General features: G+C 69.9%; 102 protein-coding genes (2 of these 102 running past the window's edge). 40 read left to right on the forward strand and 62 right to left on the reverse strand.

The annotated features are described in order from the left end of the window. The 9 genes from PV679_RS06600 to eccD all read right to left on the reverse strand — a co-directional run. Positions 1–723 carry the 5' portion of a hypothetical protein gene (locus tag PV679_RS06600; RefSeq protein WP_319679094.1) on the reverse strand. It extends 11,313 nt beyond the left edge of the window, so the window shows 723 of its 12,036 coding nt (coding positions 1–723); it begins with the start codon at positions 721–723; the stop codon falls past the left edge of the window. 36 nt (positions 724–759) lie between these two features. Beyond that, positions 760–1,125: a hypothetical protein gene (locus PV679_RS06605; protein ID WP_319679095.1), complete on the reverse strand. Its 366-nt coding sequence runs from the start codon at positions 1,123–1,125 to the stop codon at positions 760–762. After that, entirely contained in the window at positions 1,122–1,616 is a 495-nt protein-coding gene (locus PV679_RS06610) for a YbaB/EbfC family nucleoid-associated protein (RefSeq protein ID WP_319679096.1), read from the reverse strand. Before PV679_RS06610 ends, PV679_RS06605 begins: the two co-directional genes overlap by 4 nt. Continuing rightward, positions 1,613–4,873 (reverse strand): AAWKG family protein, encoded by a 3,261-nt coding sequence (locus PV679_RS06615; protein ID WP_319679097.1) that lies wholly within the window; start codon positions 4,871–4,873, stop codon positions 1,613–1,615. Before PV679_RS06615 ends, PV679_RS06610 begins: the two co-directional genes overlap by 4 nt. A gap of 2 nt (positions 4,874–4,875) precedes the next feature. Continuing rightward, positions 4,876–5,346, reverse strand: a complete 471-nt coding sequence (locus PV679_RS06620; protein ID WP_319679098.1) for a type VII secretion system-associated protein — start codon at positions 5,344–5,346, stop codon at positions 4,876–4,878. An 89-nt stretch (positions 5,347–5,435) separates the two neighbouring features. Next, on the reverse strand, positions 5,436–5,756 hold the full coding sequence (locus PV679_RS06625) for a WXG100 family type VII secretion target (RefSeq protein ID WP_319679099.1): 321 nt from the start codon (positions 5,754–5,756) through the stop codon (positions 5,436–5,438). A 61-nt stretch (positions 5,757–5,817) separates the two neighbouring features. Further along, on the reverse strand, positions 5,818–6,153 hold the full coding sequence (locus tag PV679_RS06630; protein WP_319679100.1) for a hypothetical protein: 336 nt from the start codon (positions 6,151–6,153) through the stop codon (positions 5,818–5,820). A gap of 171 nt (positions 6,154–6,324) precedes the next feature. Beyond that, positions 6,325–7,773 (reverse strand): type VII secretion protein EccB, encoded by a 1,449-nt coding sequence (eccB, locus tag PV679_RS06635; RefSeq protein ID WP_319679101.1) that lies wholly within the window; start codon positions 7,771–7,773, stop codon positions 6,325–6,327. A gap of 26 nt (positions 7,774–7,799) precedes the next feature. Then, positions 7,800–9,200 (reverse strand): type VII secretion integral membrane protein EccD, encoded by a 1,401-nt coding sequence (eccD, locus tag PV679_RS06640; protein WP_319679102.1) that lies wholly within the window; start codon positions 9,198–9,200, stop codon positions 7,800–7,802. Between the two features lie 286 nt (positions 9,201–9,486). On the opposite strand from eccD, the gene eccCa reads away from it, so the two are divergent. Then, positions 9,487–13,434: a type VII secretion protein EccCa gene (eccCa, locus tag PV679_RS06645; protein ID WP_319679237.1), complete on the forward strand. Its 3,948-nt coding sequence runs from the start codon at positions 9,487–9,489 to the stop codon at positions 13,432–13,434. A gap of 55 nt (positions 13,435–13,489) precedes the next feature. Here eccCa and PV679_RS06650 read toward each other — a convergent pair whose 3' ends face one another. Beyond that, positions 13,490–13,768: a hypothetical protein gene (locus PV679_RS06650; RefSeq protein ID WP_319679103.1), complete on the reverse strand. Its 279-nt coding sequence runs from the start codon at positions 13,766–13,768 to the stop codon at positions 13,490–13,492. Between the two features lie 14 nt (positions 13,769–13,782). Further along, the gene (locus PV679_RS06655; RefSeq protein ID WP_319679104.1) at positions 13,783–14,034 is read right to left on the reverse strand and encodes a hypothetical protein; all 252 of its coding nucleotides are present in this window, start codon (positions 14,032–14,034) and stop codon (positions 13,783–13,785) included. A 170-nt stretch (positions 14,035–14,204) separates the two neighbouring features. On the opposite strand from PV679_RS06655, the gene PV679_RS06660 reads away from it, so the two are divergent. From PV679_RS06660 to PV679_RS06670, 3 genes are all read left to right on the forward strand, one after another. Then, complete coding sequence (locus PV679_RS06660) at positions 14,205–15,089, forward strand: helix-turn-helix transcriptional regulator (RefSeq protein WP_319679238.1); 885 nt, start codon at positions 14,205–14,207, stop codon at positions 15,087–15,089. Then, positions 14,995–15,207 (forward strand): DUF397 domain-containing protein, encoded by a 213-nt coding sequence (locus tag PV679_RS06665; protein WP_319679105.1) that lies wholly within the window; start codon positions 14,995–14,997, stop codon positions 15,205–15,207. Before PV679_RS06660 ends, PV679_RS06665 begins: the two co-directional genes overlap by 95 nt. 122 nt (positions 15,208–15,329) lie before the next feature. Then, positions 15,330–15,776, forward strand: coding sequence for a hypothetical protein (locus PV679_RS06670; RefSeq protein ID WP_319679106.1), 447 nt, complete (start codon positions 15,330–15,332; stop codon positions 15,774–15,776). 108 nt (positions 15,777–15,884) lie between these two features. Here the strand turns inward: PV679_RS06670 and PV679_RS06675 are convergent, their stop codons facing one another. The 3 genes from PV679_RS06675 to PV679_RS06685 all read right to left on the reverse strand — a co-directional run bounded on the left by PV679_RS06675 (position 15,885) and on the right by PV679_RS06685 (position 19,209). Continuing rightward, positions 15,885–16,841, reverse strand: a complete 957-nt coding sequence (locus tag PV679_RS06675) for an FAD-dependent oxidoreductase (protein WP_319679107.1) — start codon at positions 16,839–16,841, stop codon at positions 15,885–15,887. Between the two features lie 229 nt (positions 16,842–17,070). Next, positions 17,071–17,943, reverse strand: coding sequence for a hypothetical protein (locus tag PV679_RS06680; RefSeq protein WP_319679108.1), 873 nt, complete (start codon positions 17,941–17,943; stop codon positions 17,071–17,073). Between the two features lie 60 nt (positions 17,944–18,003). Further along, on the reverse strand, positions 18,004–19,209 hold the full coding sequence (locus PV679_RS06685; protein WP_319679109.1) for a S8 family serine peptidase: 1,206 nt from the start codon (positions 19,207–19,209) through the stop codon (positions 18,004–18,006). A gap of 178 nt (positions 19,210–19,387) precedes the next feature. Between PV679_RS06685 and PV679_RS06690 the strand changes: the two genes are divergently transcribed. The 3 genes from PV679_RS06690 to PV679_RS06700 all read left to right on the forward strand — a co-directional run bounded on the left by PV679_RS06690 (position 19,388) and on the right by PV679_RS06700 (position 24,222). Beyond that, on the forward strand, positions 19,388–22,684 hold the full coding sequence (locus tag PV679_RS06690; protein ID WP_319679110.1) for a right-handed parallel beta-helix repeat-containing protein: 3,297 nt from the start codon (positions 19,388–19,390) through the stop codon (positions 22,682–22,684). Between the two features lie 233 nt (positions 22,685–22,917). Continuing rightward, on the forward strand, positions 22,918–23,742 hold the full coding sequence (locus PV679_RS06695) for an LLM class F420-dependent oxidoreductase (protein ID WP_319679111.1): 825 nt from the start codon (positions 22,918–22,920) through the stop codon (positions 23,740–23,742). A 48-nt stretch (positions 23,743–23,790) separates the two neighbouring features. Continuing rightward, the gene (locus PV679_RS06700) at positions 23,791–24,222 is read left to right on the forward strand and encodes a TIGR03668 family PPOX class F420-dependent oxidoreductase (RefSeq protein WP_319679112.1); all 432 of its coding nucleotides are present in this window, start codon (positions 23,791–23,793) and stop codon (positions 24,220–24,222) included. Positions 24,223–24,254: 32 nt separating this feature from the next. Here PV679_RS06700 and PV679_RS06705 read toward each other — a convergent pair whose 3' ends face one another. Next, positions 24,255–24,719 carry a MarR family winged helix-turn-helix transcriptional regulator gene (locus PV679_RS06705; RefSeq protein ID WP_319679113.1) on the reverse strand — a complete coding sequence of 155 codons (465 nt, stop codon included), beginning with the start codon at positions 24,717–24,719 and terminating at the stop codon, positions 24,255–24,257. Between the two features lie 170 nt (positions 24,720–24,889). Between PV679_RS06705 and PV679_RS06710 the strand changes: the two genes are divergently transcribed. Continuing rightward, positions 24,890–25,858: an alpha/beta hydrolase gene (locus PV679_RS06710; RefSeq protein WP_319679114.1), complete on the forward strand. Its 969-nt coding sequence runs from the start codon at positions 24,890–24,892 to the stop codon at positions 25,856–25,858. A 90-nt stretch (positions 25,859–25,948) separates the two neighbouring features. On the opposite strand, the gene PV679_RS06715 is transcribed toward PV679_RS06710, so the two are convergent. Further along, positions 25,949–27,112 (reverse strand): permease, encoded by a 1,164-nt coding sequence (locus tag PV679_RS06715; RefSeq protein ID WP_319679116.1) that lies wholly within the window; start codon positions 27,110–27,112, stop codon positions 25,949–25,951. Positions 27,113–27,215: 103 nt separating this feature from the next. On the opposite strand from PV679_RS06715, the gene PV679_RS06720 reads away from it, so the two are divergent. After that, the gene (locus tag PV679_RS06720) at positions 27,216–28,283 is read left to right on the forward strand and encodes a PucR family transcriptional regulator (RefSeq protein ID WP_319679117.1); all 1,068 of its coding nucleotides are present in this window, start codon (positions 27,216–27,218) and stop codon (positions 28,281–28,283) included. 66 nt (positions 28,284–28,349) lie between these two features. Here PV679_RS06720 and cynS read toward each other — a convergent pair whose 3' ends face one another. The 3 genes from cynS to PV679_RS06735 all read right to left on the reverse strand — a co-directional run bounded on the left by cynS (position 28,350) and on the right by PV679_RS06735 (position 31,090). Next, a complete protein-coding gene (gene cynS, locus PV679_RS06725; RefSeq protein WP_319679118.1) occupies positions 28,350–28,793 on the reverse strand; it encodes a cyanase in 444 nt (147 codons plus the stop codon). A gap of 124 nt (positions 28,794–28,917) precedes the next feature. Further along, positions 28,918–29,706, reverse strand: coding sequence for an SAM-dependent methyltransferase (locus PV679_RS06730; RefSeq protein ID WP_319679119.1), 789 nt, complete (start codon positions 29,704–29,706; stop codon positions 28,918–28,920). A gap of 463 nt (positions 29,707–30,169) precedes the next feature. Continuing rightward, positions 30,170–31,090 (reverse strand): zinc-binding dehydrogenase, encoded by a 921-nt coding sequence (locus tag PV679_RS06735; RefSeq protein ID WP_319679120.1) that lies wholly within the window; start codon positions 31,088–31,090, stop codon positions 30,170–30,172. 281 nt (positions 31,091–31,371) lie between these two features. On the opposite strand from PV679_RS06735, the gene PV679_RS06740 reads away from it, so the two are divergent. The 3 genes from PV679_RS06740 to PV679_RS06750 all read left to right on the forward strand — a co-directional run bounded on the left by PV679_RS06740 (position 31,372) and on the right by PV679_RS06750 (position 34,304). After that, positions 31,372–32,247 carry a glycosyltransferase family 2 protein gene (locus PV679_RS06740; RefSeq protein ID WP_319679121.1) on the forward strand — a complete coding sequence of 292 codons (876 nt, stop codon included), beginning with the start codon at positions 31,372–31,374 and terminating at the stop codon, positions 32,245–32,247. Between the two features lie 172 nt (positions 32,248–32,419). After that, positions 32,420–33,163 (forward strand): alpha/beta fold hydrolase, encoded by a 744-nt coding sequence (locus tag PV679_RS06745; protein WP_319679122.1) that lies wholly within the window; start codon positions 32,420–32,422, stop codon positions 33,161–33,163. 163 nt (positions 33,164–33,326) lie between these two features. Beyond that, the gene (locus tag PV679_RS06750; RefSeq protein WP_319679123.1) at positions 33,327–34,304 is read left to right on the forward strand and encodes an iron-siderophore ABC transporter substrate-binding protein; all 978 of its coding nucleotides are present in this window, start codon (positions 33,327–33,329) and stop codon (positions 34,302–34,304) included. Positions 34,305–34,348: 44 nt separating this feature from the next. On the opposite strand, the gene PV679_RS06755 is transcribed toward PV679_RS06750, so the two are convergent. The 3 genes from PV679_RS06755 to PV679_RS06765 all read right to left on the reverse strand — a co-directional run bounded on the left by PV679_RS06755 (position 34,349) and on the right by PV679_RS06765 (position 38,869). Then, entirely contained in the window at positions 34,349–35,764 is a 1,416-nt protein-coding gene (locus PV679_RS06755) for a lysine N(6)-hydroxylase/L-ornithine N(5)-oxygenase family protein (protein ID WP_319679124.1), read from the reverse strand. Between the two features lie 127 nt (positions 35,765–35,891). Further along, complete coding sequence (locus PV679_RS06760) at positions 35,892–37,454, reverse strand: pyridoxal phosphate-dependent decarboxylase family protein (protein WP_319679125.1); 1,563 nt, start codon at positions 37,452–37,454, stop codon at positions 35,892–35,894. Beyond that, positions 37,451–38,869 carry a diaminobutyrate--2-oxoglutarate transaminase family protein gene (locus PV679_RS06765; RefSeq protein ID WP_319679126.1) on the reverse strand — a complete coding sequence of 473 codons (1,419 nt, stop codon included), beginning with the start codon at positions 38,867–38,869 and terminating at the stop codon, positions 37,451–37,453. Before PV679_RS06765 ends, PV679_RS06760 begins: the two co-directional genes overlap by 4 nt. A 92-nt stretch (positions 38,870–38,961) precedes the next feature. On the opposite strand from PV679_RS06765, the gene PV679_RS06770 reads away from it, so the two are divergent. Then, positions 38,962–39,222, forward strand: coding sequence for a hypothetical protein (locus PV679_RS06770; RefSeq protein ID WP_319679127.1), 261 nt, complete (start codon positions 38,962–38,964; stop codon positions 39,220–39,222). A 16-nt stretch (positions 39,223–39,238) separates the two neighbouring features. Here the strand turns inward: PV679_RS06770 and PV679_RS06775 are convergent, their stop codons facing one another. Beyond that, entirely contained in the window at positions 39,239–39,451 is a 213-nt protein-coding gene (locus PV679_RS06775) for a hypothetical protein (protein ID WP_319679128.1), read from the reverse strand. A gap of 96 nt (positions 39,452–39,547) precedes the next feature. On the opposite strand from PV679_RS06775, the gene PV679_RS06780 reads away from it, so the two are divergent. Genes PV679_RS06780 through PV679_RS06790 form a run of 3 tightly spaced genes read left to right on the forward strand, consistent with a single transcriptional unit; the run spans position 39,548 to position 40,776 of the window. Then, positions 39,548–40,081, forward strand: a complete 534-nt coding sequence (locus tag PV679_RS06780; protein WP_319679129.1) for a DUF5994 family protein — start codon at positions 39,548–39,550, stop codon at positions 40,079–40,081. Beyond that, positions 40,078–40,422 (forward strand): hypothetical protein, encoded by a 345-nt coding sequence (locus tag PV679_RS06785; RefSeq protein WP_319679130.1) that lies wholly within the window; start codon positions 40,078–40,080, stop codon positions 40,420–40,422. Before PV679_RS06780 ends, PV679_RS06785 begins: the two co-directional genes overlap by 4 nt. A 6-nt stretch (positions 40,423–40,428) precedes the next feature. After that, positions 40,429–40,776 carry a hypothetical protein gene (locus tag PV679_RS06790; RefSeq protein ID WP_319679131.1) on the forward strand — a complete coding sequence of 116 codons (348 nt, stop codon included), beginning with the start codon at positions 40,429–40,431 and terminating at the stop codon, positions 40,774–40,776. Between the two features lie 52 nt (positions 40,777–40,828). On the opposite strand, the gene PV679_RS06795 is transcribed toward PV679_RS06790, so the two are convergent. After that, on the reverse strand, positions 40,829–40,957 hold the full coding sequence (locus PV679_RS06795) for a DUF6126 family protein (protein WP_319679132.1): 129 nt from the start codon (positions 40,955–40,957) through the stop codon (positions 40,829–40,831). A gap of 375 nt (positions 40,958–41,332) precedes the next feature. On the opposite strand from PV679_RS06795, the gene PV679_RS06800 reads away from it, so the two are divergent. From PV679_RS06800 to PV679_RS06810, 3 genes are read left to right on the forward strand one after another with little or no spacing between them, the layout of a single operon-like run. Next, on the forward strand, positions 41,333–42,460 hold the full coding sequence (locus tag PV679_RS06800; protein WP_319679239.1) for an LLM class flavin-dependent oxidoreductase: 1,128 nt from the start codon (positions 41,333–41,335) through the stop codon (positions 42,458–42,460). A 2-nt stretch (positions 42,461–42,462) separates the two neighbouring features. Then, the gene (locus tag PV679_RS06805) at positions 42,463–43,101 is read left to right on the forward strand and encodes an FMN reductase (RefSeq protein WP_319679133.1); all 639 of its coding nucleotides are present in this window, start codon (positions 42,463–42,465) and stop codon (positions 43,099–43,101) included. 43 nt (positions 43,102–43,144) lie between these two features. Further along, entirely contained in the window at positions 43,145–43,585 is a 441-nt protein-coding gene (locus PV679_RS06810; RefSeq protein ID WP_319679134.1) for a universal stress protein, read from the forward strand. A gap of 189 nt (positions 43,586–43,774) precedes the next feature. On the opposite strand, the gene PV679_RS06815 is transcribed toward PV679_RS06810, so the two are convergent. After that, a complete protein-coding gene (locus PV679_RS06815) occupies positions 43,775–44,887 on the reverse strand; it encodes a MerR family transcriptional regulator (protein WP_319679135.1) in 1,113 nt (370 codons plus the stop codon). Between the two features lie 155 nt (positions 44,888–45,042). Then, positions 45,043–45,423 (reverse strand): hypothetical protein, encoded by a 381-nt coding sequence (locus PV679_RS06820; protein WP_319679136.1) that lies wholly within the window; start codon positions 45,421–45,423, stop codon positions 45,043–45,045. 144 nt (positions 45,424–45,567) lie between these two features. On the opposite strand from PV679_RS06820, the gene PV679_RS06825 reads away from it, so the two are divergent. The 4 genes from PV679_RS06825 (at position 45,568) to PV679_RS06840 (ending at position 49,466) form a co-directional block, all read left to right on the forward strand. Then, positions 45,568–46,452 carry a hypothetical protein gene (locus PV679_RS06825; protein WP_319679137.1) on the forward strand — a complete coding sequence of 295 codons (885 nt, stop codon included), beginning with the start codon at positions 45,568–45,570 and terminating at the stop codon, positions 46,450–46,452. Between the two features lie 105 nt (positions 46,453–46,557). After that, complete coding sequence (locus PV679_RS06830) at positions 46,558–47,016, forward strand: hypothetical protein (RefSeq protein WP_319679138.1); 459 nt, start codon at positions 46,558–46,560, stop codon at positions 47,014–47,016. A gap of 121 nt (positions 47,017–47,137) precedes the next feature. Next, positions 47,138–47,395 carry a DUF2630 family protein gene (locus PV679_RS06835; RefSeq protein WP_319679139.1) on the forward strand — a complete coding sequence of 86 codons (258 nt, stop codon included), beginning with the start codon at positions 47,138–47,140 and terminating at the stop codon, positions 47,393–47,395. Between the two features lie 79 nt (positions 47,396–47,474). Beyond that, positions 47,475–49,466: an FUSC family protein gene (locus PV679_RS06840; protein WP_319679140.1), complete on the forward strand. Its 1,992-nt coding sequence runs from the start codon at positions 47,475–47,477 to the stop codon at positions 49,464–49,466. Here PV679_RS06840 and PV679_RS06845 read toward each other — a convergent pair. The 5 genes from PV679_RS06845 to PV679_RS06865 form a co-directional block, all read right to left on the reverse strand. Further along, the gene (locus tag PV679_RS06845; RefSeq protein WP_319679141.1) at positions 49,447–49,890 is read right to left on the reverse strand and encodes an ATP-binding protein; all 444 of its coding nucleotides are present in this window, start codon (positions 49,888–49,890) and stop codon (positions 49,447–49,449) included. The genes PV679_RS06840 and PV679_RS06845 overlap by 20 nt on opposite strands. A gap of 385 nt (positions 49,891–50,275) precedes the next feature. Then, entirely contained in the window at positions 50,276–51,958 is a 1,683-nt protein-coding gene (locus PV679_RS06850; protein ID WP_319679142.1) for an LCP family protein, read from the reverse strand. A 74-nt stretch (positions 51,959–52,032) separates the two neighbouring features. Then, positions 52,033–53,760, reverse strand: coding sequence for an LCP family protein (locus tag PV679_RS06855; RefSeq protein WP_319679143.1), 1,728 nt, complete (start codon positions 53,758–53,760; stop codon positions 52,033–52,035). A gap of 305 nt (positions 53,761–54,065) precedes the next feature. Continuing rightward, entirely contained in the window at positions 54,066–54,455 is a 390-nt protein-coding gene (locus PV679_RS06860; protein WP_319679144.1) for an RNA-binding S4 domain-containing protein, read from the reverse strand. A 151-nt stretch (positions 54,456–54,606) separates the two neighbouring features. Then, positions 54,607–56,670, reverse strand: coding sequence for a PhoX family protein (locus PV679_RS06865; protein WP_319679145.1), 2,064 nt, complete (start codon positions 56,668–56,670; stop codon positions 54,607–54,609). A 347-nt stretch (positions 56,671–57,017) separates the two neighbouring features. On the opposite strand from PV679_RS06865, the gene PV679_RS06870 reads away from it, so the two are divergent. Further along, a complete protein-coding gene (locus PV679_RS06870) occupies positions 57,018–58,622 on the forward strand; it encodes a VWA domain-containing protein (RefSeq protein WP_319679146.1) in 1,605 nt (534 codons plus the stop codon). A gap of 51 nt (positions 58,623–58,673) precedes the next feature. Here the strand turns inward: PV679_RS06870 and PV679_RS06875 are convergent, their stop codons facing one another. Together PV679_RS06875 and PV679_RS06880 are read right to left on the reverse strand one after the other, a co-directional pair. Beyond that, positions 58,674–59,864, reverse strand: coding sequence for a sensor histidine kinase (locus tag PV679_RS06875; RefSeq protein WP_319679147.1), 1,191 nt, complete (start codon positions 59,862–59,864; stop codon positions 58,674–58,676). Next, positions 59,861–60,514: a response regulator transcription factor gene (locus tag PV679_RS06880; protein ID WP_319679148.1), complete on the reverse strand. Its 654-nt coding sequence runs from the start codon at positions 60,512–60,514 to the stop codon at positions 59,861–59,863. The genes PV679_RS06875 and PV679_RS06880 overlap by 4 nt, the downstream gene beginning before the upstream one ends. A 221-nt stretch (positions 60,515–60,735) precedes the next feature. On the opposite strand from PV679_RS06880, the gene metG reads away from it, so the two are divergent. Beyond that, on the forward strand, positions 60,736–62,340 hold the full coding sequence (gene metG, locus PV679_RS06885; protein ID WP_319679149.1) for a methionine--tRNA ligase: 1,605 nt from the start codon (positions 60,736–60,738) through the stop codon (positions 62,338–62,340). Positions 62,341–62,440: 100 nt separating this feature from the next. On the opposite strand, the gene PV679_RS06890 is transcribed toward metG, so the two are convergent. The 4 genes from PV679_RS06890 to aspS all read right to left on the reverse strand — a co-directional run bounded on the left by PV679_RS06890 (position 62,441) and on the right by aspS (position 66,702). After that, the gene (locus PV679_RS06890; RefSeq protein ID WP_319679150.1) at positions 62,441–63,259 is read right to left on the reverse strand and encodes a L,D-transpeptidase family protein; all 819 of its coding nucleotides are present in this window, start codon (positions 63,257–63,259) and stop codon (positions 62,441–62,443) included. A gap of 176 nt (positions 63,260–63,435) precedes the next feature. Continuing rightward, positions 63,436–64,284 carry a hypothetical protein gene (locus PV679_RS06895; protein WP_319679151.1) on the reverse strand — a complete coding sequence of 283 codons (849 nt, stop codon included), beginning with the start codon at positions 64,282–64,284 and terminating at the stop codon, positions 63,436–63,438. Next, positions 64,277–64,792: a SigE family RNA polymerase sigma factor gene (locus PV679_RS06900; protein ID WP_319679152.1), complete on the reverse strand. Its 516-nt coding sequence runs from the start codon at positions 64,790–64,792 to the stop codon at positions 64,277–64,279. The genes PV679_RS06895 and PV679_RS06900 overlap by 8 nt, the downstream gene beginning before the upstream one ends. Before the next feature lie 137 nt (positions 64,793–64,929). Beyond that, complete coding sequence (aspS, locus tag PV679_RS06905) at positions 64,930–66,702, reverse strand: aspartate--tRNA ligase (protein ID WP_319679153.1); 1,773 nt, start codon at positions 66,700–66,702, stop codon at positions 64,930–64,932. Between the two features lie 130 nt (positions 66,703–66,832). On the opposite strand from aspS, the gene PV679_RS06910 reads away from it, so the two are divergent. After that, on the forward strand, positions 66,833–69,088 hold the full coding sequence (locus PV679_RS06910; RefSeq protein WP_319679154.1) for a SpoIIE family protein phosphatase: 2,256 nt from the start codon (positions 66,833–66,835) through the stop codon (positions 69,086–69,088). Here PV679_RS06910 and PV679_RS06915 read toward each other — a convergent pair. From PV679_RS06915 to PV679_RS06925, 3 genes are all read right to left on the reverse strand, one after another. After that, positions 68,974–70,116, reverse strand: a complete 1,143-nt coding sequence (locus PV679_RS06915) for an AI-2E family transporter (protein WP_319679155.1) — start codon at positions 70,114–70,116, stop codon at positions 68,974–68,976. The genes PV679_RS06910 and PV679_RS06915 overlap by 115 nt on opposite strands. A 171-nt stretch (positions 70,117–70,287) precedes the next feature. Continuing rightward, a complete protein-coding gene (locus PV679_RS06920; protein WP_319679156.1) occupies positions 70,288–71,241 on the reverse strand; it encodes a pirin family protein in 954 nt (317 codons plus the stop codon). A gap of 145 nt (positions 71,242–71,386) precedes the next feature. Beyond that, a complete protein-coding gene (locus PV679_RS06925; protein WP_319679157.1) occupies positions 71,387–71,866 on the reverse strand; it encodes an SseB family protein in 480 nt (159 codons plus the stop codon). A 153-nt stretch (positions 71,867–72,019) separates the two neighbouring features. Here PV679_RS06925 and PV679_RS06930 point away from each other — a divergent pair, with 153 nt between their 5' ends. The 3 genes from PV679_RS06930 (at position 72,020) to PV679_RS06940 (ending at position 75,718) form a co-directional block, all read left to right on the forward strand. After that, positions 72,020–73,855, forward strand: a complete 1,836-nt coding sequence (locus PV679_RS06930; protein WP_319679240.1) for an acyl-CoA dehydrogenase — start codon at positions 72,020–72,022, stop codon at positions 73,853–73,855. Positions 73,856–74,090: 235 nt separating this feature from the next. Continuing rightward, positions 74,091–75,380, forward strand: a complete 1,290-nt coding sequence (locus PV679_RS06935) for a M18 family aminopeptidase (protein ID WP_319679158.1) — start codon at positions 74,091–74,093, stop codon at positions 75,378–75,380. A gap of 113 nt (positions 75,381–75,493) precedes the next feature. Continuing rightward, a complete protein-coding gene (locus PV679_RS06940; protein WP_319679159.1) occupies positions 75,494–75,718 on the forward strand; it encodes a DUF6458 family protein in 225 nt (74 codons plus the stop codon). Positions 75,719–75,798: 80 nt separating this feature from the next. Here PV679_RS06940 and PV679_RS06945 read toward each other — a convergent pair whose 3' ends face one another. From PV679_RS06945 to PV679_RS06960, 4 genes are all read right to left on the reverse strand, one after another. Continuing rightward, complete coding sequence (locus PV679_RS06945) at positions 75,799–77,622, reverse strand: NHL domain-containing thioredoxin family protein (protein WP_319679160.1); 1,824 nt, start codon at positions 77,620–77,622, stop codon at positions 75,799–75,801. A gap of 290 nt (positions 77,623–77,912) precedes the next feature. Next, positions 77,913–78,509, reverse strand: coding sequence for a DinB family protein (locus PV679_RS06950; RefSeq protein ID WP_319679241.1), 597 nt, complete (start codon positions 78,507–78,509; stop codon positions 77,913–77,915). Between the two features lie 281 nt (positions 78,510–78,790). Continuing rightward, a complete protein-coding gene (locus PV679_RS06955; RefSeq protein WP_319679161.1) occupies positions 78,791–80,545 on the reverse strand; it encodes an LCP family protein in 1,755 nt (584 codons plus the stop codon). A gap of 613 nt (positions 80,546–81,158) precedes the next feature. Further along, positions 81,159–81,959, reverse strand: coding sequence for a carbon-nitrogen family hydrolase (locus tag PV679_RS06960; RefSeq protein WP_319679162.1), 801 nt, complete (start codon positions 81,957–81,959; stop codon positions 81,159–81,161). 166 nt (positions 81,960–82,125) lie between these two features. Here PV679_RS06960 and PV679_RS06965 point away from each other — a divergent pair, with 166 nt between their 5' ends. After that, a complete protein-coding gene (locus PV679_RS06965) occupies positions 82,126–82,950 on the forward strand; it encodes a maleylpyruvate isomerase family mycothiol-dependent enzyme (protein WP_319679163.1) in 825 nt (274 codons plus the stop codon). 101 nt (positions 82,951–83,051) lie between these two features. Here the strand turns inward: PV679_RS06965 and PV679_RS06970 are convergent, their stop codons facing one another. The 8 genes from PV679_RS06970 to PV679_RS07005 all read right to left on the reverse strand — a co-directional run bounded on the left by PV679_RS06970 (position 83,052) and on the right by PV679_RS07005 (position 88,921). Continuing rightward, positions 83,052–83,600: a hypothetical protein gene (locus PV679_RS06970; protein WP_319679164.1), complete on the reverse strand. Its 549-nt coding sequence runs from the start codon at positions 83,598–83,600 to the stop codon at positions 83,052–83,054. Positions 83,601–83,693: 93 nt separating this feature from the next. Beyond that, the gene (locus tag PV679_RS06975) at positions 83,694–84,995 is read right to left on the reverse strand and encodes an MFS transporter (protein ID WP_319679165.1); all 1,302 of its coding nucleotides are present in this window, start codon (positions 84,993–84,995) and stop codon (positions 83,694–83,696) included. Then, on the reverse strand, positions 84,992–85,654 hold the full coding sequence (locus tag PV679_RS06980; protein ID WP_319679166.1) for a GntR family transcriptional regulator: 663 nt from the start codon (positions 85,652–85,654) through the stop codon (positions 84,992–84,994). The genes PV679_RS06975 and PV679_RS06980 overlap by 4 nt, the downstream gene beginning before the upstream one ends. A 206-nt stretch (positions 85,655–85,860) precedes the next feature. Beyond that, a complete protein-coding gene (locus tag PV679_RS06985; RefSeq protein WP_319679167.1) occupies positions 85,861–86,775 on the reverse strand; it encodes a hypothetical protein in 915 nt (304 codons plus the stop codon). 205 nt (positions 86,776–86,980) lie between these two features. Further along, the gene (locus PV679_RS06990) at positions 86,981–87,496 is read right to left on the reverse strand and encodes a hypothetical protein (protein WP_319679168.1); all 516 of its coding nucleotides are present in this window, start codon (positions 87,494–87,496) and stop codon (positions 86,981–86,983) included. Between the two features lie 71 nt (positions 87,497–87,567). Beyond that, positions 87,568–87,741, reverse strand: coding sequence for a DUF397 domain-containing protein (locus PV679_RS06995; RefSeq protein ID WP_416069665.1), 174 nt, complete (start codon positions 87,739–87,741; stop codon positions 87,568–87,570). Positions 87,742–87,860: 119 nt separating this feature from the next. Then, positions 87,861–88,040: a DUF397 domain-containing protein gene (locus tag PV679_RS07000; RefSeq protein ID WP_319679170.1), complete on the reverse strand. Its 180-nt coding sequence runs from the start codon at positions 88,038–88,040 to the stop codon at positions 87,861–87,863. Continuing rightward, positions 88,037–88,921, reverse strand: coding sequence for a DUF5753 domain-containing protein (locus PV679_RS07005; protein ID WP_319679171.1), 885 nt, complete (start codon positions 88,919–88,921; stop codon positions 88,037–88,039). The genes PV679_RS07000 and PV679_RS07005 overlap by 4 nt, the downstream gene beginning before the upstream one ends. A gap of 252 nt (positions 88,922–89,173) precedes the next feature. Between PV679_RS07005 and PV679_RS07010 the strand changes: the two genes are divergently transcribed. After that, positions 89,174–89,614, forward strand: coding sequence for an ATP-binding protein (locus PV679_RS07010; RefSeq protein ID WP_319679172.1), 441 nt, complete (start codon positions 89,174–89,176; stop codon positions 89,612–89,614). Between the two features lie 165 nt (positions 89,615–89,779). On the opposite strand, the gene PV679_RS07015 is transcribed toward PV679_RS07010, so the two are convergent. The 4 genes from PV679_RS07015 to pdhA form a co-directional block, all read right to left on the reverse strand. Continuing rightward, positions 89,780–91,696 (reverse strand): N-acetylmuramoyl-L-alanine amidase, encoded by a 1,917-nt coding sequence (locus PV679_RS07015; protein WP_319679173.1) that lies wholly within the window; start codon positions 91,694–91,696, stop codon positions 89,780–89,782. A 424-nt stretch (positions 91,697–92,120) separates the two neighbouring features. Further along, positions 92,121–93,548 (reverse strand): dihydrolipoamide acetyltransferase family protein, encoded by a 1,428-nt coding sequence (locus tag PV679_RS07020; RefSeq protein WP_319679174.1) that lies wholly within the window; start codon positions 93,546–93,548, stop codon positions 92,121–92,123. A gap of 14 nt (positions 93,549–93,562) precedes the next feature. Continuing rightward, positions 93,563–94,543 carry an alpha-ketoacid dehydrogenase subunit beta gene (locus PV679_RS07025; RefSeq protein WP_319679175.1) on the reverse strand — a complete coding sequence of 327 codons (981 nt, stop codon included), beginning with the start codon at positions 94,541–94,543 and terminating at the stop codon, positions 93,563–93,565. A 2-nt stretch (positions 94,544–94,545) separates the two neighbouring features. Beyond that, complete coding sequence (gene pdhA, locus PV679_RS07030; protein ID WP_319679176.1) at positions 94,546–95,727, reverse strand: pyruvate dehydrogenase (acetyl-transferring) E1 component subunit alpha; 1,182 nt, start codon at positions 95,725–95,727, stop codon at positions 94,546–94,548. A 324-nt stretch (positions 95,728–96,051) separates the two neighbouring features. Between pdhA and PV679_RS07035 the strand changes: the two genes are divergently transcribed. The 3 genes from PV679_RS07035 (at position 96,052) to PV679_RS07045 (ending at position 98,498) form a co-directional block, all read left to right on the forward strand. Beyond that, positions 96,052–96,711, forward strand: coding sequence for a response regulator transcription factor (locus PV679_RS07035; protein WP_319679242.1), 660 nt, complete (start codon positions 96,052–96,054; stop codon positions 96,709–96,711). 176 nt (positions 96,712–96,887) lie between these two features. Beyond that, a complete protein-coding gene (locus PV679_RS07040; RefSeq protein WP_319679177.1) occupies positions 96,888–97,304 on the forward strand; it encodes a pyridoxamine 5'-phosphate oxidase family protein in 417 nt (138 codons plus the stop codon). 225 nt (positions 97,305–97,529) lie between these two features. Next, a complete protein-coding gene (locus PV679_RS07045; protein ID WP_319679243.1) occupies positions 97,530–98,498 on the forward strand; it encodes a phosphotransferase in 969 nt (322 codons plus the stop codon). 81 nt (positions 98,499–98,579) lie between these two features. Here the strand turns inward: PV679_RS07045 and PV679_RS07050 are convergent, their stop codons facing one another. Then, positions 98,580–100,208: a protein kinase domain-containing protein gene (locus PV679_RS07050; protein ID WP_319679178.1), complete on the reverse strand. Its 1,629-nt coding sequence runs from the start codon at positions 100,206–100,208 to the stop codon at positions 98,580–98,582. A 408-nt stretch (positions 100,209–100,616) separates the two neighbouring features. Between PV679_RS07050 and PV679_RS07055 the strand changes: the two genes are divergently transcribed. From PV679_RS07055 to PV679_RS07080, 6 genes are all read left to right on the forward strand, one after another. Continuing rightward, positions 100,617–102,227 (forward strand): protein kinase domain-containing protein, encoded by a 1,611-nt coding sequence (locus tag PV679_RS07055; RefSeq protein WP_319679180.1) that lies wholly within the window; start codon positions 100,617–100,619, stop codon positions 102,225–102,227. Between the two features lie 250 nt (positions 102,228–102,477). Continuing rightward, the gene (locus tag PV679_RS07060) at positions 102,478–103,242 is read left to right on the forward strand and encodes a hypothetical protein (RefSeq protein WP_319679181.1); all 765 of its coding nucleotides are present in this window, start codon (positions 102,478–102,480) and stop codon (positions 103,240–103,242) included. A gap of 84 nt (positions 103,243–103,326) precedes the next feature. Beyond that, positions 103,327–103,962: a PadR family transcriptional regulator gene (locus PV679_RS07065; protein WP_319679182.1), complete on the forward strand. Its 636-nt coding sequence runs from the start codon at positions 103,327–103,329 to the stop codon at positions 103,960–103,962. A 302-nt stretch (positions 103,963–104,264) separates the two neighbouring features. Continuing rightward, the gene (locus tag PV679_RS07070) at positions 104,265–105,029 is read left to right on the forward strand and encodes an ABC transporter ATP-binding protein (RefSeq protein WP_319679183.1); all 765 of its coding nucleotides are present in this window, start codon (positions 104,265–104,267) and stop codon (positions 105,027–105,029) included. After that, on the forward strand, positions 105,026–107,866 hold the full coding sequence (locus PV679_RS07075) for an ABC transporter permease (protein ID WP_319679184.1): 2,841 nt from the start codon (positions 105,026–105,028) through the stop codon (positions 107,864–107,866). The genes PV679_RS07070 and PV679_RS07075 overlap by 4 nt, the downstream gene beginning before the upstream one ends. A gap of 123 nt (positions 107,867–107,989) precedes the next feature. Further along, complete coding sequence (locus PV679_RS07080; protein ID WP_319679185.1) at positions 107,990–108,532, forward strand: bacterial proteasome activator family protein; 543 nt, start codon at positions 107,990–107,992, stop codon at positions 108,530–108,532. Positions 108,533–108,665: 133 nt separating this feature from the next. Here PV679_RS07080 and PV679_RS07085 read toward each other — a convergent pair whose 3' ends face one another. The 5 genes from PV679_RS07085 to PV679_RS07105 all read right to left on the reverse strand — a co-directional run. Then, complete coding sequence (locus PV679_RS07085; RefSeq protein ID WP_319679186.1) at positions 108,666–109,655, reverse strand: NAD(P)H-quinone oxidoreductase; 990 nt, start codon at positions 109,653–109,655, stop codon at positions 108,666–108,668. 81 nt (positions 109,656–109,736) lie between these two features. Next, positions 109,737–110,825 carry a potassium channel family protein gene (locus tag PV679_RS07090; protein ID WP_319679187.1) on the reverse strand — a complete coding sequence of 363 codons (1,089 nt, stop codon included), beginning with the start codon at positions 110,823–110,825 and terminating at the stop codon, positions 109,737–109,739. Next, positions 110,813–112,315 (reverse strand): molybdopterin molybdotransferase MoeA, encoded by a 1,503-nt coding sequence (locus PV679_RS07095; RefSeq protein WP_319679188.1) that lies wholly within the window; start codon positions 112,313–112,315, stop codon positions 110,813–110,815. The genes PV679_RS07090 and PV679_RS07095 overlap by 13 nt, the downstream gene beginning before the upstream one ends. Then, complete coding sequence (locus PV679_RS07100; protein ID WP_319679189.1) at positions 112,312–113,184, reverse strand: NTP transferase domain-containing protein; 873 nt, start codon at positions 113,182–113,184, stop codon at positions 112,312–112,314. The genes PV679_RS07095 and PV679_RS07100 overlap by 4 nt, the downstream gene beginning before the upstream one ends. A 100-nt stretch (positions 113,185–113,284) precedes the next feature. Further along, positions 113,285–114,186, reverse strand: partial view of a dihydrolipoamide acetyltransferase family protein gene (locus PV679_RS07105; protein WP_319679190.1) — the 3' portion only. Its footprint extends 505 nt past the window's final position; only the last 902 of its 1,407 coding nucleotides appear in the window; its start codon lies beyond the right edge, outside the window; it ends in the stop codon at positions 113,285–113,287.

Here is a 114,186-nt window from a genome sequence, read left to right on the forward strand (position 1 = left end):
CTTCGCGGTGAAGGGATTGTTCTTCACGAAGTCGTCGAAGTTGTCGAATCCGCCTTTGAGCCAGTTCTTGAAGTAAGGAGAGAACCGGTCGAGCGCTCCCTCGAAGAATCCGGCGAAGGCGCCGAACGCCGCCGCCTTGCCGATGTCTCCCCAGTCAATACCGGGCGGCTTGCGCCGAGGAGGGTTGAGGGCGATCTGGGCCAGCTTGACCGCGAGCGTCTGGATGGCCTCCTCGATCGCCTCGCTGAGGGCCGGTGCGAGATGGGTCATCCGCACCAGCCGGTCGATGGTCATCAGGATCGCCAGTCGGCTCCTGGCCCTGGCCAGCGCCATCTGGGAGATGGACGTACCGCCTGTGAACGCCGCCATCACGGCCAGAAACGCCAGCTCGATGAGGAGCATGACGATCTCGGAGATGATCTCCCATTTCGCCTCCTGGATCTTCATCGAGTAGTTGATCTGGCCGTCGGCCATGTCGTCGAGCTGGTCGACCATCTCCTTGAGGTGGTTGACACCTCCGTCGTCGGTCAGCAGCGACAGGCCCCGCACATACCGCCGCGCGACCTCCGGCGGCAGCGAGTTGCTCGCGTCACGGACGGAATCCTGTATGGCGTCGCGCAGTTCGAGAATCTTTCTCCCGAAGTCGAGATAGAGCGCGCGGCTGTCCCACGCCACATTCTCTCTGGCCTGCAACGGCATTTCGCCGAGCAGGACCCAGAGCATCTTCCTGACGTCCTCAGGAAAATTTATCTCCTGCACTCAGTGCTTCCCGCGCCCGTCAACGCCGGACAACACCGTGTCCGTCTTCTGCTGATGGTCCCGGATCTGTTCGGTCGCGTCGGACTGTGTTCCCTCGATGTTTTCGAGGTTGGCGAGCGTCGCCGACACCAGCGCGTCGAGAGCGCCGAACAGAGCCGTACCGATCCGCAGGCAGTACTCATTGTTGTCGTTGTACTTCGGCCGGACCTGCCGCGCGAAGTCGTCCGTCCAGCCTGGCCATTCGGTGTAGGTGTTCTCGGCCCGCCTGAAGTCCTCGCCCAGTGACTTGGCCATCTCCGGGAGCCGCTTCATCCCGTCGATGCTCCGCCGCAGGCCGCCGGGGTTCGCCTCGTAGACACCGCTCATGACTGACCTCTCCCTCTCGCCTGCCCGTCGTCCGTGTCCTCGTGAATCTCGTCGCGCAGCCGGTCCCTCGCCGGCCGGCCGGAGCCGGCGCCCGCGCCGCCGCCGAGCGCGGAGCCGAAGATCCGCTCCCATTCGATGTCGACGCCGCCGAACTCCGGCACGTTTCCGCTGGGCCGCGTGAGCGGCGCGAAGGTCTCGATCACGCGGTGGGCCATCTCCGCGCGTCCCTGGTTCGCGGCCTCCAGCACCGAGGCCGCGAGCTGTGTGGCGTTCATGGTCCGGTACTTGCCGTCCAGGAACTTCAGCCCTGCCAGCTCTCCCTGAGGACCGACGGTGACCTCCACCGCACGGTCCCTGGAGCGCACGGTGAGCGAGGCCTGCCGGAGTTCGTCCTCCGCCCGCGCGACGGCGGCCTGTACGGCTTCGAGCTCGGCCATGGCCTGCGCCAGCCGCCGTTCCATCGGCTCCAGAGGCTCTTTCCCACCGCTCATCGGCCGATCACGGCCGGTGCGCCGCCCTCGTCGGTGCCCCAGACGTCCTCTTCCTCCTGCACCCAGGCGTCGCGCGCGCGGTCGCCGCTCTGCGTCGCCTGCTGGCCCGGAGCGCCGCCGCCGCCCATCGGAGCCGGATACGGTGAGCCACCCGTGGTGCCGGTCCGCGTCGCGGCCTCCGCGTCACGGTAGCGAGGGCTCGCGCCGGCGGTGCCCGTGCTGCCACGGCTGCCCCGGTTGCTGACGACCTGCCCGCCGTCGATCACATTGCGGACCCGCTCCGAGGTCGACTGTCCCTGGGCGCCGCCACCGCCGCCCATACCGCCGCCCATCGGCATCCCGCCCATCGGCATGCCGCCCGCCGGCGCGCCGCCCGCGCCGGATCCCGGGAGAGACCCCGTGTTCAGCGGCGTTCCGGTCATCGGAGCGGCGGACAGTCCGGAGGCGGCCAACGAGGGCCTGTCGTACGGCGATTCGTACGGCAGGTCGTCGTAGAGCTCCTCCTCGTAGGACGGCGAACCGTACGACGACGAGTCGTGCGAGGACGAACCGTACGACGGCACGTCGTACGAAGCCGGCCCGTCGCCGCCGCCGTTCAGATAGCCGGAGGTCGTCGTGCCGTCCGGGTAGGTGTGTGTGGTCGCACCGGTGCTCGGGTCGAGGGTGGACGTACTGCCGTCCGGGAATTCCGTGACCACCTGGCCCCGCGGGTCGAGATGCGACACGCTGCCGTCGGGATTGTGCAGTGAGTCGCCGGAGTTGAGCGGACCGGATATGGAGCTGCCGTCCGGTCGGGTGACAGTCGCCGTGTGCGTGTCCGGGTCGATCGTCGTACGGCTGCCGTCGGGATAATCCGTCACCACGCGGCCGTCCGGATCGAGATGCGGCACACCGATATCGCTGCCGGGCAGATCGCTGCCCTGGTACACCGGGCCGCTGATCGTCGGCGGAGCCAGCGACGAGAGGTCGCCGCCGTTGAGCGCGGTCTCCCGCTGACGCTCGTATTCGGCCTCGGCCTGCTTCTGCGCCTCTTCGCGCTCCTTCTCCTTGGCCTCCTGCTTGGCCTCGGCCTCGGCCTGCTTCTGCTCCTGCTCGGCTTCCTTCTGCTCCTGCTTCTGCTCCTGCTCGGCCCGGAGCCGGTCCTGCTTCTGTTCCGCCTCGGCCTGCTTCTGCTCCTGTTCTGCTTCCTTCTGCTCCTGCTTCTGCTCCTGCTCGGCCCGGAGCTGCCGCTGTTCCTTCTCCGCCTCGTCCTGTTTGGCCTCCTGCTCCTTCTCCTTCCGCTCCTGCTCGGCCTTGAGCTCGGCCTCCTTGGCCTCCTGCTTCTTCTCGGCCTCGGCCTGCTTCTGCTCCTGCTCGGCCCGGAGCCGATTCTCCTTGGCCTCCTGCTCGGCCTCCTTGGCCTCCTGCTTGGCCTCCTGCTCGGCTTCCTTCGCCTCCTGCTTGGCCTCCTGCTCGGCCTCCTTCGCCTCCTGCTCCTTCTTCGCCTTCTCCTGTTCGGCCTTCGCCTGATTCATCTGCATGATCTGCATCTGTTCCTGGCGGGCCTGTGCCTCCTCCTGCTTCTTCTCCGCCTCCTCCTGCTTCTGCTCCTGCTCCTGCTCCTTCCGCTCCTGCTCGGCCTTGAGCTCGGCCTCCTTGGCCTCCTGCTTCTTCTCGGCCTCCTCCTGCTTCTGTTCCTGCTCGTGCTCCTTCTGCTCCTGCTCGGCCTTGGCGGTGGCTTCCTTCTCCGCCTGCTCCTTGTCCCGCCTCTCCTGCTCCGCCTTGGCCTCGGCCTCCTTCTCCTCCTGCTCCTTCTTGGCGGCCGCCTCCTTCTCCTCCTGCTCCTTCTTCGCCGCGGCCTCCTTCTCCTCCTGCTCCTTCTTCGCCGCGGCGGCGGCAGCGGCGGCAGCGGCCGCCTGGTCCTTCTGCCACTGGATGAAATCGTCCTGCTTCTTCTCCGCGGCGTCGGCGTCCGCCTTGGCCTTGTCGGCGTCCTTTTCGGCCTTGTCGTCGGCGTAGCTGCTCGACAGGTCGCCGCCGCCCCTCGTCCTGATGGATCCGAGGTCGAAGTTCTTGGTGCTCCAACTGTTGTGCACAAGTTTCAGTGCTTCATCGGCGGGCTTCACGAGATTCTCAACGACGGAAGCCTGCCAGTTCTCTATCGCTCTTTCTCCGACCTTCTTCCAGGTGGATGTTTCGTCCAGCGGACCGAAATCATCGGGCTTTCCGAGCCGAAAGGCGTTCTGGCTGAACGCGCCCGTCGTGTGATACGTCGTGTAGTAGCTGCTCGTGTAGTAACCGCCCGTACTGTTCACCTTGTAGGTGATCTGCTTTATATTGTGTTCCCACACATGGTCCGCGATTTCCTTCAACAGGTCATGGAGCCACCGGAGCGGATTCCCCATGTAGAGTTCCCAGTCCATCCACCGGCGGTGCAGCTCGACCACCGCCTTGCGGAAGTCGTCCTTCGCGGCGCGTATCTCGTCGCCCTGTTTGGAGCCGGTGCTGCCCGGCCGCATGTCCTTCGCGTAACCGGCGTACTGCTTGCTGAGCGTATGGACGAGATTCCAGAAGACGCCGGCCGCCTGGCCGCGCCAGGCGTCGTTCTCCTCCACGCCGATCCGGCGTTCCCACTCCTCCACGGCGTTCTTGCGGTCCACGAAGAACTGCGCGACCCGGTCGAACGCGTCGGCCGCGGTGTCGAAGGACGCCAGCGAGACGGCCTGGTCGTTCACCACGTTCTTGCCGTTCCACGAGAATCCGTGCGTCCCGTGGTCGTTGTAGAGCAGTGCCTCCAGCGCCCGGCCGGTGCCATAGCTGTACTGAGTGAGGGCCTCGGTGCTCCAGGTCGCCTTGTCGCCGGACAGGCCGAGGTGGTTCTCGTACTGGCTCTTGAACTCGCCGCCCTCGACCACTCCGCCGGCCGGAGGACCGTCACCGCTCTTGTTGCCCAGCAGCGTGAAACGCGCCTTGTACATGGAGACCTGGTCGCCCGCCGACGCCGTATCACCGCTGGTGGCATAGAACGGGATCACGAAGTCGGTGTTCTCGATACGCCAGCCCGAGTTCTCGACCATCCAGTTGAGGTCGTCCACGTCGACATAGGTCACCGAGCCCTGCTTGGTGATCTCCACCTTCATCTGCGGAATTCCGTCGTTCCCGATGAGGCTGTTGAACAGACCGTCCCGCGCAGGCGCCGCATACCCGGTGAACAGACTCACGGCCTGGAGCCATGAGTCATTGTCAGAGGTGAGCGGTACGACATTTTCTTCGGCCATGATCAGTCGTCGTCCCCGCCGCTGTTCCCGCCGAGGATGTCGTCCACGTCGGAGAAGATGTCCAGGAATTTCTGCCCGTCGATCTTCTCCAGGTTCTCACCCTGCGCCTTGAAGAGCTTTTCCAGAGTGGTCTGAAGATTTTCGTCGATACTGTCGAACAGAATCTTCTGATCATCGAGAATGGCAGTGACATCAGTGATCATCTTGACCACCGCGGTGCTGAGATGCTGGCCGTTGGTGGCGCCGTCCTTGACCATTCCGCCGATCGTCAGCGGCAGCGCGCCACCGGGCAGCGCGTCCTCTCCGAGATCACCTTCCGGCAGCAGATTGGACAGCGCGGGCACCACACCGCCGTCGGAGAGCGTCCCGTCCCCCAGGATCTTTCTGATTTCTTCCTTGAAGGTCTCGATGTCCTGGTTGAGGAAATTCTCCAGCCACGCCTTGTCCAGGTTTACGGGAGCACTGTCCGCCATGCCGTCTTCCTCCTGGTTCGGATCGAACAGGACCTGGACGGCCGCCCCGCGGTACGCGTGGGCAGCCGCCCGGTGGGTTGCGCCGCGGGTCAGCGACCGACGCGGACGCCCTCCCACAACTGAGTCAGGGACTTCTCGCTGTGCTGGTAGACGTCGGAGACTTCGGTGAGCAGGGCCGAGTGACTGGCGAGCAGGGCCTTCATGGCGTCGACGGCCTGGTTCCATGCCGCCTGCTTCTCGCTGTACACCGCCCTGTCGTCACCTTCCCAGGTGTTCTTGAGCTCCTGGAGTTCGGCGTCCAGATTCACGATGATGCTCGCGATCGCCTTGGTCTGCTGGACCATGTCGTCCGCGGCGTTCTGCATATGGGAGTAGTCGACGTAGATTTGTCCGTCGGTGAAATCGCTCATCACTTGCCTCGTCTCGCAGCGGGTACAGGGTGGAGTGGTTGCCGGTCAGCCATGCGGCAGGTCAGCCGTGCAAGGCGTCGAACACCGACTGGGACTGGCTGTACGCCTGGTTGATGGCCTCGTTGGAGGACCCCTGGGTCAAACCCTGCTGCCGGAGCGTCTCGTTGAGCGTGTCGATCATGTCCCGGACATTGCGGGAGATGATCTCCGCCTGGTCGTCCCACTGCTTCAGCAGGTCCTGATACGCCTTGCCGTCCGAGCCCTTCAGCCCGGAAGCGAGGTTGAACTTCATGTTCTCGACGTCCTGCCGGCTGTTCTGAATGCCGGTGAACGCCTGCTCAAGGGCGTTGACGCCGTTCTGTGTGGCGCGTGCCTCTGACTGCTGCATGCCCGCCATGGACCTGCACCTCCTGCTGATCGCGTCGAGTCGTCCGGGCAGCTAAACGTAGACAGGCGGCAGTTCCGGGAGCAATGAGTTCCAGGAAGTTCCTTTACTGGACGCCGGTCCTTGCCACCTGCCGTACCAACAATTCGTCCTGACGTAACCTCAGTTCAACGTGAGGCACGGTCAATCGCGGCCGCACGCCGTGGCCGTGGTGGCGGCCCGGCCCGTCGCGGCGGCCTCCGGTGTGAGGTCGGGACCGGTCGGCAGCATCGCCAGCAGCGGAGCCGGAAGGCCCTGTGCCTGGCTCTCCGCGTATCCGAGCGCCGCCATGGCGTCCGCCGAGGCCACGCGGTACTTCATGCCCGTGTCGGTCACCAGATAGACGGTGCCTCCGAGAGCGCCGCCGCCCGCGCCCAGCGCACGCACCAGAGCGCCGCCGCCCGGCCGTACGGTGATCCGTCCGACCGCCACACAGGCCGGCGTCAGTCCCTCCGGCGGCGCCTGCGCGGCCGGGCCGAGAGCGGCCTGACGCACCAGGGCCACGCCCACCCGTGTGCCGGTGCCGCCCGCCTGGATCCGGACACAGGCGGTCCAGTCCCGCTCCACGGTCATCGCCTTCGGCGGCGCCTCCGGCAGCTCTCCGGCGGTCCCGGACCCGGAGACCGGTGCGGCCAGCCGGCCGTCCAGCGCGTCCGTCCCCAGCATCGCGGCGGCCGCGGCGCCGCCTCCGTACACCTTCTCCCTGGTCTCCGGGTCGCCGAGCACCAGCGCGGCCCCGGTGGCCGTGAGCGGCGCCAGTCCTTCGCGCCGCAGCAGGTAGTACCGCTCGGCGGAGCCGGGCACCGTCACCCGGAAGACCTCGCCGATCCGGGTCTTCCTGCCGCTCAGCTCCGGTCCTCCCTTGCCTCTGTCCGGCACCTCGGGCGCGGCCAGATCGGGCCCGGAGGGCAGGGAGTTCAGAAACGCCGCCGACACCGGGACGCGTGGCGCGGAGCCGTAACCGAGGGCCTCTGCGGCGCCGTGCTCCCGGTCGAGGCGCAGCTTGCTGCCGCGCCACACCAGATAGTCGGCCTTGTCCGGCCCGGTCACCAGCAGCGCCCGCGAGGTGGCCAGGCCCTCGCCGCCGGCGGCCGAACCCACGGCGAGCGTGGTGCCGGACGCACCGGCGGTGGTGCCCGAACACACCTGCCACGGACCGGTGTCCAGATCGCCGCCCGCCGGCAGCGCGTCGGGCGCGCCGTTGATGCCGACGGGCGCGCCGTGCGGAGTGCCGCGCAGCGAGGCGGCTCCGACGCTGCTGGTCGCCATGTCGGCGCCGGCGAGCAGTCGCGCCGACGCGTAGTTGCGCACCGGCCGCAGCCGGCCGTCCAGATAGAGATAGCGGGAGCCGGTGTCCTTGTTGACGACCAGCGTCCCGGCCTCGCGCCAGGAGTCCTTGGTGCCCGGCTTGAGCAGACCGAAGACGAACGCGCCCGCCGACAGCAGCACGGCGATCACCACGCCCATCGCGATGCCCCGGTTGGTTCTGCCCTGCGGGCTCTCCGGCGCGTCCGGGTCGCCGCGGAGCATGCCGGACGTCAGCCGTCCCATGACGAACATGTGCGCCTGGACCTGATCACGTTTGGACTGCACAGCGGTGCTCCCTCGGGTTCAGCGGTTCAGCCGTTGAGGGCGCGCAGGTCGCCGTAGACGCCGAGCACCCACAGGGCCAGAGGCAGCAGGCTGATCGCCGCCGCCGAGTGCAGCAGCTCCGCGGCCCTGCCCCAGTACGGCACCAGCCGGCGCCCCGGCACGGTCCAGGAGAGGATGGCGATGACCGCGGTGGCGGCCAGCAGTCCACCGGTGGCCAGCAGCCGGGTCTCCGGCGCCGCGCCGTGCACACCGGCGAGGACCAGCAGCACCGCGCCCCATGCGGCGGGCAGCACCAGGGAGAGCCGCTGCCATACGTTGCCCAGCCCTCTCGCGTGCAGCATCAGCAGCAGGACCAGCGCCAGCACCATACAGACCTCGGGAAGTCCGGCACGGCGCACCAGCAGCGCGAGACAGCCGGCGCAGACCACGCCGACGGCCCCGTACAGCGAGGTCATCCAGCCGTCCGCGAGCACGGCGCGGGTGGCGACCACGGCGGTGGGATGCGGTTCGATGCCTTCCTGGAGCTGCTGCGCGTTGGTGGGCAGAGGCGGCATCCGCAGTCCGGACATCCGGAACGACAGCGACGGCACGAAGGCGCCGAGCACCACGGCGGTCAGCGCGACGACACCGGCGGCCTGCTGCGGCGCGAGATCCGCGGTGATCATCAGGACCGAGCCGAGCGCGCCGAAGGCCGCGACCACGGCCAGACAGAGGAACAGCGCCGCGAACGACGCCACCGCGGCCAGCGCGAGCACCGCGCCGCCCGCGCCCGCTGCGGACGCGGCGAGCAGCCGCGGGCCCAGCACCTCGTGGGCGTCCGGGCCGGTCAGCTCGCCACCGGTCAGCAGCCAGCCGGCGAGCGCCAGATACGGGCCGACCATGAAGCCGAGCGTCGCGGCCGCCGCCGCGTCGCCGACCGCGCGGCCGGCGGCGGCCGCTCCGGCGAGCAGCAGCAGTCCGGCGGCGGCGGCGCACAGCGCCCTCGGCGCGACGGATCCGCCGGGCAGCGCGAGGACCAGCATTCCGGTGAGCAGCACGGCCACCGCGAGCCCGCGCAGCAGTCGTCGCCCGGCCTCCGGACTCCAGCCGTGCGGGCGCTGCCGCATGGTGGTGGAGATGCCGTCCACCAGATCGTCGAGATGTACCTCGGGCAGGGCGTCGGTACGGGGTCTGAGGTAGACGGTCTCGCCGTCGCGCAGGTCGAACGAGTCGAGGGTGCGCTCCTCGTCCATGGGTTCGCCACCGAGCCGCTGGAGCACCCAGCCGCCGTGCTCGATGCCGGATTCCTCCAGGCCGTCTCCCGCGTAGCCGAGAATCGCCGGCAGCAGATCGGCCACCGGGACATCGGCGGGTACGGCGAGGTCGATGGTTCTGGCCGGGGCACGCACCGTCAGGCGGCACGCGCCGGCCACCTGGTTGTCAGTCATCGGGCTGGGTCACGCCTCTCCGGTTCCGGCTGTCTGTCCGACGGGCACGTGAGGTTCCGGCGTCGATCACCGGGCGCTCCACGCGAGGACCCCGAACAGACAGAGAGATGTGCAAGGTTGATCCTTGGCGGTCCGCTCGACGGATCGTAGTATCAGCCGCCCGCCGCCGGGACGGCGGACACCGGAATCGACCATCTCCACGCGAGCGTTCACCGGCCCGTCCCCGACCCTTCCCGATCCGTCAACCCGCCACGTTTCAGCGCCGTTAAGGAGACCGTCCTTGAGTGTGGTCCTGTTTCGCAGGCCGGCCCGCAGGCGCGGCCCGGAGATGCCCGAGGGCGAAGTCAGCCTCCAGGAGCCGCCCACGCTGCCCGAGGTGGTCCCGGACTCCTCCGCCGTCTGGACCTATCTCCCGATGGCGCTCATGTCCGTCTCCATGATGCTGATGTTCATGCGGCCCGGCATGGCCGGCGGGAGCGGCGGTTTCATCTATCTGGCGCTGGGACTGATGGTGGTCTCCGCCGGAGCCATGATGGTCGGCCAGGTGATGCGCAGGAGCGGCGAGCGCAAGCAGCGGCTGAAGGGCGAGCGCCGCGACTATCTGCGCTATCTCACGCAGACCCGGCGCAAGGTCAGGGCCGCCGTCGTCGACCAGCAGCGCGCGCTCGCCTGGCGGCATCCGGTGCCCGCCGCCCTGTGGTCGCTGGTCGGCTCCACCCGGCTGTGGGAACGGCGCCCGCAGGACGAGGACTTCGGCGAGGTCCGGGTCGCCGTCGGCGAGCAGAAGCTCGGACTGCGGCTGACTCCGATGTCCACCAGTCCCGTCGAGGACCTGGAGCCGCTGGCCGCGCACGCGCTGCGCAGCTTCATCCGCGCGTATACGACCGTGCCCGAGCAGCCCATCGCCATCTATCTGCGGGCCTGGGCCCGGGTGCTGTTCCGAGGCGACGAGGAGCGGATACGGTCGGTGGCCCGCGCGATCGTCGCCCAGCTCGTGACCTTCCACTCGCCGGACGACGTATGGCTGGCGCTGTGCGTGTCCGACGAGCGGCGGCAGGACTGGGAGTGGGTCAAGTGGCTGCCGCACAATCTCCATCCGCAGGAGAGCGACGGCGCCGGTCCCGCGCGGATGACCGGCTCGGCCTTCAACGAACTGGAAGACCTGCTCGGCGCCGAGTTCCTGGAGCGGCCGCCGTTCGACCCCGACTCGGTGCCCGGCCGCGAGGAGCCGTTCACCGTCATCGTGATCGACGGCGGCACCGTCCCCGGCGGCCACCGGCTGGACGGCCCCGGGCTGCGCAACACCGTCGTACTGGACCTCACCGGCGCGCTGACCTGGCGGCCGGGCCGGGTCACGCTCCGCTTCGACGTGGCCGAGGACGCCTTCGACCTGGTACGCACCGACCGGGAGCGCAAGGAGCAGACCACCAGGCTCGGGCGTCCCGACAGCTTCGGCCCGAGCGGCGCCACGGCCCTCGCGAAGCGGCTCTCGCCGTACCGCATGGGCATGGGCACCGATGTCGCCGAGCCGCTCTCCACCAATGTCGAACTGACCACCCTGCTGGGCATTCCCGATCTGTTCCGGCACGATCCGCCGACGCTGTGGCAGCGCAACACCGGGCCCAACCGGCTGCGCGTACCGATCGCGGTCGGCGCGGACGGCGTCCCGGTGGAACTCGACATCAAGGAGTCCGCCCAGGGCGGCACGGGCCCGCACGGCATGCTCATCGGCGCCACCGGCTCCGGCAAGAGCGAACTGCTGCGGACCCTGGTCCTGGCCCTCGCTCTCGCCAACTCCTCCGAGACGCTCAACTTCGTCCTCGTCGACTTCAAGGGCGGCGCGACCTTCCTCGGCCTGGACGAGCTGCCGCACACCTCGGCCGTCATCACCAACCTCGCCGGTGAGGCCGCGCTGGTCTCCCGGATGCAGGACGCCCTGCACGGCGAACTGATCCGCCGCCAGGAGCTGCTGCGCAGCGCCGGGAACTACACCTCCGCCCTGGACTACGAGAAGGCGCGGGCCGCCGGGACTCCGCTGGAACCGCTGCCCAGCCTGTTCGTCGTCGTCGACGAGTTCAGCGAACTGCTCGCCGCACACCGCGAGTTCATGGAGCTGTTCGTGATGATCGGGCGGCTCGGACGCAGCCTCGGCGTCCATCTGCTGCTGGCCTCGCAGCGGCTCGACGAGGGCCGGATGCACCAGTTGGAGAGCCATCTCTCGTACCGCATCGGGCTGCGCACCTTCTCCGCCATGGAGAGCCGTGGTGTGCTGGGAGTCCCGGACGCCTATCAGCTTCCGCCGCAGCCCGGCAGCGGCTTCCTCAAGTCCGGTGTGGAGGCGCTGACCCGCTTCCGCGCCGCGTATGTGTCGGGCCCGTACCGGCAGCGGCGCGGCGGCGCCAACCAGGCCCGGGTGGCCAGCCAGACGCTGCCGTGGACGAGCGGCTATGTGGTGCCGCGCCACCTGCCCGCCGCGCCGGAGCCCGAGCCGGAGTCGGAGGAGACCGGCGACACGCTGCTGTCCGTCGCCGTGGAGCGGCTGCTCGGCTCGGGACCGCCGGCGCACCAGGTGTGGCTGCCGCCGCTGGATCTGCCGTCGACCCTGGACCAGGTCCTGCCGCCGCTGACGCCCGATCCCGAACTGGGACTCACCACCGTCGGCTGGCCGGGCCGGGGCCGGCTCCAGGTGCCCATCGGCATCATCGACCGGCCCTTCGACCAGCTCCGCGATCTGCTGCTGGTCGACCTGGCGGGCGCGGGCGGGCACATCGCCGTCGCGGGCGGACCGCAGAGCGGCAAGAGCACCATGGTCCGTACGATCCTCACCGCGCTGGCCCTCACCCACACCCCGCGCGAAGTGCAGTTCTACTGCCTGGACTTCGGCGGCGGCACACTGGCCGGTCTGGCCGGACTTCCGCATATGAGCGGCGTCGCGGCGCGTCTGGACAGCGAGCGGGTGGGCCGTACGATCGCCGAGGTCAACACGCTGCTGGCGGCCAGGGAACGCTTCTTCCTCGACCAGGGCATCGACTCCATGGCGACCTTCCGCCGCCGCCGCGACGCCGGTGAGTTCCCGGACGAGCGGCACGGAGACGTGTTCCTGGTGATCGACGGCTGGTCGACCGTACGGCAGGACTACGACCGGCACATCACGACGTTCAACGCCATCGCCGCCCGCGGTCTCAACTACGGCGTCCATCTGATCGTCACCACCGCCCGCTGGGTGGAGCTGTCCTCCGCCGTGCGCGACCAGGCGGCCACCCATCTGGAGCTGCGGATGGGCGACCCCATGGACTCCGAGATCGACATGCGCCGCGCGGCCACGGTCCCTCGCCTCCCGGGCCGCGGCCTGACCCGCGAGGGCAAGCTCCACTACCTCACCGCGCTGCCGCGCATCGACGGTACGGAGCGGGCCGACGACCTCAGCGACGGTGTCGCGGGCCTGGTCTCCGCCGTCGCGGAGAGCTGGCAGGGCCCGCCCGCGCCGCCGGTGCGGATGCTGCCGACCGTCCTGCCGGTGGCGGAACTGCCGGCGCCGGAAGGCGACTTCCGGATGCCGATCGGCCTGGAGGAGGACGAGCTCTCCACCGTGTGGCACGACTTCAGCGAGAACCCGCACATGATCGTGGTCGGCGACACCGAGAGCGGCAAGACCAATATGCTGCGGCTCACGGCCAAGGCCATCATGGACCGCTACAGCCCGGCCGAGGCACGGATCATGGTCGTGGACTACCGCCGCGATCTGGTGGAGACCATCCCCGACGCCTACCGGCTCGGACACGCGGTCTCCATCGACAGTCTGCGGGACCTCATCGACGGAGCGGCGCGCGCGGTCAAAACACGCGTGCCGGGCCCGGACATCGCACCGGCCCGGATGCGGCTGTGCGACTGGTGGTCGGGACCGCGGCTGTTCATCCTGGTCGACGACTACGACATGGTCGGGACGGGCCCGATGAACGCGCCGTTCGACCCGCTGCTCGACCAGCTCGCGCTCGGCTACGAGGTGGGCCTGCACCTCGTCGTCGCCCGCTCCGCCTCGGGCGCCGGACGCGGTCTGAGCGACCATCTCATGCGACGGCTCCAGGAGGTCAACACACCGGGCCTGCTGCTGTCGTGCCCGCCGTCGGAGGGTTATGTCTTCGGCAACGTCAAGGGCCAGATCCTCCCGCCGGGCCGCGCGACGCGTATCGCGAGGCGCAAGACGGTACGGGTGCAGACGGCGCTGCGGGACTGAGCCGAGGAGGGCTTCGCGGGAGGGCTTCCGGGCCGGAGTGCGCGTGTCGGCGCACTCAGGCCGGGAAGCCCTTCCGGCGCTGTCGGTGCAGAGCGCCGATCGCGCGGAGCTGCCGCCGTTCATACGCGGTGCCTTGCCGTAAGGAGACCCAACGGCTCTGCCAGGTGAGGCCGGTGGGACGCGAGAGGTGCACCAGCGGACCCATGAATTCGTCGATCGTGCCGACCATTTCGCAGGCGCTGTCGTAGACGACCATTCCAATACGGAGACCGCCCGGTCCTTCCTTCGCTGTGCGGGGCGCTTTGCGGGTCGCCTTCTGGGTCGCGTATGTCATGCCGGTTCTCCTCGTCATCGGCCGACCGCCTTTCCGTGTGAGTGGTTGCGCAGTTCGTCGTCGTAGTCCCGCGCGCCACGCAGATCGCCGGCCGCGAGAGCGTCTCCGCGCTGCGCGACCAACGCGGCGCACACGTCGCAGCCGAACGCGGCGGCGGAGAGAGCCAGGTAATGCGGGCTCTGACGAGACCCGCAGGGGCACGAGGGCCATCGAACCGGTGGTGCGGAGCCTGCGCCGTCCACACCGCCCAGGGCCGCGTCGTCCATGGGAAGCGCCTTGCCTTTCGCCTTCAGGAGTGGTCCATATCTCTGTGTCTCTCTCAGAGTCGGCTGATCCACGTACGATCGAAAGGCGGTTGCTGCTGAATCCACGATCATTCAGGTGGGGAAGTGAAGCCATGGCCAAAGGCGTTGATCCGCTGGATCCTTCGGATTCCATGCGCACTTTGTTCGGACACCGGCTGAAGCGGTTACGCCTGGCGGCCGGCCTGACCCAAGAAGCGCTGGGGACGAGAGTGCGCGTCCACAGCACACGCATCACACAGATCGAACGGGCGACGGCGACGATGCCGACCCTGCCGCTGACACAACAGCTCGACGAGGCGGTGCGCGCCGACGGCCTGCTGGTGGATCTCTGGCCGCACATGTACCGCGAGAATTTTCCGGACTGGTCGCGGGCCTATATGGCCGCCGAAGCCGAGGCAGTGGCCATTTGGGCGTATATGGGCCAGCCGGTTCATGGTCTGCTTCAGACGCCGGAGTACGCACGCGCCATGCTGCGCCTTGGGCGCTCGTTGAGGACTCCGGAGCAGTTGGAACAGCGGGTGAGCTCTCGATTGGCACGGCAAGAACGCCTCCGTGCCGCCGATGCTCCACAGCTCTGGGTCATTCTGGATGAAGCCGTGTTCCTCCGTCCTGTCGGTGGTCCGGCGGTCATGCGTGGCCAGATGGCACGCCTGTTGGAAGCGGCCAAGGAGCCGCACATCACCCTCCAGGTCTTGCCGTTCAGTCACGGCGAACACGCCGCTATGGGCGGCTCGCTCAACATCTTGGACCTACCGGACGGGGGCACCGTGGCGTACACCGAAGGTGCGGACTCCGGCCAACTGATCGACGAACCGGAGGAGGTCAAGCCATACACCGTGAACTACGATTTTCTGCGCGCTGAGGCCCTACCCTCGACCGTGTCACTCGACTTGATTCGATCCGTGATGGAGGACAACTACCGTGCCGCGCGTGTCCCGACCCGATCTCAGCGGCGCCGTCTGGCGCAAGTCCAGTCACAGCAATCAGGAGGGCGGGGCCTGCGTCGAGGTCGCTGACGGCCTCCCCGGCGCCATCCCCGTCCGCGACAGCAAAAACCCGCACGGCCCGGCCCTCGTACTCACACCGGACGCCTGGGCCAACTTCGTCGCATTCGCCAGAAACACCGACGCATAACCACAGCCGACAAGGCTCCGCCACCGACCCGGCCCACACCCGGGCCCGGAGGCGGAGCCCCGCCATGGGATACGTCGTCCCTCGAACTCCCCAACCCCGCGCGGCGGCCCTATGATCGAGCGATGTCGGGACACGGCGGGAACAGCGGAGCCGACGCGGAGCGGTCGTCGGGAAGCCGGCCGTTCAGTGAGACGAAGTGGTCGTGGATTCCGGTCGGCGCCCTCGTCATGCTGGCCGTGAGCTGGGGGATCGTCGGCCTTGTCGAAGGCGGTTGCCAACCGGGACCGCGCGGCGGCTGTGTCGCGGCGGACGGCTTCGGGTGGCGTGGCTGGGTGTTGTTTCTCGCCGTGATGCCGTCTTACGTGGTGGTGATCACGGGACTGACCACCGACCGTTGGCAGCCCGCGCTCGGTCTGGCGCTGGGCGGTGTCGCCGGCGGGCTGTACGCCATCGTCCAAGGCCGGACGGCGGCGCACCTGATCACCGCGGGCGTCTTGTTCGCTCTTGCCGTTGTGTCACCCGCGCTGACATGGCATCGCCGCCGACGTGGCACTCCCTCTCCAAGCTGAGTTCGCCAAGGCGCCAGAGAAGGACGGAATTCTTTCCTCGGCCCTGAAGCAGAAACGCGCGGGAACGGTATTCGAAAATAACCCGTTGGCCGGCAATTCCACGCAGCCTCAACTGTCGGCCAGCAACCTCCGCACTTCTGCCGCGCACCCCCACGACAGCGTCACTCCCGCACCACCGTGGCCGTAGTTGTGCACCAGCCGTATGCCGCTCGGCAGCCGGTCCGCCTCGACGCGGACGCGCGCACGGGTCGGGCGGAAGCCCACGCGGTGAGCGAGGATCCGCACCCCGGCCAGGCGGGGTTCGACCGCCACGCACCGGGAGAGGATGGCCGCAGCGGCGACCTCGTCCTCCGCCGGATCATGGTGGCCGTCGATGGCCGTACCACCCAGGACGACGATGTCGCCGTGCGGGTAGATACACAGGAGATCGGGCGAGAGGCCGGTGTCCTCGCTGAAGAATTCGGTAAGGCCGGGGTTGGCGACCACGACGTGCTGACCGCGAATCGGCCGCAGCGCGGGATCAGGGACCAACGAACCAGCCCTCAGACCCGAACAGTTCACGACGGCCGAGGCTGGACCCGCCTCAGCGAGGGAGCGCAGCGAGCCGCGCGTGATCGTCCCGCCCGCAGCCAGAAGACGGCCCTGGAGATACGCCAGGTACGTAGGCATGTTGATCAGAGGAACGGTGAATCGGTAGCCCGAAGCGAACCCCGCCGGCAACTCGCCGCAGCCGACCGGACGGAAGCCGGGCAGCGTCGTGGCCCACTCCGGCGGGTCCTCGGAGTGGCGCGACGCCTCAATGCCACTGGTGAGCCGCACACCGGTGACGTCCGGTTCCACGGCCAGCCGCTGAAAGACGTCCAAAGAGCACCGGCTCCAGTGGTCGACCTTCTCCTTCGGCTCGACCAGGTACGGCCCCCACATCGCGCCTGCTGCCAGAGACGTCACGCCCGGCACCTCATCAGCGACCACCCGCACCGCCATCCCCGCCTCCGCCAGGACAACGGCGGTGGTCAGACCGGAGACGCCCGCTCCAACAACAACGAGATGCTCACCCTCGGCCATGGACTGACCCTAGGGTCTGACAGCCGACCGGCGCGCCTGAGGCGGGTTCCTCAGGGACTGGCACCGGCTCCGGCAGTGGCTATGAGAGCGTCTCTTCTTGCCATCCGACATGACGCGCGACGGACGGACCTTGATCCGGCGCTCGCCTTGCTGCGGCCTCGGACGACCGCACCCCATCCCGCCGGAGGACTCGTCGGAGCGCCCTCTGGGCCTCCTCGATGCAGTCGCCTTACTGGAATGGCGCAGCCTGAGGTGGGATCCGTCCTCGGTGCGCCGCGGGAAAGCGTGTGCTGTCCGGGTCCAGGAACTCGATAACGGCTATCAACTCGTGCTGGATGCCAATGAGTCGGCCCAGGCGCTGTGGTGCCGAGCCCTGCAGCGAGTCGATCTCCTGGCTGAGGCGGGCGAACCAGCGGCCAAATGACGGATCGTTCTCTAGGCGCTCCATGAACTGAACATAACCGAGGCATCGCTGGCCGCGTGGGTCCTCGATGCCCCTCTCCACGAGGCACTCGCCGATCGCGCGCTGCTCGTCACGGAAGAGACGCAAGATGCTCGTACGCGGATGCCAGTCTGTGTTGGCGAACACGTGGCTGACGGTGTCTAGCCGTGCGGTCAGCTCTCGGGTGCGCTCAGTACTGCCGAGGTCGATGTACTGGATGCCTTGGCGAAGAATCTCGGCCCAGCCGAAGTACTGCCCCAACCTGAACAGCGTGCTGTCGCGGGCGTACTGCCACTCCGTGAGGTCGTCGCTCTGGTGATGCCGGTCGAAGAAGTCAAGGGCGACAATGTTGTACAGCCGTGACTGTAGTTCGAAGGCCGATCGCAGCAACGGCTCGCGGTACCGGCTCACGATCTCCTCGGCGCTGTCTTCCCTGTCCTTTTCGTAACGCTGCGTCTCCAGCCCGTGCTGGAGGCGCACCGTGCGGGCGGCGTTGAGGGAACTGACTGCGATGCTGACCACGGCAACGGCCGCGGAAATGAGGCTGACCCAAAGTTCGATGAGCAGCTCCTTGCCTGTCGCGGCCCGCTGGGAGCCGGATCGGACGGCCGGTGACGCGGGCACGCTGGCATTCGTGGCGTGCGTCGCGGGCGCAGACATTCTTCCTCACGTCCGCCACCCGCCACCCGTCACCCGCCACCCGACCGAACGCGGTGCGCCCTACTCGCCCGCCGGGCGCCAGCCCCGGGCCTTTCCGCGCGGGATCACCACCGCCGCTGCCGCCGTCAGCAGCACCAGCCCCGTGCCCACGCCCGCGATGATCAGCGCCCGGTCGCGCGGCGCGGTGGAGGGCCTCGTGATCACTCGCGCCGGGGCCGGGCGCGGCACCGTGCCCCGGGCGCCGGTCAGCACCGCCGTCATCGCCGCGTACGGATCCAGCCGTGGCGGCGACGCCGGATATGCCGCCACCGTGAGCTGGCGCGAGACCTGCGCGGCCGTCATGTCCGGATGCTGCGCCCGTACCAGCGCCGCCGCACCGGCCACGTGTGCCGCGGCCAGCGACGCTCCCGAGCCGAGGAAGTGGCCCGGCCCCTTCGGGCCGACGCTGACCACCGCGTCGCCCGGCGCCGCGAGGTCCACGGCGGAGACCACCGGCGCGTTGGCCGGACGTGTCCCGCCGGGACCGTAGTCCGTCACCGACAGCACCTCCGGGACGGCCGCGGGCCAGTACCAGGGCTCGGCCCGTACGACACCGCCGGAGGCGCTCCGGTCCACGGGCAGCGCGTCCGGCGCCGCCGGTGCGATCACCAGGGCGTCGCGCTCGGTCGCGTGCGCGACAGCGGCGGTCAGCACGGACTTGCCGGTGGCCAGCGCGGATCCGACGTAGATGACCCCGGCCCCGCCGTCGGCGGCGGCCCGGATGCCGTCCGCCAGCAGCTCCGCCGTGGCGACACCGCGTTCGTCCGTGCCGCGCACGGCCAGGATCCGCGCACCGGGCGCCACTCCGACGGGACCGACTCCGTCGATACGCGCCGCGGCGATCAGCCCGGCGGCGAAGCTGCCGTGCCCCACGCAGTCCTCGTCCGCGCCGCCGACCGCCGAGACACGGCCGGAGAGCCCTGGAATCCCCGTCCCCACACCGGTGTCCACCACCGCGACGGTCACTCCGGCGCCCTGCGAGATCATTGAGGCCCGCGCGAGCCCCAGGGCCCGTACCGTCCACGGCTCGGACCGGGCCGTCCTGGGCGAGGCCTTCGCACACGGGTCGTCGGGCGCCAGCGTGGAACGCACGACGGGCAGTTCGACGGAGTCCGCCGCGACGGCCGGTGATCCGGCGGCGGCCAGCGGTACGGCGGAGAGCAGGGCGGCCGCCAACGCCCGTACCACAGAGTGACGGTGAGTCCTGGCGCGTCGCATGGCGCGCATCCTATGCGGCCGAGGTGACGATGCGACGACGCGAACAGCACGCCAACTCCATGCTCCTGTGTGGATGATGAAGTCCCCGTTCCCGTAGCCTTCACCGGGCGCACACCGACGTCCCACTGCTCCCTCCCCCCTTGGACAGGGAGGATCGGCGGTGGCGGCGAAACAAGGAGGTCCGAGCGTGTCACGGCAGTTGCTCACGGTGTGCCCGGAAGAACCGGACAGTTTCCGGACGATCGGTGAGGCCCTGGCGAAGGCGCGTACGGGAGCGGTGATCCGCGTCCGGCCCGGCCGCTATCCCGAGAATCTGACGGTGCGCAACCGGGTCACCATCGTCGCGGAGGGCGAGCGCGGCAGCGTCGAGATCTGTCCGCGCCGCGGCACCGCGCTCGTCCTGGTCGCCGACGCGGTGATGCTCACCGATCTCACGCTGCGCGGCGGCAGCGACGACTTTCCCGTGGTGGACGCGCCGCGCGGCCAGGTCGCCATGGACGGCTGCACCGTCGTCGGCTCCGGCTGGACAGCCGTACTGGCCCGGGAGACCGGAGCGCTGGCCATGCGCGACTGCCGGGTCTCCAATCCGGACGGCGCCGGTGTCGTGGACACCGCCGACACCGGCAGCGTCATAGCGGACTGTGTCATCGAGAATCTCGGCACCTCCGGCGTCGTCCTCAGCGAGCAGGCCCGTACGACCGTGCGCGGCTGCCGGATACGCGACGCCCGGGGCAACGGGATCCTGGCCAACGGCGAGGCACAGGGCCTGGTCGAGGACTGCGACATCTCCGGCGCGGAGAAGCCGGCCATCGCGCTGGAAGGCAGCAGCGCCACCCGCGTGCTGCGCACCACGGTCCATGACACCGCCGTCGGCGTCTATGTGACGAGCGGCTCCCGGCCGTCCCTCGACCAGGTCACGGTCACGGACACCACCGGCCCCGGCATCGCGCTCGCCTCCGGCGCCGACCCGGAGCTGCTGCGCTGCCGCACCGCGCGCACCAAGGGCAACGGTCTGGCCGTCACCGAACGCTCCCGGGGCTCCTTCAAGGACTGCGAGTTCGACGCGTCGGCCGGCCCGGCGATCCGGGTGATCGGATCGAGCGCGCCGATGCTCACCGACACGACGGTGCGTGACTGCGCCGACAAGGCCGGTGCCGTCCTGCTGGAGGAGGAGTCGGCGGCGGAGTTCGACCGGCTGGAGGTGACGGACGCGGCCGGTACGGCCATCCTCGTGCGCACCGGCGCCAATCCGCTGGTGCGCCGCGCCCGGATCGTCTCGCCGCGCGGCCATGGTGTGGAGGTCGTCGAGGACGGCCGTGGACGGCTGGAGAGCTGCGAGATCGACGGCGCGGGCGGCTCAGGTGTGCGGATCGCCACAGGAGGCAATCCCGAGCTCCGTGACACGACCGTCCACGCGTCCGCCGAATCCGGCGTCCAGGTGGCTCAGGAAGGTCTCGGCACCGTACGGGACTGCCGCGTCCACGCGAGCGGCGCGTCCGGTGTCGCCGTGGAGAGCGGCGGCCGGCTCTCTGTCCTGCGCGGTCAGGTCATGGAGTCCGGCGCGCACGGCGTCCTGCTGGCGAACGGCGCCCGTGCCTCGCTCGACTCCTGCCAGATCACCGGCAGCCTCGGAGACGGCATCCGGGTCGACAGCGCCGAACAGGTCTCGGTGACCGGCTGTACCGTACGGGACAACCGTGGCGCCGGACTGCGGCAGACGCGCGCCGGTGACCGGCTCACGGTGGAGGACCTGACCAGCGCGGGCAACGCCGTCCCGGACGCGTGGGGCGACACGGCTGTCGAGAAAGCCGTTCAGGGACCGGGCGAGAGCGGTGGGGGCAAGGCCGCCGCTCCCGAAGGACCGTTGCAGGAGCTGGAGTCGCTGGTCGGTCTCGCCGACGTCAAGCACCAGGTCCATACGCTCGTCAATCTCAACCAGCTCGCGCAGCGGCGGGCCCGGCTCGGCATGCCCGCGCCGCCGATGAGCCGCCATCTCGTCTTCTCCGGCCCGCCGGGCACCGGCAAGACCACCGTGGCCCGGCTCTACGGCGGCATTCTGACGGAGCTCGGTGTGCTGCGCTCCGGGCATCTCGTGGAGGTGTCCCGGGCCGATCTCGTGGCGCAGATCATCGGCGGCACGGCGATCAAGACGACCGAGGCGTTCAACGAGGCGCTGGGCGGTGTGCTGTTCATCGACGAGGCGTACACCCTGCTCTCCGACGGCAAGGGCTCCGGCGCCGACTTCGGCAAGGAGGCCGTCGACACGCTGCTGAAGCTGATGGAGGACCACCGCGACGACGTCGTCGTCATCGCCGCCGGATACACCGACGAGATGGGCTCCTTCCTCTCCTCCAACCCGGGCCTGGCGTCGCGGTTCACCCGCACCATCGAGTTCGCCAACTACTCGGTCGACGAGCTGGTGACGATCACCGAGTCCATGTGCGAGGCGCACCGGTACGAGCTGGATCCGCGCACGCTGGACGCACTCGCCGCGCACTACGGATCGATGACCCGCGACGCCACCTTCGGCAACGGCCGCGCGGCCCGCCGGGTGTTCGAGGAGATGGTGGACCGGCAGGCCTTCCGGCTGAGTTCCATGGCGGACCCGGCCGAGAGCGATCTCACGCTGCTGCTGCCCGAAGACGTCGCGGAGAACGCCGCCGCGGGCGCGGACGGCGGCCGGAACTCCGAGGAGCTGCTGGCCCGGCTCGACGCGATGGTCGGCCTGGGCGCCGTCAAGCGCGAGGTGACCGACCTGGTCTCGCTGCTCGCCGCGACCAGACAGCGCAAGGCCGCCGGACTGCCCACGCCGAAGATCAGCCACCATCTTGTCTTCTCCGGCCCGCCCGGTACCGGCAAGACCACGGTGGCCCGGCTCTACGCCGAGCTGCTGCACTCCCTCGGCGTGCTGCCCAAGGGCCAGCTCGTGGAGGTGGCGCGCGCCGACCTGGTCGGCCGGTACGTGGGCCACACCGCGCAGCTCACCAAGGAGGTCTTCGAAAGCGCCCTCGGCGGTGTGCTGTTCATCGACGAGGCCTACACCCTCACTCCCGAGGGCGCGACCTCCGACTTCGGCCGGGAGGCCGTCGAGACGCTGCTGAAGCTGATGGAGGACCACCGCGACGACGTCGTCGTCATCGCCGCCGGATACACCGAGGAGATGGGCCGTTTCCTGGACTCCAACCCGGGACTCGCCTCGCGGTTCACGCGGTCCGTGGAGTTCGAGAACTACACCACCGACGAGCTGGTCAGCATCCTGGAGCGGCACGCCTCCGACTCCGGATACGACTGCGCGCCGGAGACCCTGGAGGCGCTGCGCGCGTATGTCGACGTCCTGCCGCGCGACCGCTCCTTCGGCAACGCGCGCACGGCCCGCAGTCTGCTCGACGTGATGATGACGCGGCAGGCGCGACGGCTCGGCGCGGTGGCCGCGCCAGGTCTGGACGATCTGCGGCTGCTGCTCCCGGCGGACCTCCCGGCGTAGGGCGTGCGGCAACGGTCCCGCGCGACGGACCGGCGCCGACCGCGAACGTCCCTCGCGTACGGCGCCGCCGCGGCGTCTTCACGGCGCTGCGGCGGCGTATCTCAGGCACCGGCGCCTTACCGGGACATATGCGGAGGTAACGGAGCAGACTGGAGAGGAGGCGCTCAGCCGCCTTTCGGGAACGAGGCGTCTCGCTCCGGTCCCGTCCAGCGCCAGATCCGAGGAGAGCCGCCGTGAAATTCGGAATTTCGAGCTTCATCACCGATCAGGGCATCGGCCCCGCCGAGCTGGGCAGAGCGGTCGAGGAGCGCGGCTTCGACTCGTTGCTCATCGCCGAGCACAGCCATATCCCGGTGAATCGCAGATCTCCGTATCCCGGCGGCGGTGAGCTGCCGGAGATGTACTACCGCCTGCTGGATCCCTTCATCGCGCTGACCGCCGTCGCCTCGGCCACCGAGCGGCTGCTCGTGGGCACCGGTATCGCTCTGCTCTCGCAGCGGGATCCGATCATCACCGCGAAGGAGACCGCCTCCCTGGACCTCGTCTCCGGCGGCCGTTTCCTCTTCGGCGTCGGCATCGGCTGGAACCGCGAGGAGATGGAGGACCACGGAACGGATCCGTCCACGCGCGGCCGGCTGGTCGATGAGCGCCTGCGGGCCATTCTGACGCTGTGGACGGAGGAGAAGGCCGAGTTCCACGGTGAGTTCGTGGACTTCGACCCGGTCTATCTCTGGCCCAAGCCGGTGCGGAAGCCGCATCCGCCGATCTATGTCGGCGGCGGCGAAGGGGCGTTCCGGCGGGTGGCGGAGTTCGGAGACGCCTGGCTCGTCAGCAATGTGACGCCGGACGAGCTCGGCCCGCGGATGGCACGGCTGCGCGAGACGGCCGGCCGCGAGGTGCCGGTGACGGTGTACTGGGCGCCGCCCGACCCGGAGGACGTCGCCGCCTACTCCCGGCTCGGTGTCGAGCGGATCCTGTTCTCGCTGCCGGCGATGCCGGAGGCCGAGACGTTCCGCGCGCTCGACGAGATGACCGCGGTCGTCGACAAGACCCGCTGAGCCGCTCACCTGCCGGAAGACCCGCCGGAAGTCCTTGAGGAGGCCACCATGCCCGGTCTGAGCGGCGCGGAGGCGCGGGACCGGCTGGCGTGTTGCCGGGTGATCCGGCTCGCCACCGCCGACGCCTGGGGCCGTCCGCATCTGGTGCCCGTCGTCTTCGCTCTGGACGGAGACACACTGGTGATGGCGGTGGACCACAAGGCGAAACGGTCCCTGCGGCTGAAGCGGCTCGCCAATATCGCCGTCAATCCGGAGGTCTGCCTTCTCGCGGACGGCTACGACGAGGAATGGGACCGGCTGTGGTGGGCCCGCGCCGACGGCCGCGCGGTGGAACTGCCTCCCGCGTCATGGTCCGCCGACGCCGCGCGGGATGTGGCGCTGCTCGTGGAGAAGTACCGGCCGCATTACGAGGGCCGGCCGCCGGCGGGGCCGGTCATCGAGGTCGGGGTCCGCCGCTGGAGCGGCTGGTGCGCGAGCTGACGCGCGACCGGCCGGACCCGCGCGGCGGCTCCTCAGTCCTCCGCCGTGACATTGGCGATCAGCGTCCGCAGGATCGACCTGACCGTGCTGGTCTGCTCCGGACTCAGGCCCATCGCCTCACCCATCGCAGGCGGCACGGCGTCCGCACGCTCGCGCAGCGCCAGCCCTTCCTCGGTGAGGCTCACCAGGACGGAGCGCTCGTCCTCCAGCCGCCGCTCCCGGCGGATCAGTCCGTACGTCTCCAGTCGCTTGAGCAGCGGTGACAGCGTGCCCGAGTCGAGCTGGAGCGCCTCGCCCAGGTCCCGCACCGATGCCGAGTCCCGCTCCCACAGCACCAGCATCACCAGATACTGCGGATAGGTGAGGCCGAGCTCCTGGAGCAGCGGCCGATAGCGGGCGGTCACCGCGCGGGAGGCCGCGTACAGCGCGAAGCAGAGCTGGTCGTCGAGCCGGAGGGTGAAGTCCTGTCGGGACTCGGCTGTTCCTGTGTCGCTCATCGCGCCCACTTTCCATCGCGTCTACGAGGCGTCCATCCATTCTCTCGTGTCAATGACTCTAGCGCTCACCATTCAGTTGCACACAATCAAGTAGCGCCCTACTGTTCTTGCTGTGGGAATCACCCACCGCCGGCTCCGGCCGGCGGCCCCCGCGTATCCGAGGAGACGACATGTCCGAGACACACTCCGACCGCCCTGTACTCGAACCCGCGGCCGCCGCGTTCGCCGAGGCCACCGCGAACCCGCCGTACCTTTTCGACCTCGGTCCCGCCAAGGGACGCGAGACCGTGAACGAGGTCCAGTCGGGTCCGGTCGACGCGCCCGCCGTGACCGACGCGTGGCTGACCGTCCAGGGCGGGCCCACCGGCAGCGTCCGGGTCCGCGTCGTCAGGCCGGCCGGCGCCACCGGCACCCTCCCGGTGATCCTCTACATCCACGGCGCGGGCTGGGTCTTCGGCAACGCCCATACGCATGACCGGCTCGTCCGTGAACTGGCCGTCGGCGCGAACGCCGCCGTCGTCTTCCCGGAGTACGACCTCTCTCCGGAGGCTCGCTATCCGGTGGCCATCGAGCAGAGCTACGCCGTCGCCCGGTGGATCGGCACCGACGGCGCGGCCCAGGGCCTCGACGCCTCGCGCCTCGCCGTCGCCGGTGACTCGGTCGGCGGCAATATGACCGCCGCGCTGACGCTGCTCGCCAAGGAGCGCGGTGATGTCGGCTTCGTCCAGCAGGTGCTCTTCTATCCGGTCACCGACGCGGCGTTCGACACCGCCTCGTACCACCAGTTCGCCGAGGGCTACTTCCTGCGCCGCGACGCCATGCGGTGGTTCTGGGACCAGTACACGACCGACGAGGCCCAGCGCGCCGAGATCACCGCCTCGCCGCTGCGCGCCACCACCGAGCAGCTCACCGGACTGCCGCCGGCGCTGGTCATCACCGGCGAGGCCGACGTCCTGCGCGACGAGGGCGAGGCCTACGCCAACAAGCTCCGCCAGGCCGGAGTGCCCGTGACCGCGGTCCGCTACCAGGGCATCATCCACGACTTCGTCATGCTCAACGCGCTGCGCGAGACCCACGCCGCCGAGGCCGCCATCAGCCAGGCGATCGGCACACTGCGCACGGCCCTCGGCACCGTCTGAGCGGCCGTCGCACCACCGCGGCCCGGACCGTTCCGCGACGGTCCGGGCCGATCCACGCGGGCCGATCCACGCGGGCCGACCGGACAAGCGCTACGCGCCGGCGCGGTCATGACGGTCCTTCGCCTCCGGCGGCGTGTTCATCGCGCGGAGCATCGACAGACCGCCCGTCCGCAGGAAGCGGACCACCAGCACCAGCGTCAGCAGAAAGAACGCGATGTTGAGCCCGGTGGTGTAGTTCCAGGAGACGGACTCCTCCGGCAGCCTGGCGCGGGCCTGGTCCGGGATCAGGCCCAGAGCGCCGAAGAGGAACTCCACCACATAACCGGCCACGGCCATCGACGTGAAGAAGACACCGAGGATGAGTCCGGTCGTCCGGAGTCCGTAGTACTTCCGGTAGATGTTCAGGATGGGCAGGATCAGCAGGTCCGCGTAGAGAAAGGCGATCACACCGCCGAAGCTGATGCCGCCCTTCCACAGGACCACGGCCAGCGGCACATTGCCGATGGAGCAGACGAACGAGGCGATGGCCACGAGCGGTCCGACCAGCGGACCGACCAGCTTCGCGGCCAGCGGATGGTCGTCGAGGAAGAAGGTGGCCCAGAAGGAGTCCGGGACCCAGGCGGCGATCGCGCCGGCGATGAGCAGACCCAGCACCAGGTCCCGCAGGATCGCCGCCCACTCCATGACGAAGACCGTCGCCACCGCGGTGTAACCGTCGCGGGAGAACAGCCGCCGCGCGAAGGATCCCTGGCCGCGTACGGACATGTCCATCGCGGCATGGCCCTCCATGGAGCCGGCGAGACCGCGGCCGGCCTGTTCCCGCGCCTCGGCGAGCAGCCGCTCGCGCAGGAAGATCCGGAACAGCACCGCCATGACCACGATCATGATGGGACCGCCGACGAACTCGGCGGCGGTGAACTGCCAGCCCATCAGCAGCGCCAGGATCACACCGAGTTCCACCACCAGATTGGTCGAGGCGATCTCGAACGCCATGGCCGCGGTGAAGTTCGCTCCTTTACGGAAGAGCGAGCGGGCCAGCGCGACCGCCGCGTACGAACACGACGAGGAGGCCACACCGAGCCCCGCGGCGATCGTGAGCGTACGAGGACGGTCGTCGCCCAGCAGCCGCACCACGGTCGATCTGCGCACCACCGCCTGCACCACCGCCGACAGCGCGAATCCCAGGATCAGCGCCCAGGCGATCTCCCAGGCCATCGACCCGGCAATGGCCAGCGCATGACCGATCGCTTGCATATCCCTGCCTCCTTTGTCCGCCTATTTCGCCATAGCTGTACCTCAGTGCGCGGGACCATGCGTGCGAAAATGCGGCAGAGATCCGGCGAAATTCGGGGGCGGCATGACGGGGAGCGCGCAGCGGCACGGAATACCGGACGAATATCTGGCCGGATACGCCCATATCCTCGAAGCCGTCGGCGCCACCGGCCGCCGGCTCACCCGGGACGAGATCCTGGCCCGCCGGACGCTCGGCGAGCAGGCCGCCGAGGCCGGCCATGGACTGCGCGCGCTGGTCGGCGCGCATCTCGCCGCGGCCCGCGTCCACTGGCCCGCCACGGGCTCGGCCGACAGCGTGCTCGCCGCCGTCGAGCAGTCCGTCGACGCGTTCGCCGAAGGATACGAGCGGGCGCAGCGGCTGGCGGTACGTCAAGAGGCCGCCGCGCGGCGGGAGTTCATCGACGACCTGCTGTACGGACGCAGTGATCTCGGACGGCTGGCGGAGCTGGCCGAGCGGTTCGGACTGCGGCTCGCGCATACGCACGCCGTCGCGGTCGCCGAGGGCACCTCCGCGTATGACGAAGGCGACGCCGTGTCGCGTTCCGTGGAGCAGGCCATGATCAACCGCTTCGGTGATCGCAGCATTCTGCTCACCACCAAGACCGGCCGGCTGGTGTGTGTCGCCACCGGAGACCAGGACGAGGTGCTCGGACACTTCGCCAAGCAGGCGTTCGCGGCCACGGACGGCGGCCGGGTCGCCATCGGCCGCGCACAGCCGGGCGTGGGCGGAGTCGTGCGCTCGTATGAAGAGGCGCTGAATGTGCTCGACCTCGCGGAGCGGCTCGAATTGACCGATCCCGTGCTGCACGCGGCCGAGCTGCTCGTCTATCCGGTCCTGACGCGTGACCGGCAGGCCATGACGGAGCTGGTGCTCAGCTCACTCGGCCCGCTGGAGTCGGCCCGTGGCGGCGCCCAGCCGCTCATCGACACGCTCACCGCGTACTTCGACGCGGGCTGTGTGGCCGCCGAGGCGGCGCGGCGGCTGTCGTTGAGCGTACGGGCCCTGACCTACCGGCTGGAGCGGATCCACAAGCTCACCGGCGCCAATCCGGCCGATCCGCTGCACCGCTACACGCTCCAGACGGCCGTCATCGGCGCCAGGCTGCTGGACTGGCCCGCCGAGCCGTTCTGACGGCGGACCAGGACGGCCCGGTCAGGACGGCCCGGTCAGGACGGCCCGGTCAGGACGGACGGCATCTCACCACTGGTACGGCAGGTACTTCCCGTCGAGCGTGACCACGACCCGGTCACCGTCCGGATCGGGCACGCGCCGCACATCGAGACGGAAGTTGATGGCGCTCATGATGCCGTCGCCGCACTCCTCGTGGATCAGTTCCTTGATGGTCGGCCCGTAGACCTGGACGATCTCGTAGAAGCGGTAGATGGTCGGATCGACCGGGACGACGGAGTCGAGCGCGCCACGGGTGGGCTCCGCCATGAACGCCAGGACGGCGTCCTTGCGCAGATCGAGGAACGACGCGGCGGCGTTCGCCTGCTCCGCGCTCATCGGCTGCTGTCCGAGCAGCGCCGAGGTCGTCCATGCCACGGGCCGGCCGACCGCCTCGGCGATCTGGGCCCAGCTCACGCCCAGCTCCGCTTTGGCATGACGGACGGCCTCGGCCGCCTGCTGTTTGGTGAGCATGGTGACTCTCCTCGCGATGGCATTGAGTACGCCCGTCCGATCTCTGCTGAGGAATATAGGAGAACGGACGTTCTCAGGCAATGACGCCCACGGCCGGCCGAGGCGGTTCGCCAGTGGCCCGCTCTCAGCGCACGCGGCCGGCGCCGACATAGAAGGAGCTGTGCTCGTCGGCCGGCGCCGGAGGCACCTGGTACCACTGCGGCGCGGTGACCAGCCCGGGCGCGACCAGATCAAGGCCGTCGAAGAACCGTCTGACCTCGGCGTGGCCGCGCAGCCGCAGGTTGATGCCGCCCTTCCCGTACGCGCCCGTCACCCGGCCCACCAGATTCTGCGGCTGGAAGTCGGCCGTGCCGTGCGAGAAGAGCAGGACACTGCCGGACGGCAGGGCGTCCACCAGCGTGCGGGTGATGCCGTACGGATCCTCGTCGTCGGGAATGAAGTGCATCAGCGCGATGAGCGACAGCGCGACGGGCCGGCTGAAGTCCAGCACCGTACGGGCGTGCGCGAGTATCTCCTCCGGCGCGCGCACATCTCCCTGGACGTAGTCGGTGGCTCCCTCCGGCGCGCTGATCAGCAGTGCCTCCGCGTGACGCAGCACGATGGGATCGTTGTCGGTGTAGACCACGCGGGACGCCGGAGCGATGCTCTGGACGATCTGATGCAGATTCGGCTCGGTGGGGATGCCCGTGCCGATGTCGAGGAACTGGTCGATACCGCTGCGTGCCACCCAGGCGCAGGCGCGGTGCATAAAGGCGCGGTTGAGCTGGGCGTCACGCTTCGAGACGTCCGGGAGCTGCTTCCCGATCTCCCGGTCGACCGGATAGTTGTCCTTGCCGCCCAGGAGATAGTCGTACACCCGCGCCGGGTGCGGCTTGCTGGTGTCGACCTGGGGCTTGGGAGTGGCTGCGGCCATGCGGAACTCCGTTGAATGTATGGATCTGTGGGGCGTCGCCGTAAGAGACCCGGGGCGCTCAGGCGCGGTTCCTCGCGGAAGAAGCCGGCGAGGGACTTCCCGGTCGGCGGTACGGACTCCACGCGGACGCCGGCGGTGGTCCGGGAGCCTCGCGGACGGCGGACCCGGAACCGGCCGCGCGGAACACGGCGACCGGACCCTCCACACCGTGGCGGCGGCGGTCCGCTCGCGGCCGTACGCGCCGGGGCAGAACGGCGGCGCTCACGCCCATTTCCGAGCACCGCCATACGGGAAGTGTTTCACAGGAGGCGTGAGGTGAACACGGTGCCTCCTGTGACCCGAATCGGCGTCAGCGGCTGCGCCACACAAGGGAGTTGGCGGTACACGGCCACGCATCGGACGCACCGGCGGGCCCCGGAAGCGGCCTGGCTTCCGGAGCCCGCCACAGGACACGGCGCGGCGGTCAGGCGCCTGCGACGTCGAGTACGGCCTTTCCGCGCACGCGGCGGCCGAGCAGCGCCTCCACCGCCTCCGGCGCGCGCTCCAGCGGGCCGCGCCAGCCGATCTGCGGATCCAGCTCGCCGCGCGCCAGCAGACCGACGAGATACGCCAGATCCGCCCCGACCGGAGTCGCCACCGTGAAGACCTCGATCCGCTTCCTCCCGCCCCGGAGCCGCTCCTCCTCGAAGTCGATGACGGTCGGCTGCAAGGACGCCTTGCCGATGGACTGGACCGAGCCGCCGGGCTCGACCAGCGCGAACGCCTCGGCGAGCTGTGTACCGCCCACGTTGTCCAGCACACCGAAGACAGGCGCCGTGACCTTCTCCAGGCCGATGACGACCTCGTCCGCGCCGAGCGCCAGCAGCCCTTCGCCGCGCGCCGGGCTGCCGACCGAGGCCACGACCCGCGCGCCCGCGCGCGCCGCGAGCTGTACCGCGTACCGTCCGACACCGCCCGACGCGCCGGTGATCAGCACCCGGCGGCCCACCACGGGCCCGAGAAGCCGCAGCGCCTGGAGCGCGGTGACACCGGCGACCGGCAGCGCGCTCGCGGCGCCGAGATCCACGGCGTCCGGCACGACGGCCAGTTGCGTGGTGTCGACGGCGCGGAGCGCCGCCCACGCTCCCGACCAGCCGAAGGTCACCACACGCGTGCCCGGCTCCGGCCCCGAGCCGTCGGCCGCGGCCCGCACCACCACACCGGCGGCGTCCCAGCCGGAGACATGGCCGGGTTCGACATGGCCCTTCCGGTAGACGATCTCGCCGAAGTTCAACGAGGCCGCGTGCACCTCGATCAGCGCCTGTGACCGCTCCGGCACCGGATCCGGCGCCTCTCCGTCACGAAGACCACCGGGTGCCTCCGGGTCGTACAGCAGAGCACGCATACGTTCCATCCCTCGTGTCGGCCTGCGCCACGCGGTACCGGTCCGAGCGGCCGCCGTCATCACTGTCGGTCACGGCCCGTGCGGCTTACGTATGGGCGCAACCTCCTCCGCCGCCGGCCTTATTCCGGTGCGCTCCGAGCCGCTCGCCGCACGGACACGGACCCAACTCGCGGCAAGATGAACCCGAGGGGTCGAGAGAGATACCTTCCGGTGACCGACGGATGGCGACGGCCGGATAGCATCGGTCCTCATGCCGTCAACGAGAGCTGGGTGATCTGGACGTGTCCCGACCGCGTGTGGGTGTGGCCGTGCTGACCATGGGAACCCGGCCCGTTGAGCTCCGGGCCCTGCTGGACTCCGTGGCCAAGCAGCGAGAGGCCCCGTCGCGGATCGTCGTGGTCGGCAACGGAGCGCCGCTTCCCGAGCTGCCCGAGGGCGTCATCGGAGTCGAGCTGGAGAAGAATCTCGGTGTCTCCGGCGGCCGCAATGTCGCCATGGAGAAGCTCCGGCAGACCGGTGACGTGGATGTGCTCGTGGATCTGGACGACGACGGGCTGCTGATCGAGGCCGATGTCATCACCCGCGTCGCCGATCTGTACGAGGCCGATCCGCGGCTCGGCATCGTCAGCTTCCGTATCGCCGACGAGACCGGCTTCACCCAGCGGCGGCATGTGCCGCGGCTGCGCGTCGACGATCCGATGCGCGGCGGCGAGGTGACCACCTTCCTCGGCGGCGGACACGCGCTGTCCATGCCGATGCTGGCGGAGACCGGCGGCTGGCCGGACGAGTTCTTCTTCACACACGAGGAGACCGACCTCGCGTGGCGCGCGCTGGACGCCGACTGGAAGATCCAGTACGAGCCCGAGCTGGTGCTCCAGCATCCGCGCACCTCACCGGCCAGGCACGCCGAGTTCTACCGGATGACGGCCCGCAACCGCGTGTGGCTGGCGCGCCGGCATCTGCCCGCGCTCCTCGTGCCGGTCTACCTCGGCACATGGATCCTGCTCACCGTGGCCCGTACGCGCTCGGCGAGCGGACTGCGCGCGTGGTTCGGAGGCTTCTTCGAAGGCGCGCGGACGGCGTGCGGCTCACGCCGTCCGATGCGCTGGCGGACGGTCGGCCGCATGACCGCGCTGGGCCGCCCGCCGGTCATCTGACCGCTCCTGCCACCGCCCGCCGCCCGTCTCCCCGGCCCGGCACAGACCCCGGGCCGCTCACACCGTGTGTCGTTCGCGTCGCTCCACGCACAAAAAAGCGGCTGTTAGCTTGGAGAGAGCGCTTTGTGGTGATTTCTGGAGCGCGACCGCGAGACAGACGAGGAGCGGTTCGATGTCCGAGACCTTTGTGCTGGCCCATGGGGCGTGGCACGGCGGCTGGGCCTGGCAACCGGTGGCGGCGCGGCTGAGGGCGGCCGGACACCGGGTCCTGGCACCGACGAGCCCGGGACTCGGAATCAACGACGATCCGCGCGACATCACCCTGGACGACTGCGTCGACGCTCTCGTCGGCTTCGTCGAACGGCTGGATCTGTCGGACGTGACGCTCGTGGCGCACAGTTGGGGTGGCTGCGTCGTGGGTGACGCGGAGCGGCGGCTCGCCGGAAGACTGAAGCGGGTCGTCTTCTTCAGCGCGTTCGTGCCCCGGGCAGGTGAGTCCGTGCTCGACGCCGTCGGACCCGACCACAGGGCGCTCTTCGAGGAGCTGAGGCGCGCGTCGCGGGACGACACGATCCTCCCGCCCTTCGAGGTCTTCGCGTCCGGCTTCATACAGGACGCCGACGAGGCGACGGCGCGGGCGGTCTACGAGCTGATGCGCCCACAGCCCTACCGGACCGTCGCGGACGGCGCGTCCGCCGACGCGGCTTCCGCGAGTGCCGACGTCCCGAGTGCCTATGTACTGGCCGCGGACGACCGCTCGCTGGCGCCCGGCGAGTACGGATGGGAGCCCCGCTTCCCGGAGCGGCTCGGCGTGCCGGTCATCCGGACTCCGGGCAGCCACGAAGCGCTCTTCACCCGGCCGGAAGAGCTGTCTCGTACGCTGCTCGGTCTCGTCGGCTCTGGCCGACCGAGCTGACCTGGCTGACCTGGCTGACCTGGCCCGCCGTGGACGGTCGGCACCGCGCCTGGCCCATGTGCCGTGGCGCGATGGCGACTTGTGAGCCGGACGCCGCCGAGGTTAGGTTCGCCTTAGTCGCATCCGGGCCAGTCCGGACTGTCGTCAGGGAGGCCTCCTCACCGTGTCCAGAACCCTCGCGCGCCATCTCTCCGTGGCCGCCACCGCCACCGCGTTCGCCGTCACGCTCACCGCGTGCGGCGGTGACGCCGACACTTCGGCGGACCGGACGAGCGGCGCGAGCGCCGCCACGCACACGGTCGCGACGGTCATGGGCGAGGTGAAGGTCGGCGCCGCGCCGAAGCGGGTCGTCGTACTCGACACCGACGCGCTGGACTCGGCCGTGACGCTCGGGATCACACCGGTCGGCGCCACGACCGTGGCCGACAAGGCGCCCTTCTCCACCTATCTGCCCGCCGACAAGCTCAAGGGCATCAAGCCCGTCGGCCTCATCGCCGAGCCCAGCCTCGAAGCGATCGCCGCGCTGAAGCCGGACCTGATCCTCAGCAGCAAGGTCCGCGACGAGAAGAACTACCGTGCGCTGTCGGCGATCGCGCCGACCGTCTTCTCCGGCACCACGGGCCCGAGCTGGCGCGAGAACTTCGAGCTGCACGCCGACGCCCTCGGCAGGAAGAACGAGGCGGCGAAGGCCGTCACCAACTACGAAGCGCACGTCAAGCGGCTGACCGAGGCGCTGGGCGGGGCCGCGGCGGCGAAGAAGACCAAGGTCGGCTTCGTACGGTTCGTCGAGGGCGCCGACACCCGCCTCTATCTGAACGACACCTTCGTCGGCTCCGTCCTCAAGGACCTCCAGGTCGGCCGGCCCGCCAACCAGGACACCACCGGCTTCTCGCTCGACGTCAGTCCGGAGCAGATCGACAAGGCCGACGCCGACGTCATCTTCTACTCCACCTACGGCGACGCGCGGAAGTCCCAGGAGACCGCCACCACGGCCGGTCCGCTGTGGAAGAACCTGGACGCGGTCAAGAAGGGCATGGCCTTCAAGGTCGACGACAACCTGTGGATGCTCGGCATCGGCTACACCGGCGCCGGCGAGATCCTGGACGCGATCGAGAAGAGCTACTCCTCCGCCACGCGGTGACGGCCGCGCGGTGACGGCCACGCGGTGAGGTACGGCGACTCCGGCTACTCCTCGGAGTGCGCGGCGAGGTGTACGGCGGGATCCGTCCCGCCCGGCGCGCCGAAGGTCGTCCAGGCCGCGCGCTCCGGCACCCGCAGCACCGTGCGCCCGGCCACCGCGTTGAGTATCGTCGCCGCGCGCCAGGCGCCGAGCGTCAGATCGGGAGCGCCGACACCGTGCGTGTGCAGTTCGGCGTTCTGTACGTACAGCGCGCCGGTCACCCGTGAGTCGAGCGCGACCCGGTAGTCGCCGTCGATCCGATAGCGGCCCTTGCCGTCCCAGTCGACGAGCTTCGCCAGCGCGCCGAGGAAGGCCGGACGTCCCGCCTCGTATCCGGTGGCCGACACGATCGCCGAGGTGCGTATCTCGAACAGTTCGTCCTGCTCCGTGTGCCGGCAGGTCAGCGCATAGCCCTCGCCGCCGGAGAGCGCCTCGGCTCCGACGACCGCCACGCCCGGATGGAGCGCGGCGCGCGGTGCGGTGCCGCCGATGGTCCGCTCGTACAGCTCGTCGTGGATCTCGGCGAGCGTCTCCTCGCTGATCCCTTTGTAGAGCTGCCACTGCTCGCGTACGAGCCGTTCGCGCCGCTCCTCGGGCAGCGCGCGGAAGTAGCGGATGTAGTCGGGCGTGAAGTGCTCCAGGCCGATCTTGGAGTACTCCATCGGCGCGAACGCGGGCGTACGGGCCAGCCAGCGGACATACGGACCGCCCTCGCCGTCGGCGTCCTGCGAGCGCAGCAGGTCGAGCGCGACCTCGGCTCCCGACTGGCCGGCTCCGATGACGGTGACATCGTCGAGACCGGCCAGCCGTGCCCGGTGGCCGCGGTAGTCCGAGCTGTGCAGGACGCGGCCCGCGTGCGCGGAGGTGAGCAGCGGACGCAGCGGCTCGGGAACGACCGGGAGCGTGCCGACGCCCAGCACGACCCGCCGGGCCAGCACACGTGACACGGCGCCGGCCGCCGAGCGGTGCGTGACGGCGAACGCCTCCGCGCCGTCGTCCCACTCCAGCGCGGTGACACGCGCGTCGAAGCGGCACGACGGCAGCAGTTCGGCGACCCAGCGGCAGTAGTGGTCGTACTCCCGGCGCGGTATGTGGAAGCGCTCCGAGAAGAAGAACGGGAACATCCGGTCGTGCTCCCGGAGATAGTTCAGATACGACCAGCGACTGGTCGGGTCGGCCATGGTCACCAGGTCGGCGAGGAAAGGGACTTGGAGGACCGTTCCTTCCATGAGCAGGCCGGGATGCCAGGAGAAGGCGGGCTTGGCGTCGAGGAAGAGCGCGCGCAGGCCGGGCACACCGTCGCAGAGCGCGGCCAGCGAGAGATTGAACGGGCCGATGCCGACGCCGGCCAGGTCGTAGACGGTGGAGTCCGTGGCGCCGGCCGGTCCGGTGCGTTCGTCGGGCGTGCTGTGCTCGGTCACCGCTGGGCCTCCGCGAGGGGATGGAAGGTCGGGGTACGTCGATGGAGCCGGATCGGGTGGGGAGTCTCCCGGCCGGCGGCCGGGTGTCCGGTTCGCGGCGGGTCCTGGCTGCCGGACGGACGCGGATTCACCGGGCGTCCTCCTCCGCGCGGCCGGCCGCCGCGACCGTGTGCAGCAGACGCTCCACCTCGACGGCCGTGGTGTGCGGATTGAGCAGTGTGAGCTTGAGACGTATCCGTCCTGGACCCTCGCCGGGCAGTTCCGTACGGCCGACGACGGCCCGGCCCTCGCGCAGCAGCCGGCGGCGCAGCGCGGCGTTGATCTCGTCGCTGCGCGTGTCGTCCGCCGGCAGATAGCGGAACAGGAAGGCGGTCAGCACCGGTTCGCCGTGCAGTTCGAGCCGTGGATGGTCCTGTACGGTCCGCGCTCCCGACACCGCCAGCTCGTGGCAGGCGTCGACGAGCCGGCCGAGGCCCTCCCGGCCGAGCGTCCGCAGCGTGACCGCGATCTTGAAGGCGTCGGCGCGGCGCGTCGTCCGCAGCGACAGACCGAGCAGGCTGGGATAGCCGGCCTCCTCGTCGTCCGGCGGATTCAGATAGGCCGCGCGCCGGGTGAGCGAGGCGTAGGTCTCGGACCGGCGCACCAGGAAGATCCCGGCGGCCGCCGGCTGCCAGCCGAGCTTGTGAAAGTCGAGCGAGACGGAGTCGGCGAGTCCGAGGCCGTCCAGGAGCGGCGCGAGACGGTCGGACAGCAGCGCGCCGCCGCCGTAGGCGGCGTCCACATGCAGCCAGGCGCCGTAGTCGGCGGCGAGCGCCGCGCAGTCGCGGAGCGGGTCGATCGCGCCGGTGTCGGTGGTACCGGCGGTGGCGACGACGGCGACCGGCAGCTCGCCGCGCCCGGCGCAGCCGTCCAGCGCGGCGGCCAGCGCCTCGGTGTCCATGCGGAGTTCACGGTCGACCCGCACCGGCAGCACCGCGTCCTCGCCGAGCCCGAGAAGAGCGGCGGCGCGCTGTACGGAGAAGTGCGCGGCGGCGGAGACAAGGACGCGCGGCCGGCGGCCGGGCCCGGCGTCCGGCAGCCCTGTCAGCTCGATCCGCCGGCCGGCCGCCGCGCCGAGGATCCGGTCTCTCGCCAGCATCAGACCCATCAGATTGGACTCCGTACCGCCGGAGGTGAGCACTCCGGCCGCGCGTCCGGGATCGTAGCCGACGAGCGCGGCCAGCTCCTGGAGCAGCAGGGTCTCCAGTGCGGTGGCGGCGGGAGCCTGGTCCCAGGAGTCCTGGGACGGATTGAGCGCGGAGACCGCGAGATCCGCGGCGACGGCGACGGCCAGCGGCGGACAGTGCAGATGGGCCGCGCAGGACGCCTCGGCCGGGTCGGCGCTGCCATGGGCGAGCAGCTCGGTGAGCCGCTCCAGCGCGGACGCGCCCGGATCGGCGCCCGCCCCGGCGAACTCTGCCGCGACCGCCGCCGCGATCTCTTCCGGCTGCCCGGCGGCGATGGGCCCGCCGCGCCGCCGGGCGCCTTCGGCGAGTGCGTCCAGCACGGTGCTGAGGAGAGGCTCCAGGCTCCGCGGCCCGCCGGTCCCGCCCGACAGCGCGGCGGCCCGCGCACCGGCGACCGGCCCCGGCCCGGCCGTGGTTGTGTCCTGCCGTATCTCGTCCACCGCCGCGACCAGCTCCTCCGTCATACGTTTCGTCCGGCCTTCGACGCCTCGGTGATGGCGTCCGCCAGCCGGTCCAGCACCGCCTCCGCCTGTTCGTCCGTGATGGTCAGCGGCGGAAGGAGGCGGAGCGTGGCGTCGAAACGGCCGCCGAGTTCGACGATCAGACCACGGTCGAGAGCGGCCGAGCGGACCCGGTCCGCCAGCTCCGGAGCGACCGGGCGCGCGCCGCAGGAGTCCACCGGGCCCTCGGCGTCGACCAGTTCGACACCGATCATCAGGCCGCGGCCACGGACATCGCCGATCACCGGCAGCTCCCGGCGCAGCGCCTCCAGACGCGCCGTCATCCGCGCGCCGACCTCCGCCGCGCGCCCGGCCAGACCCTCGCGGGCCACATGTCGCAGCGTCGCCGCGCCGGTGGCCATCGCCAGCGTGTTGCCGCGGAACGTGCCCGTATGGGCACCGGGCAGCCAGCCGTCGTAGTCCTGGTCGTACACGATCACCGCCAGCGGCAGGCTCCCGCCGATCGCCTTCGACATCACCATCGCGTCCGGCACGATCCCGCTGTGCTCGACCGCCCAGAACGCACCGGTGCGCCCGACACCCGTCTGCACCTCGTCGACGATCAGCGGGATGTCCCGCTCGCTCGTGATCCGCCGCATCTCGCGCAGCCAGCCGTCCGGCGCCGGGACCGCGCCGCCCTCGCCCTGCACCGCTTCGAGGATCATCGCGGCGGGCCGCACGACACCGCCCGACGGATCGTCGAGCAGCCGCTCGGTATAGGTGGCGGACAGCTCGGCGCCACGCTCGCCGCCGACGCCGAACGGGCAGCGGTACGGATACGGATACGGCAGCCGCGTCACCTCGGACGCGCCGTCGGCGACCGGCTCCTTCACCGCGACGTTGCCGGTGGCGGCCAGCGCTCCGGCGGTCATGCCGTGGTACGCGCCGGTGAACGCGAGCGTGCCGCGCCGTCCGGTCGCGGTCCGCATCAGCTTGAGCGCGGCCTCGACGGCGTCGGTGCCGGCGGGACCGCAGAAGTGGATCCTGGCGCGGTCGGCGAAGGCCGTCGGCAGCGTGGCGAAGAGCGCGTCGGTGAAGTCGTCCTTCTCCGGCGTCGCCAGGTCGAGCACATGCAGCGGCGCACCGCTGTCCATCGTGCGGCGGACGGCCTCCAGCACGACGGGATGGTTGTGGCCGAGAGCGAGCGTCCCCGCGCCGGAGAGGCAGTCGAGATAGCGGCGGCCGTCGGATCCCTCGATCGTCATGCCTTTGGCGCGGACCGGGACGATCGGGAACGAACGGGCGTAGGTGCGTGCCGAGGACTCCCTGGCGCGCTGCCGCCGCAGGATGGCGTCCGCCGTGGCGGAGGTGCGCGGGAGGGCGTCGGCCGGATCGGCGGTCCGCCCGTTCGCGGGCAGGGCGACGGAGGGCACGGTCATGGAACGGCTCCGGAGTATGAGAGAGGGAGGCTCAGAGCGGCAGGCGCTCGGCGACGCGGTGGCCGAGGAAGGAGCGCGGCGACGTCCCGGCCGTGGGAGACCGCGCCGGTGACCGGGATCCGGCCGGATTCAGCCGGAGCGTGACCTGTGCGGTGGCGGCCTCGGCGACGGCGATCCGGCCGGCGCGGTCGATGTGCGGAGCGAGCGCCTCGACGACTCCGGAAACGCGCGCGCGTCAGACGGATCTGCGCGGACGCGCCGGAAAGGCGGTCACGGTCGCCGTCGCGGCGTTCGGTGTCGCATGGACCCCCAGAGGGATGGAACGGCCGAAACTCGACATATCCGGCCAGTGACTTAGGCGAGCCTAACCTAATGGTTCGTCGGGAGGATGCCAACCTGGTCGAACACGGACAGATCATTTCCGGACAGCGCCCAGCTTCCGGCGGAGTACGGCGCGGCCGTGGCCGTACGCGATGAGCCCGGAGCGAGCTCGCGGAACCGGCGGAGGACAGGCGCGGCGGCCTCGGAGGCGCGGCCGGACACCAGGGCCCGTGCGGCGAAGCGGGAGTACGCTGAGAACACCGAGGGCATTTCGCACACCCGCTTCCACGCCGGTGTCGTTCCCGGCTTCTCACGACACCCGGGTGGTCATCGCGCTCCCGGAGGCGGGTCAGTCTTATGACGGCCGATCTTGATTTCCCCACCCCCAGCACCCCGGACGCGGACACGGTCTCCGAACAGCCCGGGGAGGACGCGCTGGCCAGACTGTTTCTCGCGCCGGGCGGTCACAGCACGGGTGCGCTCGACGGAGCCTGGTGGCCGCGCTCCCGTGACCTGGCGCGGGAACTCCCGGCGCTCGCGGTGGCCATGGACGGGCCGTGGGGCCGGATCACGCGTGTCCTGGTGAATCCGACGCACTGGCCGGTCGTCCCGCGCACGATCCAACTGCCGGAGCGGGCCCTGCACATCGGCTGGTTCGCGGCCGAACAGGACCCGGACATGATCATCCTGCGCTCCTACTCGGTGGGCCGCTGGGACCTGCTGGTGATTCCGCCGGAGACGTCGGCGACGGCGGCGGCCCGGCTGATGACGGCCGCCGCCGCCCCGGACAACCGGCTGACCGCGAGCGCGCTGCTGGCACGGGAGACACCGGCGGAGGACGCCGACAAGCCGATCAGGACGGAGCAGAAGGAGGAGGCGAGGGCCTCATGACCGGTTGGATCAGTGTGGTGGTGATCCTGGGCATGATCGCGGTGGGTGTCATCTTGATCCATGTGATCAACGGGCAGCACCGGCGGCGCATGGCCACCTATACATACGGCCGGGCCCTGTGGGACCCGCGGAACCGGCTGGCCCCGGGCGGCGGATATCAGGACACCGGCGAGCCACACGATCACCGGACCTGGGGCCGTGGCCACTTCCGCCAGCACCAGCGGATCCGTGGCCGGGGCCGGGGCCACGGAGAACGTCCGGCCGGAGCCGCGACACCCGCGGACACGGGGTCGACGCGCACGGATCCCGGCGCCGGGACCGGCGCGCGGCGGGTGGGGTGATCGCTGATGACGCGCTACGCCGGATGTCCGGACCCGCCGGTGAGCGGCGACCTGATGAACGGCGCCAGGCCCAGATCCCGCCGTCGGCCGCAGGCCGGCCTGCCGGCCCGGAATCTGCCGGCGCCCGGTCTCGCGGAGGTACGTGTCATCGCGGAGTCACCGGAGACGGCGCAGCTCATCGCGGATGTCCTGCGCACCGTCTTCGCCGCCAGCGAGCCGCGCACCTATCCCGCCGACCCGGTGCGTGGCGGCACCCGACTGCATCTCACCGTGGACACCGACTGCGCGGCCGACCTGCCCGCTCACCACTGTCCGCGCCGGATCTCGGCCGAGCCGCACGACGACGAGATCTGATCTCACCGCCGGAGCGAGGCCCTTTCCACGCGTGCCCGTCGGCACGGCGTGGTCATTTCTGTGCGTGCTCGCCCACATAGAAGAGCAGCCAGATGAATCCGGCGAAGATATGGGTCGCGAAGATATAGACGAAGACCCGGAGGGCGACTCCGCGCTCCTTCCAGCTCTCGCTCTCACTCACCAGGAGCCTCCACTCGGGCCGGCGCGGGTCCGGCAGGCGTCCGGACGGCTTCGCCCAGCGTACGGGGACGGCTCCGCCGCCCGTTGTCCACCGGCCGCACGAAGGCGCGCGGGCCATACGAAGGCGCGCGCGAGGTCCCTGACACGCCTTGGTCCACCAGGCCCTCGACCGGAACCGCGAGTCCCGGTCGAGGGTCTTCGCCTGTGCGGCTTCCGTCACCGCCGGGCGGCGTTCCGTGACGGCCGGCCCGCTCCGGGACATCTGTGCGCTCACCGCACAGTGGCTGCTCACGCTGGGGACAGCGCTGGAATAGAGACTGAGGGATGGTCGTTACAGTGGCCAGTTGAAACTTCAACCATTGGAGAGGTGAGCGCGATGCAGTTCGGGATCTTCACAGTCGGCGACGTAACGACCGACCCGACCACCGGACGTACGCCGACCGAGCACGAGCGGATCAAGGCGATGGTGGCGATCGCGCAGAAGGCCGAAGAGGTCGGACTGGATGTCTTCGCCACAGGCGAGCACCACAACCCGCCCTTCGTCCCTTCCTCGCCGACCACGATGCTCGGCTATATCGCGGCGACCACCGAGCGGCTGATCCTCTCCACCTCGACCACGCTGATCACCACCAACGACCCGGTGAAGATCGCGGAGGACTACGCGATGCTCCAGCATCTCGCCAACGGTCGCGTCGACCTGATGATGGGCCGTGGCAACACCGGACCGGTCTATCCGTGGTTCGGCGAGGACATCCGCCAGGGCATCCCGCTCGCCATCGAGAAGTACGCGCTGCTGCGCAAGCTCTGGAGCGAGGACGTCGTCGACTGGGAAGGCAAGTTCCGTACGCCGCTCCAGGGCTTCACCTCCACGCCCCGGCCGCTCGACGGCACTCCGCCGTTCGTCTGGCACGGCTCGATCCGCTCTCCCGAGATCGCCGAGCAGGCCGCGTACTACGGCGACGGCTTCTTCGCCAACAACATCTTCTGGCCCAAGCAGCACTTCCAGAAGCTGATCCGCCTCTACCGCCAGCGGTACGCGCACTACGGACACGGCACACCGGAGCAGGCGATCGTCGGTCTCGGCGGCCAGGCGTTCATCCGGAAGAACTCGCAGGACGCCGTACGGGAGTTCCGTCCGTACTTCGACAACGCGCCGGTGTACGGGCACGGGCCCTCGCTGGAGGAGTTCACCGACCAGACCCCGCTGGTCGTCGGCAGCCCGCAGCAGGTCATCGACAAGACCATGGAGTTCAGGGAGGCATTCGGTGACTACCAGCGCCAGCTCTTCCTGATGGACCACGCCGGACTGCCGCTGAAGACGGTCCTGGAGCAGCTCGACCTGCTCGGTGAGGAGGTCGTACCGGTGCTGCGCAAGGAGTTCGCGGCCGGCCGGCCGACCGACGTCCCGGACGCTCCGCTCCACCCGGCCGTCGCGGCCACCGGCGGCACGGCCACGGCCGATTCCGCCACGACCGGCGACAGCACGGAACCGAAGGAGGTCTGACCATGGAGCCGTTGAAGCTCGTCGCCGTCTCGGCGGGACTGAGCAAGCCGTCCTCGACGCGTCTGCTGGCGGACCGGCTCACGGAGGCGACCGCCCGTGAACTGACCGCCGGCGAACGCCCGGTGGAGATCAGAGTCGTCGAACTGCGCGATCTGGCGGTCGACATCGCCAACAATCTGGTCGCCGGCTTCCCGTCGCCCGCGCTGCGCGAGACGCGGGAGGCGGTGACCGGCGCGGACGGTCTGATCGTCGTGACACCGGTCTTCGCGGCCTCCTACAGCGGACTGTTCAAGTCGTTCTTCGACCTGATCGAACCGGACGAGCTCAGCGGCATGCCCGTACTGCTCGGCGCGACCGGTGGCACCTCACGCCACTCGCTCGTCCTGGAGCACGCGCTGCGGCCTCTCTTCTCCTATCTGCACACACTGATCCTGCCGACCGCGGTCTTCGCCGCCACCGACGACTGGGGCGCGGGCGCGGACAACTACGCCGGCGGACTGGCCGCGCGGATCGACCGCGCCGGCGGAGAGTTCGCCCGGCTGCTGGCCGGACGCAACCCGATGGCCACCGCTAAGGGACCGAACTCGGCGGAGATGGACGAAGTGGTGCCCTTCGAGCAGCTTCTCGGGGACCTCGCGTAGGTTTGCTCGGAGGTATAAAAGATGATCGATCGGTTGGAGCGTCATGAGTAACAAGATCGTGGTCGGTGTCGACGGCTCGGAGCCTTCGCTGAAGGCCCTGCGCTGGGCCGTACAGCAGGCGAAGCTCACCGGAGACCAGCTCACGGCCGTCATCGGCTGGGAGTACCCGACGGTGGGCTGGGCGGGAATGACGCCGGGCGTGCCGGCGGAGTTCGACCCGGAGCAGCTCGCGCGGCAGATCCTGGACGAGGCCCTCGACAAGAACCTGGCTCCGGACGTCGCGGCGTCGGTGGAGCGCCTGGTCCTCTCGGGTCACGCCGCCCAGGTGCTGACGGAGCGCTCCGAGGGCGCCGCTCTGCTGGTGGTCGGTGACCGCGGCCACAGCGGCTTCGCCGCGGCGCTGCTGGGCTCCGTGAGCCTGCATGTCACCCAGCACGCGAAGTGCCCGGTGGTCGTCGTCCGCGGCGAGGTCACCGAGGCCTGACAGCGGCCGGGACGGTGGGCCCCGGCCCACCGCCGGGCCCGCCCGTCACGCCACCGGCCGACCACCATCGCGTGACGGCCGGCCGTGGCGGACGGCCTGCGCGGGATCAGCCGCCGGCCGTCCGCCTCCTCGATGAGCCGCCGTGCCCGGGCCCGATGGAGCGTCGGCGTGACGCCGCGCCGGACGCCGTCACAGCGCCACCACGTCGGCCACGACACAGGCGATATTGTCCGGCCCGCCCGCGCGCCGGGCCAGCTCGACCAGCTCGCGGACCGCCGGCTCCGGCCCGTCGGCCGTGACGACGGCTTCCCGGACCGCCTCCGCCGACACCGCCGTGAACAGTCCGTCCGAGCACAGCAGATAGCGGTCGTCGGCCTGCGCGTCATGCAGCCGCAGATCGGGCCGGGCCGCGCCGTCGCTCCCGTCCAGCGCCCTGAGCAGCAGCGCCCGCTGCGGATGCGAGAGCGCCTCCTCTTCGCTCAGAGTGCCTTCGTCGATCATCGACCGCACCACCGAGTGGTCGTGCGTGATCTGGAAGAACTCGCCGTCGCGCGAGAGATAGGCGCGGGTGTCGCCGATATGGACCAATGCCAGCCGTGAGCCGGTCCACATCATGGCAGTAAGGGTCGTACCGGAACCGGCCAGAGCGTTGACCGTCCGGTTCGCTCCTTCCACCGACTCCGCGAGAGCGTTGAGCAGTTCACCGCTCGGCAGCGAGCCCGCTCCCGAGTCCGCGAGCGACCTCAGCGCCTCAATCGCCGCCGCACTGGCGGGCGCACCGTCACCGCCGAAGCCGTCCGCGACGGCGAGCAGCCGTGGACCGGCGTACGCCGCGTCCTGGTTGATCTCCCTGACCAGGCCAGGGTCCGACCGGGCCGCGTAACGGATCGCGAGAGGCGGGACCGGAGACGCGGTGTGCGGAGTGTTCGGACCGGATGACATGACGACGTCCTTTCCTGCCGGATCTCCCGACAAGTGGTCGACGAGGAAGGTCGCCAGGTCCCGGCGGACGGCCGTCTCGGCCTCCACTCGCGCCCAGTACGCCCGGATGTCCCGGCCGGCCGCGGCCGCGTCCGTCTCGTGGAGATCGCACACGTCCCGGATACGGGCCAGCGGCATCCCGATCCGGCGCAGCCAGGCCACCAGCCGGGCCCGCTCAAGCTGTGTCTCGTCGTAGTACCGGTATCCGGTGTACGTGTCGACACGAGCCGGCCGCAGCAGTCCCAGTTCGTCGTAGCGGCGCAGCGCCTTCGCGGACAGCCTGGACGCACGGGCGAAGGCACCGATCGTCAGCGAACCCATGCTTCCCCTCCTCATGCCGGGCGCCTCGCCCGGCCCCACTGATGCTGGGGCTTCCCGGGGGAGGAAGGTCAAGCACAGCACGGCCGGTGACTCCACGTGGTGAGAGTCACCGGCCGCGAACGGCCGTCGGACGCGCCGACCGGACAGAGGCCCGCTCAGGGCTCTCTGGTGTGGAAGAAGTAGAAGGCGACGATGACGGTGGAGACGCCGAGCGCCAGCCCGATCGCCGAGGACAGCATGACGCTGTGTCCGGTGAGGCTGTAGAGAAAGCCCATGGCTCCGCCGACCAGCGTCCCGTACGCCGCGGCCCGCAGCTCGCGCGAGATTACGTCCCTGATCCGGTCGAGCGTGAAGACCAGCACGGCCACGGCGGCGCCGGAGATCAGCGCGAGCGCGAGCTGCCCGTAGGTGGCGGCTCCGCCGCCGCGCGCGATGAACTGCGCGTAGACGCCGTAGATGACTCCGAGCAGGATCGGCAGCGCCAGTGGGCGCGGAGAGACGCGGTGCCGGGCCCGCGTCGGCGCGTGAATGGCCATCGCCGGGAACTCCTTCCCTCGCATCCCCGTCCTCCCAGGGCACACCCGCCCGTCGTGCCCGGCAACCGGGCGAGGTCCGCGTGGACTCATCAGGTCGGCGGCGCACCGCTCGCGCCCGCCGTCCGCTCCGCGTTCGCTGGAGGAGTGCGGACCTACCTGTCCACGGCGTTGATCGTCTTGCTGGCGGTCCTCACCCCACTGAGCGCGATCGCGGCGTGGGCCGATCTGGAGATCGGCGACACCGACCGGTTCGTCTCCACCATGGCCCCGCTCGCCTCCGATCCCGCCGTGCAGAACGCCGTCGCGGAACGGATCACCGACGGTGTGATGCCGCGGATCCATGTGGGCCAGCTCCAGGACGAGGTCCGCGCCCTGTTGTTGGAGGCCGTGCGGTCGTTCGCCACCACCGATGCCTTCAAGTCCGCCTGGATGACCGCCAGCCGCGCCGCCCACGACGCGGCGCAACAGGTCCTGACCAGCGGCGGCGGCAATACCGTGACCATCGATCTGGCTCCCGTCGCGGAGCGGGTGAAGATGCAGCTCGTCACGGACCGGGTGCCGTTCGCCAACCGGATTCCCGTACGGCACGACGACATCACCGTGCTCAGAGCCAATGGGCTCGGCGTCTGGCGCGATGTCGTCCAGGGGCTTCTGGAGGCCGGCGTCTGGCCGGCCGTCGGGACGGTCGGCGTCATGGCGCTGGCCGTCCTGCTGGCCGTCCGCCGCCGCTACGCGCTGATCGGCGTCGGGCTCTCGGCCGCGGTCGGCGCGGTGGTGCTGGCCGTCGCCGTCGCGATGGCGCGCGGGACCATCCTGGGCAATCTGCCGAACGACAGCGACCGTTCCGCGGCCCGCGCGATCTACGACGTGCTGACCGGTTCGCTCCGTACGACGTCCTGGTCCGTGCTGGCCGCGGGCCTCGTCCTGGCCGCCGGCGCCTGGTTCGGTGACCGGCGGAGGCGTCCGCCACAGGCTCCTCCGGCGCGCGCCCGGGAGCCGGCGGGGTCACGGCTGCCGGGCCTCTCCTGACCGTCCGACGTCCAGGACCCGGCCGCCCGAATATCCCTTTTGCTCCATTTGGGGCAGCATGAGGATATGAGCCAGAACACAGCACATCGGCCCCCCCATACGGGCATGGGCACAGGCACCGGCGAAGGCACGGGCATGGGTACCGGCACCGGCGCGGGCACCGGCGCGCACTCGCAGGCGAAGGCCGCCTGGGCGACAGGCGGTAGTTTCTTCGCCGGCGTCCTCATGCTGGTCTCAGGGATCACGGACATACTTCAGGGCATAGTCGCCATCAACAGGGACGCTTTCCTCAGCAGTGCGGCAGGCTATGTCTACGCCTTCAATGTGACCTCGTGGGGCTGGATCCATCTCGCCATCGGAATCCTGGTCGCCGCCACGGGCCTGGGGATCCTCATGAGGATCCCGTTGGCGCGCTACGCGGGTATCGCGGTGGCCGCGCTGAACCTCATCGCGCAGTTCATGTATCTGCCCTATCAACCGGTCTGGGCGGTCGTCGGCATGGCCCTCTCGGCCTTTGTGATCTGGGCGCTGACCACGGATCACGTCAGGTCCCGGGTCGCCTGACCGGCCGGCGGATCACACCCACGACAGCACACCGGGTGTGGGGACGACGGCCCCGGCCGCCGTCCCCACACCCGCGTACCCATCCGGCCCGGCCGACACGTCCCAGGAGACCACAGCCACCATGAACGCCGCCGGCAACAACGACGAGATCCTCGACAACATCGGCGCCCTGGTCGCCGAGGAGCGTGCCCTGCGCGCACGCTCGACCCAGAGTCTCGGACTCGCGCCCGAGGAACAGCAACGGCTCCGCTCCGTCGAAGTCCAGCTCGACCAGTGCTGGGACCTGCTGCGCCAGCGCCGCGCCAAGTCCGAGTTCGGCGAGAACCCGGACGAGGCGGCGGTACGGCCGGCCGGCGAGGTCGAGGGCTACCAGGGCTGAGGCCCGCCGGCGCGGCCAGGCGCCAGATCACAGCGGCCGGAGCTGACGTTTTCCCGCCATGTGAGCGAAAGTTGCGCCCATGGGAAAACGCAGAGACAGAAGCCGCCGCGAGCGCGCCCGGCGGGCAGGCCGGCTCGCTCCGCCGGACTGGCTGCTCGCCGGTCTGCGTCCCAAGCCCGCGCCTGTCCCCTGGGCCGCCGCCGGCCGCGCCTCCGTCGCTCTGGCGGCGCCACTGGCGGCCGGCATCGCCGCCGGCGCACCCGATGTCGGCGTGCTCGTCTCGGTCGGCGCGATGTTCGGTGTCATCAGCGACACCGCCGACGTGTACCGGATGCGGCTGATCACCATCGCGGTGCCTCAGCTCTTCGGCGTCATCGGTATCACGCTCGGCACACTCGTCTACGGACACGGCTGGGTCGCCGTCGGGATCCTGACGCTGGTCGCGCTCGTCTCCGGGATGATCTCCTCGATCGGCGCGGTGGCCTCGTCGTCCGGACTGCTGCTCCTGCTCACGGCCGCGTTCGGCGCCGGCCTGCCGCTGCCGGGTCCCTGGTGGAAAGCTCCGCTGCTGCTCGCCGCCGGCGGGCTGTTCGTCCTCGTCCTGTCGCTGATGGCCTGGCCGCTGCGCGGCAGAGCGAAGGAACGGGCCGCCGTCGCCGGGACCTACCGCGCGCTGGCCGATCTGCTGGAGGCGGCCGGCGGCACGGACTACGACAGCAAACGGCTGGCCCTGACCCAGTCCCTGAACGAGGCGTACGACGTCGTCCTCGCGCGCCGCGCCCGCGACCACGGCCGGCGCGGTCCTCTCGTACGGCTGGTCGCGCAGCTCAATGTGCTCGTCCCGCTCATCGAGTCCGCGCCCGCCGCCCATCTCCACGGCGGACCGCTGCCCGCCGCGTTCCCGGCCGCCGTACGGGAGTTGGCGGACGCCGTCGCCGAAGGCAGTACCGGCGGTCCGGCCCTTCGACTGCCCGCGCCCCGCACTCCTTCCGAACACGCCGTCGACGCCGCGCTGCGCCATGTCGCGACCGTGGTGCGCGCGGCCGGACCCGATCCGCACAACGCCGGCGACCGGCTCGGCCGTCCCTCGCCGTTGCGCGTCCGCGTCCGTAACGCGGCCCGCGACATCGTGCTCTCCAGGGCTTCCTGGCGGTACGGGCTGCGCCTCGCGCTCTGCATCGGAATCGCGCAGGCGCTGGTGTCGCTGATCACGGTGGAGCGCTCGTACTGGATCACTCTCACGGTCACCTTCGTCCTCAAACCGGACTTCGGCTCGGTCTTCTCACGGGCCGTGCTGCGGGCGCTGGGCACCGCCGCGGGTCTGGTCGTCGCCGCGGCGGTCCTGACGGAGGTGCCGCCCGGCTGGTGGGACGTGCCGGTCATGATGCTCCTCGCTCCGCTTGTGCCGGCGGTGTCCGCGAAGGGCTACGCCTTCCAGACCGCGGCGCTCACACCGGTGATCCTGCTGCTCACCGACATCCTCAACCACCAGGGTCCGGACCTGATCCTCCCTCGGCTCGTCGACAGCGTGATCGGCTGCGCGATCGTGCTGGTCGCGGGCTATCTGCTGTGGCCCGAGAGCTGGCACACCCGGATCGGCGACCGGCTGGCGGACGCGGTCGAGGACGCGGCGGAGTATGTGCGCAGCACGTTCGGGACCGCCGAGGAAGGCGACCGGGTGCGCAGACGCCGCCGGCTCTACCGCGACCTGTCGGCCGTCCGCGCCGAATTCCAGCGTGCTCTGACCGAGCCTCCGCCCACCGGAGCGCGGGCGGCGGCCTGGTGGCCGCTGGTCGTCGCGGTGGAGCGCGTCGCCGACGCGACGACGGCGGCCCGCGTCCGCGTCGACCAGGGCGCGCCGCCGCCCGCTCCGGCGGAGACCGCCGCTGTCGAGCGCCGGCTGAGGGAACTGGCCGGCGCCATGCGGTCGAGCGAAGTCCTTGTCGGTGTGCGGCTGGAGCCGGCCGGTGAGGAGAACGACGTACTGGGTCCGCTGCGCCAGGAGGTGCGGGCGGCGTGTGCGATCGCCTCTCCGCAGCGGCGGTCCGGCCTCAGGGACCGGACACTTTGAGAGTCACCCAGACCCGCTTGCCCGGCCCCTGCCGAGGAGCGACACCCCAGTCGTCGGCGAGCGCCACGATCAGCGCGAGCCCTCGCCCGCACTCGTCGTCGACGCCGGGCGTGCGCGGCCGTGGCAGGAAGTCACCCGCGTCCTCGACCTCCATTTTGAGCAGCCCGTCCGACCGGCGCAGGCTGACGGAGATCTCCCGGCCGGGCGGGCTGCCGTGGCGCAGCGCGTTGGTGACAAGCTCCGACAGCAGGAGAGCGGCGGTCGCGGCGGGCTCTTCCGGCAGGTCGATAGTGGTGTCGAGCGCCTCACGGGCGCGGCCCACACTGCGCGGATGACTGGGCAGCCGGAAGGTCACATGCTGCTCGTACCGGGCGTACTGGTCGTACTGGTCGCGCTGGTCGCGCCGTTCACCGTCGTGGTTCATGGGAAGGACCTTCCCTGCGGCACGGCATTTTACTTTCCGTACAGCAGAGGTGACCGTACGCGTTCGCGGCCGGTGATCGGCCGGATCCCACAACACCGCCTGCGGCAAAGGGCGTTGTCCATGGACGGGACGCGTACACCGGCGCGCGAAGATGGCAGAGATTTTTACGAACGACCCAACTGTGGCCCTCCAGCGGCCAGATGGACCAGAATAAACATCATCCCTGAGTGATATTTCGGCACGTCCCACCGGCAAGTCCCGTGAGCGTGAGGTGCCTTGACGGACCCGCGCTGTGTTTGTCGGGCAATGTGAAGTCGCCGGCCCGGACAGCCGTCCGGGCCGGGCCTCACGCACCGCGCGGCGCCCGCCGCGCTCGCTTCCGCGACTACCAGGTGAAGGCCGGGTTGACCCGCATGCACGCCTTCTTGTTCGAGCCGTTGAGAGCGTCGGCCGACTCCGGGATCTTGTCGTCCTCGGCCTTGGCCTTCGGATACATGTCACCCTCGCGCCAGTCGCCGCCCACCACCAGCGTCACTCCGGAGACCTCCGTCGACCGCTGCACCGAACTCGTCGGGATGCCCAGGGCCTTGGCGACCGCCCAGGCATCACCCTCCATGTCCGCGCTCGGATAGCGGACGACGGTCTTCGGCTGCGCCGACGCCGCTCCCGGTTCCGCCGTCGCGCTGGTGAATCCCTTGCCGGCGAGGACCTGCGCGACACCGCTCGCGCGGCTGCTCACCGGCGCCAGCGAGTCGGTCCGCGTACCGTTGCGCACCTGGACGGCGATCTCCTCGTCGGCCGCCGCCGGATCGTCCGGCGTCTTCTCGGCGCCGCTCGCCTTCTTCTTGTCCTTGCCGTCCAGCGCGATGTCCTCGCGGACCAGCCGGAAGAGCTTCTCGGCGTCCTCCGGCTTGGGCTCCACACGGTTGCGGTCGGACACGGCCCACTGCCACGGCATGGTGGTCATGGTGATGCGCTCGGTCGGCACCTTCTTCAGCTCGTTGCTGAGGTCGTAGAGCTTCTTCACGGTGTCCAGACCAGGATCGACCGTCAGCGCCGCGGTGGCCTCCTCGGCGAGACTCCGCAGCTTCTGCGGATTGCCCAGAGTGGCGTTCTCACGCAGCTCACGCACCATCGAGTTCATATACATGTGCTGGGCTTTGGTCCGGCCTATGTCGGTGTTGTCCTCGAAGCCGTAGCGCGTCCGCAGCCACTGGAGGGCCTGCTCGCCCTTGACCGGATGTGTTCCCTTGGCCAGCCTGAGGCCGGAGCCCTTGCCGTCCGACGAGTGCGAGTAGACGTTGGCGTCCACACAGACCGGTACGCCGCCTATCGCGTCGGCCATGGAGACCACTCCGGCGAAGTCGACCAGCATGAAATGGTCGATGTGAATACCGGTCAGCTCTTCCCAGGCGGCCACCGTGCAGCCGGGCCCGCCCCGTCCGAGGCTCTCGTTCGTCATCATCGGAAGCGCGGTCGCCTGATACACCTTGCCGGTGTCCGGATCGGTGCACTTCGGGATCTTCATCAGCGTGTCGCGCGGGATGCTGACCACCGACATATTGCGGCGGTCGGCGGAGAGATGCAGCAGCATCTGCACGTCCGCCAGCGGCGGCGCGCCGAAGGTCTCCTTGGCGCCGCCCAGCGCCTGGTTCTCCTTGGAGTCCCGCGCGTCGGATCCGACCAGCAGAATGTTCAGCGGCGTCTGGCCGGCCGCGTTCGGCGTCGGCTTGGCGGCCTTGTGGTCACCGAGGTTGAGGTCGGCCTTCTTGATGTTGGCGTTGAGGTGCTCGTAGTAGAGGTATCCGGCCCCGGCCGTGCCGAGGACCAGCACCGCCAGCGCCGTGGCCGACCAGCGGAGTATCCGGCGTTTGCCGCGCCGCGCGCGCGGAGCGCCGCCCCGGCCGTCGCGACCGCGCGGCGGCCGGTCTCCGCCTTCGCCGTCTCCGCCGTCCTCGCCGGCCTCACCGCCTTCGGCGCCCTCGTACAGGCTGTCGTCCCAGCCGAGCTCACCGGCGTGCCGGACGCGTCTTCGCGTGCCCTCCGCGTGCGTGCTGCTCTGCCTCATTGCTGCCCCTCCCGCCCCACCCCGGACCGCGCCCGCCCTCCCCGCGCATGGCAGGGAGGGCGGGCGCGAATGTCTTACTTGGCGCACACGGCCTTGTCCGCTTCGACCCTCTGGATCAACTCCGGCGCCTTTGTCGGAGCGGTGAGCGGTATCCCGGCGCCCTTGAAGTCGGCGCCGAGCGTCAGTGTCATCGGATCCATCTCGCCCGCGTCCTCCGTGCCCTCCTTCAGCGCGGCGGCGGACAGGCCCATGATCTCGGCGAGTCGACGCGCCTGGTCGGCCTGGTTGGGCGCGTATTCCAGCGTCGTCTTGGCCAGATCCTCGTCGGCGTTGCCGAGCTGGCTCGACTTGAGCACGCCCTCGGTGTTCTGCAGCCAGGTGAGAGTCGTCTGAGCCGCGCCCTGGACACCACTGCCGTTGTAGACGCTGACCCGTACGTCGGCGGGATCGGCCTTGGGCCCCTTGAGCTTGGCGCTCTCCTCGGCCGCCGCCTTCTTCTTCACCTCGGTCAGCGATATGTCGTCCCGCATCATCGCGAACAGCGGCTCGGCCTGGGACTCCTTGACGACGACCGTCGCCCGCACCGTCTCCGCCGGATTGTCGTCGACGGGCAGAGTGGTGAAGGTGATGTTCTTCGGGTCGACGTCCTTGAGCTCCATCGCCAGCGACTGGAGCTTGCTGATCGACCCGATGCCCGAGTCGACCGTGAGGGCCTTGGTGGCCGCCTCCGCGAGGCCGAGCACCTTGGTCGGGCTGGTCAGCGTCCCGGAGGACTGCATCTTCCGCATCAGCGAGGCCAGGAACTGCTGCTGCACCTTGATGCGGTCGAGGTCGCCTTCGTTGCCGAAGCTGTGCCGGGTCCGTACGAAGGCCAGCGCCTGCTCGCCCTGGAGCGTGTGCTCGCCCGCCGGCAGCTTGAGATGCGAGTCGGGGTCGTCCACGTCCTTGGCGAGACAGACTTCCACGCCGTCCACGGCCGTGGTCAGTGTCTTGACGGCGTTGAAGTCGGCCATCATGAAGTGGTCGACCTTCAGTCCGGTCAGCTCGGAGACGGTACGCATCGTGCAGCCCGGGTCGCGGCCGTCCTGGCCGAGGCTGGTGTTGAAGCGGACGTTCGACGTGCCCGGTATGACCTTGGTGGAACCGTCGGGCTGCTTCGTCGGACAGTCGGGTATGTCCGTCATCAGGTCACGCGGAATGCTCAGCGCGGTCGCGTTCGTACGGTCCTTGGACACATGCACCAGGATGTTGGTGTCCGCGTGGCCGACACTGCCCTTGTCGCCGTAGCCCTCGTTGCCCGCACCGGTGCGCTTGTCGGTGCCGATGATCAGGATGTTGATCGGGCCGTCCTTGACGACGTCCTTGTTGCCCGTGCCCACGTCGTACGTGGTGATGTTGCCGTTGAGATGCCGGTAGTAGAGGTATCCGCCGAGAGAGACGCCCACCAGGAGGAAGGCCATCACGCCGCCGGTCCACACCAGCGCCTTCCGCTTCTTGGGCTTCTTCTTGGCGAGGCGTCGGCCGGCCGGCGCCTTGCTCTCCTGGGCGCGGCGCCCGCGCTGGCCGGGAACCGGCCGCTCGGTACGGGACGAGCCCTGTCTCGGCGGGCCCTGTTTCGGGGCCTGTCCGGACGAATCCGGCTGCGGCCTTTCCGGCCTCGGCCTCGATCTCCGAGGTGCTGGAACGGGCGACTGCCCTGCGGATGCGTCCAGTCGCAGTTCGTAGTCACCGGTATGCGGGTTCAGTACCCACTGGTCTGCGGGATCGATATCGTCCGCCCGCCCACGGCCTTGCGCGTCCACGGTTGTTTACATCCTCCGTCGGGGCCACGCGGCGCCTTGTCCCCCTCTTCAAAGGCGCGCGGTCAACGTCCGGCGTGCACGGCCTGACGGCCGGGTCCACCGGACCGCTCACACTATCCGTTTAATTCAAGCCAGGACGACGGCGGTGACGAATCCAACATCCCTACAACTGGGCAATCCGGCGCATTTCTTGGTCGCACTCAGACATTCACAGGTATCGGTTGGGATGCGCTTTACCCACAACTGATCGAACGGCGCTCTTCGCGACGTTGGAGAGCAAGATCCAGGACGGTGCGGCGAGCGCTTCAGAAGCCCTGCAGCCGGTCCAGGTCCCGGCGGTCGCGCTTGGTCGGCCGGCCGGCTCCTCGGTCGCGGATCGCGATCGGAACCGTGAACTCCTTCGGCGGTGGCGGCGGACTGTTGTCCACATAGCACTCCACCGCCACCGGCGCGCCCACCCGCTTCCGCACGATGCGCGAGACCACCACGATCCGGTCCCGGCCGGCGTGCCGCAGACGCACCTCGTCGCCCTGCTTGACCGCGTGCGCGGGCTTGACCCGGTCTCCGTTGATACGGACATGGCCCGCACGGCAGGCCGCGGCCGCCTGGGAGCGTGTCTTGGTGAGCCGTACGGACCAGATCCAGCTATCGACCCGTACCGTCCCGCCGCCCGGAACCTCAGCCTCAGAAGCCATATACCGAGAGTAAGCGCTGTCCGCTCCCGGCTCCCGCCTTTTTACGGCCGTCCGCCGGATCCTCAGGACCGTCGGCGCGCCACCGCACTCAGCGGCCGGTGGAGCGAGGTGACGCCGGTCCGAGACGGCGCCACCTCGCGACAGTGTCGGCTCAGACGCCGATGTCCCCGCCGTCCTTGCGCCAGACGGCGACCACCGACGGCCGGACGATCCTGCCCGGTCCGTCCGGCCAGGTGCTCGCCGGCTTCTCCACGGACGCGCCGTCAAGCTCGCCCGGGTGCTGCACGGCGACCAGCACACGGCGGTCCTGGATGAGCGGCCCACAGGTCTCCGCGCCGTTCGGCACGGTCAGGAACTGCTTCAGCTCACCGCGCCGCTCGCCCTGTGTCGCCACACCGAACAGCCCGTCATGCGTGCCGAGCGCGTTGCCGTCCGTCGAGATCCAGAGGTTGCCGTACGGGTCGAAGGCGACATTGTCCGGGCAGGAGATCGGGCTGACCTTCTCCTTCGGGAAGCCCGCGAAGTAGGTCGCCGGGTCCTTCGGGTCGCCGGCGACCAGGAAGAGCCGCCAGGCGAAGCCGTCGCCGGCCGGGTCGTCCCAGTTCTCCGCGAGCTCCAGGATCTGGCCGTGCTTGTTGGCGTTACGGGGATTGGCCTCGTCGGCGCCCGCCGTGCCCGCCTTGCCGCGGTCGGTGTTGTTCGTCAGCGCGACATAGACACGGCCGGAGCGCGGCGACGGCTCGACGTCCTCGGGACGGTCCATCTTGGTGGCGCCGACCGTGTCGCCCGCTAGCCGCGTGAAGATGTACACCTCGTCGGCGGTCATGCCCGGGACATGCGACACATCTCCGGTGGCGAGCGGGATCCAGACTCCGGAGCCGTCGAACTCACCGTCGTTCGGCAGCTTGCCGTCGCCGTCGAACTCGCCGGCCGGGCTGTCGCCGGAGAGCTTGGCGACATACAGCGTGCCCTCGTCGAGCAGCGTGAGGTTGTGCTCGTGCGCGGCGCGGCTGTTGCCCGGCTTCATCTTCTTCGACGAGACGAACTTGTAGAAGTAGTCGAAGCGCTCGTCGTCGCCCATGTATACGACAGGACGGCCGTCGGCGGTCAGCCTCGGCTGCGCGGCCTCGTGCTTGAAGCGGCCGAGCGCGGTGCGCTTGCGCGGCGTGGAGTCCGGGTCGTACGGGTCCAGTTCGACGACCCAGCCGAAGCGGTGGACCTCGTTCGGCTCCTGCTTGAGGTCGAAGCGCTTGTCGAACAGCTCCCACTTGCGCTCGCTGGCAGCGGTGCCGATGCCGTAGCGCAGGTCCGTCGCGCTCGACCCGTTGGCGAAGTACTGGTTGAAGTTCTCCTCGCCGTGCAGCGTCGTGCCCCACGGAGTGGTGCCGCCCGCGCAGTTGTTGAGCGTGCCGCGCACCCTGCTGCCGGTGCGGTCCGCCGAGGTCCGGAGCAGCGCGCTGCCGGCCGCCGGGCCGGTGAGGACGAACTCACTGGTGGCCGTGAGCCGCCGGTTGAGCTGGTGCCTGGTCACCGCCGTGAGCTTGCCGCTCTTGCGGTCCTCCTCGACCACGACGACGGAGAGACCGTGCGCGGCCCAGGCGATCTCCACCTGCTCACGAGTCGGCTTCGCCGGGTCGTATCCCTTGAACATGAGGATCTCGTCCGTGTACTCGTGGTTGGCCACAAGCACCTGACGGCCGCGCTCGCCCTTGAGCGGCAGCAGGCTCAGGAAGTCGTTGTTGTAGCCGAACTGGCCGGCCTGCGCCTTGGCGGACTGCTTGTCGGGATGGAAGTCCGGTGCGCCGCGCAGGATCGGCTCGCCCCAGCGGATGACCACGTTCTGGCTGTAACCGGCGGGCACGGTCACCTTGTCGGCGGTGTTGGGAGCGACAGGAGCGAAGCGAAGACCGCGCGCGCCGTCGGCCTTGGAGCCGCTGCCGCCGCCCTTGCGGTCGTCACCGGCGGCGGCCGCCGCTGCCGGAGCCTCACCGGGACCGACCACAACGGCGGAGCCGGTGGCGGCGGCCACCGTCACGACAGCGGCGGCGCGGACCATGGAACGCCGCGAGAGAGCACGGGCGATGACATCACCCGCGTATTCGTTCTCGCTCTTGTTCGGCACTTCGTGGAAACACGCGTCCCCGCAGCGGTAGCGGCAGGTCAGGGCGGATCGTCCGCCGGGGTGAGAACTGAGCAGCGGCAGCAGTTTGCGCACTTTCGCCTCCGATGTGTGTGGTTCCGGCGCGCGCCCCGCGCCGCGAGGCCGACAGGGTGTCGGAAAGTCCTGGCGGTGACGGTATGGGGGGACGCCAGCAGGGTGACGGCATAGCGGTGAACGGGTGATGAATGCGGAGCGTCCGGGAGGCCGGTGACGGTGGTCACCGGAGTGGCACCGAGCGCGCCGCGCAGGCCAGAGGCCCCGCACCGGCCGCCTTACGCGTTGGCCGCCCCTGCCGGAGATCATTTGGAGCGGCCGCTAACCTTACGTATCCGCCCTGGCCAGGGATGTGTTTTTTCCCCGGCGGCGGACACCGCACCCAACTCATCTGAAAGGCCTCGCCCATGGGCATTCGGAGCTTGCTGCGCAAGGTGTTCGGACGCGACCGTGCGGAGGAGCGCAACGAGTCGGCGGCAGCCTCCGTACCGTCCCAGGCCGACCGTACGGAGTCGGCGGAGCAGACCGAGCCGGTCAAGCCGGCCGAAGCGACCGAGCCGGCCGAACCGGCCGAACCGGCCACCGGCACCTCGGACACGGCGACCGGCACGGCGGTCCCGGCGGCGACCGTACCGGCGCCGGCCAGAAAGCCGGCCACGTCGGAGACGGCGGGAGCGGCGGACCTGGTGGCCGCGGCATTCGACAACCCCCGGCCGTCCAAGGACGGCGGCACCGTCCCGCCGCAGACGGCGCGTTCGGCCTCGGCCGAGGACGTACCGCAGGCCACGGTCCCGGCCCAGACATCGACGGAGCCGACGGCGGACACTCCGGCCACCGCCGCACCCACGAACGACCCGGTGGCCGAGGCCGATCCGGTCGTCCCGGCGGACGCCGAGGCTCCGGCCGCACCGGTCCCGGCCGCCGCTCCCGCCACCGAAACGGCCGCCGAAACGGCTGCCGAGCCGGTGGAGGCCGAGCCCGAAGCAGTCGCGGTCTCGCAGGAGGACGTTCCGGCCGCCACGGCACCGGTTGCTGACGAACCGTCAGACACGGGCGTTCCGGCCGCATCCGTCGAGACGGCGGCAGAGCCGACGGCAACTCCCGTGCCGGACACGGCTGTTGAGGATGTCATCACAACCACCGCCGCCGACAAGGAAGAAGAGAAGGAAGAAGAAGAGACCGACGCGGCGCCGGAGGCGGCAGCACCGGTCGCGCCGGAAGCCGAACCCGAAGCCGAGCCGGTCTCCGCACCCGCAGCCGAACCCGCACCGGAACCCGAGCCGGTCTCCGCACCCGAGCCCGCATCCGAGCCCGCATCCGAGCCCGCACCGGAGACCGGCGCGTCCACCGCGGCGCCGCTCTCGCCGCTCACCTCGGCCGCTCCCGGCCTCGTCGGCCACTACACCGCCGCCGGAGCCGCACTCGACGACCTCGGCATCGGCGACCGGCGGGCCACCGTGTATCTCGTCCTCGACCGGTCGGGATCCATGCGGCCGTACTACAAGGACGGCAGCGCCCAGCACCTCGCCGAGCAGACGCTCGCGCTCGCCGCGCGTCTCGACGAGAACGCGGCCGTGCACACCGTGTTCTTCTCCACCGACATCGACGGCACCGCCGACCTCACACCGGCCGCCTACGAGAACGTCGTGGACGAGACGCACGCCGGTCTCGGACGCATGGGCCGGACCAGCTACCACCGGGCCGTCGAGGAGGTCGTCGAGCACTACGAGAAGTCCGGCTCGGAAGGCCCCGTCCTCGTCGTCTTCCAGACGGACGGAGCGCCGGACGCCAAGCAGCCCGCACGGCAGGCACTCGTCGATGTGGCCGGCAAGCCGTTCCACTGGGCGTTCGTGGCGTTCGGCGACCACGAATCCAAGGCGTTCGACTTCCTGCGCAAGCTGGGACTGGACAACGTCGGCTTCTTCCACGCCGGCCCCACGCCGCGCGACGTCCCCGACGCCGACCTCTACCGCGGACTGCTGACCGACTGGCGGATCACCTCCGGAGACTGACTCCGGAAACTGAGTCCGCCACCACCTCAGCCGCCGCCGGCCCGCGTCATCTCACGCGTGGCCGGCGGTGGCGTCCCGGGCCGGCGGCAGTGTCACCGTCACCAGCAGTCCACCGCCGGTCCCGCCAGGCGCCGCCGTGACAGTGCCGCCGTGCGCCACCGCGATCGACCGGACGATGGAGAGCCCGAGCCCCGCGCCCGGTCCCATCCGGTCCCGGCCCTCTCCGCGCCGGAACGGTTCGAACAGCGACGGTATGTCCGCCGCGGCGACGGCCGGTCCGGTATTGCGCACCGTGAGCACGCATCCGCTGACACCGACCTCCACCGTGCCGCCGGGCACGTTGTACGTGACGGCGTTGGCCAGCAGGTTTCCCACGAGCTGACCCAGCAGCAGCCGATTGCCGCGTACCACTCCCGCGTCCGCGACCTCCGGAGTCACGGCCGGTCCGTACCGGGCCGTCTCCCTGGTCACCGCCTCACCCAGGTCCACCAGCTCCTGGTCCTCCACGCCGCGCTCGCTGCGCGCCAGGACCAGCAGACCCTCGATGAGCTGCTCACTGCGCCGGTTGTTGTCGAGCAGGGTCTTCTTCGTACGGGCCAGCTCGTCCGGTGTGCAGAGTCCGTCGAGACCGACCTGGATCGCGGCCCGCTGTGTCGCCAGCGGTGTCCGCAGTTCGTGCGAGGCGTTCGCGATGAACCGGCGCTGACTGTCGAAGGCCGTCTGCAACCGCGCCAGCAGCGCGTCCAGCGTGACACCCAGCTCCCGCAGCTCGTCGTCGGGACCGCTCGTCCCGATCCGTTCGTGGAGATTGTGCTCGGACAGCCGGCGGGCCCGCTCCGTCATCGCGTGCACCGGCCGCAGCACCCGCCCCGCCGTCCACCAGCCCACTCCCACCGCGCACGCGGCCATGACCAGCAGCGCGGCGACCGACCAGACCAGCATCTCGTGAGTCGCGGCGTCACTGACGTTGTCCGTGAGCTGATAGACGGTGACGGGCGCGAGCTGCCGCTCGGCGACAAACCCGCGCACCGACGCCACCGGCAGCGCCGGAGTCACCCGGGGCGGCGAGACCCGGGCGGCGATGGCCGCGGCCTCGTCCTCCGTACCGGCGCTGGAGAGCAGATTGACGACGGCGAGCAGACAGCCGCCGAGCACGACGAAGACTCCGCCGTAGATGACCGCGACGCGCGTGCGGATGGTGGAGCCGGGACCCGTGACGGGCCGGTTCAGCGGGCGTATCACAGGGCGTATCCCACACCTTGCACCGTACGGATGAGAGGCGGTTCGCCGAGTTTGCCGCGCAGCTTGCTGAGACAGACCCGCACCGCACCGGTGAACGGATCCGCGTGCGCGTCCCACGCCCGCTCCAGCAGCTCCTCGGCGGAGACCGGCGCGCCGTCCGCCTCCAGCAGGATCTGGAGCACCGAGAACTCCTTGGGCGAGAGATCCAGCGCGCGTCCGTCCCTGGACGCCGTCCGCCGTACGGAATCGAGCCGCACGCCGTGCCGCTCAAGCTGCGGCGGGACGGGCCTGGAGCTGCGCCGCCGCAGGGCGCGCACCCGGGAGACCAGCTCCGGAAAGTCGAAGGGCTTGCCCAGATAGTCGTCGGCGCCGAGGTCGAGACCCTCGACCCGGTCCTCCATGGAGGCGGACGCGGTGAGCATCAGAATGCGCGTACGGGACGACTCGGCGACCAGCTTGCGCGCGACGTCGTCGCCGTGGACGCGTGGCAGATCGCGGTCGAGGACGACGACGTCGTAGTCGTGCAGTCCCAGATAGGCGAGTGCGGCGTCACCGCTGTACACGGTGTCGACGGCGAAGCCCGCCCGCCGCAGCCCGGTGGCCACCAGCTCGGCCAGGACCTCCTCGTCCTCGGCGACCAGTACCCGCATGCTGCCGTCCCCTGCCTCGCGCTCCGCCCGCAACCCCGTACTCCGCGTCGGTCCGTGCCCCGTCCTGTGACCCGCTCCGCGCCCCGCCTCGCTCATGATGCCCTTCTCCTCCCAGGATGCGCCTGTCTACGGCACAGGGTGTTTCGCAAAGCTCTCCGTCGGGTAGCGGTGGCCTTTTATCGATGCGAGGACACCGGCGCCGGGCCTATACCATTTCGACCATGGCGGCCACTGGATCCGAAGAGCAGGGTGGGAAGGCGTTCTACGTCACCACCCCCATTTACTACGTCAACGACGCTCCTCACCTGGGCCACGCCTACACGACCGTCGCAGGCGACGTGCTCACCCGCTGGCACCGCCAGCGTGGCGAGAAGGTGTGGTACCTCACCGGCACGGACGAGCACGGTCAGAAGATCATGCGCACCGCGGAAGCCAACGGGGTCACCCCGCAGGAGTGGTGCGACAAGCTCGTCGAAGAGGCGTGGAAGCCTCTCTGGGAGCATCTCAACATCGCGAACGACGACTTCATCCGTACGACGGAGAAGCGGCACACGGACCGTGTGCGGGAGTTCGTGCAGGACCTGTACGACAAGGACGAGATCTACAAGGGCGGCTACGAGGGCCCGTACTGCGTGGGCTGCGAGGAGTACAAGCTCCCCGGCGATCTGATCGAGGACGAGAACGGCGTCAAGCTGTGCGCGATCCACAAGACGCCGGTGGAGATCCTCAAGGAGGAGAACTACTTCTTCAAGCTCAGCGCGTACGGCACCAGGCTGCTGGAGCACTACGAGGCCAATCCCGGCTTCATCCAGCCCGAGTCGGCCCGCAACGAGGTCGTGAACTTCGTCAAGCAGGGCCTCCAGGACCTGTCGATCTCGCGCTCGACCTTCGACTGGGGCATCCCGGTGCCGTGGGACGAGAAGCACGTCATCTATGTCTGGATCGACGCGCTGCTCAACTACGCGACGGCGGCGGGCTACGGCGCCGACCAGGAGAGGTTCGAGGCGACCTTCCCGGCCGACGTCCATCTGGTCGGCAAGGACATCCTGCGCTTCCACGCGATCATCTGGCCCGCGATGCTGATGGCGCAGGGTCTGCCCGTGCCCGGCAGGGTGGCCGCCAACGGCTGGCTGATGGTCGGCGGCGAGAAGATGTCGAAGTCGAATCTGACCGGCATCAAGCCGCAGGACCTGACCTCGCACTTCGGCGTCGACGCCTACCGCTGGTACTTCCTGCGGGCCATCGCCTTCGGCCAGGACGGCTCGTTCTCCTGGGAGGACTTCAGCGCCCGCTACACCTCCGAGCTGGCGAACGACTACGGCAACCTCGCCTCGCGCGTCGCGGCCATGGTCGGCAAGTACTTCGGCGGCGAGCTGCCCGCTGACCAGGCGGCCGGCGACGCCGAGCAGGCCGTACGGGACGGACTGGCCGCGGCGGTCGCCGAGGCGGACCGGAAGATCGGTGAGGAGCTGGACTTCGCGGGCGGTATCGCGGCGGTCTTCACCTTCGTCAAGCAGGTCAACGGCTATCTGACCGAGCAGGAGCCCTGGAAGGTCGCCAAGGACGAGTCGGCCGAGGGCCGGGCGCGGCTGGCGACGATCCTGTACACCGCCTCCGAGTCGCTGCGGGCGGTCGCCGTCCTGCTCAACGCGGTGATGCCGGAGACCTCGCAGAAGCTGTGGGACTCGCTCGGCGCGGCGGAGTCCCTGGGCGCGCTCGCGGACCAGAAGGTCCAGAGCGCGGGAGAGTGGGGGCAGTTGCCTGCGGGCGCGACGGTGACGAAGGGCGCGGTGCTGTTCCCGCGTCTGGAGGAGAAGCCCGCGTAGCGCATGACCGCAAGTACGGACGCGGGGCCCGGGATCTCCTGTCCCGGGCCCCGCGTCCGCAGCGCCCGTCCGCAGCGCCGTACGGAGCGGTACCGGCGGCTCAGCGCTTCAGCGACTCCGCGTCTCCCATCACCGCGACCGGCTTCTTCGCCGGGTCCAGCAGGCGCAGCAGCTCCTTCATCCGGCCGCGCGGCAGCGAGACACAGCCCTGGGTCGGACCGGCGTGGTCCACATGGAACCAGATGCCACCGCCCTTGCCGGCGCCGAGCGGCCGGGTCCAGTCCAGCGGCGTGTTGCCCGGTGCGCGGTTGTAGTTGATCGCCACGACATAGTCGAAGGACCCGGCGAGCGAGTCGCCACGGAATCCGGTGCCCGAGACCGAGAAGGCGGAGCCGCGGTCGTACGGGAGTCTTGTGCCCGGATCGGGCAGCAGTCCACCGGCGTCGGTGAGGCCGAACACTCCGATCGGTGAGCGCAGATCACCTTGGCGGTGGTCGTCGGTCCAGCCGCGCAGCGCGTTGTGCGAGGGCCACGCGTCGGAGACGGGCTCCCAGCCGGTGACCGGGTCGCGTTCATAGACCAGCACGGTGCCGGTGTTGCGGTTCTTACCGGCGCCGGTCGCCACCACGGCCTGGTCCGTCTCCGCCGGAATACCGGCGAGTGTCTTCGGGCCGAGGCCGGGAATCTCCTTCGGCGCGACGGTCTGGGGCTCGGGCGCCGACCGGCCGGCGCTGCCGCCGCGCGGATCCGGACTGCCCGCGACGTTGTCGTCCGAGGTGGCGCCGCCCGGCGCGGACCGCGTCCGGTCCGCGGTGCCCGCGCAGCCGGCGAGCAGCAGACCGGCGGCCAGCAGCGCGGCGGCCAGCCGTGGTCCGCGGCGCGGAGAGCGGACGGGGCTGAGGGACAGCTGAGAAGCCATTGTCCTACGTCGTTTCGGGTCAGGCCGAGGCGTTCGGTGCCTTCGGATCCAAGGCGGAGGAGAGAGCCGACGCGGAGCGCCGGCGACTGACGACAACGCCGGAGAGGGAGGTGCCGGGCGCCTCGGGCCCGGAAGAAGGTGGGACAACGGCTTCTGAGGACCTCTCGTCGTGCGCGTCACTCGGTGTCCTGGGTGTCCTGGGTGTCCTGGGTGTCCTGGGTGTCCTGGGTGGGCGTCGGGCCGGGGGCCGGCGGCGCTCCGGTGTCGCCGAAGCGGGCGGCGCTGATCATCGCGCGTACCTCCGCGACCGTCCCGGAAGCGCCGACGGCGGCGCAGACGGTGACGGAGATCGCGGTGCCCGGAGCGGAAGCGCCGCCGAGCAGCCCGCTGTATTCGGTGGTGCCGCCGATCCGCCGGCAGGCCGGCGAGGGAGCGTCGGACGCGTACAGCACCGGCGGCCACTCGACCTTGCTCGACAGACCCGTCTCCTCCATCGCGACCAGAGTGAGCAGGACTCCGCCGTCCGCGAGCACCCGCACCGGAAGGCAGTCGCTCTGGTTCTTCACCAGGCATGCCGGTCCGTACGCGGTGAGCGGCTGCGACGAGACGAAGCCGCGGGCCGGCGTCTTGTACTGGGGATAGGCCGGCATGTTCAGCGACTGCCAGTGCTCGGGCAGCCGCAGGACGAGTCCGGACACGTCCGGGAAGCGGACCGGAGTGGCCGGTGTCCCGTCCGTCGCGCCGGCGGTCGGCACGGCTGTTGGCGCGGACGCGGCGGGCAGCGCCTGACCCGCGTCGTCCCGCACGGCGTCCGGCAGGAGTGCGCCGGCCACCACGAGACCGGTCACCGCCAGCGCGGCGGCGCCGGCCGCGCGGCGGCGTCTGCGGTCGCGGCCCGCTCGCTCCCGCACCTGGCGCAGTCGTCCCTCCGGAGCGGGCAGGCGCGGCACGGCCCGTTCCAGCAGGATCCGCAGCTCCTGCTCGTCCTCCGTCCCGGGCTCCCGCCGGGAGCCTCGCTCAGCCACGCCGGTCACCGCCTTCCACGGACACCGACACGGGCAGCGCGGCCCGCAGCGTGCGCAGCGCTCTCGCCGACTGGCTCTTGACGGTGCCGGTGGCGCAGCCGAGCGTGGCCGCGGTCTCCTCCACGCTCAGATCCTCGAAGTAGCGCAGCACGACCACCGCGCGCTGCCGCACCGGCAGCGCGCGGACGGCCGCGGCCAGCGACTGCTCCAGGTCCACATGCGCGTACGCGTCGACCGCGCCCGCCGACTCCGGCAGCTCTCCGTACGGCAGCTCTCCGCGCCAGCGGCGGCGCCACCACGAGGCGTGCGTATGCACCAGCGCCTTGCGGACATACGCCTCCGGACGGTCTCCGGCGATCCGCGCCCACTTCGGCCACACCTTCGCGAGCGTGCTCTGGAGCAGGTCCTCGGCAAGATGGGCGTCGCCGGTCAGCAGCCAGGCCACGCGCAGCAGCCTCGGTCCATGGGCGGCGACGAATGCCTCGAAGTCGCCGTCGCCGGGATCCATCCTGTTGTCCTCGCCATCGTGCTGTTCGGTCTTCCACGTCCCTAGAACGCGGTGGGCCGCCGCTCGGGTTGTCGCCGGACGCGAAGAGGCCCGGAACCTTTTGGTTCCGGGTCCCCGTGACGTGTACGGCTTGTGTGTTACTCGCCGGACTTCGCGACCGGCTTGCGGAGCGCGATGTTCAGCTCGCGCAGACGGCTCTCGTCCAGCTCCGTCGGCGCGCCCATCATCAGGTCCTGCGCGTTTCCGTTCAGCGGAAAGGCGATCGTCTCGCGGATGTTCGGCTCGTCGGCCAGCAGCATCACGATGCGGTCGACGCCCGGCGCGATGCCGCCGTGCGGCGGAGCGCCGAGGCGGAACGCGCGCAGCATGCCGGCGAATTCGTGCTCGACGGTCTCGCGGTCGTAGCCGGCGATCTCGAAGGCCCTGATCATCAGCTCGGGCTCGTGGTTACGGATCGCGCCCGACGACAGCTCGATGCCGTTGCAGACGATGTCGTACTGCCACGCCAGGATGTCCAGCGGGTCCTTGGTCTCCAGGTCTTCCAGGCCGCCCTGCGGCATCGAGAACGGGTTGTGCGAGAAGTCGATCTTCCCGGTCTCCTCGTCCTTCTCGTACATCGGGAAGTCGACGACCCAGCAGAACCGGAAGACGCCTTCCTCGAAGTGGCCCGCGCGCTTCGCGGCCTCGACACGGACCGCGCTCATGATCTTGGAGACCTCGTCGAACTCTCCCGCGCCGAAGAAAATGGCGTGGCCGGGCGCGAGCGCCAGACGCTCGGTGAGGACCTTGACGTTCTCCTCGGTGAGGAACTTGGCGATCGGCCCGCTGAGCGTGGAGTCCTCGCCGACCCGCACCCAGGCCAGGCCCTTCGCGCCGTGCTCGACGGCGAAGTCGCCGAGGCCGTCGAAGAACTTGCGCGGCTGGCCCGCCGTGTCCGGCACCGGCAGCGCGCGGACGTGCTTGCCGGCGAACGCCTTGAACTCGGAGCCCTCGAAGACGTCCGAGATGTCGGCCAGCTCCAGCTTGGCCCGCAGGTCCGGCTTGTCGTTGCCGTACTTCAGCATCGCCTCGCGGAACGGGATGCGCGGGAAGGGCGAGGTGACCTCACGGCCGCCGCCGAACTCGGTGAACAGCTCGGTCATCAGCTTCTCGATCGGCTGGAAGACGTCCTCCTGCTCGACGAAGCTCATCTCGACGTCGAGCTGGTAGAACTCGCCGGGTGAGCGGTCGGCGCGGGCGTCCTCGTCGCGGAAGCACGGAGCGATCTGGAAGTAGCGGTCGAAGCCCGAGATCATCAGGAGCTGCTTGAACTGCTGCGGGGCCTGCGGCAGCGCGTAGAACTTGCCGGGGTTCAGCCGGGACGGCACCACGAAGTCACGGGCGCCCTCGGGAGAGGTCGCGGTGAGGATCGGCGTGGCCATCTCGTTGAAGCCGAGCGCGGTCATCTTGTGCCGGATGGCGGAGATGACGGCCGTGCGCAGCATGATGTTGCGGTGCATGCGCTCGCGGCGCAGGTCGAGGAAGCGGTACTCCAGGCGCCGCTCCTCGTTGACGCCGTCCTCGGTGTTGATCGTGAACGGCAGCGGCGCCGCCGCGCCGAGGATCTCGACCTCGGAGACCTCGATCTCGATCTCACCGGTCGGCAGCTCCGGGTTGACGTTCTCCGTGCCGCGCGCGGAGACCTTGCCGTCGATCCGGACGACGGTCTCCTTCGTGAGCTTGGACAGCTCCTCGTTGGCCGCGGTACCGGGCCGGGCGACGAGCTGGACCAGTCCGTAGTGGTCGCGGAGATCGATGAAGAGGATGCCGCCCAGGTCTCGGCGATTGTGCAGCCAGCCGCTCAGCCGGACGTCGGTGCCGACGTCAGAGGCGCGGAGCTCGCCGCAGGTGTGGGACCTGTACCGATGCATCGTCGTTCATCCAGTCTTAGCAAGTCGGAGGTGACCGGGCCCGGGTTGTGCCGGTCCGGACAAGGCTACCGCCCGGCGACGGCGGCACTCTCGGTGGCGTTGGAGGCACATAAGTTAATAAAGTAGGACGATGCGCACGGAGCAGGTCCTGGCCGCGACCGCGACCGGTCTGTGGCACTGGGACAGGGCGTCCGGGGTGACTCTCGACGCGGAGGCGGCCCGGCTCGTGGGGCTGCCCTCAGAACCGGCCACGCTGCGCGAGTCGGCGGCCCGCGCCCGTCTCCATCCCGTCGACTGGAACGAGATCGGCGCGATCGTGCATCTCGCGATCACCGAGGGCACGGTGGCCGAGGCCCGGCTCCGGGTCATGGACGGGAACGGCCAGGTGCTGCGCACCCTGCGGGCCCGCACCAAGCCCATCGTCACCGCCAATCCGGACGGCGGCCTGGACTACACCTTCACCGGTACCGTCCAGGAGGTCGCGGAGCCGCCGCCGGGCACCACCATCGACGCGGCTCCCGTCACCGGCGACTGGCGCAGGTCGCGCGAGGCGTTTCTGCTGGACGCGGGCCGGGGGCTGGCGGAGGCGCGCTCGACCGCCGAGGTGCTGCGGGTCGCCGCGTCGCTGTCCATGCCCGGCTTCTCGCCGGACGGCCTGGCGGTCTTCAGCTCCTCCGGCGGACGGCTCAAGATCATCGGACACCATGGCCACGAGGCCGGAGACGTCGGCCCCTTCGAGGACATGTCCGTGCACACGGACTATCCGGCGGCCGAGGTCGTACGGACCGGACGGGCCGTCTATCTGCCGACGCCGGAGGCGTACCACGACCGGTATCCCTCCACCTGGCAGTACGTGCAGCGCATCGACCGCCAGTCCTGGGCCTTCGTACCGCTGATCGTGTCGGGCCGCACGGTGGGCACGTGGATGGCCGCCTTCAAGCACCGGGTGACCTTCTCTCCGGACGAGCGGTCCGTCCTGACCACGGTGGCGCGCATGCTGGCACAGGCGCTGGCCCGCGCCGGAGTCGCCGAGTCCGAGCGCGAGCTCTCGCGCGGCCTGCAGCGCTCGATGATGCCGACGCTCGGGCCGAAGATCCCGGGGATGACGGTCGCGGCGCGGTACGTCCCGACCGGCGGTGGCCTCCAGGTCGGCGGCGACTGGTACGACATGATTCCGCTGCCGGGCGGCCGGACTCAGGGCGAGGGCACCGGTTCCGGCAGATTCGCGCTGATCATCGGAGACGTCCAGGGACATGACGTACGGGCCGCCGGGCTGATGGGACAACTCAGGATCGCGCTGCGGGCGTACGCGTCCGAGGGCCATCCGCCGGACGCGGTGCTCTCCCGGGCCTCCCGGTTCCTCTCCGGACTCCAGCGCCATCCGCTGCCGGACAGCTCGGGCGGCAGCGCCGCCGCCGACGAGGACTACGCGATCAACGGCGCGCGCTTCGCGACCTGTCTCTATCTGGAGATGGATCCGGCCGCCGGCACCCTCGACATCGCCCGGGCCGGCCATCCCGACCCGGTCATCCGCACGGCGGACGGGACGGCGCTGGTCCGGCGGACCGAGGGCGGGCTGCCGCTCGGTATCGAGGCCGACTCCGACTATCCGACGACCCGGGTCATCCTGGAGCCCGGCGAGACACTGATGCTGTGTACGGACGGGCTGATAGAGACGGGCGGGCACGACTACCTGAGCGGCTGGGCACGGCTGCGGCCCATCCTGGAGAAAGGCTGCGACCAGTCGCTGGAGAGGCTCGCCGACGCCCTCGTACAGGCCGTGCACGGCCCGGCCTCCGACTACGGCACCGGGCAGTTCGCGTTCCGCCGCGAGGACGACATCGCGCTCGTACTGCTCGCCCGGGACCGCGCGCCCGCTGGCCTCGACGGCCGGCTTCAGCGGCGCACCGCGCTGACCATCGCGCAGACGGAGCCCGAGCGGCTCGCGGGCGCCCGGCGGCAGGTCCGCGAGCTGCTGCACGACTGGACGGACGGCGAACAGATCGACTCGGCGGAGCTGATGGTCTCCGAGATGATCACCAATGTGCTGGTCCACACGGACAGTGACGCGCTGCTGGTCGCGGAGGCCGGCGGAGAGCACGGCGAGCGGCGGCTGCGGGTCGAGGTCGCCGACACCAGCGACGACCTGCCGCACCGCCGGAGCCCCGGAGAGCTGGCGTCCGGCGGCCGGGGCCTGCTGCTGATGGAGATACTGGCGGACGCGTGGGGAGTGGACCCGCAGGGCGAGGGCAAGTCGATCTGGTTCGAGCTCTACGAGTCGGGAAAACCGGAGGCGGATTCCGGACTCGAACCGCTGTCAGGACCCGAGCCCGGGCCGGTGTCCGGGCCCTCTCCGGTGCCGGAGGCGCCGTTGTGGCGGCCGTAGTGGCGCCGCAGCTCCGAGACCACGCCGAAGGCGGCGGCCGTCAGCGGTACGGCGAGCAGCAGGCCCAGGATCCCCGCGACGCTCGCGCCGGCGGTGATCGCCAGTATCACCACGGCCGGATGCATCTGGACCGTACGGCTCTGCACCATCGGCTGGAGCACATGGCCCTCCAGCGCCTGCACGGCGAGGACCACGCCGAGCGTCCAGAGACCGATCGCCAGACCTCGGTCGGCCAGCGCGACCAGCACGGAGACGGCGCCGGAGAGGACCGCGCCGAGGTACGGGATGTACGCGCCGACGAAGACCAGCGCGCCGAGTCCCACGGCGCCGGGCACGCGGAGGATCAGCAGACCGACGGTGATGCAGACCGCGTCGATGAAGGCGATGACGGTGGTGCCGCGCATAAAGCCCTCGACGGCCTCGAAGGCGCGCCGCGCCATGGCCTCGGCCGTCTCGCCGGTCGCGCGCGGCGCGAGTGACCGGAGCAGGCCGGCGGCCTTGTCCGAGTCGCGCAGGAAGAAGAACATCAGCAGCAGCGCCAGCACGGCCGAGGCGATCAGTTCGCCGACGACACTGAGCCCGGTGATCACTCCGGAGGCCGCGGTGGCTCCGAACTTCGCGACCAGGTCCTTGGCGTTGGCCGCCACATCGTCCAGCGAGGTGCCGGCCGCTCCGAAGTGCCTGGCCAGGTCCTTTCCCGCCTGCCGCAGCGAGGCGACGATCTGGTCACCGGTGTCGACCAGCACGCTGACGACGATGTAGGTCGCGCCGCCGACCACGGCGACGACGGCGGCGCAGGTCAGCGCGGCGGCGAGGGACCGGTTGAGTCTCATCGCCACGAGCCGCCGGTGCAGAGGCCCGAGCAGGGCCGTGCCGAGGACGGCCAGCAGCACGGGCGTGACGGCGGTCTTGAAGGTGACGACCAGCCAGATCCCCACGGCTCCGACCGCGGCCACCAGCACCACCACCACGCACCACGCGGCGAGGCGCCGGGCGCTCTCGGGCAGGAGGGGAGACGGCGAGGGCATCTGCACCTTCCCACCCGACCACGCCGCTCCGCCGGTGTCCCGCCGGGACCCCCGCCCGGGTGACATGACGTCACATCACGACATCACGGCGCCGCCCCGCGGGGCGCCTGCCGCGGGGCGGTGCGAGGCGAGGGCCGTGGCCGCCGCCGGTGGAGCGGATGGGAGCGAAGGTCAGGCGTGGGCCGCCGGGACCGTGCCCAGACGTCCCGACTGGAAGTCGTCGAAGGCCTGCTTGAGCTCCGCGTGGCTGTTCATGACGAACGGGCCGTAGTGCGCCATCGGCTCCCGGATCGGGCGCCCGCCCAGCAGCACGATCTCAAGATCCGGCGTGTTCGAGTCCTGGGACTCGTCCGCGCGCACGGTCATCGTGCCGCCCGCGCCGAACACCGCGGTCTGGCCCATCCGGACCGGCCGCCGGTCCGTACCGACCGTGCCCCGGCCCGCCAGGACGTACGCGAGCGCGTTGAAGTCCTCCTGCCACGGCAGCGTGATCTCCGCTCCCGGCCGCAGCGTCGCGTGGATCATCGTGATCGGCGTGTGCGTGACACCGGGACCCTCGTGTCCGTCCAGCTCGCCCGCGATCACCCGCAGCAGCGCACCGCCGTCCGGCGACGTCAGAAGCTGGACCTGGCCGCCTCGGATGTCCTGGTAGCGCGGGTCCATCATCTTGTCGGACGCCGGCAGGTTCACCCAGAGCTGGAGGCCGTGGAACAGCCCGCCGGACACCACCAGCTCCTCCGGCGGAGCCTCGATGTGCAGCAGGCCGGAGCCCGCCGTCATCCACTGGGTGTCGCCGTTGCGGATGGTGCCGCCGCCGCCGTTGCTGTCGTTGTGGATGAACGTCCCGTCGATGATGTACGTGACGGTCTCGAAGCCGCGGTGCGGATGCCACGGCGTGCCCTTGGGCTCGCCCGGCGCGTAGTCCACCTCGCCCATCTGGTCCATCATGATGAACGGGTCGAGGTGCTTGTAATCGATCCCCGCGAAGGCGCGGCGCACCGGGAAGCCCTCGCCCTCGAAGCCGCTGGGCGCGGTCGTGACGGCGAGCACGGGTCGCGCCACGGCGTCGGCCGGTGCCACCACCTTGGGCAGGGTCAGCGGGTTTTCGACGGTCACTGCGGGCATGAGGGCCTCCTCGATTTTCCAGCGCTCAATTTAGTTGAATGGTGAACATCCCGCAAGGCTCCATCCATTCCCGCGCCGGATCCGCCGCGCACGACTGAGGCCCGTACCGAACCGGTACGGGCCTCGTCGTCTGCGAAAGCGCTGGTCAGCCGTACATACGGCGCATGGCGAAGTCCACCATCTGCTCGACCGCCTTCGCGTCGAACACCATCCGGTGGTCGCCCTCCATGTCGAGCACGAAGCCATAGCCCGTCGGCAGCAGGTCGATCACCTCGGCGCCCGTGATCACGAAGTACTTCGACTCCTTGCCCGCGTACCGCCGCAGCTCCTTGAGCGTGCTGAACATCGGGATGACCGGCTGCTGAGTGTTGTGCAGCGCCAGAAATCCGGGATTGTCGCCGCGCGGGCAGTAGACCTTCGACGTCGCGAAGATCTGCTGGAAGTCCTCGGCCGAGAGCGACCCCGTCGTGAACGCCCGCACGGCGTCACCGAGCGACGGAGGCGACGGCTCCGGATACAGCGGCTGCTCGCCGTAACCGCCGGGACCGGCACCGCCCATCGGCTGCTGCGGCTGCTGCTGCGCGTACTGCTGCTGCGCGCCCGGATTCTGGTCGTAGCCGTACATGAGCGCAAGAGTACTGAGGATTACCGCGAAGGGGAGCCTCGTCACAGATGGCCATAGGGGGTTGCGTCTTATTACCCATGGGTAGCATCATCGTAGCTACTTACTGGTACATGCATGAGGAATCTGCCTCCCGATCCTTACGGAGTCGCTGCCATGGGGCACTACAAGTCGAATCTCCGCGACATCGAGTTCAACCTCTTCGAGGTCCTCGGGCGCGACAAGCTGTACGGCACGGGACCGTTCGCGGAGATGGACGTGGAGACCGCCAAGAGCATCCTCGGTGAGGTCGTCCGCCTCGCGGAGAACGACCTCGCGGAGTCGTTCACGGACGCCGACCGCAACCCTCCGGTGTTCGACCCGGAGACCAGCACGGCACCGGTGCCCGCCGCCTTCAAGAAGAGCTACCAGTCCTACATGGACTCCGAGTACTGGCGGCTGGGCCTGCCCGAGGAGATCGGCGGCACGACCGCGCCGCGCTCCCTGATCTGGGCCTACGCGGAGCTGATCCTCGGCGCCAACCCGGCCGTGTGGATGTACGCGTCGGGCCCGGCCTTCGCCGGCATCCTCTTCGAGGAGGGCAACGAGGCCCAGAAGAAGGTCGCCGCGCTCGCGGTCGAGAAGCAGTGGGGCTCCACGATGGTCCTCACCGAGCCGGACGCCGGCTCGGACGTCGGCGCCGGCCGCACCAAGGCCGTCCAGCAGGCGGACGGAAGCTGGCACATCGAGGGCGTGAAGCGCTTCATCACCTCCGGTGAGCACGACATGTCGGAGAACATCCTGCATTACGTCCTCGCCCGTCCCGAGGGCGCAGGACCCGGCACCAAGGGCCTGTCGCTGTTCCTCGTGCCGAAGTACGAGTTCGACTGGGAGACCGGCGAACTGGGCGCGCGCAACGGCGTCTACGCCACCAACGTCGAGCACAAGATGGGCCTCAAGGCGTCCAACACCTGCGAGATGACCTTCGGCGACCGCCATCCGGCCAAGGGCTGGCTGGTCGGCGACAAGCACGAGGGCATCCGGCAGATGTTCCGCATCATCGAATTCGCCCGGATGATGGTCGGCACCAAGGCCATCGCCACGCTCTCCACCGGCTATCTGAACGCGCTGGAGTACGCCAAGGAGCGCGTCCAGGGCCCCGATCTCGCGCAGTTCATGGACAAGTCCGCGCCCAAGGTCACCATCACCCACCATCCCGACGTCCGCCGCGCGCTGATGACGCAGAAGGCGTACGCCGAGGGCATGCGCGCGCTGGTCATGTACACCGCCTCGGTGCAGGACGAGATCGCTCTCAAGGAGGCCGGCGGCGAGGACGTCAAGGCGCTCAACGGGCTGAACGACCTGCTGCTGCCGATCGTCAAGGGCTATGGCTCGGAGCGGTCGTACGAGCAGCTCGCGCAGTCGCTGCAGACCTTCGGCGGCTCCGGCTACCTCCAGGAATACCCGGTCGAGCAGTACATCCGGGACGCCAAGATCGACACTCTCTACGAAGGCACCACGGCCATCCAGGGCCAGGACTACTTCTTCCGCAAGATCGTCCGCGACCAGGGCCAGGCGCTGAACACCCTGGCCGAGGAGATCAAGAAGTTCCTCGCCGTCGGCACCGGCGGTACGGAGCTGGCCCCGGCCCGCGACGCGCTCGCCAAGGCCGCCGTCGACCTGGAGGCGATCGTCGGCCGGATGCTCACCGACCTCACCGCGACCGGCGAGGACGTCAAGAACATCTACAAGGTCGGGCTCAACACCACCCGCCTGCTGATGGCGTCGGGCGATGTGGTCGTCGGCTATCTGCTGCTGCGCGGCGCCGCCGTGGCCGCCGAGAAGCTGGAGACGGCCGCCACGAAGGACGTGGCGTTCTACCAGGGCAAGATCGCCGCCGCGAAGTTCTTCGCCACGGACATCCTGCCCGGCGTCTCGGCACAGCGCGCGCTCGCCGAATCCGTCGCCGGCTCCGCCGACTCCCTCATGGAGCTGGACGAGGCGGCCTTCTAGGCCGCTTCCAGACCTTCTGGGCCCTGTCCGACACCATCCACCGCGGCACCGCCGCCGGGCACCTCTCCCCAGAGGTGCCCGGCCGCTTTTCCGGCCACTTTTCCAGCCGCGCGCACCGCTTCCCGCCCTTCTCCGGTGTCTGATTCACCCATGTGCGGAGCTTGTCCCGACCCGGCCCAAACCGTTGTCTCCGCTGGCGCGCCGGGGGCCACGGGCCGTCGTTATGGTGAACCCCATGAGCATTTCCGCCCGCTTCGACCGCGGCCACACCGACGACCTCATGTCCTTCCTCGCGGCGAGCCCCTCGCCGTACCACGCGGTGGCCAATGCCGCGGAGCGCCTGACGGCGGCGGGCTTCCGCCAGGTGCTGGAGACGGATGCCTGGGACGGATCGTCGGGCGGACGGTTCGTGCTGCGCGGTGGAGCGATCATCGCCTGGTACGTACCGGACGGCGCGGAACCGCACACACCGTTCCGCATCGTCGGCGCGCACACCGACTCTCCGAATCTGCGCGTCAAGCCGCTGCCGGACAGCGGCTCGTACGGCTGGCGGCAGATCGCCGTCGAGATCTACGGCGGGACACTGCTGAACACCTGGCTCGACCGCGATCTGGGTCTCGCGGGCCGCATCACGCTGCGGGACGGTTCACACCGGCTGGTCAATGTCGACCGCGCGCTGCTGCGCGTGCCTCAGCTCGCCGTACACCTGGACCGCTCGGTCAACACGGACGGCCTCAAGCTGGACCGGCAGCGCCACATGCAGCCGATCTGGGGCCTCGGAGAGCCGGAGGAGGGCGATCTGATCCGGTTCGTGGCCGAGGAGACGGGCGTCGACGCCGCCGACATCACCGGCTGGGACCTGATGCCGCACGCCATCGAACCGCCGGCCTATCTGGGCCGCGACCGCGAGCTGCTGGCCGGGCCGCGGATGGACAATCTGCTGTCGGTGCACGCCGGCACGACCGCGCTGGCCGCCGTCTCCGGCGGGCCGCTCCCGTACATCCCGGTGTTCGCCGCCTTCGACCACGAGGAGAACGGCTCCCAGTCGGACACCGGCGCGGACGGACCGCTGCTCGGGACCGTGCTGGAGCGTTCGGTGCTCTCGCGCGGCGGCACCTTCGAGGACCGGGCACGGGCCTTCGCCGGGACGGTCTGTCTGTCCTCGGACACCGGCCACGCCGTACATCCGAACTACAGCGAGCGCCACGACCCGACGCACCACCCGCGTCCCAACGGCGGCCCGATCCTCAAGGTCAACGTCAATATGCGGTACGCGACGGACGGCAGCGGCCGGGCCGTGTTCGCCGCGGCCTGCGAGAAGGCGGGCGTGCCCTGGCAGTCGTTCGTCTCCAGCAACTCGATGCCGTGCGGCACGACGATCGGACCGATCACCGCGGCCCGGCACGGCATCCAGACCGTCGACATCGGCGTGGCGATCCTGTCGATGCACAGCGCGCGTGAGCTGTGCGGCGCGGACGATCCGTATCTGCTGACAAACGCGCTGGTCGCGTTCCTGGAGGGCTGACAGGACAGCGAGGAGCGAGGGCCCCGACGCCCGCCGCCCGCATGGCTGTTCCGGACCGGGGTACCCGCGATGTGGCCCGGAACGGCCACCACTCGTATCAGGAGGCGGGATTCATGGGCATTGGCGGATGCATCGTCCTTATCGCGGTGGGGGCGATCCTCACCTTCGCGACCGACTGGGAAGTCGACAGCGTCAATCTCGACCTGGTCGGACTGATCATGATGGCGGTCGGCATCATCGGCATCGCCACATTCACCAGCATCGCGCGGCGCCGTCGCGCCATCGTCACACCGGTCGCGCCGACAGTCGTGGAGCGGGACGAACGCTCCGGTTTCTGACCCGCGCGCCGAGCCCGGCGACGACCGGGCCCGGCGGCCGGGCGCCGGTCCCGCCGGACCGGCACCGGGGCCGAGAGGTCCTACGCGTCCATTCCGGCGAGCACCAGACCGAGCCTGGCCGTACCCGACTCCGTCACGCGGACCGGAACTCCCCAGTCCTGCTGATGGACATGGCAGGCCGGATATTCGTTGGCCGGGTCGTCGTCGCAGGACGCCGCCATCGCGGAGACATGCAGCACTCCCTCCGTGATCCCGTCGGCCAGCACCAGTTCACGGCTCAGATCCGAACCGGCGCCGCCGCCGTCCGCCAGCAGCTCGGGCGGTGTGGCGGAGACCAGCAGCCGTGTCGACGGACCGTAGCGGGTGTCCAGCTTCTGGCCGCTCGGCGCCGTGAAGACGACATCCAGCCGGAGCGCACCGGCGGTGACCTCGGTGGCGGCCCGCCGCGTCCGGTGCGCGACGGCCTCGACCCGGACGGCCTCGTCGGGCAGCCGCAGCCGGGTCAGCCGGTGCCGCGCGGACTCGACGACGACGATGTCCTCACCGACCAGCACGGCGCCGCTCGGCTCCCGCAGATCCGTGGCCAGCGTGGTCATCTCACCGGTCGCCGGATCGAACCGGCGCAGCGCGTGGTTGTACGTGTCCGAGACGGCGACGGAGCCGTCGGGCAGCGCGGTGACACCCAACGGGTGCTGGAGCAGCGCCTGTCCGGCCTCACCGTCGCGGTGTCCGAAGTCGAAGAGCCCGGTGCCGACGGCCGTACGGATGACAACGCCGCCGTCCGCACCGTCGCGCTCGGCATAACGCAGCGCGCTGGTCTCCGAGTCGGCGATCCACAGCCGGTCACCGGCCGCGGCCAGCCCGGACGGCTGCGCGAACCACGCCTCGGCGGCGGGCCCGTCCACCAGTCCCTCGTTGGTGGTGCCGGCCGCGACCTCGACCGTGCCGGTGGCCGGATCGTAGGTCCAGAGCTGATGGACGCCGGCCATCGCGATCCACACCCGGCCGGCCCACCACGCCACGTCCCACGGCGAGGAGAGGTCCACTTCGAGCGCCGGCCCGGCGGTCGGTGATCCCTGCCACCACTGCCGGCCGGTCCCGGCGACGGTCTCGATCGCGCCGCTGACCGGGTCGTACGTCCGCAGCGCGTGGTTCACGGTGTCCGCGACGATCACCTTGCCGTCGGGCAGCAGCGCCAGTCCCTGCGGCTCGCTGAAGGAGTCCCGGCCGAAGCCGCGCTCGCCGGTGCCGATCCGCCGTACGACCGTCTCGCCGTCCGGCTCCAGCTCGACGAGCTGGTGGCGGCTGGAGTCCGAGACCAGGAGATTCCCGTTCGCCAGCGCCAGCGCCTTGCCCGGAAAGCGCAGATCGGTCGCGACCGGCTCCGGCGGCACATACGGTCCGTCTCCGCGCCGCAGTGTGCCCTTCGCCGCGTGCTCGGCCTCCAGCTCCTGGACGAGCTTCTCGATGGCGTGCGCGTGTCCCTCGCCCGCGTGCTGGGCGACCACGTATCCCTCGGGATCGATCACGACGAGCGTGGGCCAGGCCCGTACGGCGTACTGCTTCCAGGTCGCCAGGTCGGGATCGTCCAGGACAGGGTGATGGACCTCATACCGCTCGACGGCGTCCACGACGGCCTGGTGCTCGGCCTCGTGCACGAACTTCGGCGAGTGGACACCGATGATCACCACCGTGTCCCGGTGCTTCTCCTCCAGCTCCCGCAGCTCGTCCAGGACATGCAGACAGTTAATGCAGCAGAATGTCCAAAAATCCAGAATGACGATGCGTCCCCGCAGGTCAGCCAAGGTGTACGAGGTGTCGCCCGTATTGAGCCAGCCACCCTTGCCGATCAGCTCGGGAGCGCGGACACGGGCACGGCGGGGCGCGGGAGAAGCATCGTTCATGCCTTAAAGAGTGCCACTGTCAGCGCTCCGGGCGACGCGCACCCCCGGCACGTCCGCCAAGGCTCGGGCGATCAGGCCAGGTCGAAATACCCCGCCGTTCGGAACAGGCCCGTGAAGGTTCCGGGGCCATGCCGTTCGTCCAGCCACGTTCCCAGCGCGGTCACCTCGCCGCTGATGATGACCGCGAGAAGGCGCGTCTGAAGGCCCTCCGCCCGCCGGCTCGTCGACCAGCCGGTCGTCCACAGACTCTGCGGGCGACGCTTCAGGCTGCTCGACGGGCTCGGAACCGGTCACATTGTCGCTGCCTTGATCGGTGCGGCCGACCTGGCGGCCTGCTCGATCTTCGCGCAGTAGGCCGCACGGGCTTCCTCGTCGATCCGCTTCTCGTGTTCGGCGCGCAACCCCGTCCGGCCGTCGAGGCCCTCGCGCAGGATATCGGCGTGCCCGGCATGCCGGATGGACTCGCCGAGGACATGGACCATGACGGCGAACAGGTTGGTGTCGGCGTAAGGCTCCGGCCACCACGGCACGTGGCCGGGGGCGTCGAGGGGAAGCTCGTTGATCGTCGCGTCCGAGTGTTCCCACGTGCGCCGGTAGAACCCGATGATCTGATCGCGGGTCTCGTCCTCGGCCGCCCACAGATCGCTGCCGTTGGAGTGGTCCTGCCACCGGGGCAGCGCTTCCGGGGAAGGGCGGTCGAAGACCTCGCCGAGGTACCTGGCCTCGACGCTGGCCACGTGTTTGACCAGGCCGAGGAGGTTGGTCCCGGTCGCTGTCAAAGGTCGGCGGGCGTCGTATTCGGACAAGCCGTCGAGTTTCCAGAGCAGCGCCTCGCGGTCCCGCCGCAGTCTCCCGTGCAGGTTGTCTTTCGCGAATTCATCGATCATGCGGCGTGAGCCTGCCATGGGCTGCTCGTGGGTCTCAAGATCCCGTACACGGTCCGCAATGACAGGCAGAGCCGAGGCCCGGCCATGGCCGCCGCCCTGGCCTGCTACACGAAGCTCGCGAAACGTGCCACGTGAGACAACCTCCAAGGGCCTTACGGACGCAGCCGTTCAGACAGGCGAATCAAACTCCAGGAGCGCTCTTGCGGACCGGGCTCGGAGTCAGCTCTGACCGAGCCAACCGAAGTGCGGACCGATGCGCGGCGACCGATTCCGCGCCGGACTCAGCTGGCGCACTTTACCTCGTTCGCCGTGGACGAACCCTCGACCTTCGGCGCTGTCTTCGGAGAGGAGAAGGACACGCCCGCGCCTTTGAAGTCCTTGCCCAAGGTCAGCGTCATCGCGGCCAGCCCCTGGGCGTTGATCACGCTCTCGCCCGGCTTCATCGCGGAGCCGCGCAGGCCCATAAGTGCGGCCAACTCCCGTGCTTGTGAAGCCTGGTCGGGGCCGTACTCAAGGGTGGTTCCGCTCTGGGTCCGGTCGTCGGGGAGGCTACCCGCGTTCTCTGACTTGAGTACGCCCTTCTTGTTCTGCAGCCACTCCAGGGTGCGCTGTGCGCTGCCGTTCTCGGCGCCGCCGTTAAGGACGCGCACCCGAACCTCGGACGCGCCTGACTTGGCGCCCTTGAGCAGGGCGGCCTCCGGGTCCTTCTCCTGCTTCTTCTCCTTCGGCTCCTTCACCTCGGTGAAGGAAACGTCGTTCTTGATTGCGTCGAAGACCGGGGGGGCCAGGTCCGGGTTGACAATGACCGTCTTGTGAATCGGACCATCCGCCGGGTTGTCCAGCACCAGCACCGTCATGAAGCTAATGTTCTTCGTCGGCACCTTCTTCAACTCCAGCGCAACATCCTTCAGCGAGCTGACTGTGCCAATCCCGGTATCCACGGTCAGCGCCTTGGTGGCGGCCTCGGCCAGCGACACCAACTTGGTTGGGCTGGTCAGGGTGTCGCCGGAGGCCATCTTGCGCATCAGTGACCCCAGGAACTGCTGCTGCACCTTGATCCGGTCCAAATCGCCCGCATTGCCCCAGCTGTGTCGGGTGCGGAGAAACGCCAGCGCCTGCTCGCCCGCAATGGTGGAGTCGCCGGCGGGCAGTTTCAGGTGCGAGTCCGCGTCGTTCACTGGCTGTTCCAAACAGACGTCAACCCCTTCGACGGCCGACGTCAGCGTTTTCACCGCGTTGAAATCGGCCATCATGAAGTGGTCGACCGGGATGCCAGTGACCGCCTCCACTGTGCGCATCGTGCAGCCCGGGTCTCGACCGTCCTGGCCCAGGCTCGTGTTGAAGCGGGCACCCTCCGTGCCGGGGATCACCTTCTCGGTATCGTCCGCCAGCTTCGTCGGGCAGTCCGGTATGTCCACGACCAGGTCACGCGGAATGCTCATCGCGGTGGCGTTCGTCCGGTCCTTCGACACGTGCAGCAGGACGTTGGTGTCGGCGTGCCCGACGCTGCCCTTGTCGCCGTAACCCTCATTGCCCCTGCCGGTACGCTTGTCGGTGCCGATGATCAGGACATTGAAGGCATCATCCTTACTGAAGCCCTGCTTGCCCGCGCTACCGATGTCCGTCGTGGTGACATTGCCCTCAAGGTGCTTCAGGTACGTGTAGGCCGCGGCGCCGGTGGCGACCAGAATGAAGGCCATGGTTCCGCCGGTCCATATCAGGGCCTTCTTCGCCTTTGACTTTTTCTTCGCTGGGCGGCGGCTGCGGCGGCCGGCCGACTGCTCGGGCTTCGCCCGTTGCCTGCGCTGTAACGGAATCTCCCGGCCGGTTGTTTTGCCTGCTTCCCGTTCCAGTGTCGCCGTCCGGTCGCGCGGCGTGTGGCCGGATTCCCGCGAGTCAGATCGGCGCGCTCCGGGCGGCGGCGACTGCGGTGCGGAAGGGACCAGTCGCAGTTCGTATTCGCCGGTGTCCGGATTGAGCACCCACTGGTCTGCGGGATCGATGCTGTCTGCCCGACCACGGTCTTGCTCGTCCACGGTAGTCCGAATCCTCCGTCGCGGGCACGGCGCCTTTCCCTGCGCACGGCCCCAGGGCGGACCTCGTGGCGTGCTGCACTGGATCACTAATATTATCCGCCGAGTTCAACGTGAGGAGAGCGGTTATGAAACTTACGTGACCGTCCGCAACCAGGACTTGGCGGGAGACGCCGCGCCGGTGTGGCCGAAGTTGCCGACGACCGCGGTGGCCGCGACGACGAAGAGCGGAGTTCTTCTCAGCTCGGCCCTGCCGGGGACCTCGGAGTCATCAAGGTCAGGGAGCCGGTATCAGGCCGTGCGCACGAGCTTGTATTGAGTGAGCCTTTGATATCGGTTCACGACGGGCGCTTCAACCGACTTTGGGGCATTTATCACTGAGCCGCCTTTTCCAATCCGATGGGGCGGCAGCTTGCGGGCAGAGATGGACTGCACGAAGGAGCGAAGCTCCTGGTGGACGGGTTCACGACCAAGATCGCCCGCACCTGCCAGGCGCTTCGTGTGCTTGTCCACCCATCCGCGATCGCTCTGTCCGGTTCGAGTCTTCGGTATCCGACTCGCCACCTGTCCGCCCACGTCGGCGGCCCGGTGCCGGTGGCGCGACACCGGACAGGCCCTAGCGGCGCGGCCGTTCCAGGCCCAGCAGGCGGTCCTTCAGTACCGGGAACTGCTCGCGAGTGGTCGCGACCTTCGCCGGATCGATCTCGACGGTGAGGACCTCCTCGTCCGTCCCCGCCTCGGCGAGCACCTCGCCCCACGGGTCCACGACGACGCTGTGGCCCGACTGTGCCACTCCGGCGTGGCTGCCGGCGGTGGCACAGGCCAGCACATACGCCTGGTTCTCCACCGCGCGGGCCCGCGTGAGCAGGGTCCAGTGCGCGCGCCTGCGGGCCGGCCAGCCGGCCGGGACGACGAGCAGCTCCGCGCCCGCGTCGATCAGCCCTCGGAACAGCTCGGGAAAGCGGAGGTCGTAGCAGGTGGCGAGGCCGAGTGTGGTCTCCGGCAGCGCGACGGTGACGAGTTCGTCACCCGCGCCCATCAGTGTCGCCTCGCCCTTGTCGAAGCCGAAGCGGTGGATCTTGCGGTAGGTACGGACCAGCTCACCGGCGGGCGAGATGACCAGCGAGGTGTTGTAGAGAGTGCCGGTTCCGGACGCGGCCCGTTCCACGATGGAGCCCGCGTGCAGCCAGACCCCGGCGTCGCTCGCCGCCTTCGACATCGCCGCGAACGTCGGTCCGTCGAGCGGCTCCGCCTCGTCGGCGAAGGATTCGTAGGCGAAAGCTCCCATCGGCCACAGCTCCGGCAGCACCACCAGACCGGCGCCACGCTGCTGCCTCACCAGCGCCGCGACACGTTGTCTACGGGAATCGACCGATTCGTCCGGGTCTACTGCGATCTGGAGGAGAGAGGCGCGCACAGTACCACCGTCCTGGCATTCAAGCCGTCAACACGGGCCTACGATCGTCACACGAAAGCACTGCCGGGGTGCCACCGGGCAGCGTAACTTAGCTGCCAAACCTCCCACGCAGCCCGCAGCCAGCCAGCAAGCCAGCCCGCGTACCGCAGAACCGCCGAGGGGTCCCGTGACCGTCCATCCCAGCCTTCAAAACTACGCCGATGCCTGGACCGACTCCATCGAGGCCATAGCCGAGCTGGTGCAGCCGCTCGTCGAAGGCGAGTGGAGTTGGCGCACGCCGTGCCCGGGCTGGTCCGTCCGGGACATCGTCTCGCATGTCATCGGCATGGAGTCCGAGATGCTCGGTGATCCGCGGCCGATCCATTCGCTGCCGCGCGATCTCTACCATGTGCAGAGCGAGATCACCCGCTACATGGAGATGCAGGTCGATGTGCGGCGGCATCACACCGCACCGGAGATGACCTCCGAGCTGGAGTACACGATCATCCGCCGCAACCGGCAGCTCCGGAACGAGAACCGCTCTCCCGACACCATGGTCCGTGCTCCGCTCGGGAAGGAGCAGACCCTCGAAACCGCCATGCGGCTGCGCGCGTTCGATGTCTGGGTGCATGAGCAGGATCTGCGGACCACGCTGAACAAGCCCGGCAACCTCGACTCGCCCGGCGCCTACATCGCCCGCGACTACCTGCTGGCCGCGCTGCCGAAGGTCGTCGCCAAGGACGCGGGCGCGCCGCCGAACTCGGCGATCGTCATCGATGTGCACGGCCCGGTGGAGTTTCTCCGTACGGTCCGGGTGAACGCGGACGGACGCGGCTCGGTCGACGGTTCGCCTTCGCTCGGTCCGCTGGTGACACTGGCGATGGACTGGGAGACATACTTCCGGCTGGCGTGCGGCCGGGTGCGGGCCGCGGCTGTCGCCGACCAGATCAAGATTGACGGCGATCACGAGCTGGCGACGGCGATCCTGCGCGAGTTCGCGGTGACGCGCTGACCCGCGCGGACCGTACGGCGCGGCGGTGGCGGTGACGTGAGATCGCTCCCGGCCGGGCGGGCCGGCCCGGAGTGATCATCGCTGGTGTGGCCCGAAGGCCCTCAACCGGCGTCCACCACCGGGATCGTCGGCGCGAAGTGTGCGACGGCGGCGGTCAGTCGGTCCTTGTCGAGACGCCAGCCGCTCACCGGCCGTGAGGCCGGCACGACGTCGGCCGGCAGATGCGGCACCAGCATCCGCAGCGTGGCGCGGGCGACCCGGCCCTGGCTGGAACCGGGCGGCAGAGCGGCGTGCCGGTGCAGGGCCAGACCGACGTACGGGATCGAGGCGGCCGAATGCTGTCGCCAGAGGACCACGGCCGCGATGTCCTCCCAGGGCACCTGGGCCGTGGTCGACTCGTAGCGGGCCGGATTGCCGCCGAGGAGTACACCTGTCTCGTCGACGCGCAGCGCCACCTTGTGGCTCATCGCGGAGTACGCCATGAACAGCCCGCCGCCGCCGAACAGCGGCAGTCCCAGCAGCCGCGCGTACAGCGGGATGTCCGGCAGCAGCAGACATGCCGTGAAGACGGCGGTGAGAGCCACCGTCCAGGCCGTCTTCCGGTCCCAGCCGAACCGTGCTTCGTACACCGGAGAGCCCTCGTCTGCCATGCCCGGATCATGGCAACTCCCGGTGTCCGCCGGGAAGAGCGATGCGTGCGCGATTCCCGTCGGACACCGGAGTACGCGCGCCGGTCCGCCGTGTCACGCCGGTACGTGCACGGCCTCCACGCGGCTCGCCACCAGCCGTTCCCGTTCCCGCCGCGCCGTCCGCGCCCGCAGCCGCAGGATCTGCGCGACGCCGAGCGTCTGGAGGACGAAGAGGGACGAGAACGCGATCCGGTAGCTGTCGCCGGTCGCGTCCAGCAGCACTCCCACCGCGAGCAGCGTGGTCATCGAGGCGACAAAACCGCCCATGTTGACGATTCCGGAGGCCGTGCCCTGACGCTCCGGCGGGTTCGCGGGCCTGGCGAAGTCGAAGCCGATCATCGACGCGGGTCCGCAGGCGCCGAGGACCGCGCAGAGTGTGATCAGCAGCCACATCGGAGCACGGTCGCCGGGACAGGCGAGTGTGGCGGCCCAGACCAGCGCCGTCGCGCCGACCGTGCCGAGTGCCAGCGGCGCGCGGGCCGCGTGGTGGCGCGCGATGACCTGTCCGTACACCAGCCCGATGGCCATGTTGGACAGGACGACCAGAGTGAGCAGTTCACCGGCGGTGGCCCGGGACAGGCCCTGCGCCTCGACCAGATACGGCAGTCCCCACAGCAGCAGGAAGAACATCGCCGGGAACTGCGTGGTGAAGTGCACCCACAGCCCGAGCCTGGTGCCTGGTTCGCGCCAGGACTCGGCGATCTGCTTCCGTACATAGGCGGCGCCGGCGTGTTCGGCGGGCGGCGGCTCATGGCCTTCCGGATGGTCCTTGAGGAAGAGCAGCATCAGCACGAGGACGAGGACACCGGCCATGGCGCTGCCGGCGAAGGTCGTGGTCCAGCCGAGGCCGTGCAGGGTGCGGGAGATGAAGATGGTGGAGACGAGATTGCCCGCCATCCCGAAGAGTGCGGCGATCTGCGCGATCATCGGCCCGCGCCGGGCCGGGAACCAGCGGGTGCCGAGCCGCAGCACGCTGATGAAGGTCATCGCGTCACCGCAGCCGAGCAGCGCGCGGGAGGCGAGAGCGGTGCCGTATGACGGAGAGAACGCGAAGCCGAGCTGTCCGGCGGTGAACAGCACCACTCCGAAGGTGAGGACCTTCTTGGTGCCGAACCGGTCGACCAGCAGGCCGACGGGTATCTGCATGCCGGCGTACACGAGCAACTGGAGTATGGAGAAGGTCGACAGCGCCGAGGCGTTGACGTCGAAGCGCTCGGCGGCGTCGAGGCCCGCGACGCCCAGACTCGTACGGAAGATGACGGCGACGAAGTAGACGGCGACGCCGATGCCCCAGATCCAGGTGGCGCGCCGGCCGCCGGGTGGGTCGCCGGGCAGAGCGACGGAGGAGGCGCTCACCGGGCCTCACCCCTGACCAGCACCTTGACGCGGCTGACGTGACGTCGCACACACTGGGCCGCGCCGTCCGCGTCGCCGGTCCTGATGGCTTCGAGCAGTTCGGCGTGCTCGATGATGTTCTTCGCGATCCGGTCCGGATGCGCCTCCATCACGGCGACGCCCATCCGTAGTTGCCGGTCTCTGAGCTGGTCGTACAGCTTGGAGAGGATCTGGTTTCCGGCGTTGCGCACGATCTCGGCGTGGAAGGAACGGTCGGCCATCGAGGCGCCCGCGAGATCACCTTCTCCGGCCCGCAGCCGCTGCTCCTCCAGCAGCGCCTCCAGCCGCGCGATCAGGCGCGGCGACGCCGGTACGGCCTTGCGTACGGCGAACTCCTCGACCAGCAGCCGGGTCTCGACGACATCCGCGATCTCCTGCGCGGACACCGCGAGCACGAGCGCGCCCTTCTTCGGATAGAGCTTGATCAGCCCTTCGACCTCCAGCTTGAGCAGCGCCTCCCGTACGGGTGTCCGCGACACTCCGACGGCCTCGGCCAGCTCTCCTTCGGTGAGCAGCGTGCCGCCCTCGTAGCGGCGGTCGAGCACGGCTTCCTTGATATGGCTGTAGACACGGTCGGCGGCAGGCGGTTGCTTCATCGGAGCGGCAGGAGCGGACGGCATGAGCACAGCTTAGATACAACAGAGGTGCAACAGTGTTCGCCGTCCGGGATACGGACGGCGACGGCGGCCAGATCCTCCGGCGGCGCGGGCCAACGCTGCGGGCGCCAGGCGGATATGCCTGGCGCCCGAACGGGTGACGGCCCGTCGACCCCACCGACGACGGGCCCTCGCGGTCGCACCGCCTCCGGGACCGGAGGCGGAGACCGTTATCCGAAGAAGACGGAGGAGACGGTGTTGTCGAAGCCGATCGTGGACAGGTCGGCGACATCACCGTTGATGATCTTCGACTGGCCTGTGCAGTTCGCCTCGGACCAGATCTTCAGCGAACCGCCGGCCTGGAGGGAGGAGGCGATGTTGTCACGTGCGACGTTCTGGCAGCCCTGGCCGGACAGGCCCTGCGAGCCGTTGTCCGCGAAGTTCTTGTCGTCGAAGAGGACGGCGCTGGTGGCGGGCGCCGTCGCGCCGCCTCCGGTCTGACCGCCACCGGCCGCCTGACCGCCGGCCTTCTGGCCGTCGGGAGTGACACCGAACCACGTGCCGCCCACACCCTGGCCATTGGTGTCACCGGGCTTGAGGTCCTTGCTGAAGCGGTAGACCGGCCAGCCGCCGAGCGTCACCTGCAAGGTGCCGTCGTCGCGCTTGACCACACCGACGTCGGACTTCTTGACGCCGTCGATGAAGATCTTGCCGCGCGGGTCCACGACCACCGGCGGCCAGGTGACGGCGCAGGCGTCATTGCAGTTCGACTTCGACGGGTCCGCCGTGTCCTTGTCGAACCGGTACAGAGTGAAACCGGCGCCATTGACGACCACCGGGTTCAGATTCCCGGCCTTGGAGGCCGAGAGCTGCACCCACTTCTTCGCGACCGGCGCGACCGCCGGCTTGCCCGGCTGGTTCGCCCAGTCGCCTGTGTTCGCCGGCGCGTTGTTCTTCTTCGCGGAGCCGCTCAAAAAGGCCAGATCGCCGGTGCCGGCCGCATTGGCGGCGGGAGCGGCGGCGGCCGGAGCAGAGTCACCGGCCGCACCGTTGTCGGTACCGCCGTCGGCGCCGCCGCAAGCGGTCAGCAGCATCGCGCCTGTAGCGGCGGCCGCAGCGATCATTCCCATGCGCTTCCGGAACATTTCGTAACTCCTCAGGTCGTGAACTCCGGCACATCCGGAGCCATCGCCACCCAGTACGAGCCCGGCGTCCGGCCCTCTCAGCCGGTTACGGCCTGGTGACACAACACCAACAGCTCCCCGACAACGCCGACATGATCAAGACGAACAGGCCCGCGAGGAGCCGCGATTGTCACCTGGAGTGATCAGCGGCGAGCGCGCGATCTCGCTACTGCCTGCGGGCCCGCCAGGCGGTGACGACGGCGCCGCCGGTCAGTACGACGGCACCGCCCAGCGAGGCGAACAGCAGCGCGTTGATCCAGCGCGGGACAAGCTCGACCTTCGTACCGTCCGGCCAGGTGCAGACGGTCGACGGCGGAAAGGCCCGCCAGGTCATGACGATCCCGTCGTTCTCCGGGTCCCGGTACGCCTGCGGACTCATGTTCCCGGTGCGCTCGGTCACACAGGGCCGAGTGGGCCGCGTGTCGAATCCGCTCATGGCTCCCACGACAAAGGCGATAGCGGCCACGCAGAGGCAGAACGCGATTCCTCCGGCCCACTTGGCCCAGGAGATACGAGCGGGCACACGAGCGACGGCCGGCCGCTCGACGGCGGGACGGCGCGTCACCTTGGCCACGAGGAGGACGACGGCGGCTATCGCGAGAAGTACGGCTACTTCGAGGATGGTGTGCTCCCGGAGATCGTCAGTCCGAAGTGGCGGGGGCTGGGTCCCCGGTGTCGCCACGAAGCAGCGCGAAAGGACTCGGGCCGGTACGGGACGCGGGCAACGAGCGGTGACCGCGCCCCGTGACGGGCTTACGGACGACGCAGGCTGGTCCGGAAGACGTCCCAGGCGGCCGGAGCCAGGCGCAGCACCGGACCGGAGACGTGCTTGGAATCACGCACGGCGACAGTGCCAGGAACATTGAGGGCTACCTCGACGCACGCCCCGGTCTGGTTGCTGTAGCTGGACTTCTCGAAGCGGAACATGATCACTCGCTCCCTTGTCGAGACGGACTGACCCCACACAAGCAGGCGAAGAGGTGTGCAAAATTGACACCTTCGACCCAGGTCGGATGCGGCCACAGAGTAGTGGCCGCAGCGAGGACTTACGGGCGACGCAGCCCGGACCGGAAAGCATCCCAGGCGGCCGGAGCCAGGCGCAGGACCGGACCTGAGACGTCCTTGGAATCACGCACGGCGACCGTGCCGGGAACATTGAGGGCTACCTCGACGCAGTCACCACCGGACCCGCTGTAACTGGATCTCACAAAGTCGAACTCGATCACGGATACATCCCCTTACCAATGTCCTCGATCAGCCTCACCGAGTCCTTGGGAGCGAGGCTCAGACGGGCCGTACGGTCAAAGAACGTGCTGCACACCGCGCTTTCCTCCTCGTTCTCTACCCACACAGTAGAGGCGATCGTGTCAGCGTGGACAACGTCAACCGCCTCGGACTCGGTGAACGAGACGATGCTGAATGAGGTGGTGATGCACGGGTGGCCTCCGGACTGGAACGGCATCACCTGGATACGCACATTGGGCAGTTGAGCCATCTCCAGCACGTGCTCAAGCTGGTTCCGCATGACCTTCGGCCCGCCGACCAGTTGGCGAAGCGCGGCCTCGGAGACCACCGCGTACAACTGCAACGGCGCCTCGCCACTCAGTCGCGCCTGCCGCCTCATCCGTACCTCGACGATCCGCTCAATGTCGTCCGGGTCTTCCCACACGCCATCGCTAACGGCGAGCGAGCGCGCGTACTCCGAAGTCTGAAGCAGCCCGGGAATCAAGGAGAGTTGCCAAGCGCGCACGCGCCTGGCCACGTCCTCCATGGCGATCAGCTCCGCGAGGGCGCCGGCTTGGGGCGATTGCTGCCACCACCCCTTCGCCTTCCGGCGCTCCCGGTCCAACCGGGCCAGCTCCAGCAACCGACCGATGGTTTTCTGGTCGGCCATGCCGTAGAACTCGCACATCATCCGGATATCCGGGTCTCGCATCGGCACCCAACCGCGCTCCATCTTCACGATCTTCGAGTTGGTCGCGCTGATCACCTGAGCGGCCTGCTGCTGAGTCTTTCCCGCCGCATCGCGCAGGCGCAGCAGCTCACGTCCGAGCCTGCGTCCCAGGACAGTTGACGCCCGATTGCCTTGCTGAGCCGTTCCATTCACGCCCCAAGTGTCGCCCCGTACGCCTCTGTGAGTCGACCCACCTCCTCCGTTGGAGACAATTGGCTCCGTTTCACTTGCACCGAGATGCCGTCGCCGTTACCGTCAGTGGCCAACCGCTCGCACAGCGGCGCCGACCGGCGGAAGTGCACCGCCCCGCCATGCCACCGAGCGCGGCCGGACGCGGCATTGCCACTGCCAGGCCCACGCGCACACGTACGGGCAGATCCCGACCGCACAAGGAGATGCGTGTCCATGACCGCAGCCCACGAAGTGCCCGCGTCCGAGCCCGTCCTTCAGGAGGACTGCCTCAGCTACACACCTACCGCGCGCAGCGTCAGCCTCGTCCGGCGGCGGGCCGCGCGGCTCGTCGGCGAGTGGGGGCTTCCGGAGCTGGCCGGTGACACCGCGCTCGTGGTCAGTGAACTCGCCACCAACGCGCTGCTGCACGGCGGCCTTCGCGACCGGCTCTTCCAGGTACGGATCGTCCTCACCTGCCGCGCGCTGCGGATCGAGGTCAGCGACGCCCGTGGCGAGCGGCTGCCGACGCTGCGGATGGCCGCCGACGACGAGAAGTTCGGCCGTGGTCTGCTGATCGTCGCTCAGCTCTCGGACCGCTGGGGCGTCGAGCCCCGTACCGTCGGCAAGACCGTCTTCGCCGAGATCGGTCTGCCCGGTCCTGCGGAGGTCCTGTGAGGGCCGACCGCTCGGGACCTCGGCCGCGCGCACATGGCACACGGCACACGGCGGACGGCAGACGGCGCCGGGAACACGGAAAGGCGCCCGGGGCCGTGTCGGCCCCAGGCGCCTCGTACCGGCTCTGTCCGTCCTGTCGGACGGACACCACCGGACCGGGAGTCACTACCTCCGGGAGGTGGTGGCGGTGACGTCGCCGGAGTTCACCAGGACATACCGGTGGTTGAACTGGATGGTGTAGTAGAGCTTCGCTCCGATGACGACCGCTCCGCTGGACGGGAAGAAGTCGGCGCTGGCGAGCGGCGGCTGGTCGGCGACATAGGCCTGACCGACGGGGATCGCGTAGTTCACCGCGGCGAGCGGCTTCTGCGCCGACGGAGACAGTCCGGCCGGATACTCGGCGACGTCCGGATAGGCCGTGCCGTACACCGGCGCGGCCGCGGTACCGGCCGCCTTGATGATCCGCGCGCCCGGAGCGAGAACGGTGTTCTTGCCCTTCGGGTTGTGGATCCAGCCCTTCTGGCCGTCGTACCAGATCGCGGTCCAGTCACCCTGGACCTCGGCGACGACGAACCGCTGTCCGGCCTGGACGGTGACGCTCCAGTCATTGACGCGGTCGGTGCCGCCCGTGGCGGCCGGGTCCGGATGGATGACCGGGTCGAGGAGGAGCGGCGCGTCGGCGCTCGGAGCGCTGCGGACGAACAGAGCGCTGGACGGCTCGGTCACCTGCGTGCAGGCGGTGATGGCGCCGGTCGGGTCGTCCGAGGGACAGACCGTGTAGGTCTGGAGGTTCCGGTTGTATCCAGGAGCGATGGTCACCGCGGATCCGACGGCGCCGACACCGCGCTTGCCGTCGTCGATCGGCGCGCCGATCATGCGCATGAAGCGGGTCCAGTCCCAGCCGTTGCCCGGATCCCAGTGCATGCCCGAGAGACTGCTGGTCGAAGGACCGGGCACATTGTCGTGGCCGAGGATGTGCTGACGGTCCAGCGGAATGTCGTAACGGTCGGCCAGGTACGTCACGAGCTTGGCCGTCTGCCGGTAGGCCGCCGTCGTGTACCAGTCCGCGCCGTGCGCCGAGAAGCCCTCGTGCTCGATCTGGATCGAGTGGAGGTTGCTGTCGTAGTTGCCGTCACCGAACGCGATGTCCTTGTTGGCCACCATCTGGGTGACCGCGCCGTCCGAAGAGCGCATCACATACTGCGACGAACTCCCGCCCGGCGTCTGGAAGGTCTGGATCGCGGCGTCGTACGAACCCTCAGTCGTGTGGATGATGATCTGAGTGATCTTGATGCCGTTGTCCGGACGGTTGGACACCTGGCCGTTGGACGGCGCCGCCGGGACGAACTGGCAGTTCATCGAGCGAGGGCACTCGGCCGCCGGTGCGGAGGTGTCCTTCAGCTTGAGCTTGCCGAGCTGGCCGGAGACCGGCTTCGCGGACGGGTCGGCCTTCATCGTGACGCCGTCCGCGGTCTTCCGCCGCGCGCCGGACTTGATGGTGGCGAACACGTCGTCGACGTACGACGCGGCGGCCTTCTTGTCCGACAGCTTCCCGTACTTGGCGATCGCCGCGGTCCACTGCGACGGATCGTCGGAGGTGCCGCCGGTGAGCTGCTTCTGATACGAGGCGAGCAGTGCGGCTCCGCCGCGGATGTTGTCCCGCCGGTTGTTCTGGAGCCGCTCGGCCGGGATGCCGGTCAGCTTCGAGGCGGCCCGCAGCGTGTGCAGTTCCGGATGGTTGGTGAACGAGGCGAGGTCGGAGCGGCCCGCGGCGCCGGCAGGGCCGTCGGCCGTCATCTCCGGCGTCACCTCGGTGAGGTTCATCAGACCCCAGCCACCGGTGTTGCTGTAGCCGGAGTGCTGCTGCCAGCCGGACTCCTCGTGGGCCACGCCGAGCAGGACGGACAGCGGAACCTTGAACTCCGCGGCGGCGGCGGCGAAATCGGCCTGTGTGGTCGACGGCGCCGCACTGTTCTCGTCCTGCGCCTGGGCGATGGTCGGCAGGAAAGCGAAAGCGCCCGCGGCCAGTGTGGTGCCGAGGGCGGCCGCTGAAAGCCAGCGCTTTCCATTTCGCTTGTGCAAGATGTTCCCTTCAATACAACGATGCTTAAAGTAACGTCGGCGACGCGTTCCGTAATCGTTTCGCGCGGACGCGAAAGCGCTTCGCCGGCCGTTAGGACGGAACGGGAACGACCACGGTTCCTGCGCTCACGCACCGATGAGCCAAGGTCTCCGGTCAGGCCAATTCCCCGCTCGGGCCGAGCCGCTGACACGTTGACACCGGTGTCCCGGCTCGGCCTTCGATCCCTGAGGCAATCAGATCAGACAATGACCCGGCTGCCCATTGCGGGGCCGATACATTGCCCAATTTCCTACACGGTGTGCACGGAAGGACTACCGGAACCGCCGGAAGGCCGAATGTTCCGACACATGCCGAAAAAGGAAAAAACCCCGCGACGGCGGCGGCCGTCGCGGGGCTTGTGGTGGGACAGGATCCGGAGCGGCGTCAGCTCCAGGTGATCAACCGTTTCGGCTGCTCCAGGACCGCGGCGATGTCCGCCAGGACCTTTGAGCCGAGCGCGCCGTCGACCAGGCGGTGGTCGAAGGAGAGCGCCAGTGTGGTCACCTGGCGGGGCTTCACCTTGCCCTTGTGGACCCACGGCTGGAGCTTGATCGCGCCGACCGCCAGAATCGCGGACTCGCCCGGGTTGAGGATCGGCGTGCCGGTGTCCACACCGAAGACGCCGACATTGGTGATGGTCACCGTGCCGCTCTGCATGGCCGCCGGTGTCGTCCTGCCTTCGCGGGCCGTGGACACCAGTTCGCCCAGCGCTTCGGCCAGTTGAGGCAGCGTCTTGTCGTGCGCGTCCTTGATGTTCGGGACGATCAGGCCGCGCGGCGTCGCGGCGGCGATGCCCAGGTTCACATAGTGCTTGAGCACGATCTCCTGGTTGGCCTCGTCCCAGGTGGCGTTGATCTCCGGATTGCGCTTGATCGCGACCAGCAGCGCCTTGGCGATCAGCAGCAGCGGATTGACCCGTAGCCCCGCCATGTCCTTGTCAGACTTGAGTTCCTCGACGAGCTTCATCGTGCGGCTCACATCGACGGTGATGAACTCCGTGACATGCGGCGCGGTGAAGGCGCTGCCCACCATGGCGGCCGCCGTGGCCTTCCGTACGCCCTTGACCGGGATACGCGTCTCCCGGCCGTCGGCCGTGACCGCCACCGGTGCGGCGGCGGTGGCGGCGGGCACGACCGGCGCCGGAGCGGCCGTCGCGGCCGGAGCCGTCGCCGCGTGGACATCGCCACGGGTGATGATCCCGTCAGGACCGCTCGGCGTGATCGTCGCCAGGTCCACACCGAGGTCCTTGGCGAGCTTGCGCACCGGCGGCTTGGCGAGCGGCCGGGACGTCGAGACCGGCGCGGCCGGACCGACCCGCGGGACCTCCGGAGCCGGCGGAGCCGCGCCCGTGCGGCCGTTCATCTCGGCCTGGATCGCGGCGGCGGCCGGCGCCTGTTCCGGCACCGGAGCGCCTCTGCGCGGGCGGCGCTTGGTGGACGCCTCGGCGACTCCGTATCCGACGAGGACCGGCTGACGGCCCGTCGGCTCCGCCGGTTCCTCGGTGACGGCCGGTGGCGCGGGCGGCGCCGCCGGGGCCTCGTCGGCGGTGCCCGGTGCCACGTCCACCGTGATGATGGACGCGCCGACATCGACGGTCGTGCCTTCCCCGAAGCGCAGCTCGTGCACCACGCCGTCGTACGGGATGGGCAGCTCGACGGCCGCCTTGGCGGTCTCGACCTCGCACACGACCTGGCCGTCGGTGACGGAATCGCCCGGCTGTACGTACCACTTGAGGATCTCGGCCTCGGTGAGTCCCTCGCCCACATCGGGCATCCGGAACTCGCGGTAGCGAGTGGAAGTGTCAGCAGTCATGGTCACGGCACTCCTCAGTACGCGAGCGAGCGGTCGACGGCGTCGAGCACTCGGTCCAGGCCCGGGAGGTACTCGTCCTCCAGCCTGGCCGGCGGATACGGCGCGTGATAGCCGCCGACCCGCAGCACCGGAGCCTCCAGATGGTAGAAGCACCGTTCGGTGATGCGCGCGGCGATCTCCGCGCCGGAGCCGTAGAAGACCGGCGCCTCGTGCACGACGACCAGCCGGCGCGTCCTCTCCACCGATGTCTGGATCGCGTCGAAGTCGATCGGAGACATCGAGCGGAGATCGAGGACCTCCAGCGACTTGCCTTCGTCTGCCGCCGCGGCGGCGGCCTCCAGGCAGACCTTCACCATCGGGCCGTACGCGGCGAGCGTGAGATCCGAGCCGCTCCGGACGACCCGGGCCGCGTGCAGCGGGTCCGGGATGGCCTCGTCGTTGACCTCGCCCTTGTCCCAGTAGCGCCGCTTCGGCTCGAAGAAGATCACCGGATCGTCGCTCTGGATGGCCTGCTGCATCATCCAGTACGCGTCCGACGCCGTCGACGGCGAGACGATCTTCAATCCGGCCACATGCGCGAAGAGCGCCTCGGGCGACTCGCTGTGGTGCTCGACCGCGCCGATACCGCCGCCGTACGGGATCCGGATCACGACGGGCAGCTTGATCTTGCCGAGCGAGCGCGCGTGCATCTTCGCGAGCTGCGTGACGATCTGGTCGTACGCGGGAAAGACGAACCCGTCGAACTGGATCTCGACGACCGGACGGTAACCGCGCAGCGCGAGACCGATGGCCGTACCGACGATGCCGGACTCGGCGAGCGGCGTGTCGATGACCCGGTCCTCGCCGAAGTCCTTCTGGAGTCCGTCCGTGACACGGAAGACACCGCCGAGCTTGCCGACGTCCTCGCCCATGATCAGGACCTTCGGGTCCGTGTCGAGGGCCTTGCGGAGCGACTCGTTGATCGCCTTGGCGAGCGGGAGTTTCTGTACGGCCATGTCTACTTGCCCTCCTCGGCGGAGCCGCTCTCCACGTCCGCGAACGACGCCTGGTACGCGGCGAACTGCGCGCGCTCCTCGTCGACGAGCGCGTGCCCGTCGGCGTACACATGGTCGAAGATGGCCAGCCGGTCGGGATCGGGCATGGCCCGCACCGCCTCGCGCACCCGCTTGCCGAGCGTCTCGCTCTCCTCTTCCAGGGCCGCGAAGTACGCCGCGTCGGCCCAGCCCTCCCGCTCCAGATACCTGCGCAGCCGGAGGATCGGGTCCTTGGCCTCCCAGGCCTCCGTCTCCTCGTTGGCGCGGTACTTCGTCGGGTCGTCCGAGGTCGTGTGCGCGCCCATCCGGTAGGTGAACGCCTCGACCAGGGTCGGTCCCTCGCCGCGCCGCGCCCGGTCCAGCGCGGAGCGGGTCACGGCCAGACAGGCGAGCACGTCATTGCCGTCGACCCGGACGCCGGGAAAGCCGTAACCCTGCGCGCGCTGGTAGAGCGGCACACGGGTCTGCTTCTCGGTCGGCTCCGAGATCGCCCACTGGTTGTTCTGGCAGAAGAAGACCACCGGCGCGTTGTAGACCGCGGAGAAGGTGAACGATTCGGCGACATCGCCCTGGCTGGAGGCGCCGTCGCCGAAGTACGCGATCACCGCGGCGTCCGCGCCGTCCTTGGCGACGCCCATGGCATAGCCGGTGGCGTGCAGGGTCTGCGAGCCGATGACGATCGTGTAGAGATGGAAGTTGTTGCTGTTCGGGTCCCAGCCGCCGTGGTTCACGCCGCGGAACATGCCCAGCAGATTGGTCGGGTCGACCCCGCGGCACCAGGCGACTCCGTGCTCCCGGTAGGTCGGGAAGACATAGTCGTCGTCGCGCAGCGCGCGGCCGGAGCCGATCTGCGCGGCCTCCTGGCCGAGCAGCGACGCCCACAGTCCCAGTTCGCCCTGGCGCTGAAGCGCGGTGGCCTCGGCGTCGAAGCGGCGGGTCAGGACCATGTCCCGGTACAGCCCGCGCAGTTCGTCCGGGGTCAGGTCGATCTCGTAGTCCGGATGCTCGACGCGCTCGCCCTCAGGGCTGAGCAACTGTACGAGCGGGGGCCCGGAACTCTGTGGCTGCGGCGTCCTCTTCGCGCTAGCGCGCTTGGCGCCGCTGCTGCGTCGCGGTTTGCGCGCGGCAGTGCTCTCCACGGTCACGTGCGTGCTCCTCCGTCTGTCCGGCCCCCGGGATCCGCCGGGAACCAGTGCGGCTCGCCTGTTACCGCCGTGCGCACGGGGTGGGTGCGACCCGGTCGGGACAGGCGTGACAGGTGCCCCGGCGAGCGCCCTGTCACAGGCACGTTACCCAGTGGGCCGCATTACTGCGAAACCCCGTTTGACCTGCAATTTTGCTTGGATTTCCAAGTAAATCGTCAAAGTCGGGAACAACCACTGGTCACAGCCTTGCAGGCCGCCGGAACAACGGCACGTTATCCCGCTGATCTGCGGCAGGGAAGGGGTGAGTGTGTGAGACTGAATTCTGTGTACGAAGATGGAAAAATTACCGTATTCCTGGTTGATGACCATGAAGTCGTCCGCCGGGGTGTCTTCGAACTTCTGTCTGTGGAGGAGGGCATAGAAGTCGTAGGAGAGGCGGGCACGGCCGCCGACGCCATGGCCAGGATCCCGGCGGCGCGCCCCGATGTCGCCGTGCTGGACGTACGGCTGCCGGACGGCAGCGGAGTCGAGGTCTGCCGGGAGATCCGCTCGCAGGACGAGAACATCAAGTGCCTGATGCTCACCTCGTACGCCGACGACGAGGCGCTGTTCGACGCGATCATGGCCGGAGCGTCGGGTTATGTGCTCAAGGCGATCCGCGGCAGCGAACTGCTGGCGGCGGTACGGGACGTGGCGGCCGGCAAGTCGCTGCTCGATCCGGTGGCGACGGCGCAGGTGCTGGAGCGGCTGCGCGACGGCAACGGACCGAAGGCCGACGACAAGCTGGCCGGTCTCACCGACCAGGAGCGCCGGATCCTGGATCTGATAGGCGAGGGCATGACCAACCGCGCCATCGGTGAGCGGCTGCATCTCGCCGAGAAGACGATCAAGAATTACGTCTCCACCCTGCTGTCCAAGCTCGGGATGGAGCGGCGGTCGCAGGCGGCCGCGTATGTGGCGCGGCTGGGAGCGCAGAAGCGCTGAAGCCCGCGCTCCGCTCACGCTCACGGCAGCCGGAGGATCCGCGCCGGCGCGGGCCGGCGGAATCGAATCCCGTATACATACCGTGACAGTCCCGGTCGTAATCGGGACCAACGTCCTCTGTTTTCGGGGCCGCCTCCCCTGTTGGTCAAGGGTCCCGGTAACGGACAGTGGACTCCATGCCGACCGACGAACACCGCGCCATGGAACTGCTCAAGCGAGTCCCGTTCGGACGAGTGGCGGCCAGCATGCGCGCGATGCCGTTCGTCGCACCGGCCCGCCATGCCGTGGCGGAAGGCTGCGTCCTGCTGCGTATGCACGAGGACCTCGGCTATCACCGGCTGTCCGGCGGCTGCGTGATGGCGTACTGCGCGGACAACTTCGGCAGCGCCGACGCCGACCTCTGGTCGGTCCAGTTCACCGGGACCGCCGAGATCATCGATCCGACGGCCGAGGAGCTGAAGCTGTTCGGTATTGGCCCGCACCAGGTGGACGACGAGCCGCTTGATCCGGTCTATATGCGGCTTGTGCCGCAGTTCGTAACCGTACACATGCTCGAACACTCCCGGGAGCGACGGAGTGGACACGCTGCGTGATCTACCATCTGACAAGTGCCGCGCTCATATGAACTCGCTGCGCCTGCCGCGACCGCTCTGATTCCCCCGCCCGCCCCCGCTTCTCACTTCTCACCTGCCACTCCCGCACCACATAGAGCACCACCTGTCCTTCCGCCCTCTGCCGCCTCTCGCACCACTTCCACCACTCATGCCACCTCCGCCGCTCACGCCGCTTCCGTCTCCGCGCCTCCTGTCCGGGCGCTTCTGCGCCGCTACCGGAACGCCGGCGAGCCTCTCTCCTGTGAACCGGTCGCCCAGGGGCTGCTGAACCGCGGCTACCGCCTCGCCACCACGCGCGGCTCCTACTTCCTCAAACACCATCTCGACGGCGACCACGACGCCATCGCGCGCCAGCACCGCGCCACACAGCGGCTCCAGGCGCTCGGCGTGCCCGTCGCGCCACCGGTCGAGAACACGGACGGTGACACCGTCGCCGTCATCGGTGGCCGCTGCTACGCCCTGCATCCGTGGGTCGAGGGCCGCCACCGCGACGGCGCTCAGCTCACGGCCAAGGGCTCACGCCATCTCGGCGGGCTCCTCGGACTGGTGCATGTCTGCCTGGAGCAGGTGATGGAGCCGGATCCGGCGGGCCGGGCACACGACAGCCCGGACCCGGCCGGCACCTTCACGCTCATCGACGAACTGCTGACGCTGGCCCGCGACCGCACGCCCAGAAGCGCCTTCGACGCACTGGCCGAGCACCGCCTCGCGGAACGCCGCGTCCTGCTGGAGCGCCACGCCCACCGCCGCCCGCCGCCCGGCGCCGAACCGGCCACCGGCTGGGTGCACGGCGACTTCCATCCGCTGAATCTGCTGTACCGGGGCGCGGAGCCGGCCGCGATCGTCGACTGGGACCGGCTCGGCGTACAGCCGCGCGCGGAGGAGGCGGTACGGGCCGCGGCGATCTTCTTCGTCCGGCCGACGGGCGAGCTGGAGCTCGGGAAGGTCCGTGCGTACGCGCGCGCCTACCGGAAGGCGGCCGGCGCGGACGCCTCGGAACTGGCCGCGGCCGTGCACCGCGTGTGGTGGGAGCGGCTCAACGACTTCTGGATACTGCGCTGGAGCTATCAGCGGGGCGACCGGAGGGCCGACCCGCTGTTCGCCGCCGTGTCGGCCCTCGCGGTGTGGTGGACGCGGGAGTACGAGGCGGTGTACGAGGCGTTCACGGGCTGACGGCCGGTCCCGGGCCCCGCCATGACGGGCGGGCACCCGGGACCGCTGCCGTACGGGCCCGCGGCCGAGGCGGGCCGATCGTCAGCCGGCGCTGCCGGAAGGGCCGCCGACCTGGCCGGCGACCGTCCCGCCGGGCTCGCCGTCGGCGGTGCCTCCGGTGTCACTGCCCGTGCTCGTGCCCTGGTCGGTCCCGCCCGAGTCGGTGCCGCCGTCGGTGGTGCCCTCCGAGGTGCTGCCGGTGTTGCCGTCCGTGCCGCCCTGGTTCGACCCGCCGGTGGTGCCCGTCGATCCCGACGACTGGCTGGGCTTGGACGGCGCGAGGGTCGGCTTCTCCGTCTCACCGCTCGGCGTCTCCGACGGCGTCTCGCGCGGCGTGTATTCCGGCTGCTGATTGCCGCCGGAGGAATCGTCGGACTCCGTGTCCTGCGACGACTCCTCGTCGGACGGCGTCGGGTCGGAGCTCTGAGACGACTCGGTCGGCGAGACGACCGGCGTGTCCTTGGTCTTGTTGTTGTCCGTGCCGCTCATGCCGTTCAGCGCGTACGCGGCGCCCGCGACGATCGCGACCAGCGCGAGCGCGACGAACAGCCACATCCTGCCGCGACCGCCGCCGCCCTGGTGACCGCCCTCGTATCCGCCGTCGTCCGGATTCATCGGCGGCAGTATCGGACCCTGCGAGGTGTCGCCGTGCGGCGGATAGCCCATCGCGGTCGTGGCGGCCATGCCCATCGCGCGCGTGCCGCCGCCCGGGTGCGCCTCGACCGGGCCGGTGTTCCAGGTTCCCGTGTGGCCGCCCTGCTGCTGGAGCATCTGCATGCCGTACTGGACCAGGCCGCGCATCTCCTCGGCGCTCTGGAACCGGTCGTCGGGCTCCTTCGCGAGCGACCGCATGACCAGGCCGTCCAGCTCCGGCGGAGCGCCGTCCGAGACCTCGGAGGGCGGGACCGGGATGTCCTGGACATGCTGGTACACGACAGAGAGCGGGGTCTCACCGGTGAACGGCGGCCGCAGCGCGAGGAGTTCGTAGAGCAGACAGCCCGTGGCGTACAGGTCGCTGCGGTGGTCGACGGCCTTGCCCAGCGCCTGCTCCGGCGAGAGGTACTGCGGCGTGCCCATGACCATGCCGGTCTGGGTCATCGTCGACTGCGCGCCGTGCAGGGCGCGCGCGATGCCGAAGTCCATCACCTTCACGGCGCCGCTGTGAGTGATGATCACGTTCGCGGGCTTGATGTCGCGGTGCACGATGCCGTGCTGGTGCGAGTAGGCGAGCGCCTCCAGCACACCGGACACGATGATCAGCGCCTGCTCCGGAGGCGGTGCCTCCGCGTTGACCAGCAGATCACGGATGGTGCGGCCCTCGACCAGCTCCATCACGATGTACGGCACGGTCTGGCCGTTGACGGTGTCCTCGCCCGAGTCGTACACCGCCACCACCGCGTGGTGGTTGAGGCCGGCCACCGACTGGGCCTCGCGCGTGAAGCGCGCCTTGGAGACCGGGTCCTCGGCGAGGTCGGCCCGGAGCAGCTTGACGGCGACCGTGCGTCCGAGCCGTACGTCCTCGGCCGCGAACACCTCGGCCATGCCGCCGCGGCCGAGCCGGTGGGTCATCCGGTAGCGGCCGTCGCCGACCAGTCCACCGACCAGCCCGCCGTCGCCCCAGGATTCCGCGGCATCCGACACTCCGCCGCCTGCTTCGGGTTCGGCTGCCATCAGTCCTCGCCGTCGTTTCTGTCCGCGTGATACCCGCGTGCGCGGTCCGCGGTGTCGCTGTGTGTCTCAGGTGTGGCCATGCGTGTCTCACGTGTCGCTATGCCATGTCACGCTACAGGCTTCCCGGGACACGCCGGTTCAGGATGGACGGGCCATCAAACCCGCTGCCACCGCGCCCAGGCAAATTCTCCGGTCCGCCTGTAACGCTTCCGAGACGCTTGCTGTGCGTACGGTCACGGAACGGGCACCCGGCTTGACGTGTCGGTGCCCTGGGGCAGACTTGGCCCGTCATACGGATCATCGCGTCGACATCACAGCACCGGAATCAGTGCGGGCCTCCTTCTCACGGCGGCCGCGCCGGCACCACGCCGGCCTCACTGTGCGGCGTGCCGAGGGGGAAGCACAGTCATGAGCCAGGACGGCGCACACGGCCGCCATGCGGGCAGCTCGGTCGCGGGCGGCCGGTACCAGCTTCGCGACCTGCTCGGTGAAGGCGGGATGGCGTCCGTATATCTGGCGTACGACGTGGCGCTGGACCGCCAGGTGGCCATCAAGACCCTCCACACGGAGCTGGGCCGCGAGCAGTCCTTCCGTGAGCGCTTCCGGCGCGAGGCCCAGGCTGTCGCCAAACTTTCACACACCAATATCGTCTCCGTGTTCGATACCGGTGAGGACGAGCTGGACGGCGCGCTGATGCCGTACATCGTCATGGAGTACGTCGAGGGACAGCCGCTCGGCTCCGTACTCCAGGCGGACATCGCGCAGTACGGCGCGATGCCGGCCGACAAGGCGCTCAAGGTGACGGCCGATGTGCTGGCCGCTCTGGAGACCAGTCACGAGATGGGCCTGGTCCACCGGGACATCAAGCCGGGCAACGTCATGATGACCAAGCGCGGCATAGTCAAGGTGATGGACTTCGGCATCGCGCGCGCCATGCAGTCGGGCGTCACCTCGATGACACAGACAGGCATGGTCGTCGGTACACCGCAGTATCTGTCGCCCGAGCAGGCGCTGGGACGCGGCGTCGACGCCCGTTCCGATCTCTACTCGGTCGGCATCATGCTCTTCCAACTCCTGACGGGCCGGCTGCCGTTCGACGCGGACTCGCCACTGGCCATCGCGTACGCGCATGTGCAGGAGGAGCCCGTCGCTCCGTCCACCTTCAACCGCTCGATCACACCGGCGGTGGACGCGCTGGTCGCGCGGGCGCTGAAGAAGAACCCGAACGAGCGCTTCCCGAGCGCCGCCGCCATGCGCGACGAGTGCGCGCGTGTGACGGCGGCCGGACACACCGGCGCTCCGGTGATCGTGCCGGGCAGTCCGCGCCACAGCGGCCCGGGTGTCGGCTCGGCGGTCTTTCCGCCGGTGGACTCGACGCCGCCGCCGCACGGTGTGCGGACGCCCTACCAGCCGGGACCGTACGGACCGCCGACGCCCGCGCCGACGCCGCCTCCGATACAGACCCCGGCGCCCGGCTACGGCTATCCGCAGGCGCCGCCGCCGTACGGCAACCCGCAGTCGTACTCCGTCTCGTCGCACTCCGCCGCCGGTGCCGGTCATGGCGCTCACGGCGGGCGGCCCGGCGGCCGGCGGAACATGCCGCTCGTCGTGGGCTCGATCGTGGTCGCGGTCCTCGCGATCGGCGGTGTGATCACGGCGCTCTCCATGAACGGCGACTCGGACTCCGGCGGCACGGACGGCACGGGCATCAGCGACTCGCCGGTGGCCGGTCACCGCGCGCCGGAGCGGAACCGGACCATGGACGCCTCGGACTGCACGGACGCCTCCGAGGACGGCATCGACCCGGCCAAGGTCGAGGCTCCCGATCTGCGCTACAAGGACCTCATCTCCGTGAAGGAATGCCTCCGTGAGGCGGGCTGGAGATGGACGGTCAAGGAAGAGAACAACGGCCAGTACGCCGAGGACACCGTGATCGACCAGTTCCCGCGTGAGGGCTCCGGGATCGTGCCGAGGAATCAGGTGTTCGAGCTGACGATCTCGACGGGCGACCCGGAGTAGTCCGTCGTACGCCGGGCCTCTCCGGCGTCCGTCTTCTTTCCTGCGGCTTCCGGCCCTTTTCGCTTGCGGTCCTTTTCGCTTGTGGCTGCTGGCTTTTTCGCTTGCGGCTGCCGGCTTTTCGCTTGTGGCTGCCGGCCTTTTCGCTTGCGGCTGGCGGCTGCCGGACCGCGCGCGGCACCGCCTGATTCGTACGGATCCCATACGGCTCATCCGGGATGCCGGAGTCGCGGTCGCGTGTGACGCTGAGCCGGTGACTCCAACGCTGGGCTCCCGCTGTGCGATCACGGTCGCGTCCCTGCTGCTGGCCGCGCCGGCCGCGTACGCCGAGGAGTCCGCGCTACCCACCGCCGTACCTGCGTCGTCCCGGGCGCCGGCCAACGGACCGGCGGGCACACTCGCCGACGAACCGGCCGAACCGGTGGACAGTCCGGAGGACGGACCGGAGGAACCGGCGGACGGACCGGACGAGGAGCCCGGCGACGAGCCGCCCGGCCCGCTGGCGGGCCGACTGGCCGGCGAGGGACGCATCCGGCCCGGCAGACCGGCCGAGCCCGGGGAATGGCGGCCGGAGGACCCGGCCCACGAAACGAGTGACGACACCCGGGACGACGCCCGAGGGACCACCAGGGACGACCCGAGAGGCGAGACGGGCCTGAACCCGTCCAGGCGTCCCGGACGGTCGCCGTCTCCCTCCACGGCCCCTTCCACGGCCCCCTCGGCCTCCGCCTCCCGCACGGCGCGGCCGACGTCCGAGCCGTCCCGCGAGAGCACGGAGGACTCGGACGAGGGAGACACGCGGGAGCAGACCTGGGAGGCGGAGGACTACGCGGAGGAGTATCCGCCGGAGGAACCGGCCTCGCGCGGGACCCGGCCGCCGTCCGCCGCCCGTAAACCGGTCTCGAAGGCCATCGCCGAGTCCATCACCCGGCCGATTCCCGTGCTGACACTGGGCGCCGGAATCACACTGATCGGCCTCGGACTGGGGTTCCTCGGAGTGCGGCTCCGCCACCGCTGACCGGCGCGTCCTCCTTCCGGCGTACACGTCAGGTCCGTCTCAAGTGGCTTGCGGGCCACTTCATACTCGGTATACATACTGAGTATGTCGATTCGCCACGGGCTTCTCGCCCTGCTGGAACACGGCTCGCGCTACGGCTCTCAGCTCCGCACGGAGTTCGAGTCCCGCACCGGTGCCACCTGGCCGCTCAACGTGGGCCAGGTCTATACGACCCTCAGCCGTCTGGAACGCGACGGCATGGTCACACAGGACGGTGAGGACGACGCGGGCCATGCCCTCTACGCGATCACGGACACCGGCCGCGCGGAGCTGAAGTCCTGGTTCCGCACGCCGGTCGACCGCAGCAGCCCGCCCAGGGACGAGCTGGCGATCAAGCTCGCCATGGCGGTGGGCGCGCCCGGAGTCGACATCCGGGAGGTCATCCAGGCGCAGCGCCACCACACCGTCCAGGCGATGCAGGACTACACCAGGCTCAAGGCCCGGGCGCTGGAAACCGTCCCGGTCAACCGCGACGAGGTGGCCTGGCTGCTCGTCCTCGAACAGCTCATCTTCCAGACCGAGGCCGAGGCCCGCTGGCTCGACCACTGCGAGTCCCGGCTGGTCCGGCTCTCGCTGTTGCCGGAACGGAACGACGCAGCGGCTCAGTCGCCGGACACGCGGTCGGGCCGGCCGGCCGTGCGGCCGGAGCCCGAGGCCGTGGTCACGCCTTCCGCCGAATAGGCCTGTCGCCGGGTCCGTGTCCGGCGGTCCAGCGGCGCCGGCTCGCGGTGCGCCGCTGGTGCGGTGCGCCGCCGGGTCTTGTTGCCGCCGAGTCCGGTGCGTCGCCGGGTCTCGTATGCCGCTGAGTCCGGTGCGCCGCCGGGTCTCGTATGCCGGACCAGGAGCGGCCGGACACACCGCGCTCACCGGCGGGCGGATCCCGCCGGTGCGGCCACCGGGCCTCGGCCCGTCTCTCTCTTCTCCTCACTCACATCCGCTCGCAGCTACGCGGACCTACGCGTACGCCTCAAGGGGGACCTCTCATGCCCGACCAGTCACACCAGCAACACCAGCACCACCAGCAACAGCCCGTGCTGCAACTCCAGGAACTGACCCGTGTCCATGGCAGCGGGGCCACCGAGGTCCATGCCCTGCGCGGTATCAACCTCGATGTCCATCCCGGCGAACTCGTCGCCGTCATGGGCCCGTCGGGCTCCGGCAAGTCCACGCTGCTCACCATCGCGGGCGGCCTCGACACTCCGACCTCCGGCCGCGTGATCGTCGAGGGCACCGACATCACCGCCGTCGACCGCAAGAGACTCGCGGCCCTGCGCCGGCGCAGCATCGGCTATGTCTTCCAGGACTACAACCTCATCCCGGCACTGACCGCGGCGGAGAACATCGCGCTTCCGCGCGAGCTGGACGGCACCTCCGCGCGCAAGGCACGTACCGAAGCACTCGCCGCGCTCGCCGAGATGGGCCTCGACCAGCTCGCCGACCGTTTCCCGGACGAGATGTCCGGCGGCCAGCAGCAGCGGGTGGCGATAGCCCGCGCGCTCATCGGCGACCGGCGTCTGGTGCTCGCGGACGAGCCGACCGGCGCTCTGGACTCCGAGACCGGTGAAAGCGTGCTCGCGCTGCTGCGCACCCGCTGCGACGCGGGCGCCGCCGGTGTCCTGGTCACTCATGAGCCGCGCTTCGCGGCCTGGGCGGACCGGGTGGTCTTCCTGCGTGACGGCGCGGTCGTCGACCAGACCGTCCGCAGCAAGGCGGACTCGCTGCTCTCCGGCCAGGCGGCCGAGCTGTGAAGACCTGGTTCCACTCCTGGCGTGCCGCGGTGCGGATAGCCCGCCGTGACGCCTGGCGTTTCAAGGGACGCAGTTTCCTCGTTCTCGCCATGATCGCGCTTCCCATCCTCGGTGTGAGCGCCGCGGATCTGACGCTGCGCAGCGCGGAGCTCTCCACCGAGGAGAGCCTCAGCCGGAGCCTCGGACGGGCCGACGCCCGGTTCACCGATCCGTCCCTCGGCGGTGCGCCACTCCTCCAGAGCCCGGACGGCCAGAGCTATTCGCCGGTCGGCGACTTCGACGAAAATCCCTGGCCCGAGGGTGCCGCCGATTTCAAGAAGGCCGTCCCGCCGGGCGGCACCGTCCTGGAGGACACGCTCGGCTCCGCGAAGCTCCGCACCACACACGGTCTGCTTCCGACCGAGATCCGTGAGCTGAAGGCCGCCGACCCGATGGCCCGGGGCATCATGCGCCTGGACAGCGGCCGCTTCCCCGAGAAGGCCGGTGAGGTCGCCGCGACCACCCACTTCCTGGAGACCAGCGGGCTGCGGGTGGGGTCGAAGCTCACCGCCCGCGGCCTTGACGCCGACTACCGGATCGTGGGCGCGTACGAACTGCCCGATGTCCTCAAGACCGATCAGGTCACCGCGCTGCCCGGAGCGATGCTGGATCCGCTCGACAAGGCGCTGGAGGCGGACGGGCTGCCCGGCACGGACCAGCGCACCACCCTGCTGGTGAACGTGCCGGGTGGTTTCACGTGGAACATGGTGCAGCAGGTCAACACCCATGGCATCACGGTGGACTCCCGTGCCGTCGCCCTGGCCCCACCGGCCGACTCGGACGTCCCGCTGTACCAGCAGGAAGGCTGGGGCGATCGAAACGCGGCCTCCTCCGCCACCGAGCTCGCCGTGGCCGCCACCATCGTGGGCCTCGCCATGCTGGAGATCTGTCTGCTGGCCGGCCCCGCCTTCGCCGTCGGCGCCCGGCGCTCGCGCCGTCAGCTCGGCCTGGTCGGCGCCAATGGCGGCGACCGGCGCCATATCCGGGCCATCGTCCTCGCCGGCGGTCTGGTGATCGGTGTCGCGGCGGCCGTGACCGGCACGGCCCTGGGCATCGCCCTCACCTACGTCCTGCGGCCCGTCCTTGAGGAGTACATGGGCAAGCGGTTCGGCGGCTTCGGCCTCCGGCCGGCCGAACTGCTCGGCATCGCGCTGCTCGCCGTGATCACCGGTCTGCTGGCCGCGATCGTCCCGGCCGTCACCGCCTCCCGGCAGACCGTGCTGGCCTCGCTGACCGGCCGTCGCGGCGTGCGCCGGAGCAGCAGGGTCCTGCCCGTACTGGGCCTGATCGCGTTTGTGCTCGGCGCGGCGATCGCGCTGTACGGATCGGCGGTGAGCGAACAGTTCGCCATTGTCGCGGGCGGCAGCGCCATCGCGGAGCTGGGCGTGGTCGCGCTGACTCCGGCCCTGGTGGGCCTGTTCGGCCGCGTCGGCCGCTGGCTGCCGCTCTCTCCGCGGCTCGCGCTGCGTGACGCCGTACGCAACCGAGGGCGCACGGCCCCGGCCGTGGCCGCGGTGCTGGCCGCGGTCGCCGGCACGGTGGCGGTGTCCACCTACGCGGCGAGCAGCGACGCCCAGAACATGGCCGCGTACGAGCCGCAGCTTCCGCGCGGCGCTGTCTACGTCATGATCGCCGAAGACGGCGGCCGGGATGTGCCGACCGTACGCTCGGCGGTCCAGAAGACCCTGCCCGTGGACATCCGGGCCCATGTGGACCGGATCTCCGTGGGCAGGCCGAGCTGCCCGGTCTACGGCGGCGAGGACGGCTGCGGACGCTACGAAGTGGTCGTCCCGAAGCCCAATCGCTGCCCGCTGTGGGAGACCGGCGCCGTCGACCCGGCGACGAAGTTCAGCGCCGCCGAGCGCCGCAAGCTCATCAAGGACTGGCGCTGCGAGGAATCGGGCGTCTACAGCAATGTCGACGGCGGAGTCCTGATCGGTGACGCCAATGTGCTGAAGGTCCTCGGGATCAATGACTCCGCAGCGGAGAAGGCGCTGGCGGACGGCGAGGCCGTCTCCTTCGACAAGCGCAATCTCGACACCGGCGGGAAGGTCGGCATCCGCCTGATCACCGACACCGACAAGGCGGACGCCGCCGCCGGGCGGGGCCAGGACGCCCCGGGTGTGGTCAAGTCCTTCCCGGCCCACCAGATCCCGGACGGACAGAACGCGTACGGCCTCTCGATGCTCCTGACGCCGGCCGCGGCCAAGTCGGCGGGCATCGGCACCGTCCCGCTCGGCGCGTACTACACGACCAGCGCCATGCCGGACAGCGCGCAGGAACAGAAGCTGAACAGCGAGATCGACAAGACCGGTACCGAGGCCACCCTGCATATCGAGCGGGGCTATGTCAGCGAGAGCGACATCACACTGCTGGCGCTGACCGTCTTCGCCGGACTGATCACCATCGGCGCGGCGGGCATCGCCACCGGTCTCGCCCAGGCCGACGCGGAGTCCGATCTCAAGACGCTCGCCGCGGTCGGCGCACCGGAGCGGGTACGCAGGACGCTCAGCGGATTCCAGTGCGCGGTGGTGGCCGTGATGGGTGTGCTGCTGGGCTCGGCCGCCGGTGTGCTGCCGGCGGTCGGGCTGCGGCTGACCCAGCGCCGTGAAGGGCTGGCCGGATACCAGCGGACGCTCAAGGAAGGGCTGAGCGACGCCACCGCGCCGTATGTGCCCGTCGTCATCCCGTGGGAGACGCTGGCGGTCCTGCTGATCGCGGTCCCGCTGGGCGCGGCGGTCCTGGCGGCCCTGGTCACCCGCTCGCACCGGACGCTGGGCCGGCGGGCGGCCGCGTAGGACGGATCGCGAACGTCCCGCCAGGCTCGCCTCGCACGGCGAGATGTGCCTCCGTACGACGGTGGATCATCCTCGTACGGGGGCACACCGTCTGATGGCGCACATGTGCGCGACAATGGGCGCATGGAGATGCCGAGGAACGAACGGTCGCAGGAGAGCCCTCATGTCCTTGTGGTGGGACAGGACGGGATGTCGCTCGGCGGCGGTGGAGCCGACAACCAGGCACGCGAGGTCCCGGTGACGGAGATGGTCGAACAGCCGGCGAAGGTCATGCGCATCGGCAGCATGATCAAGCAGCTTCTGGAGGAGGTGCGTGCGGCTCCTCTGGACGAGGCGAGCCGGGTGCGGCTCAAGGAGATTCACGCCGGTTCGGTGAAGGAGCTGGAGGACGGGCTCGCTCCTGAGCTGGTCGAGGAACTGGAACGGCTGTCGCTTCCTTTCACCGACGAGGCCATTCCCTCCGAGGCGGAGCTGCGGATCGCACAGGCACAGTTGGTGGGATGGCTGGAGGGCCTCTTCCACGGAATCCAGACGGCGCTGTTCGCTCAGCAGATGGCGGCCAGGGCCCAGTTGGAACAGATGCGCCGGGCGCTTCCGCCGGGCTCGATCCAGGAGGACGACGGCGAGCAGGGACACGGGGCGATCCGCTCCGGCCCGTATCTGTAGACCACCGGATCGCGGGCCATCGGCCCATCGGCGCGCGGCGCGCGGTTCAACGGACGTTGTGTCCCTGGACGGTTCGGTCCCTGGCCCGGTACACCGCGCGGTGTACCGGGCCAGGGACGACCCGACGCACGGCTCAGACAGCGGCGGGCGTGAGCAGCAGGATCTTGCCCACATGAGCGCCTGCCTCCAGCGCACGGTGCGCCTCGGCCGCCTCCGACAGCGGCAGCCTCTGGTCCACGATCGGACGGACCCGGCCACTGGCGACAAGCGGCCAGACGTTCTCGCGTACACCCGCGACGATCTCGGCCTTCTCGCGCAGCGGACGGGCGCGCAGTGAGGTGGCGGTGATGGTGCCGCGCTTGCGCAGCAGCTCGCCCAGGTTGAGTTCGGCCTTCATCCCGCCCTGCATACCGATGACGGCCAGCCGGCCGTTCACGGCCAGGGCCTTCACATTCCGTTCCAGATACTTCGCGCCGACGATGTCGAGAATGACATCGGCACCGGCGCCGTCCGTGGCCTCGCGGATCTCCGGGACAAAGTCCTGCTCGCGATAGTTGATCAGGATGTCCGCACCCAGCTCGGCGCAGCGCGCCAGCTTGTCGGCGCCGCCGGCGGTGACCGCGACCCGCGCGCCGATCGCCTTGGCGAGCTGGATCGCCAGCGTTCCGATACCGCTCGCTCCGCCGTGCACCAGCAGCGTCTCGTCCCGCCGCAGACCGGCGATCATGAAGACGTTCGACCAGACCGTGCAAGCCACCTCGGGAAGGGCCGCGGCCTCGGCCAGATCCACTCCCTCCGGCACCGGGAGCAGTTGCCCCACCGGTACGGCGACCTTCTCGGCGTATCCGCCACCGGCCAGCAGCGCACACACCTCGTCGCCGACGGCCCAGCCGGAGACACCGGGGCCCAGCTCGGCGATCCTGCCCGAACACTCCAGGCCGGGATACAGGGAGGCGCCGGGCGGCGGATCGTAGAAGCCCTGGCGTTGCAGCAGATCGGCGCGGTTGACGGCGCTCGCCACGACCTCGACGAGCACTTCGCCATCGCCGGGTACGGGATCGGGCACCTCGGCCCAGACAAGCGCCTCGGGGCCACCAGGTTCCGGAATCGTGATCGCATGCATGGCCGCGAGGCTACTCCCCGGCGACCTCCGAGGCGGGTTCAACGGCGGCGTCCGTCCGGCCTGTTGCCGGTGGTCCGCCGCTCATTCCGAGTGGACCGGCGCCGGGTCGCTCTGGGCCCGGACGATGGCGATCAGACGGTCGGTCAGTTGCAGCGGGCTCGCGGTCGGGTCGTCGTAACCGATCAGGCGGTGTCCACGCAGCACGCACACCACCAGGTCGTCCGTCTCGCGCACGCTCCGTCCCACCTCCGCCTTGACCACCGGGCGCTCTATGAGGTCGAGACCGCTGCCCTGCTGGATCAGATCCTCCATCACGGCGCCCGCCCTGGGACTGAGCACCGAGAGACCGAGCAGCCGGCCGGCCGCGCTGGCGCTGGTGATGACCGCGTCGGCTCCGGACTGGCGCAGCAGCGGTGCGTTCTCCTCCTCGCGCACGGCGGCGACGATCTTCGCTCGGCGGTTCAACTGCCGTGCGGTCAGCGCTACCAGCACCGCTGTGTCGTCGCGCTGAGTGGCGATGACTATCTGCCGGGCCCGCTGAAGCTCGGCCCGCAACAGCACATCGCTGCGGGTGGCATCGCCGACGACGCCCACGAACCCTTCCGCGTTGGCCGCTTCGATCACCTTGCTGGACGGATCGACAATGACGATCTGTTCCTTCTTGATGCCTGTGGCGCAGAGGGTCTGCATCGCCGACCGTCCCTTGGTGCCATAGCCGACGATGACGGTGTGGTCGCGCAAGTTGGACCTCCAGCGGTTCAGCCGCCACTCCTCCCGGGTGCGCTCCGTGAGGACCTCAAGAGTGGTACCGACCAGGATGATGAGGAAGAGCACCCGCAGCGGGGTCACGAGCAGCACATTGGCGAGCCGTGCGCTGTCGCTGTACGGGACGATATCGCCGTAACCCGTCGTGGAGAGCGTCACGGTCGCGTAGTAGACAGAATCGAGCAAATCGACAGCGTTGTCCGAGTTGTCGTGGTAGCCCTCGCTGTCGACGAAGACGATGAACACCGTCATGGCCAGCACGAACAGGGCCATCAGCAGACGTTTGCTGACCTGCCGCAGGGGCCGTTCGACCCTCCGATGCGGAAGGTTCACCCGGGCGGTGACCAGATACTCGTCCGCATGCCTGGCCATCGCGTCATGACCGGGAAGTTTCACGTGAAACATCCGCCTTCCGCCGAGGCCGCCCACGGCAGGTCGAGAACTTCCAGCTCCTCGCCGGGCCGTCCGCCGCCCGGCGGCACGACCGCGAGACCGTCGGCTCCGGCGATACCCCGCAGCATGGCAGGGCCATTGAAGCGCAACGGCACGAGCCCCTCGTCACGGTGGACGAACGGCACCAGCCGGGTGTCCTGTGGATGTCCCTGCACCGCGTCCCGCAGGAGTGCGCGGTACGGGGTCCCGGGCGCCCGGCCCGCCAGCGCGTGAAGCACCGGCTCGGCCAGCGTCAGCAGTCCGGAGACCGCGGCGAGCGGGTTGCCGGGCAGCCCCACCAGATGCTTTCCCGATACCAGCCGGGCCAGCAGCATGGGATGACCGGGGCGGACGGCGACTCCGTCCACGAGCAGTTCGGCGCCCGCCTTCCGGAGGACCGGATGGACATGGTCGACCGGACCGGCGGCGGTGCCGCCGGTGGTGATGACAAGATCGGCCGTGGATGTGGTGACCGCGCGGTGCAGCGCGTCGGCATCGTCGCCGATCCGCCGGGTGGCGATGACCTCGGCGCCCAGAGCGCGGAGCCAGGGCGCCAGCATCGGGCCCAGGGCGTCGCGGATCAGCCCGTCATGAGGAAGTCCCGCCGCCAGCAGCTCGTCGCCGAGAACAAGCACCTCGACACGTGGGCGCGGGACGGTGAGCAGCTCGTCGTAACCGGCCGCCGCCGCGAGGCCCAGTACGGCGGGTGTCACCACGGAACCGGCGGGCAGAAGCCGGTCGCCGGAGCGGCACTCCTGGCCGCGCGGTCTGATGTCCTGCCCGGGAATCACCTCGCGCTCGGCATGGAGATGACCGCCGCTGTCCGTACGGGCGTGCTCGCTGCGGATCACCGCGGAGGTGTCGGGCGGGACACGGGCGCCGGTGGCGATCCGTACGGCGGCTCCGTCCGGCAGCGCCGCCACCGCGTCGTGACCGGCGAGAATGCCGCTGTTGTCGGTGGCATCCGCCGGCGCACCGCCGGGACGCCGCACGGACCAGGGTCCCGGTCCCGAGACCGCCCAGCCGTCCATGGCGGAGGTGTCGAAGGACGGCAGATCGGTGAGCGCGGTCAGCGGCTCGGCGAGTGCCAGGCCCACGGCCTGATCGAGAGGCAGCCGACGGGCCACGGCGGCCGGCGCCGACCGTCCCGAACGTGCCGCGAGCGCGCGGGCCACCGCCCATGGCTCCGGCCGGCGCCCGCCCACTCCGGCGAAGCCGCCGCCGTGGTCCTGACCCGCGCCATGGCCGCGGCCGGAACCATGACCGCGGCCCACGTCACGGTCCTGGCCCGGCTCACGGTCCCAGGAGGCGCCGTGTCCCGTGGGACCGTCGGACGAGCGGCCGGACTCCCGCGCCCGGCCGGCGCTCCACGCCCGGCCCGGGTCACGCGGCGCGGCCGGCTCCCTGCTGACCAGGGCCAGTGCGTCCTCGATCCCTTCGTCCTCGCCGTCCTGGGCCGTCATCCGGCGTCGGCTCCCTTGGACCCGGTCCCGCCGGTGTCCTCCGCCTCGTCCGCCCAGCGCACGGCGAGCGCCGCCGCCTTGCGGGACGCTTCGGCGACGGCCTCCGGTCCGCCTCCGGCCTTCGCCGCGGCGTAACCGACCAGGAAGGTCGTCAGCGGCGCGGCGGGCCGGGCGACGCCATGAGCGGCGTCGCGGGCGAGGTCGAGGAGGACATGGGTGTCGACATCCAGCTCGATGCCGAGTTCGTCCTTGACTGCGGTGATCCATTCATCCAGCACGGTCCCATGCTCTCTGATCCGGGCCCGGGCTGTGGAGATGTCTTCCCAGGTGTCGCAGTCGAAGGAGGCGAAGGGATCGGCATCGACCCGGGCGAGGTCAAGTTCGTGTGACAGCAGACGCAGCGGCAGACCGGCGAGCGTGCCGTACTCGGTTGCCAGCAGCGCGAGTTCGCGGCGCAACGGCTCGGCGCGGTAGGCGGCGACCAGCGGCTGGTCGCGGCCGTCCTCGTCGGTGAGCAGAGCCGCCTCCCGGCCACTGGCGGTGAGCGTCTCGATCAGCCGGCGCACCGTCGGCTTTCCGAGGAACGGGAGGTCCGCCGAGAGCACGAGCACGGTACCGGCGTCGACGCACCGTACTCCCGCGTCGAGCGCGGCCAGCGGTCCGCCGCCGGGCGGCTCCTCACGCGTCCAGCGCACCGGCCGGACCGTGGGCCGTCTGCCGCCCACCACGACCGTGCTGGCGGCCTCCTCACAGGCGGCCAGCACCCGGTCGAGCAGCGCCCGGCCTCCGACGCTCAGCCCAGGCTTGTCGGCGCCGCCGAGCCGCTTGGCGGCACCTCCGGCGAGCACGATGGCGTCATACGCGGTCATGGCTGAAGTATGGTCCGCGATCGCCCGTTCGAAGCGTCCGTGCTCAGTCGGCTTCGGTCCCGGACCGTGCTCCCGGCCGTTCCTCGCGGACCGGATCCCGCTACAGCGCGCGCAGCAGCACCGCCGGCTGTTCGACGCAGTCCGCCACGTAGCGCAGAAAGCCTCCCGCCGTACCGCCGTCACAGACCCGGTGGTCGAAGGTGAGCGAGAGCTGGACGACCTGGCGGACAGCCAGCTCACCCTGGTGGACCCAGGGCTTGGGCACGATCCGGCCGACTCCGAGCATCGCCGCCTCGGGATGGTTGATGATCGGCGTCGAGCCGTCCACGCCGAACACGCCGTAATTGTTCAGCGTGAATGTCCCGCCGGTCAGATCGCCCGGTGTCAGCGTGCCGGACCGGCCCGCTTCGGTGAGCCGCGCGAACTCCGCGCTCAGCGACTCCGCCGAGCGCGCCTGCGCGTCCCGTACGACGGGCACGACCAGCCCGCGGTCGGTCTGCGCGGCGAAGCCCAGATGCACCTGCGGCAGCCGCACGATCTCCCGGGCGGCCAGGTCCACCGTGGAGTTCAGCTCCGGATGGCGGGCCAGAGCCGCCGTACAGATCCGGGCGAGCAGAGCGAGGAGCGAGATCTTCGGACCGCCGGCGGCGTTCATCGCCGCACGGGCCGCCATGAGCTCCGTCGCGTCCGCGTCGACCCAGCAGGTCGCGTCCGGGATCTCGCGCCGGCTGCGGGAGAGCTTGTCCGCGACCGCGCCGCGCACGCCGCGCAGCGGCACCCGGACGGCACCGGCCTGCGCGGACGAGACCGCCGGAGCAGCCGAGACCGCCGGAGCAGCGGACAAGACCGCCGGAGCGGGCGTGGGCGCCGCGGCGGCGGGCGCCGGTGTCCGCGTCGCGCTCCGCCGGATCGCCTGCTCGACATCGCTCCGCAGGATCAGTCCGTCCCGGCCCGAGCCCGTCAGCTCCCGCAGGTCGAGACCGTGCTCCCGGGCCAGCCTGC

Origin of the sequence: Streptomyces sp. AK02-01A, assembly GCF_033795305.1 — a bacterium.
Taxonomy (GTDB): Bacteria; Actinomycetota; Actinomycetes; order Streptomycetales; family Streptomycetaceae; genus Streptomyces.

Excerpts from the sequence above, each read along its gene's own strand:
- PV679_RS06790 (WP_319679131.1), top strand. The coding sequence starts at position 40,429 with ATGACGCGCTACGCCGGATGTCCGGACCCGCCGGTGAGCGGCGACCTG.
- PV679_RS06675 (WP_319679107.1), bottom strand. The coding sequence starts at position 16,841 with ATGGCCGAGGGTGAGCATCTCGTTGTTGTTGGAGCGGGCGTCTCCGGT.
- PV679_RS06655 (WP_319679104.1), bottom strand. The coding sequence starts at position 14,034 with ATGGACGACGCGGCCCTGGGCGGTGTGGACGGCGCAGGCTCCGCACCA.
- PV679_RS06890 (WP_319679150.1), bottom strand. The coding sequence starts at position 63,259 with ATGGCTTCTCAGCTGTCCCTCAGCCCCGTCCGCTCTCCGCGCCGCGGA.
- PV679_RS06730 (WP_319679119.1), bottom strand. The coding sequence starts at position 29,706 with ATGGCCGCAGCCACTCCCAAGCCCCAGGTCGACACCAGCAAGCCGCAC.
- PV679_RS06915 (WP_319679155.1), bottom strand. The coding sequence starts at position 70,116 with ATGCCCTCGCCGTCTCCCCTCCTGCCCGAGAGCGCCCGGCGCCTCGCC.
- PV679_RS06620 (WP_319679098.1), bottom strand. The coding sequence starts at position 5,346 with ATGGCGGACAGTGCTCCCGTAAACCTGGACAAGGCGTGGCTGGAGAAT.
- PV679_RS06845 (WP_319679141.1), bottom strand. The coding sequence starts at position 49,890 with ATGAACCACGACGGTGAACGGCGCGACCAGCGCGACCAGTACGACCAG.
- PV679_RS06660 (WP_319679238.1), top strand. The coding sequence starts at position 14,205 with ATGCGCACTTTGTTCGGACACCGGCTGAAGCGGTTACGCCTGGCGGCC.
- PV679_RS06745 (WP_319679122.1), top strand. The coding sequence starts at position 32,420 with ATGTCCGAGACCTTTGTGCTGGCCCATGGGGCGTGGCACGGCGGCTGG.
- PV679_RS06935 (WP_319679158.1), top strand. The coding sequence starts at position 74,091 with ATGAGCATTTCCGCCCGCTTCGACCGCGGCCACACCGACGACCTCATG.
- PV679_RS06625 (WP_319679099.1), bottom strand. The coding sequence starts at position 5,756 with ATGAGCGATTTCACCGACGGACAAATCTACGTCGACTACTCCCATATG.
- PV679_RS06820 (WP_319679136.1), bottom strand. The coding sequence starts at position 45,423 with ATGGCCATTCACGCGCCGACGCGGGCCCGGCACCGCGTCTCTCCGCGC.
- PV679_RS07020 (WP_319679174.1), bottom strand. The coding sequence starts at position 93,548 with ATGACTGCTGACACTTCCACTCGCTACCGCGAGTTCCGGATGCCCGAT.
- PV679_RS07010 (WP_319679172.1), top strand. The coding sequence starts at position 89,174 with ATGACCGCAGCCCACGAAGTGCCCGCGTCCGAGCCCGTCCTTCAGGAG.
- PV679_RS06830 (WP_319679138.1), top strand. The coding sequence starts at position 46,558 with ATGGGCACAGGCACCGGCGAAGGCACGGGCATGGGTACCGGCACCGGC.
- PV679_RS06715 (WP_319679116.1), bottom strand. The coding sequence starts at position 27,112 with ATGCAAGCGATCGGTCATGCGCTGGCCATTGCCGGGTCGATGGCCTGG.
- PV679_RS06910 (WP_319679154.1), top strand. The coding sequence starts at position 66,833 with ATGCGCACGGAGCAGGTCCTGGCCGCGACCGCGACCGGTCTGTGGCAC.
- PV679_RS06630 (WP_319679100.1), bottom strand. The coding sequence starts at position 6,153 with ATGGCGGGCATGCAGCAGTCAGAGGCACGCGCCACACAGAACGGCGTC.
- PV679_RS06940 (WP_319679159.1), top strand. The coding sequence starts at position 75,494 with ATGGGCATTGGCGGATGCATCGTCCTTATCGCGGTGGGGGCGATCCTC.
- PV679_RS06805 (WP_319679133.1), top strand. The coding sequence starts at position 42,463 with ATGGAGCCGTTGAAGCTCGTCGCCGTCTCGGCGGGACTGAGCAAGCCG.
- PV679_RS06970 (WP_319679164.1), bottom strand. The coding sequence starts at position 83,600 with ATGGCAGACGAGGGCTCTCCGGTGTACGAAGCACGGTTCGGCTGGGAC.
- PV679_RS06810 (WP_319679134.1), top strand. The coding sequence starts at position 43,145 with ATGAGTAACAAGATCGTGGTCGGTGTCGACGGCTCGGAGCCTTCGCTG.
- PV679_RS06685 (WP_319679109.1), bottom strand. The coding sequence starts at position 19,209 with ATGCGCGCCATGCGACGCGCCAGGACTCACCGTCACTCTGTGGTACGG.
- PV679_RS07070 (WP_319679183.1), top strand. The coding sequence starts at position 104,265 with ATGCCCGACCAGTCACACCAGCAACACCAGCACCACCAGCAACAGCCC.
- PV679_RS07100 (WP_319679189.1), bottom strand. The coding sequence starts at position 113,184 with ATGACCGCGTATGACGCCATCGTGCTCGCCGGAGGTGCCGCCAAGCGG.
- PV679_RS06985 (WP_319679167.1), bottom strand. The coding sequence starts at position 86,775 with ATGTTCCGGAAGCGCATGGGAATGATCGCTGCGGCCGCCGCTACAGGC.
- PV679_RS06925 (WP_319679157.1), bottom strand. The coding sequence starts at position 71,866 with ATGTACGGCTACGACCAGAATCCGGGCGCGCAGCAGCAGTACGCGCAG.
- PV679_RS06760 (WP_319679125.1), bottom strand. The coding sequence starts at position 37,454 with ATGACGGAGGAGCTGGTCGCGGCGGTGGACGAGATACGGCAGGACACA.
- PV679_RS06700 (WP_319679112.1), top strand. The coding sequence starts at position 23,791 with ATGCCCGGTCTGAGCGGCGCGGAGGCGCGGGACCGGCTGGCGTGTTGC.
- PV679_RS07080 (WP_319679185.1), top strand. The coding sequence starts at position 107,990 with ATGGAGATGCCGAGGAACGAACGGTCGCAGGAGAGCCCTCATGTCCTT.
- PV679_RS06670 (WP_319679106.1), top strand. The coding sequence starts at position 15,330 with ATGTCGGGACACGGCGGGAACAGCGGAGCCGACGCGGAGCGGTCGTCG.
- PV679_RS06705 (WP_319679113.1), bottom strand. The coding sequence starts at position 24,719 with ATGAGCGACACAGGAACAGCCGAGTCCCGACAGGACTTCACCCTCCGG.
- PV679_RS07040 (WP_319679177.1), top strand. The coding sequence starts at position 96,888 with ATGCCGACCGACGAACACCGCGCCATGGAACTGCTCAAGCGAGTCCCG.
- PV679_RS06995 (WP_416069665.1), bottom strand. The coding sequence starts at position 87,741 with ATGTTCCGCTTCGAGAAGTCCAGCTACAGCAACCAGACCGGGGCGTGC.
- PV679_RS06765 (WP_319679126.1), bottom strand. The coding sequence starts at position 38,869 with ATGACCGTGCCCTCCGTCGCCCTGCCCGCGAACGGGCGGACCGCCGAT.
- aspS (WP_319679153.1), bottom strand. The coding sequence starts at position 66,702 with ATGCATCGGTACAGGTCCCACACCTGCGGCGAGCTCCGCGCCTCTGAC.
- PV679_RS06980 (WP_319679166.1), bottom strand. The coding sequence starts at position 85,654 with ATGCCGTCCGCTCCTGCCGCTCCGATGAAGCAACCGCCTGCCGCCGAC.
- PV679_RS06835 (WP_319679139.1), top strand. The coding sequence starts at position 47,138 with ATGAACGCCGCCGGCAACAACGACGAGATCCTCGACAACATCGGCGCC.
- PV679_RS06870 (WP_319679146.1), top strand. The coding sequence starts at position 57,018 with ATGGGCATTCGGAGCTTGCTGCGCAAGGTGTTCGGACGCGACCGTGCG.
- metG (WP_319679149.1), top strand. The coding sequence starts at position 60,736 with ATGGCGGCCACTGGATCCGAAGAGCAGGGTGGGAAGGCGTTCTACGTC.
- PV679_RS06840 (WP_319679140.1), top strand. The coding sequence starts at position 47,475 with ATGGGAAAACGCAGAGACAGAAGCCGCCGCGAGCGCGCCCGGCGGGCA.
- PV679_RS06710 (WP_319679114.1), top strand. The coding sequence starts at position 24,890 with ATGTCCGAGACACACTCCGACCGCCCTGTACTCGAACCCGCGGCCGCC.
- PV679_RS06605 (WP_319679095.1), bottom strand. The coding sequence starts at position 1,125 with ATGAGCGGTGTCTACGAGGCGAACCCCGGCGGCCTGCGGCGGAGCATC.
- PV679_RS06780 (WP_319679129.1), top strand. The coding sequence starts at position 39,548 with ATGACGGCCGATCTTGATTTCCCCACCCCCAGCACCCCGGACGCGGAC.
- PV679_RS06880 (WP_319679148.1), bottom strand. The coding sequence starts at position 60,514 with ATGCGGGTACTGGTCGCCGAGGACGAGGAGGTCCTGGCCGAGCTGGTG.
- PV679_RS06815 (WP_319679135.1), bottom strand. The coding sequence starts at position 44,887 with ATGGGTTCGCTGACGATCGGTGCCTTCGCCCGTGCGTCCAGGCTGTCC.
- PV679_RS06900 (WP_319679152.1), bottom strand. The coding sequence starts at position 64,792 with ATGGATCCCGGCGACGGCGACTTCGAGGCATTCGTCGCCGCCCATGGA.
- PV679_RS07050 (WP_319679178.1), bottom strand. The coding sequence starts at position 100,208 with ATGGCAGCCGAACCCGAAGCAGGCGGCGGAGTGTCGGATGCCGCGGAA.
- PV679_RS07025 (WP_319679175.1), bottom strand. The coding sequence starts at position 94,543 with ATGGCCGTACAGAAACTCCCGCTCGCCAAGGCGATCAACGAGTCGCTC.
- PV679_RS06920 (WP_319679156.1), bottom strand. The coding sequence starts at position 71,241 with ATGCCCGCAGTGACCGTCGAAAACCCGCTGACCCTGCCCAAGGTGGTG.
- PV679_RS07095 (WP_319679188.1), bottom strand. The coding sequence starts at position 112,315 with ATGACGGCCCAGGACGGCGAGGACGAAGGGATCGAGGACGCACTGGCC.
- PV679_RS06650 (WP_319679103.1), bottom strand. The coding sequence starts at position 13,768 with ATGACATACGCGACCCAGAAGGCGACCCGCAAAGCGCCCCGCACAGCG.
- PV679_RS06720 (WP_319679117.1), top strand. The coding sequence starts at position 27,216 with ATGACGGGGAGCGCGCAGCGGCACGGAATACCGGACGAATATCTGGCC.
- PV679_RS06860 (WP_319679144.1), bottom strand. The coding sequence starts at position 54,455 with ATGGCTTCTGAGGCTGAGGTTCCGGGCGGCGGGACGGTACGGGTCGAT.
- PV679_RS06615 (WP_319679097.1), bottom strand. The coding sequence starts at position 4,873 with ATGGCCGAAGAAAATGTCGTACCGCTCACCTCTGACAATGACTCATGG.
- cynS (WP_319679118.1), bottom strand. The coding sequence starts at position 28,793 with ATGCTCACCAAACAGCAGGCGGCCGAGGCCGTCCGTCATGCCAAAGCG.
- PV679_RS07065 (WP_319679182.1), top strand. The coding sequence starts at position 103,327 with ATGTCGATTCGCCACGGGCTTCTCGCCCTGCTGGAACACGGCTCGCGC.
- PV679_RS06785 (WP_319679130.1), top strand. The coding sequence starts at position 40,078 with ATGACCGGTTGGATCAGTGTGGTGGTGATCCTGGGCATGATCGCGGTG.
- PV679_RS06800 (WP_319679239.1), top strand. The coding sequence starts at position 41,333 with ATGCAGTTCGGGATCTTCACAGTCGGCGACGTAACGACCGACCCGACC.
- PV679_RS06610 (WP_319679096.1), bottom strand. The coding sequence starts at position 1,616 with ATGAGCGGTGGGAAAGAGCCTCTGGAGCCGATGGAACGGCGGCTGGCG.
- PV679_RS06930 (WP_319679240.1), top strand. The coding sequence starts at position 72,020 with ATGGGGCACTACAAGTCGAATCTCCGCGACATCGAGTTCAACCTCTTC.
- PV679_RS06850 (WP_319679142.1), bottom strand. The coding sequence starts at position 51,958 with ATGAGGCAGAGCAGCACGCACGCGGAGGGCACGCGAAGACGCGTCCGG.
- PV679_RS07085 (WP_319679186.1), bottom strand. The coding sequence starts at position 109,655 with ATGCATGCGATCACGATTCCGGAACCTGGTGGCCCCGAGGCGCTTGTC.
- PV679_RS06735 (WP_319679120.1), bottom strand. The coding sequence starts at position 31,090 with ATGCGTGCTCTGCTGTACGACCCGGAGGCACCCGGTGGTCTTCGTGAC.
- PV679_RS07055 (WP_319679180.1), top strand. The coding sequence starts at position 100,617 with ATGAGCCAGGACGGCGCACACGGCCGCCATGCGGGCAGCTCGGTCGCG.
- PV679_RS06945 (WP_319679160.1), bottom strand. The coding sequence starts at position 77,622 with ATGAACGATGCTTCTCCCGCGCCCCGCCGTGCCCGTGTCCGCGCTCCC.
- PV679_RS06950 (WP_319679241.1), bottom strand. The coding sequence starts at position 78,509 with ATGATCGATGAATTCGCGAAAGACAACCTGCACGGGAGACTGCGGCGG.
- PV679_RS06680 (WP_319679108.1), bottom strand. The coding sequence starts at position 17,943 with ATGTCTGCGCCCGCGACGCACGCCACGAATGCCAGCGTGCCCGCGTCA.
- PV679_RS07090 (WP_319679187.1), bottom strand. The coding sequence starts at position 110,825 with ATGTTTCACGTGAAACTTCCCGGTCATGACGCGATGGCCAGGCATGCG.
- eccD (WP_319679102.1), bottom strand. The coding sequence starts at position 9,200 with ATGACTGACAACCAGGTGGCCGGCGCGTGCCGCCTGACGGTGCGTGCC.